The organism is Rhodopirellula islandica (assembly GCF_001027925.1).
Lineage (GTDB): Bacteria > Planctomycetota > Planctomycetia > Pirellulales > Pirellulaceae > Rhodopirellula > Rhodopirellula islandica.
The window spans coordinates 1-115,343 of record NZ_LECT01000001.1; the positions used below are offsets into that span (position 1 = coordinate 1).

At 57.5% G+C, this 115,343-nt stretch carries 56 protein-coding genes, 2 tRNA genes and 1 pseudogene (1 of these 59 running past the window's edge); 32 read left to right on the forward strand and 27 right to left on the reverse strand.

Going from position 1 to position 115,343, the window contains the following annotated elements; all coding sequences use genetic code 11:
• Positions 1 to 451: 451 nt before the first annotated feature.
• Positions 452 to 1,549, forward strand: a complete 1,098-nt coding sequence (locus RISK_RS00005; RefSeq protein WP_390173908.1) for a prenyltransferase/squalene oxidase repeat-containing protein — start codon at positions 452 to 454, stop codon at positions 1,547 to 1,549.
• Between the two features lie 8 nt (positions 1,550 to 1,557).
• Positions 1,558 to 2,364, forward strand: a complete 807-nt coding sequence (locus tag RISK_RS00010; RefSeq protein ID WP_047812208.1) for a hypothetical protein — start codon at positions 1,558 to 1,560, stop codon at positions 2,362 to 2,364.
• A 76-nt stretch (positions 2,365 to 2,440) separates the two neighbouring features.
• Here the strand turns inward: RISK_RS00010 and RISK_RS00015 are convergent, their stop codons facing one another.
• The 3 genes from RISK_RS00015 to RISK_RS00025 form a co-directional block, all read right to left on the reverse strand.
• Entirely contained in the window at positions 2,441 to 3,595 is a 1,155-nt protein-coding gene (locus tag RISK_RS00015; RefSeq protein WP_047812295.1) for a helix-turn-helix domain-containing protein, read from the reverse strand.
• A 166-nt stretch (positions 3,596 to 3,761) separates the two neighbouring features.
• Positions 3,762 to 4,958, reverse strand: a complete 1,197-nt coding sequence (locus RISK_RS00020) for a cysteine desulfurase family protein (RefSeq protein WP_047812209.1) — start codon at positions 4,956 to 4,958, stop codon at positions 3,762 to 3,764.
• Complete coding sequence (locus tag RISK_RS00025; RefSeq protein ID WP_047812210.1) at positions 4,955 to 5,728, reverse strand: hypothetical protein; 774 nt, start codon at positions 5,726 to 5,728, stop codon at positions 4,955 to 4,957. The genes RISK_RS00020 and RISK_RS00025 overlap by 4 nt, the downstream gene beginning before the upstream one ends.
• 98 nt (positions 5,729 to 5,826) lie before the next feature.
• On the opposite strand from RISK_RS00025, the gene scpB reads away from it, so the two are divergent.
• The 5 genes from scpB (at position 5,827) to RISK_RS00050 (ending at position 12,114) form a co-directional block, all read left to right on the forward strand.
• Positions 5,827 to 7,302, forward strand: coding sequence for an SMC-Scp complex subunit ScpB (scpB, locus tag RISK_RS00030; protein WP_047812211.1), 1,476 nt, complete (start codon positions 5,827 to 5,829; stop codon positions 7,300 to 7,302).
• 1,006 nt (positions 7,303 to 8,308) lie between these two features.
• Positions 8,309 to 8,704, forward strand: coding sequence for a response regulator (locus RISK_RS00035; RefSeq protein ID WP_047812212.1), 396 nt, complete (start codon positions 8,309 to 8,311; stop codon positions 8,702 to 8,704).
• A 55-nt stretch (positions 8,705 to 8,759) separates the two neighbouring features.
• Entirely contained in the window at positions 8,760 to 10,523 is a 1,764-nt protein-coding gene (locus RISK_RS00040) for a GspE/PulE family protein (RefSeq protein ID WP_047812213.1), read from the forward strand.
• Between the two features lie 71 nt (positions 10,524 to 10,594).
• Complete coding sequence (locus tag RISK_RS00045; RefSeq protein ID WP_047812214.1) at positions 10,595 to 11,758, forward strand: type II secretion system F family protein; 1,164 nt, start codon at positions 10,595 to 10,597, stop codon at positions 11,756 to 11,758.
• A complete protein-coding gene (locus RISK_RS00050; protein ID WP_047812215.1) occupies positions 11,755 to 12,114 on the forward strand; it encodes a competence type IV pilus major pilin ComGC in 360 nt (119 codons plus the stop codon). The genes RISK_RS00045 and RISK_RS00050 overlap by 4 nt, the downstream gene beginning before the upstream one ends.
• On the opposite strand, the gene RISK_RS00055 is transcribed toward RISK_RS00050, so the two are convergent.
• Positions 12,115 to 12,864 (reverse strand): hypothetical protein, encoded by a 750-nt coding sequence (locus RISK_RS00055; RefSeq protein ID WP_047812216.1) that lies wholly within the window; start codon positions 12,862 to 12,864, stop codon positions 12,115 to 12,117. It lies immediately after the preceding gene.
• Positions 12,865 to 13,312: 448 nt separating this feature from the next.
• Positions 13,313 to 15,118 carry a sensor histidine kinase gene (locus tag RISK_RS00060; RefSeq protein WP_047812217.1) on the reverse strand — a complete coding sequence of 602 codons (1,806 nt, stop codon included), beginning with the start codon at positions 15,116 to 15,118 and terminating at the stop codon, positions 13,313 to 13,315.
• Positions 15,119 to 15,443: 325 nt separating this feature from the next.
• Here RISK_RS00060 and RISK_RS00070 point away from each other — a divergent pair, with 325 nt between their 5' ends.
• The 4 genes from RISK_RS00070 to RISK_RS00085 all read left to right on the forward strand — a co-directional run bounded on the left by RISK_RS00070 (position 15,444) and on the right by RISK_RS00085 (position 18,039).
• Positions 15,444 to 16,955 (forward strand): SHD1 domain-containing protein, encoded by a 1,512-nt coding sequence (locus RISK_RS00070; protein ID WP_047812219.1) that lies wholly within the window; start codon positions 15,444 to 15,446, stop codon positions 16,953 to 16,955.
• Positions 16,956 to 17,211: 256 nt separating this feature from the next.
• A tRNA-Cys gene (locus tag RISK_RS00075) sits at positions 17,212 to 17,284 on the forward strand.
• A 106-nt stretch (positions 17,285 to 17,390) separates the two neighbouring features.
• A tRNA-Lys gene (locus RISK_RS00080) sits at positions 17,391 to 17,463 on the forward strand.
• A 195-nt stretch (positions 17,464 to 17,658) separates the two neighbouring features.
• Positions 17,659 to 18,039 (forward strand): hypothetical protein, encoded by a 381-nt coding sequence (locus RISK_RS00085; protein ID WP_047812220.1) that lies wholly within the window; start codon positions 17,659 to 17,661, stop codon positions 18,037 to 18,039.
• A gap of 610 nt (positions 18,040 to 18,649) precedes the next feature.
• On the opposite strand, the gene RISK_RS00090 is transcribed toward RISK_RS00085, so the two are convergent.
• On the reverse strand, positions 18,650 to 20,014 hold the full coding sequence (locus tag RISK_RS00090) for a Gfo/Idh/MocA family protein (protein ID WP_047812296.1): 1,365 nt from the start codon (positions 20,012 to 20,014) through the stop codon (positions 18,650 to 18,652).
• 118 nt (positions 20,015 to 20,132) lie between these two features.
• Entirely contained in the window at positions 20,133 to 20,987 is an 855-nt protein-coding gene (locus RISK_RS00095) for a hypothetical protein (protein WP_236695895.1), read from the reverse strand.
• Positions 20,988 to 21,210: 223 nt separating this feature from the next.
• Here RISK_RS00095 and RISK_RS00100 point away from each other — a divergent pair, with 223 nt between their 5' ends.
• Entirely contained in the window at positions 21,211 to 22,278 is a 1,068-nt protein-coding gene (locus RISK_RS00100; RefSeq protein ID WP_047812298.1) for an alpha/beta hydrolase, read from the forward strand.
• Between the two features lie 741 nt (positions 22,279 to 23,019).
• Here the strand turns inward: RISK_RS00100 and RISK_RS00105 are convergent.
• From RISK_RS00105 to RISK_RS00120, 4 genes are all read right to left on the reverse strand, one after another.
• A complete protein-coding gene (locus tag RISK_RS00105) occupies positions 23,020 to 23,739 on the reverse strand; it encodes a response regulator transcription factor (protein ID WP_047812221.1) in 720 nt (239 codons plus the stop codon).
• On the reverse strand, positions 23,736 to 25,424 hold the full coding sequence (locus RISK_RS00110; protein WP_047812222.1) for a sensor histidine kinase: 1,689 nt from the start codon (positions 25,422 to 25,424) through the stop codon (positions 23,736 to 23,738). Before RISK_RS00110 ends, RISK_RS00105 begins: the two co-directional genes overlap by 4 nt.
• A 6-nt stretch (positions 25,425 to 25,430) precedes the next feature.
• Positions 25,431 to 26,825: a vWA domain-containing protein gene (locus RISK_RS00115; protein ID WP_047812223.1), complete on the reverse strand. Its 1,395-nt coding sequence runs from the start codon at positions 26,823 to 26,825 to the stop codon at positions 25,431 to 25,433.
• A 272-nt stretch (positions 26,826 to 27,097) separates the two neighbouring features.
• On the reverse strand, positions 27,098 to 28,564 hold the full coding sequence (locus RISK_RS00120; RefSeq protein ID WP_150122452.1) for an Lpg1974 family pore-forming outer membrane protein: 1,467 nt from the start codon (positions 28,562 to 28,564) through the stop codon (positions 27,098 to 27,100).
• 621 nt (positions 28,565 to 29,185) lie between these two features.
• Between RISK_RS00120 and RISK_RS00125 the strand changes: the two genes are divergently transcribed.
• The 5 genes from RISK_RS00125 (at position 29,186) to RISK_RS00145 (ending at position 65,293) form a co-directional block, all read left to right on the forward strand.
• Entirely contained in the window at positions 29,186 to 57,667 is a 28,482-nt protein-coding gene (locus RISK_RS00125) for a hypothetical protein (protein WP_160311379.1), read from the forward strand.
• A gap of 284 nt (positions 57,668 to 57,951) precedes the next feature.
• Positions 57,952 to 58,905: a DUF58 domain-containing protein gene (locus tag RISK_RS00130; protein ID WP_236695896.1), complete on the forward strand. Its 954-nt coding sequence runs from the start codon at positions 57,952 to 57,954 to the stop codon at positions 58,903 to 58,905.
• A complete protein-coding gene (locus RISK_RS00135) occupies positions 58,902 to 60,944 on the forward strand; it encodes a vWA domain-containing protein (RefSeq protein WP_047812226.1) in 2,043 nt (680 codons plus the stop codon). Before RISK_RS00130 ends, RISK_RS00135 begins: the two co-directional genes overlap by 4 nt.
• Positions 60,945 to 61,001: 57 nt before the next feature.
• Entirely contained in the window at positions 61,002 to 62,993 is a 1,992-nt protein-coding gene (locus tag RISK_RS00140) for an ABC transporter ATP-binding protein (protein WP_047812227.1), read from the forward strand.
• 92 nt (positions 62,994 to 63,085) lie between these two features.
• On the forward strand, positions 63,086 to 65,293 hold the full coding sequence (locus RISK_RS00145; protein WP_047812228.1) for a sensor histidine kinase: 2,208 nt from the start codon (positions 63,086 to 63,088) through the stop codon (positions 65,291 to 65,293).
• 479 nt (positions 65,294 to 65,772) lie between these two features.
• Here the strand turns inward: RISK_RS00145 and RISK_RS32050 are convergent, their stop codons facing one another.
• Complete coding sequence (locus RISK_RS32050; RefSeq protein WP_160311380.1) at positions 65,773 to 65,922, reverse strand: hypothetical protein; 150 nt, start codon at positions 65,920 to 65,922, stop codon at positions 65,773 to 65,775.
• A complete protein-coding gene (locus RISK_RS00150) occupies positions 65,923 to 66,603 on the reverse strand; it encodes a transposase (RefSeq protein ID WP_047812229.1) in 681 nt (226 codons plus the stop codon). It abuts the gene before it with no gap.
• Positions 66,604 to 67,926: 1,323 nt separating this feature from the next.
• Between RISK_RS00150 and RISK_RS00165 the strand changes: the two genes are divergently transcribed.
• From RISK_RS00165 to RISK_RS00175, 3 genes are read left to right on the forward strand one after another with little or no spacing between them, the layout of a single operon-like run.
• Entirely contained in the window at positions 67,927 to 68,901 is a 975-nt protein-coding gene (locus RISK_RS00165) for a hypothetical protein (RefSeq protein ID WP_047812232.1), read from the forward strand.
• Between the two features lie 8 nt (positions 68,902 to 68,909).
• Entirely contained in the window at positions 68,910 to 70,571 is a 1,662-nt protein-coding gene (locus tag RISK_RS00170; RefSeq protein ID WP_160311381.1) for a DUF1573 domain-containing protein, read from the forward strand.
• Positions 70,558 to 71,583: a DUF1559 family PulG-like putative transporter gene (locus tag RISK_RS00175; RefSeq protein WP_083434684.1), complete on the forward strand. Its 1,026-nt coding sequence runs from the start codon at positions 70,558 to 70,560 to the stop codon at positions 71,581 to 71,583. Before RISK_RS00170 ends, RISK_RS00175 begins: the two co-directional genes overlap by 14 nt.
• A gap of 10 nt (positions 71,584 to 71,593) precedes the next feature.
• Here RISK_RS00175 and RISK_RS00180 read toward each other — a convergent pair.
• The 9 genes and pseudogenes from RISK_RS00180 to RISK_RS00220 form a co-directional block, all read right to left on the reverse strand.
• Positions 71,594 to 71,842, reverse strand: a pseudogene (locus RISK_RS00180) (hypothetical protein); the annotation flags it as partial.
• 21 nt (positions 71,843 to 71,863) lie between these two features.
• A complete protein-coding gene (locus RISK_RS00185; protein WP_047812236.1) occupies positions 71,864 to 72,544 on the reverse strand; it encodes a transposase in 681 nt (226 codons plus the stop codon).
• Positions 72,545 to 72,823: 279 nt separating this feature from the next.
• Positions 72,824 to 74,791 (reverse strand): hypothetical protein, encoded by a 1,968-nt coding sequence (locus tag RISK_RS00190; RefSeq protein WP_047812237.1) that lies wholly within the window; start codon positions 74,789 to 74,791, stop codon positions 72,824 to 72,826.
• Positions 74,792 to 74,798: 7 nt separating this feature from the next.
• Entirely contained in the window at positions 74,799 to 76,076 is a 1,278-nt protein-coding gene (locus RISK_RS00195) for a M16 family metallopeptidase (protein ID WP_047812238.1), read from the reverse strand.
• A complete protein-coding gene (locus RISK_RS00200) occupies positions 76,073 to 77,371 on the reverse strand; it encodes a M16 family metallopeptidase (RefSeq protein WP_047812239.1) in 1,299 nt (432 codons plus the stop codon). The genes RISK_RS00195 and RISK_RS00200 overlap by 4 nt, the downstream gene beginning before the upstream one ends.
• Before the next feature lie 126 nt (positions 77,372 to 77,497).
• Positions 77,498 to 78,937 carry a tRNA (N6-isopentenyl adenosine(37)-C2)-methylthiotransferase MiaB gene (gene miaB / locus RISK_RS00205; protein WP_173442593.1) on the reverse strand — a complete coding sequence of 480 codons (1,440 nt, stop codon included), beginning with the start codon at positions 78,935 to 78,937 and terminating at the stop codon, positions 77,498 to 77,500.
• Positions 78,934 to 79,146 (reverse strand): hypothetical protein, encoded by a 213-nt coding sequence (locus RISK_RS00210; RefSeq protein WP_047812241.1) that lies wholly within the window; start codon positions 79,144 to 79,146, stop codon positions 78,934 to 78,936. Before RISK_RS00210 ends, miaB begins: the two co-directional genes overlap by 4 nt.
• A gap of 48 nt (positions 79,147 to 79,194) precedes the next feature.
• Entirely contained in the window at positions 79,195 to 82,116 is a 2,922-nt protein-coding gene (locus RISK_RS00215) for an MMPL family transporter (RefSeq protein WP_047812242.1), read from the reverse strand.
• Positions 82,116 to 85,121, reverse strand: coding sequence for a secretin N-terminal domain-containing protein (locus RISK_RS00220; RefSeq protein ID WP_083434686.1), 3,006 nt, complete (start codon positions 85,119 to 85,121; stop codon positions 82,116 to 82,118). Before RISK_RS00220 ends, RISK_RS00215 begins: the two co-directional genes overlap by 1 nt.
• Before the next feature lie 550 nt (positions 85,122 to 85,671).
• On the opposite strand from RISK_RS00220, the gene RISK_RS00225 reads away from it, so the two are divergent.
• The 3 genes from RISK_RS00225 to RISK_RS00235 are packed head-to-tail and all read left to right on the forward strand — an operon-like array spanning position 85,672 to position 89,734.
• The gene (locus RISK_RS00225; protein ID WP_047812301.1) at positions 85,672 to 86,880 is read left to right on the forward strand and encodes a TlpA disulfide reductase family protein; all 1,209 of its coding nucleotides are present in this window, start codon (positions 85,672 to 85,674) and stop codon (positions 86,878 to 86,880) included.
• On the forward strand, positions 86,877 to 88,439 hold the full coding sequence (locus RISK_RS00230; protein WP_047812243.1) for a sugar ABC transporter ATP-binding protein: 1,563 nt from the start codon (positions 86,877 to 86,879) through the stop codon (positions 88,437 to 88,439). Before RISK_RS00225 ends, RISK_RS00230 begins: the two co-directional genes overlap by 4 nt.
• Before the next feature lie 8 nt (positions 88,440 to 88,447).
• Positions 88,448 to 89,734, forward strand: coding sequence for an ABC transporter permease (locus RISK_RS00235; protein ID WP_047812244.1), 1,287 nt, complete (start codon positions 88,448 to 88,450; stop codon positions 89,732 to 89,734).
• Positions 89,735 to 89,753: 19 nt separating this feature from the next.
• On the opposite strand, the gene RISK_RS00240 is transcribed toward RISK_RS00235, so the two are convergent.
• Positions 89,754 to 90,911 (reverse strand): S1C family serine protease, encoded by a 1,158-nt coding sequence (locus tag RISK_RS00240; RefSeq protein ID WP_047812302.1) that lies wholly within the window; start codon positions 90,909 to 90,911, stop codon positions 89,754 to 89,756.
• Positions 90,912 to 91,500: 589 nt separating this feature from the next.
• Between RISK_RS00240 and RISK_RS00245 the strand changes: the two genes are divergently transcribed.
• The 6 genes from RISK_RS00245 (at position 91,501) to RISK_RS00270 (ending at position 102,883) form a co-directional block, all read left to right on the forward strand.
• A complete protein-coding gene (locus RISK_RS00245; RefSeq protein WP_236695901.1) occupies positions 91,501 to 96,981 on the forward strand; it encodes a cadherin domain-containing protein in 5,481 nt (1,826 codons plus the stop codon).
• Positions 96,982 to 97,000: 19 nt separating this feature from the next.
• The gene (locus RISK_RS00250; protein WP_047812245.1) at positions 97,001 to 98,989 is read left to right on the forward strand and encodes a RecQ family ATP-dependent DNA helicase; all 1,989 of its coding nucleotides are present in this window, start codon (positions 97,001 to 97,003) and stop codon (positions 98,987 to 98,989) included.
• A 259-nt stretch (positions 98,990 to 99,248) separates the two neighbouring features.
• Positions 99,249 to 99,866 carry an imidazole glycerol phosphate synthase subunit HisH gene (hisH, locus tag RISK_RS00255; protein WP_047812246.1) on the forward strand — a complete coding sequence of 206 codons (618 nt, stop codon included), beginning with the start codon at positions 99,249 to 99,251 and terminating at the stop codon, positions 99,864 to 99,866.
• A gap of 32 nt (positions 99,867 to 99,898) precedes the next feature.
• Positions 99,899 to 100,471 (forward strand): hypothetical protein, encoded by a 573-nt coding sequence (locus RISK_RS00260; RefSeq protein WP_047812247.1) that lies wholly within the window; start codon positions 99,899 to 99,901, stop codon positions 100,469 to 100,471.
• 502 nt (positions 100,472 to 100,973) lie between these two features.
• Positions 100,974 to 101,840 carry a sugar phosphate isomerase/epimerase family protein gene (locus RISK_RS00265; protein WP_047812304.1) on the forward strand — a complete coding sequence of 289 codons (867 nt, stop codon included), beginning with the start codon at positions 100,974 to 100,976 and terminating at the stop codon, positions 101,838 to 101,840.
• Positions 101,841 to 101,845: 5 nt separating this feature from the next.
• Positions 101,846 to 102,883, forward strand: a complete 1,038-nt coding sequence (locus tag RISK_RS00270; protein WP_047812248.1) for a bile acid:sodium symporter family protein — start codon at positions 101,846 to 101,848, stop codon at positions 102,881 to 102,883.
• A 516-nt stretch (positions 102,884 to 103,399) separates the two neighbouring features.
• On the opposite strand, the gene rtcR is transcribed toward RISK_RS00270, so the two are convergent.
• Positions 103,400 to 105,019, reverse strand: coding sequence for an RNA repair transcriptional activator RtcR (rtcR, locus tag RISK_RS00275; RefSeq protein WP_047812249.1), 1,620 nt, complete (start codon positions 105,017 to 105,019; stop codon positions 103,400 to 103,402).
• Between the two features lie 185 nt (positions 105,020 to 105,204).
• Between rtcR and RISK_RS00280 the strand changes: the two genes are divergently transcribed.
• Together RISK_RS00280 and rtcA are read left to right on the forward strand one after the other, a co-directional pair.
• A complete protein-coding gene (locus tag RISK_RS00280) occupies positions 105,205 to 106,737 on the forward strand; it encodes an RtcB family protein (protein ID WP_047812250.1) in 1,533 nt (510 codons plus the stop codon).
• Positions 106,730 to 107,770, forward strand: coding sequence for an RNA 3'-terminal phosphate cyclase (gene rtcA, locus RISK_RS00285; RefSeq protein ID WP_047812251.1), 1,041 nt, complete (start codon positions 106,730 to 106,732; stop codon positions 107,768 to 107,770). Before RISK_RS00280 ends, rtcA begins: the two co-directional genes overlap by 8 nt.
• Before the next feature lie 970 nt (positions 107,771 to 108,740).
• On the opposite strand, the gene RISK_RS00295 is transcribed toward rtcA, so the two are convergent.
• Positions 108,741 to 112,787: a DEAD/DEAH box helicase gene (locus RISK_RS00295; RefSeq protein ID WP_236695903.1), complete on the reverse strand. Its 4,047-nt coding sequence runs from the start codon at positions 112,785 to 112,787 to the stop codon at positions 108,741 to 108,743.
• 541 nt (positions 112,788 to 113,328) lie between these two features.
• On the opposite strand from RISK_RS00295, the gene RISK_RS00300 reads away from it, so the two are divergent.
• Complete coding sequence (locus RISK_RS00300; RefSeq protein ID WP_047812253.1) at positions 113,329 to 114,045, forward strand: HEAT repeat domain-containing protein; 717 nt, start codon at positions 113,329 to 113,331, stop codon at positions 114,043 to 114,045.
• A 200-nt stretch (positions 114,046 to 114,245) separates the two neighbouring features.
• Here the strand turns inward: RISK_RS00300 and fae are convergent, their stop codons facing one another.
• Positions 114,246 to 114,794, reverse strand: a complete 549-nt coding sequence (fae, locus tag RISK_RS00305) for a formaldehyde-activating enzyme (RefSeq protein ID WP_047812254.1) — start codon at positions 114,792 to 114,794, stop codon at positions 114,246 to 114,248.
• A gap of 330 nt (positions 114,795 to 115,124) precedes the next feature.
• Positions 115,125 to 115,343, reverse strand: the end of a protein-coding gene (locus tag RISK_RS00310) for an MSCRAMM family protein (RefSeq protein ID WP_047812255.1). The gene runs 4,965 nt beyond the window's last position; only the last 219 of its 5,184 coding nucleotides appear in the window; its start codon lies beyond the right edge, outside the window; its stop codon occupies positions 115,125 to 115,127.

Sequence of the window (115,343 nt, forward strand, 5' to 3'; positions counted from 1 at the left end):
TCCGCCCCGAGCGAAGCATGACGGCCCCATCCGGGGCGATACCCAGACGCCCGCCACCATTTATTTTTCGAACGTCCCAAGGGAGGGTGATCATAAACGCTTGGCAACACGGTACTTCAAAACTGCACGGCCTCCTGCGTGGGCGGGGGTCGCAAGACGTCACGAACAGAGCACTTAGAAACGGCATCATCTCTTGGGAGGGGCGGGCCGCTTCGGGCCGGGAAGGTGACGCGCTGGATCCGATGCTGAGCCCTCGCTTCGCTCGACCCTCCCCAGAGGAGGGTGAGGTCAGTGTCTTGCGAAACGGCACGGCTCTCTCGTCTTTGTGAGTGTGAGATTTCGAGATCCACTTCTGGGCTCTCTCTGCCTTGCTCGGGAGGTGAAAAACACCTCCATTCAAAACCTGATTTGCCCTGCCGCTGACTCGATTCGGCGTGACTCCCAGGCGACGATGGGGCACAATGGGAACATGCACACGAAACACAGGGGTGAGACTTTGTTGTCCAACACGATTGATCGACGCCGGTTCTTGCGAGCTGGATTGGCCGGAGGGGCCGCGATTGCCGCCGGAGCGGCCTCGGCACGCCCCGCTCACGCCGCCGGCCGAGCCAAGTGGGAGGAAGCCATCCAGCGTGGCCTGGAGTGGCTCAGCAGCAAGCAATCGTCTCGCGGACAATGGAACACGACGGTCTACCCCACCGCCATGGCGGCTCTGTCGGGCACCGCTCTGATCGGCAGCGGCAGCACCACGACCCAGGGCCCCTACGCTCGGCAAATCGCTCGGGCCTCGGATTTTTTGATCAGCAAGTCACGCAGCAATGGTCTGATCGGCGACCCGCAAACCGATTCTCGTTACACCTACGGGCACGGTTTTTCAATGCTGTTCCTGTCCCAGGTGCTGGGCGAAGAAGGGCTGCTGGATCGCCGCGAAGAGTTGGTGGACGTGTTGGCCAAAGCGGTCGAGTTCAGCGGCAATGCCCAGACGGAGGCCGGTGGTTGGGGATATGTCTCGGCCAAAGAAGGCAACGACTTCGACGAAGGCAGCACGACGATCACCCAGGTTCAAGGTTTGCGTGGTTGTCGCAACGCTGGGATTCCCGTCAGCGGCGAAGTGATCGACAAAGCCAAGGAATACATCTATCGCTGCAAAAATCCGGATGGTGGCATCAGTTACAGCAGCCGGCAAACGGGCAGCAGTCGGCCGGCGATCACCGCGGCGGCTCTCGCGGCGCTCTACAACGCCGGCGATTACGACGGCGAACATGTGCCGGAGATGTTGAAGTACAGCAAAGAAACGCTGCATGACATCAACAACGGGGCCCGCGCGTTCGGTCACTGGCACTACACGTATCTGTACTACAGCCAAGTCGTTTATCGGCAAGGCGATGAGTTGTGGTTGCCGTTCCGTGATCGATTGTACGATCGAATCGCGGCCGAACAAAAACCGGATGGATCGTGGGAAGGCCAGATTCACCCGGTCTACGTGACGGCTTGCAATCTGATCATGATGCAAATCGATCGCGGATTCCTGCCGATCTATCAACGCTGAGGCCGACGATGGATTTGGAATCGTTCAGTCAACGCGTGCTCGGAATCTTGGAGCGTCACTTCCCCACCGAAGGTTTTCAGTTGGGGGATGAGTTTGGCGTTTTGACATGCGGAGAGCTGCAATTCGGACTGTCGAACTTGTTGGCCCAGTCTCAGCAGGCCGGGTTCACCGATGAGGAATTGGAGGAAACCGTCCGTGTCACCTTCTCGCGAATGTTGGAGATGGTGCGGACTGCCGACAAGGTGTTGCCCGAAACATGGGAAGAAGCCAAGCCCCGATTGCGAGTCCAGTTGTGCCGCAGCGACATCGACGCACTCCGCAAAGCGATCACCTTTCCGTTTGCCAGTGACGTGACCAGCAGCGTGGTCGTCGATTCGCCTCACGGGTACGCCTACATTCGGCCCGAAGACGCGGAACGCTGGGGGCAGTCGGTTGTTGATTTGATCGAGGTCGCGAAACAGAATTTGCTGGCGGATTCGCTGGCTTGCCCGATGGGCGTTGTCGAAGGGCCCCCTAAATTCATTGCGATCCAGTCCGGCGACGGTTACGACGCCGCCAGGGTTCTGTTGCCACAAATTCGCGAACGTTTGATCCAGGAATTGAGCGAGGAATCAGACGATTTGGAGCTGGAACCGGCTGCGATAGTCGGTGTGCCCAACCGGGATTTCTTGATCGCGTGGTCGGCTCAGTTGCCAGCCGATCTGCAGCAACAATTGGCACAGACCGTGGCGGATGATTCCCAGCGGCAATCGCACCCGTTGTCGGAGCAAACGTTTCGCATCACCGCCGAATCCATCTGGCCGATTCGCAATTAAAAACCTGTTGGTCGCCGGATTCGCCAGAATTCGGTTTCGCGGCGATTTCTGAACTCGGGAGAGTCCTGCAACGCAATCAGTTGGAAAGCTTTTCCATGATCTGGTCGGCCGAGCGTCGGAGCAGGACGTCGTCGTCGAGCGAGCCGTCGATCTTGCGAATCGCGTGCAAAACGGTCGAGTGATCCCGACCGCCGAAGGCATCGCCGATCTGAGTCAGGCTGTCCTCGGTCATCCGGCGTGCCAGCCACATTGCCAGCGAACGGGCTCGGACGATGTTTTGGCGTCGGGAACCGCTTCGCATGTCAGCCGATTTAACACCCAGCTGACGGGCCACGGCGGTGGTGATCGCTTTGATGGAAATGGACTGGGTGCCGCCGGCGGCTTCAATCGCCGACTGGACCGCTTCGGCGCAGATTGGTTGCTCATGCATCCGGCACCACAGTGCGATTTGCTTGATCGCGGATTCAAACGCTCGCACAGTCGATTCCGCTGGCAAGCCCGCGTCCAGCAGCGACAACGCCTCGGATTCGATCTCGGGCAGATGAGCCAGCATCAATTCCCGCAGGATGGTCCGCCGCGTGTCGCCGGCGGGTGGATGCAGCGTCACCGTCAATCCGGGCAGCGTGCGGCTGACCAAGGCGGGCCGCAGCCCGCGAACTTCCGATGGCAACCTTCGGCAGGTGACAATCGTCAGGCGGCCTTCCGCGTCGCGAGCTTCCAAGCGTTGGGCCAGTTCTTCTTGCGCTGGTGCCTTGTCCGCGATCAGGTGCAAATCATCCAGCACCAGGATCGGAACCGTGTCCAGTTTTTCGCGAAAACGTGGCATGTCCTTGGAATCGATCGAAGAGGCAAATTCGCGGGCGAAGTCGATCGCGGGTTGGTACAGAACGCGGCTGGAAAGGACTCGCGAGGTCACGCCAGTCGGTCCTCCTTGGGCGGTGTCTTTGTCCAACTCCATCGCTTCCCAAACGTTGCTGATGCTCATCCGTTTGGACAAGTGCAGCGCCAGTGCGGTTTTGCCGGTGCCGGGTTGGCCGACCAGCAGCATGGGGCGGGAGATTTCGAGCAGCGTCTCGATCGGGTTTTCACAAACGTAGCCCGCCAACCGATTTTCATCGCCGCAATAAAACAGCGGGATGATCGGACGGACGATTTCACTGTCGCGACGGCGTCGACGAAGCGACGGGCGTTCCAGCGCGAAGGAATTGACGTTGGGAGGCGAAGCGACCACGGCGAACAGCTGTGAACGGGTGAAGCACGAAAGTTCGTGCCGCGTGACGGGAAAATCGCGACGGGCAAAACAGGCGTGGGGATGGTCAAACGGAACCAATCAGGCGCAATTCGTCTGGTCGGAACCTCTGACTCAGTTCCACTCTAAATGGAACAACCGCTCACCGCTATCCATTTTCCACCGAGTTATCCACAGTTGGAAAACCTTCTGCCTTCGAAAATTGTCGCGAAATCAGCTCGATCGCTCGGTCAATTTCGGCCTTGGTGGAAAACCGCGAAAGGCTAAAGCGGAGAGCGGAATCCACCAACGACTTGGAAGCGCCCATCGCCTGCAGCACGTGGCTGGGGGGACTGCTGCCGCTGCTGCACGCCGATCCACTGCTGCACGCCACCCCGGCCATGTCCAACGACATCAGCAGGCTCTGGCGGTCGGCCCCGGGCAGCGACAGGCAGGTGGTCGATGGCAGGCGTGGGGCCTGGCGTCCATGAATGACGCAGCTGGGGTGACGGCGAAGCAGTTCGGATTCCAGGTGGTCTCGCAGGGCCGCCATGGCCTCCGCGGCGGTGGGTTGTTGCTCACAGGCGATTCGGATGGCCTCGGCGGCAGCGATGACCAGAGCGACCGGCTCGGTGCCAGGACGCGCGCCCAGTTGTTGCTCTCCGCCACGCAGGGCCGCCCGGATTTCCACGCCGGCGTCCAGCCACAAAAAGCCGACTCCCGTGGGGCCATGCAATTTGTGAGGGGTGATCGTGGCGGCCGAGACGCCCCATTTCGTCAGATCGACCGGGACTTTGCCCACCGACTGGGTCGCATCAACGTGCAGAGGAGCCCCAAATTCACGGCAGATCTTCGCGGCGTCTTCGATCGGTTGGACGACGCCGGTTTCGTTGTTGGCGGACATGATGGAAACGACCGAGACCGCTTCCGAGGCATCGCCCGACTGAGTCAGTCGCCCCAATGTGTCTCGCAGCGATTCCAACAGGATCACGCCATTCGCGTCGACGTTGACCCAGTTCACTTTGCGACCGGATGATTCTTCGGCGGCCGCGGCCGCCAGGACGCTGGGGTGCTCAATCCGACTGAGCACGATCGCGCCGTCGGGTTCCCCGATGCCAGAAATGGCCAGGTTGTTCGATTCGGTGCCACCGCTGGTGATCAGCAAACGAGGTGCATGCACCCGCGTCAGGTCGCTTCCCATGCAACGGCCGATCAAATCCGTGGCGGCTTCCAAGCGGGAACGAGTCTGTTGGCCCAGCCGGTGTTGGCTGGACGCGTTGGCCGGCGTTTGTGAGAAAGCCTCTGCCAAAACACGAGCGACCGCGGGATCGATGGCGGTCGTCGCGTTGTTGTCGAGATAGATCATGTGTTTTCAGCTGGATCGACCGTTTGCCGGTCTTTCTTCAGGGATTGCAGTTCCATGTTGTCGGGCGATTCCTCGAGGGCCTCGGCCAACAGAGCGTCGGCCAGTTCATCACGTTGGGCGTCGCGCATGTCGCGTATCAGGCTGACGTATTCCTCGGCCAAGTAATCCGCGACGGTGCCTTTCAGGGTCGCCACGTCCTCGACATCACGCGTCAATTCCATCAATCGCGGGATCAGAATGTAGAGTTCGCGATCGGCCAGTTTGGCGATGGTGGGCCAGAGCTGTTGGGCCTGCTTCGGGTTCTTCTTGCTCCATTGCTTCCAAACCGAGATTCCCTCGTCCATCAGTCGAAGATGATCCAGCAGCAGCGCGGGATCATGTGGTTCGGCGTCCTGGAGACCGTGTCGGATTTCCACCAGATCCCAGCGGTCTGGGATTTGATTCGGCATCGTCAGGATTTTCGATTGGGTCAGGTAGCGAGCGGTCTCGGGCGTGGTGCTGACACGGCGGATGGGCGTGATTTGCCAGTGAACCAGCGGGATTTCGTAGAACGAAAATCGACGGGTCTGAAAATGATTGGGGGCGAACTCGGTTCCTTCCACGTAACCAAATGTCCGAATCATGACAAACAGCAAGCCGCCGATGATCAGCGACGACACGGTGATCAGCAGGAATCGATAGCCGGTCGCGACCCGTTTTCGAGTTCGCGATGGCGTGGCGGTTTGGGCGGCGGTGGAGCCAGAGGACGGCGAGGCGGAGGTCGCTGACATCAATGAAATATCCCGGCAGACGTCAAACAAACGGTTTGGTAGGTTCGCGACTCGTCATTGTTTGTCCCGAAGCCCCTTATTTTCCAAGCGTAGCAAAGATGAATGGGTACGCCACACCTTGGGCCGGCCGTCGAGCCTGGGCCAACGCGATGCGGCAGGCCCCCGTGGCGGCGTCATGGAGCAGCCCCACGCAAGGACAACTGACGCCCGAACAACGCGCGGCACTCGCCCAGAAACGCTCCCTGGTGGTGTCTGCGGACGCTGCAGGGAGATTCGTCGAGACGGGGTCGCTGGCAACGGATTCCCCCGCAGTGTCTGCCGGAGCGGCGGTTGCGGGAGAAAAAGAAGATGCTCAGAGCAGTGGCTCGGACGCGGCCGGGGGCGACCCGGAAGATCGTCTTGCCGCCCGAGCACGGATTGAGGCTGTGCTGCTGATCGCCAAATCGCCGCTGAACTACCGTCGTTTGGCCGCTTTGGCCGATGTGGAGGACGCCACCTCCGCTCGGACGCTGGTGGGGGAACTCAACGAACTTTACGAACGTTTGGGACGCGGGGTCCGGATTGAACAGGTTGCTGGCGGCCAGCGAATGATGACAAGGGCGGTCGTGGCACCTTGGCTGCGCCGACTTGGGTTTTTGGCTCCAGCGGTCCGGTTGAGTTGGCCGATGATGGAAACGCTCGCCGTGGTGGCCTACCGCCAAGACGTCACGCGGGCGGATGTTGAAGCCGTGCGTGGTGTCGCGTGCGGAGAAATTCTGCGACAGTTGATGCAACTGGATTTGGTCCGGATCAGCGGTCGCAGTGAAGAGCTCGGGCGTCCCTACCTTTACGGGACCACCAAACGTTTTTTAAAAATCTGCGGATTGGCATCAATAAAGTCGCTGCCGCCGATTGACTGGCACGCATCCTGCGATGATGTTTCTCAATCTGCCGACGGCGAGGTTGAAAACGTTGCCGACGAAGAGACTGCTGAAGAACTGAAATCGAGAGATCCCTCTCAACCTGAATCCCATCCTCGCCGTGAATCTTCGGACTCTGAACTGTCGGATACGAATCCTTCAGAACCCGAGCATTTACACCCCACCAAGGAGTCTGACGTGAGTGTCGCCGCGATCGAAACTCTCGCCACCGAATTCACCGTTTCCCTCGATGCCGACCCATCCGGCGCGGTGGCCGTTTTGGATGCGCCTGCGTCCAATCCGGAGGCTGCGTTGTCGAATGATTCGTCGGCCGTGATCGAAGACGAAGAAGACGATCTGTATGAAAACGGATTTGATCTCGACGACGACGAGGAAGACGACGACCTCGACGACGATGACTGGGATGATGAAGACGACGACAGCGACGACGATGATGATGACGATGAGGAAGATGACGACGAAGGGGATGACGACGAGGACGAGGATGATGACTCGGGTGACCTCGACGACGACGATGATGACGACGACGACGAAGATGACCTCGACGGCACCGACGACTGGGAAGAAGTCGACGACGATGAAGCCGACGAAGATTGGGATGATGAGGACGAAGAAGACAGCCTGGACGAAGAGGAAGAAGAGTGGGAAGACTGATCGTCTGCTTTCCAGCTTTCCCATCCCTCAGGCAATTCAACCCGTCACCGTTTGATCTCGAATGGGACGGTCTGGCCGCGAGTGAGTGGCGAACCATCGTGTTCCAGTGACCCACTCTCTGTCGCGAGTTGCCTTTCACGGCCCCAGTTCACCCAGGGGCTCCCTGTCCGGTCCCCTCTCTGGCACCGATTCAGACGTTGCCAGCCCCCTGGGCCGTGTTGCCTGTCAGGACGATGCTGCTAAGCAGGTCGGCAGGAATGATCGGGCATCATCATGTGAGCCGTTTGGGCGTTAGCCCCGGTTGGACGTGGAAACAACCACGCTTGCCACGATATTTCAAATGCCGAAAGACTCCTGCCGGCCTGCTTCGCGGAGGCCATTGCTGTTAGCTGAGCCCGTCCGCTCTCTTTGGCCTCGGGACATCGATTTGATTGATGAGGCTGTTCTCGTTCCCAGGCTCTGCCTGGGAACGCAATGCACTGCAGGCTCCGCCTGCTGAGACAGAATCGGGAGGCAGAGCCTCCAAGACAGTGTGTTCCCAGGCAGAGCCTGGGAACAAGGAAAAAACGTCAGCAATTCATTCGATGTTCTGTGGCCAACCAAATCGTGCGATAGATCGTTGTGTCAAAGGATGGCAACCCGACGCATCGGGTTGCCCGGCACGGGCTCCCTCCCGTCGCGGCCTGCGGGCGGGCATTCAACCGGACTCGGCCTCCGTTTCGGTTGCAACGATTGCAGTGGTTTTGACTCCCTCAGCGGGTGCGCACGTGTCTTCGTGTATGTGAGCCGTTTGGGCGTTAGCCCCGGTTCCCACGTACAACCGGGGCCAACGCCCAAACGGCTCACAGGATGAAACCCCGTCACTCCTGCCTGCGTCGTGACCATCGCATGTTGCTCGGGCGCGGCACACGCACACCTTGATGAGGTGTTTTTTCAACATGGATCAATTGGTGACCTACCTTTGAAACGGTAGCTGTTCCTTTGTATCGCAATTGATGCTGAATTCATGTTTGAAACCACCCAAGCCCAACTGTTGATGGTCGAGCCCGAGCTGGTCTTGGCTGAGCTCGCGACGTTCCGTTTGGAACTGTTGGGGTACCGGTTGGAAGTGGTGCACAGTGGCGCCGAAGCGCTCGATCGCCTCCGCCATGAACCAATCGACCTGCTGATCCTGGACACCAAGTTGCCCGAAGGCGATGGATTGGAATGGCTGACCGAACTGCGTCTGGAATTCAAAGCCGAGCAAGTCCCCGCCTTGGTTTTCTCGCTCGATCCCAGTCTGGAAATGGTTCGACGAGCCTACCTGGCTGGTGCTCAAGACTACTTGATCAGTCCGTTTGATCCGACCGTGCTCGAGGAAAAGGTGCAGCGTCTGCTGCCCTCCCACGCAGAGACGGTTTGATCGCGATGCATGTCTCTTCCCATCCACTTCCCAGTCTTCACGACGGACTCGCACGATGAAACGCATTGGCGACATTTTGGTCGAACTGAACATTCTGACCAACGAACAAATGGACGCTGCCTTCGCGGGGAAACCGCGTGGTGTGATGATCGGCGACTGGTTGGTTCGGCAATCCTTGATCAGCAACGCGCAGTTGGGTGCGGCGCTGTCTGAGCAGTTCTCGGTGCCGTTTGTCGACATTGACTTCTCCAGCGTGAATCCGCAAGTCGCCCGTTTGTTGCCAGAGGATTTTGCGCGTTCGCAAGCATCGGTGGCGATCGATGTCAGCGATCGAATGCTGACGCTTGCGATGGTCGCACCCGACGACATCGAAACCATTGCCGAAGCCGAGTTGATGACCGGCTATAAAATTCGCCCCGTCGTTTCGTTGGAAGAAGACGTTCGCGATTTGCTCAACCGCATCTACGACGATCGGGCCTTCGCTCGTCAAACCATCGTTGACATGAAGTTCGCCGAAATGGCGGAATCCGGTGAGGTCACCGAAGAAGATGAATTGGCGATGTCAGCGGTCAGTCAAGAAGACGCGCCCGTGGTCAAACTGGTCCAAGCGATTTTGTCCGGTGCCGTTTCCGCGGGTGCCAGCGACATTCACTTGGAACCACACAAACCCGAGATGCGTGTTCGGTATCGCGTCGATGGTGAACTGCAGGTGGTGATGACCATCCCCAATCACATTGAAGATTCGGTCATCAGCCGCATCAAGGTCATGGGGGACATGGACACGACCGAAAGTCGTCGTCCTCAGGACGGTCACCTCACCGTTTACGAAAACGGGAAACGTGTTGGCTTTCGAATCAGCGGCATCCCCACCGTCGATGGTCAAAAGTTGGTGCTGCGATTGCTCGACGAAGGCGGCCAGACCTTTGACTTGGCCGGCATCGGGATGCCTCAGCGGGACTACGACGCGGTCCGCCGTGTGATCGACAAACCTCACGGGATGTTTGTGGTGACAGGGCCGACGGGAAGTGGCAAGAGCACGACGTTGTACGCCGCGCTTCAGCATCTCAATGATGACGACCGAAACATTGTCACTGTCGAGGATCCGGTCGAATATCGACTGGCCGGGATCAACCAGGTCCAGAGTGACAACGAATTTGGAATGGGATTCGCCAACGCTTTGAAATACATCATGCGGCAAGACCCCGACGTGATCATGTTGGGAGAAATTCGCGATTGCGAAACCGCGTCGACAGCGGTTCAGGCGGCTTTGACGGGCCACTTGGTGATCAGCACCTTGCACACCAACGATGCCGTGGGTGCCGTTCAACGCCTCGCTGACTTGGGCGTCGATAACTTCAAGATCGCGGGGTCGTTGCTCGGCAGCGTCGCTCAACGCCTGTTGCGATGCGTGTGTGAAAACTGCAAGGTCGACGCACCGGCGAACCTGAATTTGCTCGAAGCACTGGATCCCGAACAATACGTTCCGCGAGACACGACGTTTGTCCGTGGTGCCGGTTGCAAGCGTTGCTTGGGAACCGGGTTTGCCGGGCGGATGCCGATCTTTGAAATCATGCCACTCAACGCGGAGATCACCGCAGCAATCGAAGCCGGTGTTCCAAACTCGCAATTGGAAGTCATGGCTCATGCGGCCGGCATGGTGCCACTTCGCCAAGCCGGTTTGGAAGCGGCCGTCGCCGGAAAGACCTCGCTGGAAGAAGTGTATTTCAAAACCAGCGGCGATCGACGCAGCACGAGTTCGACTCCGATTGTGGGCGGTCGCCGATCCCAGGACCAACCGGTGCCGAGTGCCATCGCCTGATTCATTTCATTCCAGCCTGATGGGTTGGATCTTTCCAACATCGCTTTTGTTTTTTGCCTCGGTGCCATCCCATGTCCTTCCCTGCTAGCACGACCAACGCGACCACCACCGGTGGTCTGATGGGATTTTTGCGAAAGCTCAACTCGATCGAGGTGGGCGGACCGAAACGCGGTGTTCCCAAAGGCTGTGAATCCACTCGCATCCCGCCAGTGCCACTGGCGCAGTTGATGCGGATGATGTTGATGTTGCTTCAGAACGGGCTGACATTGCCCAAGGCACTCGGGTCGCTGGCGATGGACAATTCCAGTCGCAAGTACAGTGGCGTGCTGTTGCGAATGCGAAGCACCATCATGGCGGGCGGATCAATCAGCGATGCCATGGCTCGCTACCCGCGAACCTTCAACAAGATGCAGGTGCAACAAGTCCGGTTGGGTGAGCGAAGTGGCTCTCTCGAGACCGCTCTGCTGAGAGTATGTGAACAAGTCGAACGCAAAGTCGCTCTGCGGAAACGGATCTTCAAAAAAGTCAGTTACCCGGTTTTGATCAGCGTCGCCGGTCTCGGGTTGATGGTGTTCATGTGCGTCGTTGTCGTGCCTGAATTTGAAACGGTTTACACGGCCAGCGGAGTTGATCTGCCGCCGGTGACGAAGTTCGTCACGGGGTTGAGTCGGTTCATGCTGACCAAAGGTTTGTTCGCGTTTCCATTGGCGTTGGTGGTGGCGGTGCTGTGGGTTTGGGGACGTAGCAAACCACGCGTGGCGGCCAAGATGGACGCCGCGTTCTTGCGACTGCCCGTGGTCGGGCCCTGGCTTCGCGATGCCGCCGTGCTGCAGTTCATTGAGTCCACCTCGGCCATGGTCCAGTGCGGTTACAAACCCATCGAAGCGATCGAGGTTGCCGCGACCTGCGTGAAGAACCGCTGTGTCCGAAGTGCGATCGAAGACATCAATCATGGCGTCCGCCGCGGCGAGAAGCTGAGCGTGGAGCTCGGCCGGTACGAACGATTCTTTCCACCGACGCTGTGCCAACTCATCGGTGTCGGCGAGCAATCGGGCGAGTTCGCTCGTTCGTTGCAAGGCACCTGCAATCACTTGCGAGAACGCTTGGAGTCTCGCATCGATGCGTCCGTTGCGATGCTCGAACCCATCCTCACGATCTCGTTGGCCGTCATGATCGGCGGCATGGTGCTGTCGATCTACACGCCGATGTTCCACATGTTTGAAGTCCTCGAATGATCCGTGAATCACTAATCGTCAAAGCATCGCGTTGTTGTCACCAGCGACGATCCGCGTTCAGTATGTTGGAAATCATCGTTGCGTTGACGATCGCCACCATGTTTGCGATGACGGGGCTCGCGTTTGTGCAAACGCACGGCGAGACCGCGAAATCGCGCGCCTGCGAAGGCAACCGGTCCACGTTGCAGCGTGACGTGGAGTTGTACGAGCACGAGACCGGGCGATTGCCCGGCCGAACCCTTCGCGAATTGGCTGATGAAGACTACAGCGGGGTGAACTTGCCCACGTGTCCCGCATCGGGCAACGCGTACGGGCTGGATCAAGGTGAAGTGACCTGCCCGACTCACGGCAAGTGATCAGCGAATCGAGATTGCAGTTTGCAGCGGATGCAGCACGCTGTCGATCAAGTACTCGTCGACCAAGTCTCGGCACAGCTGAGACAATCGCGTGAACTCGTCCGCGTAGTTCTCCTTGGCACCCAGGGAATCGTATCGCCGGACCATCATGTAAACGCTGAGTTGTTCCTCGGTGAACTCGCCGGTTCGGATCTGGAAGGCACCGGTTCGTGATTCGAAACTGATTCGACACTGAGTCTTGCAATCTTCATCGAGTGCGAACTGCACCACGGGTTCATTGGACAGCAATTTTCCATAAGGCAGTTGGGTGAACTTTTCCAACCCGGGCGCGATGCCGATGGCTTCGGTCACGATTTCGTTGTGGTTGCCTTTGCAGACAAAGTCGAACCCCAGCATCACTGTCAACGCTTCGCAGTCCAACGGGCTGACGGACAATTCATACGGCACCAATTCCAGAACCGCTCGGTGCTGGTCACAGGCGTCTTCGTAGCTGGTCGGGCTGACCACTCCGCTGTTGACTCGTTTGGGCTCGACGGAGACCCAGCGATAAGAGCCGCTTTCTTTTTCCTTTTCTTCTTCCAGCACGTATTCGTCTTTTTCGCGCGCGTAGAAATTTGCCATCTTGGGGTAACGACGCTGGACCTGTTCAAAGTAGTGCAGAACGGATTCACGACCTTGCGGCAACTCCATTTCGGTGGACAGATTCATGTTCACGTAATATTCGTCGCCGAAGATGCCGTAATCACTCATATCGTTTTCACTCAATGAAAAGCTGGTTGACGGATGAACGTCTGGAAAGAGGACTCCCCGTTGTAGCCGTTGCCGATGACCTCGGCCAGTCACAGCGAATCCAGTCATAGCGAATCCGCTCCATGGCATCTCAGTTTGTCAAACTGGGCCGCCACAAGAAATCCTAACCCGACGCGTGAGCGAGGGACCGGGGAATCCCTCGCTCACGCATCGGGTTAGGAAACACACTTCCACTCAAAACGGATTTGCTCCGGGAACCGCTCTCGCGGCAGTTTGGTCTCTCGTATTTTATCACTGGGAAGGCAGTGAGGAGACGGTTTGCGGCCCGCTTTGCAGGAATGCGTGATGGACGAGGCCACGCGAGACCCCGAAACGGGGCTCAAACCACCGGGACACTTCCAAAGAAACAGACGCGACGAACCGAATCGGAGTTCACGCACCCTGGTCCTCATGCCGGGTGGGGAACGGCGGTCAATTTGCTGATCGGAACTTCGTTTTCTTCCATCGCATGGTCGCTGAGCCGGTACGGCAAAATCACCCAGAACGTACTCCCCCGGCCCAATTCGCTTTGAAAGTCAATTTCGCCGCCCAGCAGCACCGCGAGTTCTTTGACAATCGACAGCCCCAAACCCGTGCCCGCGAATTCGCGTGTCAGGCCGTCGCCGTCGAGCACCTTTTTGCTCTGGCGAAATTTCTGGAAAATGATGGGCTGGTCCTCTTCCGCCACACCCACGCCGGTGTCGGTCACGGAAAGCCGGAAGCGATCGTCGTGCAAATCGACCACGCGAACGGTGATCATGCCGCCTTCGGGAGTGAATTTGATCGCGTTGCTGAGCAGATTGTTGAGGATTTGCCCAAGCTTGTTCGGGTCTTGGTAGGCGACGGGTAAATCATCGGGGACTTCGACTGACAACGAGATGTTCTTGTCCTCCGACAGGGACTGGATCATGTCGCACTGCGCGCCAACCAATCGAGACAGTTGGAACTCGCTGCGGCGAACTTCCATCTTGCCCGCTTCGACTTTCGCGAGGTCCAGGATGTCGTTGATCATTTCCAGCAACAGGCGTCCGCTCTTTTGAATGTTCGAAGCGTAGCGACGTTGCTTTTCGGACAGCGAATCGATGCCCTGCAGGACTTCTGAGAAACCGATGATGCTGTTCAGCGGGGTGCGAAGTTCGTGGCTCATGTTGGCCAAGAAGTCAGTCTTCAACCGGTTGGCTTCGTAGAGTTGCAAGTTCAATTGTGCGAACTGGTCAACGCGGGCATCGAGTTCCCGGTTGACGCTTTGCAATTGAGTCTGCGTCTCGGTCAGGTGACGCAGCATCCGGTTGAACGCATCTGCCAGTTCACGGAACTCGTCATCGGTGGAGATGTTGGCTCGTTGGTTGGTGTCACCATGCGTGATCGCGTCGCTGACGTCACGCAGGTGAAGCAGCGGTTGCAAAACCAGGTAGCGAACAATCGCGTGCAACACAAACAGCGTCACGGCGACGATGAACATCGCGATCGAAACCACGATTGCGCGAATGCCGGTCATGTCCTTGACGATTTTGTCATCCGGCATGCTGACCCGTTTGACTCGGTAAGGCAATTGCGAGGCGAGCTTGGCCGGGTCTTCGTCTTTGGACAGCGAGATGATTTCGCCGCTTGGAACATGGCAAGGAACACAGTCGTAGGTCATGAAGACCGGTTCGTAATAAACGTAACGCCCGTTGGTGGGACCAAGCTCTTGGAACACGGGACGGTTAGCGGGACCGATTCGGCTCATCGCCGCGTCATCGGCCAAGTCCACCGCTTTGCTCAGGTCGATCGGATCTCCAGACAGCAATCGTTCCAGGCGGGCTCGGAATTGGGGTTCGAGTTCTTGCAGCAGCCGAAGTTCGCTTGGGTCGGTTGGCTGGATCGGAGCGGGCAGGTTCTCAAACGGTTGCGGGTCATCGAGGCCCAGGATGTCGAACTCAATGTCTTGGCTGAGCAATTGAGAGCGGAGGTCGGCGATCTTCTGCCGGGTGATGTCGAGTTTGTTTTCAGGCAAGTGTTCTGTGTAGGTCGCGGCGGCATGGATCAGCATCATCTCGGTTGCCGCGGCGTCTCGGGCTTGCTGCTGAGTCGTGCTGCTGACCCAGCGATCGGCCAGCAGAAACACCATGCAAAAGGCTCCGCACATCAACACGACCAGTGCTGAGCCGAAGAACAGCAAGCACTTGCGTTCCAAGCTCATCGATGAAAACAGGCTTTGGATGAACCTCAGCATGAGCTTCCGCGGGAAGGCCCGGGGGCGGCAAGAAGGTCGTGGGAAATCATTCAACTGGACCGGGAAAAAGGAGGGCCGGAAAACTTCATTTTGACGAATACCGCCGGCCACGACGAGACGAATCGAGCGTTTCGTGCCCGCGACCAGTCGTTTCAACCGGTTTTTTTGGAATGTTTTACCTCCGGCGGCAAGGAGAATGGTCCGTAAATCACCGCGGAAATGCTTGTTTGCCCCCCTGGCCACAACTAGGATGCGAGACTAGTTCACGATCTCGTACGATCACAATACGCCTCCAAATTTCCCGCCTTCTGACTCTGAGAATACGATGAAACGTTCCCTTCGCCTCGCACTGCAGTGGACGTTGGTGGTCTGCATGATCGCCATTTTGAGCGTGAGTCCCGCTTCGGCTGGATGGCTGCTGAAGCGAATTCACGGCAAAAACGCTGATTGCTGTGAAATCGCAACCGACACCTGCTGCACTGCTCCAGAGCCTGTTTGCTGTGTCCCAGCACCGGAACCCGTTTGTTGCGATCCCGAACCGATCGCTTGCGAATCGGTCCCCAGCTGCTGTGGCACCGTTGAAATGGTTCCTGCACCTGTTGTTTCAAGTGACTGCTGCGGTTCCCTGGTCGAACCAATGAGCGAAGGTGTCATCGTTGAACAACCTTTCTACGGTGAATCGACGATCGTTCCCATGGCGGAAGGCGAAATAGTCGAAGGCGAGATCATCGAAGCTCCCGCCGTGCCGGCTCAAGAGTCGACGGACGTCGCTCCGCCAGTTCCCGCTGAACCAGTCGCAGAAGAGCCCATCGTCGAACCGCAAGCCGATCCAGCTGCCGACGTGGAACCCGAAACCCCCATGCCGGTCGAAGAGCCTGTGGAAGAAGCTCCGGTGGTTGATCCACCCGCCGAAGAGCCAATGGTGGAGGAACCCGTTGAGGAAGAGCCCGCCATGGAAGAACCAGCCGCTGACTTGTTCCCCGCTGACGACAACCCATTCCCACAAGACGCACCCGCTGAAGAAGCACCCGGTTTGGAAATGCCAGCCGAGGAAGCACCGGTGGAAGAAGCTCCTGCCGACGATGCCTTTGGCGATCTGTTTGGTGGCGACACTGAAATGCCCGCCGAGCCGGCCACTCCCGATGTCGCCACACCTGAAACCGAATCGGTCGAAGACCTGTTTGGCGGTGACGCTGCACCAGCCGATCCTGTGATTCCAGATGAACCCGTCATGCCCGAGGCCCCTGCGGAAGCTCCTGCCGACGACGCCTTTGGCGACCTGTTCGGTGGCGAAGCGGAAGCACCCGCCGACATGCCTGCTGAGCAACCTGCCGACGATGGTTTTGGTGACTTGTTTGGTGGTGAAGCGGAAGCTCCTGCTCAAGAAGCGATGCCACAAGAAGGTGGACTGGACGGATTGTTCGACGACGCCGCACCGGCCGAAGAAGCACCGGCTGATGGCGGTGGCTTGGACGATTTGTTCGGTGACCCACCCGCCGAAGACAGCTCCGACGCTGTGATCGACGATTTGTTTGGCCAAACCAAACAGTCATTGGCTGATTCGGAAGTCACACAAGTTGTGACGGAAAAGAGCGTCGCCAAGACCATCGACGTGCTGGACAGCACCAAGACTCGCACCTGGATCGACAACACTGGCAATTGGGGAACCGATGGCCGCTTGGTTGAAGTCCGTGAAAGCGAAGTTCAGATTCTGAAATCCAATGGCCGGACCTGCACCGTCCCGTTGGAACGACTCAGTGACGCGGACAAATCGTACGTGGAATCGATCCGTGCCCAAGTCAGCGAATTGCTGTTCGCAATGGCCTCGGTTGACTGAGCTGGCACCCTCGCAGGTTCGAGCATGATCGAACGAAAAGACTTCGAACGCCCGGCAGTTTCAAAGCTGTCGGGCGTTTTTTGTTTTGTGGCTCAAGCTTCGGCCGGACTCAGCCGAAAAGTACGGTATCAGCGATTGAATCGCTTTGAGCAACGAAGAGTCTTCGAGGATGGCCGGGCTTGACGAAAAAGCACGGGTTTCCTAACTTGCTCAGCTTGTGCAACAGTCAGTCTTTGACCGGCTCCTTGCACGTGAAGGCGACGTGGCCAAGTGGCTAAGGCGAAGGATTGCAAATCCTTTATTCGTGGGTTCGAATCCCACCGTCGCCTCTGATGATGGCAGAGGCTTTTGAGACGCGACCCTTTTCAGGGGACCGAATCAGAGCTACGATCATCGTCCAAATGGGTGAGATTCAGCATTCGCTAACTCGCCCACGCCCTTGTAGCTCAGTTGGTAGAGCAACGGACTCTTAATCCGTGGGTCCTAGGTTCGAGCCCTAGCGGGGGCACTCTTTCGGAAATCTGGGCACCACCCCCAGACGGCAAACCCCGGTTTTCACGGGGTTTTTTTATGTCCGTGCTGTCGTCAGACGTGACCCGCCCATCGCCGCAAAAAGGTGTCACCTTTTCGGCGGAGGCCACCTCGCGGTTCGCGGAAGATAAAATGAGGTGCATCCCCACACCCATCACTCCTTCTGTTTGCTATGCCGTTCTCCGAATACATCGCACCCTTCGCGGAGTTCCCCGTTTTGCAGCAAAGGGTGCTGGACGTTTTGAGGGAGCTGCCCGAGGACGTGCAAACGGACTTTTTGGGTGACGAACGCTTTCGAGTGGAGATCGACAATTTCGTTCCCGGTGTGGGCTGGTCGTTTTTGATGCCGGCCCCCGGAGTGGATGGGAATGGCAGTCGCTGCGTGATCCTGCGAAGCAAATTGGCCGAGGCGGCCGAAGCGTTCGCACACTATGTGATCGCCCATGAGTTTGCACACGCATTTCTGCGAAACGGCGGTTGGGGCACAATCACCGACATCGAAGAGGCCGCGGATGCACTGGCCGCTTCATGGGGGTTTGAGCGACCCGCGTGAAGTCGTTCGCCTCGCCTCATCTGTTCAGGCTCTCACCCCTGCGTAGGCCTGAACGACGTCGCTCGACCTCATCTTCAACTTCGTTTCGGAAGAGGTGCGGCAGGTGGAAATCCGCCGAAATGCGGTGTCAGCAAGCGGCGAGACCGCAGCGGGGTTCGTGGGCAAGGGCTAGACGCCTCGCTTTGTTCCAAAGCATTGGCTGGTTTCCAGGCGAGACCTGGCCTACGTCGACCTGGTGGCCGGATTCGCCAGGGTTCCGTGTAAGCAGGTCGGCAGGAGTCTTTCGGCATTTGGACTGTTTCGGTAAGCGTCGTTGCTCCCACGTCCAACCCAGGCTAACGCCCAAACGGCTTACATGGTGATGCCCGATCATTCCTGCCGATCTGCGTAGTCCCTCGCTCACGCGTTCGGGTTATGAAGTGGGTGGGAGCTGGATTCGCCTGACTTCAGATGCGCGGGATGCTGAAGCGGTCCGGATTCTGGCGAATCCGGCTACCGTCTGTGACCACTTCGTGGCCTGCTTCGCGAATGGGAGTGCCCGATGAAACCCGAGACTATCCGCATGTCACCGCTCCGTGGTTCAGACGGGGAGTGATGGATCGAGCCGTGCTTAGCTGAGCGACCATCCTTCGCGTGGTTCCCGGGCGATGAAGGGGGCTGCTTCGGGGCATCCCACGCACTCCATCTTGTCTCGATCCCAAGTGATCTTCTTGCCGACTCGGTAAGCGACGTTGCCGAGATGATTGGCTTCGGTGAGTGGGCCGGCGTAGCTGAACGGGCTGGCGGTTTCGCCCTCGCCCAAGCACGCTTGAACCCATTGCGCATGATGTCCGGGCGAGTCGGGCACGAAGGGGGCTGGCGGCTCAAAGTCCACGAAGGATTCCTCTGGCAACAGCACATGTTTCCCATAGTCTGACAACAACATACCTTTGCTGCCAATGAACAAGACCCCACTGTCCCAGCGGGGGATCTCACCGCGTTGCCAGATCTCAGGTTTGTGTGTGCCTTGATACCAGGAAACAGAGACCGGACCGCGATCGCCGCGTTGGGGATACTCGTACTTCGCTGACATGGATGCGGGGGCGATTTCGGGATGGGCGGGAGGCCCAAATGCTTCCACGCTGGTTGGCGCATCGAGTTGCAATGCCCAGAACGGAAGGTCATTCCAGTGGCTGCCGAGGTCCGACATGGTCCCACCAGCGAAATCCCACCAGCGATACCAGCGTGGCCCGGGGAAATAGACCGAATGGTAGGGACGGGGCGGCGCGGGCCCCAGCCACAGATCCCAATCGACGTGATCCGGTGGTGTCATGACGTCGCTCGGACGCGAATCCACATGCAGAAGATCGCGGTGCTTCTTGGCGTCGGCTTCGGACTGCAAACCCCAGGCTCGGTTCACCCAGACGTGCGCCTCACTGACTTCGCCGATCGCGCCGCTTTGGATCAACTCCACGACTCGATGGTAATTGTTGCCGGCGTGAATTTGAGTTCCCATTTGGGTAACGACACCGGCCCGCTCGGCCGCTTCGGTGATCTTCCGCGTTTCGTCGATGTTGTACGCCAACGGCTTTTCACAGTAGACATGCTTGCCAAGCTGCAAGGCTGGCATCGTTGCGAAAGCGTGCGTGTGTTCGGTGGTGCTGACAACGACGCCATCGATGTCGCTACCAACGGCGTCGTACAGTTTTCGGAAATCACGAAAGGCCTTGGCCTTCGGATGTCGTAAGAGGGCTTGGTCGGTGAAACGTGTGTCCACGTCGCAGACGGCAACGACGTCGACCAGCCCTGTTTTTTCCATCGTCCGCAGGTTCGAGCCCCCTCGCCCGCCAACGCCGATGGCCGCAATCTTCAGGCGATCGTTGGCGGATGATGGGGCGGGATCCTGAGCAGGTGAAACTCGAGAGAGACCAGAGGCCGCCAATGCGGTCCCCCCCACCAAAATGTCACGTCGATTCGGAAGTTGCTTGCCTGACATCATTCACCTGTCGCCTTCTGTGAGTGGAGAGCGGAAAGGCACGATCCTAATGGAGTGAGCCATGGCCGGGGAACGAATGTCGCCTCCCGGACACCTTTTTCGAAGAACGCTCGTCGGATCACTCTTGGATCTGAAAGCCTTTTGATTCACTGGGTCGCGCCGGCTGGAGTTTCCCACTACAGCCCTTTTCTTTGTCGCAACGGCCGCTGGCAACGAGCAGTCGACCATCAGCAAGCCCTTCGATACCGAGCGAACAGTTGAGCTCGTGCCGGCCCTTCATCTGGAAGTCGGCGTCGGTCACAAGTGTGATGGCTGGTGACCCATAGCATCCGAACCACCAGCGATCGTGAGCGAAGGTGGCGGTTTGGATCCCCAGGTGAGTGTGGCCGCTGGCAATCACATGCTTCTTTACAAAGTGGAATTGGTCGTCGTATTCGTAGACGTAGTTTTCGCCGAGCGAATCAGGCAGTCCGCCGACAACGTAGAAGTGTCCATTGTGGTGTCCGATGCCGCCCGCGCCGTGAAAAACCTCTTGCGTCTCGTGCCGAGCAAGTTCGTCCAAGGATTCCGCGTCGTAGACATAGACCCAAGAATCCGCGTTGCCGTTGGGGTCGTTGAATTTCCCAAGGTTGACCGCGACGTAGATCTTGCCGTCACGAAAGCAGAGGTCACCGTGGTGGTTGGCGACGGGGATCTTTTTCAGGAGCTTGCCCTGTTGGTCGGTCTTGACCAACGTCGTGGTGAAGGACCAGTAGATCGACGTTCCGCCGATGCAAACGCCTTGCAAGTGGTGCGGGTAGGTTCCCTCACAGCTCACTTGAAATGATTCGGTTGGGAAGCCATCGCGTGAGTTCACCTTGAGTTGGTCTTGAGCGATCAGCGATCCACGAAGGGTGAGGCTTGAGAGCAAGAGCAAGCTGGTGAAGAAAACGGTTCGAGGTGTCAGCTGGTGGCAGGTCATGGGGATGTCCATCGAGGAAAGTCAAATGCTTGGTCGCCGAACCGTCCAGCGTAGACCGCCATGGGGGAAGCCTGCAAACACTCTTCCACTCAAATTCACAAATCGATTCAGGGCAAGGTTTTCGGTGGAATGAACCTTCGGTTTCTGTCTCACAAGCACGGCTTCCGACGTGGCAGTTAGAATGGTCGCTTCCTCGATTCCCACCCCCACCCCACCTTGGTTCATGACCCACCCCATGCAAAATTTTTGTCACTCGTCGATTCGATCTTGGATGGGAGCCTTGGCTCCGATCGCACTGCTTGGCTTCCTTGGTGCAACCGCATTGGCAGAGGATTCAGCGTCCGATTCTCTCAAGAACGGTCGGGTCGTCATCGGTCCGGATTATGAGCTGGCCTCTGAACTGAAGGATCAGGGGGCACCCAAGGGCAAGCAGTTTGAGTTCATGATGCCGTTGTCGGAAAGCAAGATTTTTGACGGCACGGATTCGACTTTGAATCCACGCAAAGACGTTCGCAAGGAACGCAAAATCGTGGTCTATGTTCCAGCGGCTTACCAAGACGGAACCGCGGCACCGTTCCTGGTCATGCACGATGGGCCGAGTCGGTTGAACTTGGTTCGCAACGCGCTCGACAACATGACAATCTCGAAGGATCCGAATCGCCGCCTTCCTGCTTTTATTGCGATTGCGGTTCAAAACGGTGGCAACGACAGCAAAGGCAGCCAACGTGGTTTGGAATACGACACGATGTCAGACCGATTGGCTCGGTTCATTCAGCTGGAAGTTTTGCCTGCTGTCGAGAACCATCCTGAAATCCGTGCGGCCTACCCGAATTTCAAGCTGACGGATGACCCCTGGGGACGGGGCGTGATGGGGTGCAGCAGTGGCGGTGCGGCGGCCCTGACAATGGGTTGGTTCCGTCCGGAATGGTTCCGCCGTTTGATCACGTACTCGGGCACGTTTGTGGATCAGCAGGACGATGATGCGCCCGAAGAAGCCGAGTACCCGCTGGGGGCTTGGGAGTATCACTCGAGCATGAAGCTGATTGAGAACAGCGAGAAGAAACCGCTTCGCATCTTCACGCACGTCGCGGAGAACGACAATCGAGCCAACGATCCCGAGTCGACCTATCACAACTGGGTGATGGCGAACGAGCGAACCGCGGACGCTTTGGAAGCCAAGGGCTATGAGTATCGGTATGTGTTCTCGAAAGCGACCCGGCACTGCGACCGGAAAGTGTTCGAAGCGACCTTGGCCGACACGCTGGCCTGGATGTGGCACGGCTACGCGGCGGATGCGAAGTAGCGGAGAACGCGGTTGTTCGAGTTTCTGGGGTGATCACCAACGGCACCATTCGGACTGAATGGCTCCGGGGGAGTCCACGTTGATAGCTCGGGGCGGAAGCCCCGACACCATTGGTGGACATCACAAAGCCGCCCCGGATGGGGCCGCCGTGAATCATGCGGCCGAAATAGCTGGAGCCGCTCCAAGTCACATACTGCCCCAACGGCACACGAGGTGAGTGTTCAGGATCGGATCCAGCGCGTCGCTTCTGTCTTTCTTCATCCCGGTAGGGATTTCAGATGGTAGCCGGGGGTTGCTGCGTAGCAGCGCACCCCCGGAAAACGAGCTCCCATAAAACTCTCCATCCCGCCGTGGCCAATGGCCACGGCGGGATGGAGAGTGGTGGCGTGGGGGGGCATGTCCATCGGTGGCGCTATCGCTTACCGACGGCTACCATCTGACATCCCTACCGGGATGGAAACTTGCGCAAACGAATACACCCTACAACAGAAAATATTTCGCGGTCCAGGTTAACACCCAAACGGCTCACGAGATTAAACCCAATCATTCCTGCGTACCTGCTTAGCAGAAGACGCTCGTCGAGCAAGTTCAATTGGCCGCAGACTGCTTTGTCTTTGTCGACCTTGAGCGGTTCACGGGTTGGAACTGGACCATCAAAAACGAATTGCATTCGCAGGTCAGCAGCATGAGCGGAAGCACAACACCACGTGACCAAGCAGGCAATCGAAAGGGTGAGCGTTTTCATGGGTGAGCCTTGCACTCGTAGCGGTAGCCAAGTCCGTAGACGGTTTGGATGATGCGTGGGTGTTTGGGATCGCGTTCGATGCGTTTGCGGAGTTGGCTGACGGTTTGGTCGATTGTTCGGCTGTTGGGGACTCGGCCGGGACCCCAGCATTCTTGAAACAGCGTTTGGCGATGCACCACATCCCCGTCAGCGTCATGCAGCAAGATCAAGATTTGAAGTTCTCTTGCGGTGAGTTCAATGGTCCCATCGCCACGAGTGGCTCGCAGTTTTGATGGTGTGACTTGCAAGTCGTCCATGTTGAACGCGACGTGCGCGGTCGGGTCCTTGGCACTTTGATCTTCACTGGGTTCCGGTTGGCAGCGTCGCAGGACCGCTTTGACACGGGCGATGACTTCGTGGGATCCAAACGGTTTGCTGATGTAGTCGTCCGCTCCCAATTCAAAACCGACCACCTTGTCGATCTCTTCCCCTTTGGCGGTGATGAAAATGATGGGCGTTCGTTTGTCGTTCGCACGCAAGAGCCGGCAAACGTCAAAACCACTCTTCATGGGCATCATCACGTCGAGGCACACCAGATCGAACTTCTTTGATTCAATCATCTTGGATGCGGACAGGCCATCACCGACCGTGGCCACGTCGTAGCCTTCCGCACCCAGCAATTCCTCCAGGGCAGCACGGGTGTGTCGGTCATCTTCCGCGATCAAGATTCGGGTCATGGTCGTTTGGTTTTGGATGACGAGAAACGATTGGACGTGGGATCCAATGGTTGCAGCGTGAAGCGGAAATGCGAACCGGTCTGGGAGGGAATCCAGGTCAGTTCGCCACCGTGCCGACGGGCCGCGTTGCGAGCAATTGCCAGTCCAAGGCCTGTTCCCGCTGGTGCGGACAAGGAATCGTCGAGCCGTTCGAAGGGTTCGAAGATGCGTTTCGCTTCCGACTTGGTGATCCCCGGACCCTCATCGATCACGTCGATCGTGATCACGGTTGCTGTTTGAGAACTGGTGAGTGTGACTCGCTTTCCGGCGGCCGCGTATTTTTCGACGTTGCTGAGCAGGTTCACCAGGACCAGTTCGATCACATCGGCGTCGATCGGGATTGCTTCGTCGGCGTTGAGCTTCAACTTCGTTTTGATCTCGAGACTCGCGAAAGCGGGAGCAAAACTTTCAAGGACGCGACGAATGATTTGGTCGGGGACTTCGAGTGTTGGACACAGTTTGCCTTTGCCGGAAACCATGTCGAGGACACCTGTGACCAGGCGGGACAGACGTTGGCTCTCCTCTTCGATCACATCCAGGCGTTCCCGCAGTCGCAGGCGTTGGTTGGTCTCATCTGAAGAGGAAGTTGATTCCGAATCGAGGTCGCGTTTGGCAAGTTCGGCGTACAAGCGAATGTTGGTCAAAGGCGTTCGCAACTCGTGCGACACATGACTGGCAAAACTGACGCGTTGTTGAGCCAGTGTCATTTGTCGTCGGATCGTTGTCATCACATACGCTCCCAGCAACAACAGCGTGGTCGCCAGTGCCAGCAAGGTTGCCAGCAACGGTACCGTTCCGTCTGCTAGCCAGCCTGGGGCCGCATCGGTCGACGGCGTGTAGATCAACCGCCATCCGTTCCAGGGCGAATCCATTCGAATTGTGGCGAGCGGTTGGGCTTGGTTGGTTGCATCCTTGGAATCGCCCCAGCGGTAGACCGTCCGGTCGGTGCTGTCTCGCAGTTCGTAGCGCCCGGCTTCCGTCGCAGTCGTGGCCGGCAAGGCTTCGACCAAGTCCGCCATCCAACGCCCTCGTTCCAGAACGATCCCGGTGGCGGTTTGGTCGGATCGTGGCAACCACAGAACCAGTTGCAAACCGTCTTCGTGGAACCAGCTTTGCCAGCGAGTGCTGGTGGTTGGTGGGGTGCTTGCGACCGACGATTTGGAAGTCCGGGGACTTCGCGACTGCGGGATGGTTGGCTTGATGGACGGCAAGGATCCCGGGTCGCGGAGTGGAACAGTGGCTTCGTCTTGCTCTCCAATGGGGCGTCCACGAGCTAGTTCACTCAGGGCGGCATACCACAACGTTTCCGAGGATGTGTCAACGGTAGGTTTGCGAGGGTAGATCAATCGTCCATCGCGATCGACCAACAAGACCGATCGAGCAATGGGCGTTGAGCGGCGAAGTTCCGCCAGGCGATTCAAGTCACGATCGGCCTGCCGAAGTTGGTCGCCAAGTTCGGTTTCATATCGCTGGGCGATGGGACGCAAGTTGGAACTCAAGTCCTGCAGTCGCCCAGCGAAGAGTTGTTGCAATTGTTCACGTTGCTGCTGTTGTTGCCGCGCGAGCGTGGCGGTTCCGAACCAGCCGATCAAGATCAGCGGCGAAACGATGAGCAACAGCAGTGCGAGGACGTGACGCAGAGGCAAAAGGGATTACCGACGAGGGGCCGAGGATTGGGAAGGCGAAAGACTAGGGACGTCCACCGAATAGGTTTGTTGATTTTGGACCGCATTTTGCAACTGTCGCATGCTCTTGCGAGTTGAATTCCACTTGGAACGATCCACAATCGCTTCGGCTTGCATTTCGTTGCTTACTTCGGCCAACTTTAGCTCAGGGAGAACACTGGTGACGCCCTTCGCTTCACACTCAAAGTACAGCTTGTTGAGAGAGGTCGCATTTCGATTCAGCAGCGATTGTGCTTCCTTGACTTGACCTGCATCCCGCAGCGCGGTGGCTTCGCGATTGAGTTCGGTGGTGATTTGCAAGCTGCAGTAGGCGTACACCTCCATGTCCTTGGCTTCTTCGACGATCTTTTCTTCGTCACTGAAGCGAACCTGGATGCTGCTGGTCAGTTTCTCTTTGGTTTCGGTTTGTAGATTGCGATACTGCACCGTGACTTCTGCCAGGTCTCGGGTGGAGTCTTCCGTACCGGGGGAGACTTCGGTTTCGACGATGAAGTAACGTTCTTGATTGGCGTAGAGCTGAGCGAGCGGAATGCGAATCGTTTGCCCTTCGATGTCTCCTTCGCTGCCGATCATCCGAACGGGGCGAACGGATTCATCCAGTTTGACCACGATTTCGAATTCGTTCGCGACGACGCTGAGAAGACCATCAAATTCCTGATTGAAGACGGAAACCAAACTGTCCGCATCTTCGATGAAGGCGTGGTTGCCACCGCCCACTGAAGCGAGCGCGACCATCAAGTCTTCGTTGTAACCTGAACCCAGACCGAGTGTGCTAACGCTGATCGCTTCCTTCATCAGCGAACGTCCCAGTCCTTCCAGTTCTTGTGGGCTTTGTGGGCCCACGTTGGCCAAGCCATCCGAAAGCAGGATGACACGGTTGACTTGTTCGTCGGCCAGGAACTTGCGAACTTCCGCGGCGCCTTTGCTGACACCGGCGAACAACGCGGTGGAACTGCCGGCTTTGATTCCGCGAATTTTTTGTTTGATTGATTCGCGGTCGGTGGCTTTGGTGGCGGGGACCAAGACGGTGACATTGCTGTCATACAAAACGACCGAAACAATGTCGTCGTTGCTGAGTCGATCGATCGCGGCTTCGGCAGCTTCTTTGGCACGCGTGAGTTTTTGTCCGCTCATCGAACCGCTGTGGTCGAGCACCAGGCAGACGTTGACGGGTGGTCGCTCTTCAGCGGATTTCAGTTCAAAACCAGTCAGTGCGATTCGCAAGTGATTGGTTTGTTTCTCACCCGATTTCATAACCGGGTGGACCAAGCGGACATCCAATTTGACTTGTTCGGCACTCGCTTGGTGAAGCGGTGAGGCCGTCATGGCAGCAACAAGTAACATCAACAATGAGAAACGCATCGGAAGGCTCCTGAGACAAGAGAGGACTAGCGATCGAGCCGGACATGGCTCGGACGTCACTCATTGAACGAAAAGCGGTCGCTCAGAAGTTCGAATGGGTGTCAGTCAATTGTAAAAGAATTGTCAGGCACCCGGATGCATTGGTGTTTTTGGGGAATGCATCCCCAATTGGCATCTTCGTTTCCCGGTTTTCGATGCGTTGAAGTTTGCAAAGCAGGACTCCAACGCGATGAAAGACTGGCCTTCCCCGGGAGTTGTTGGCTGGGCTGGGCTTACAATTTGACGACGGCACCGAAGGACAGTCCAAAGAAACTGAGACCGTCATCCAGCGGACTGTCCGTGGAAATCCCACTGTCAGGACCAAGGAACGTGGCCGGCGGGTTGGGGCCGCCCACTTGCGTGAAGTGATGGGCTTCGAGTGCAACATGCATTTGAAGCAGGTCCCAGGGTGAGTATTCGATTCCGAATTGGAGTTCGGTGTTGCCGGTGAAGTGGCGGGCCGCATTGTTCGAATCGCGAACGTCGATTGAATTGAGGCTTTGTGTGACTTCATTGAAACTGTCCGAGACGGAAAAGTCTTGGTGCCCGTACAAGAGAGATCCACGCAGCGAGGTGAACAGTTGCAAGCGATCCAGCGGAAGTTGATGGAAGGCTGCGAGGGCAACGGTCGGGCCAACTCCTCGGAACTGGGAAGACGCATGCACGGTTCCCACATCGGTGTTGGCGGCGTATCCCTGGCCAACCTGGGCGTAACGCAGACCGGTGTAGAGATCCAATCGGGGCGCAATTCGCTTTTGCAATTCGAAATCCACCACATCGGAGTGAATTGTGCTGGCGAAGCTTCCTTCATTGATGAAGGCCAGTCCGGTTGTGATGTCGCCGTCTTCGGAGAGGTAGCCGATCGCTCCCTCTTGGAAGGTTGGGATCAAGCCGTTGTCCTCGTTGGCGGTCAGCGACGTGCCTTGGTCAAACCGCCAGTAGCGAGCTTGGAATCCCAATGTGCCGTCCGATTTGTGCTGGCCAACTTGATAACGGTAGCTGTATTCCAGTTCCCAAGGGAACATGATCGAGACGTACTCATCGACGGATCCATTGTCGTCGTGATCGCGTTCAACAATCAACGCCGTGGTGTTGGATTGAAAGGGTTGGACAAACACATTGTCGAAACTCGCAAACCATTTTGTGGGAAGTGATTCACGGCGGCTTTGTTCCTTCGCATCCAATTCATGTTGCATTCTCGCGATCTGATTGCCCTGGCGAATCATCAGTGTTTGCAGTTCAGCGACTGGTGAACTGTCAGAGATGGACGCTGCGATACCGCTGTTGTATGCGACCGGTTGCACATCGCGATCCAGTTTCGCTTTCGATGTTGCATCGAGGCCGAGAGCGGAGGATTTGGGTTCGGTGTCGCGGAGCTTGCTTTTGCGGTCGCTGTTTTCGGAAGCGGTGGCAGGGGTTTCCGCAGTGCTTTCCTGAGCACGGTCTTCCAACGAATTCAGGCTTGCGAGATGAAAGCTGGCTCCTCCGCTCGGCTTCTTCGATGGGCTGTTGAGGGGTTGGGCTGTTTCGGCATTCACCGTGACAAGCGTGTTGAGAGGCGTTGGAGAGTCGGTGCTCGCGTAGTCACCGTATTGCGGCCAAGCCTGTGTTAGACGCCGAAGTCCAGCGTCCTGTGCCAGCAAGCTTCCTGCAGTGCAAAGAGTGCACAGGGGCAGTGCGACCATTGTCCAAAATCTCATCCATCAATCCCAGTTGGCAGAGCATGCTGTATTGGTCCGGTTGATCAAGGCAGCCGCCGTTGAACGCTTCTTGCTAGCTGAACCGGTAGGTGAAAAGGCATTTCGAGATCATCCTGCTATGGAATTCCGGCTGGGGGTGTCAATGTGACTTTGAGCATTTTGTTTGTGGCCTTTTTGAAGACGATGGCCCCCGCTGAGCAAATGCAGTGCCTTTGATTTGCTGGCAGACGGCGGAACATCGTGTTTTGTTCATGCGTTGAGGCGGGTGTGGATGCCCGAATCTCGCTGAATGCCAGTTTTTCCTCAGTTGTTTTGCCTTTTTGCTAAAGCCCGCAATTTCATCAGCTTCTTGGAGTTTCGACCTCGTTCATCAATTTGATACTTCTTTCGCTCACTCTCGGCTTCCGGCAGTGCATGCAAATTTAGTGTCCACCAGGTTCGACATCGATGAATTTTGAAAAACGTTTGACTGCCATTTTTGAGAGTGTTCGCAGAAGTCAAACGACGAAGTCAAGCCGTTTGCGAGGGCGCAGGGCGAAACGATTCGGCAGGAAGCTCAGCGTCCAGGCGCTGGAGGCAAGGGAGCTGCTCGCAGGTGACCTTTCTTTGGATGCCGCTGCCTTGGGGGAGACGAGTCTCGGGGGCGACAACACCATTCAGTTGAGTATGTCGGGCGACAACCTGCGGGTGGTCGTTGACGGTGGTACGCCGACGACTCACGATCTCTCAAGCTTCGACAGTGTTTCCTTGGATGCGGGAGCTGGCGATGACACGATTGAGGTGATTGGCAGTCTGGATCTGGAGAACTCTGACAGCGATCCACTCGGTCTCAACCTGACGGCTGATACGATTGTCGTCGCTGCAGGCGTCGATATCAAAGCAGGTGATGTCGATTTCCATGCCGTCGGGGACGATTTCAGTTTTGCCCAATCGTTGCCGATTGATCCGTTCAGTGTTTTGGCAAGCGATCGCTTGATCCAACTGAACACGGGATCTTCGATCGTCGGTGGTTCGATCAAACTGCACGCGGACCGGATCTCCTCTTACGTCAGCTCTTTTCAGCAGTTTGGCGGCGGTGAGAAGAACGCGGAGATCGAGATCGAGGGTGCGACCATCACGGGGACGTCTGTTTCGATCACGGCCAACGCCGAAGATGAAAACCTCAATGATTCTGTGCCCGAGTTTCTGCAGAATTCGGTTCTGCGTTTTGTGGAGGATTATCTGCTCGATGGCATCATTCCCAAGGTGCCTTTGGCGGTGATGATCCGCAGCAGCGAGGCATCGATTGATATCAACGCGAGCAGCATCAGTGCAAGCAGCGGTGATGTTGACATCATTGCCAAAGCCGTCTCGGATGCCACGACGAAGGCCGTCGCAAGCAACACGACCAATGAGTCGGCAGGGACCAGTGCGTTGGGCAGTGGACTGGCGTTCTTGAACAGCATCAGCGCTGGGTATTCGCAGGCCGAATCTTCGGCGACGGTCAGTTTGAGTGCGACGACAACCGTGGATGCGTCGCGGCATGTGAAGATTGAATCGGATGCGGAAACGATTGCCTCGGTTGCGGCAGCCACCGTCAAAAATCAGACGTCTGCATTTCGAACCAACCCGGCTCCGCCTGACACCTCCGCGTTGGCTGCGTCGCTAGCCATCACCAATTCTCAGACAACGTCGACGGCAACCGTCGGGTCGCAAACGATCATTCACGCGGGTGGAAACGTTGAAGTCAACGCGATCGGCCAGGTTGAAAATGCAGCGGCAGCGGCGGCTGAGATTCGTGAAGATGGCCGCGGGGCATTGAGCATCGCGTTGGGATTTGATGACGCCAACATTCAATCCCAGGTCGATGGCACGATCACTGCCGCTGGTACCGTCAGCACTGCGCTCGATCACAGTGCATTGCAACACGCCACCAACACGATCAACATTCCCGATCACGGACTGTCCAATGGCGATCGGCTGACTTACCAGGCGGTTCCGACCGGCAGTGCGGCTGCTCAGGTGATTGCTGGTTTGATCAACCAAGAAACTTATCAGGTTCAGGTCGTTGATGGCGACAACATTCAATTGGTACGCAGTTCCGCGATCGATCTTTCCGCAGCAGCGACCAATTCAGCGTCGACGCATTCTTACGCGAAACGCGATGCCGTGTCCTTCAATCCTGCCACGGCGGTGGATGTCGGGAACAACACGATCACGGTCGGTACGACTGGGATTCAAGAAGGTGGATCCGTGGTCTACATGGTGGGGCACGATGCCACGCCAGTGCCGGAGTTGCAGCCCATTGGCGGTCTGGTAGATCGCACACACTACGTTGCTATCAACGTGTCTGAATCAGGCGGCAACACAACCTTCCAGGTTGCGGACGCCTCCACGCAGACGGTCGCGATCGATTTGACCAGTGGAGCCGTTGGTAACGCACATGCACTGGGATTTGACAATGCGGCCGTGACCTTCAAGCCAGAGACCGTTGTAGACGACGCCGAAGATTCCATCACGATCACCAGTCACGGTTTCGACACCGGTGACCAGATCACGTACCACACCGACTCCAGTCAAAGCAGCCAGGTGACGACGCAGCAATACAACATGCTGTACAAGCCAGAGTTGGTTGAGTTTGATCCGTCGTTCACCGATGCTGCGGTGGGATCAACGGTGGATACGGACGCCAACACTTTGAATCTCCGTGTGGATCACCATTTGGTCACGGGGCAGCGATTCACTTATTCCGATGGATCTGGAACAGCCATCGGCGGATTGGTTGACGGGCAAGACTACTTTGCAATCGCTGTCGATTCGCGAACACTGCAAGTTGCATCCAGTCGAGCCGGGGCGCTTGCTGGGACTGCGATGAGTGTTTCCTCGGTTGGTTCGGGGACGGAGCATTCGTTGTTGGCCCACACGATTGATGTGATCGACGACCAAATATCGCTGCCAGGTCATGGACTGCAGACAGGGCAAGAGATCGTTTACAGCGAGGGGCAAGGCAACGCGACGACGAACGTTCTGACCGACGCGACCACGTACTATGTGATTCAGTTGGATGAGAATCGCATTCAGCTGGCCAGCACGCGAAGCGATGCGTTTGCCAGCACAGCGGTCAACCTGACCGGAGAGATCGGCGGGAATGAAGGCGAGAGTTTCTCGACTGGTTTTGGCGTTCTTTTGGTCGATGGCTCCCGCACGGAATCGACTGTCAACGAGGGGCTGAATCGCCTGAACTTGCCCAATCACGGTTTGGACACCGGTACAACGGTTGTGTACCGTCCTGCAACGACTTCGATCGATGGGTTGGTCTCTGGCAATGAGTATTTGGTCAAGGTCATCGATGCGAATTCGATCGAGCTCTATGCCGATGCCACCACCCTGGCGAGTGGCAGTCCGGTCAACATTGACGTGCCAACCGGTTTGGATCCCGAGTCGCACGGGCTGTTGGTTGTCTATCCAGACATGGATGTCAGCAGCGACACCATCTACATCGATGACCATGGGTTGGTCGCTGGCGATGAGCTTGTTTACAGCAATCAAGGCGGCCCTGACATTGGCGGGTTGGTCAGCGGGACGACCTACAAAATCGAGCGAATTGACGGCGGAACTTTTCAACTGCTGGATGGTTCCGGCAGCGTGATTGACCTTGGGACGGGTGCGACGGATGGTGCCGTTCACCGGTTCACTCTGGAGAGGAATTCAACCCATTTCGACTTCACGGCGGCGTTGCTGACTCCCGCTAGCGGAGCGACTCGTGTTCTGTTCGATCCAACTGCTGGTCCAATCGTGGACGCATCGAGCAATCGGGTTACCAGCTTTCAACATGGGTTTTCCGCCAACGAAGCGGTGACGTACTTGGCCGCAGGCGGCACATCGATTGTCGGTTTGGTTGCAGGCACGTCGTACAAAATCGACGTGGTCGATGTGGATCATTTCCGATTGTTGAACGCGGCGACGGACAGCGTGATCAACCTGACTGGAGCGGGAACGGCGACGTATCACGGGTTTCAACGCACAAGCTTTTTGACGAAAGCAGATTCCGCGATCAGTGGTCTGCGCAATGGCGGGACCTACTTCGTCAGTAAGATCGATGCGAATCGTTTTCGATTGACAGAAACTCAGTTGGAGGCGTTCAATGCGCAACCGGTTGCTTTTGGTGATCCTGATTCAACCAGTGATACCAAACATTACCTGGGGCAGTTTGCCGGTTCCGGCATCAGCATCACAGCCGACCTCGCGGCGAGCAACGTGGTCGATTCGGGCGCCGCTCTCGGTGGAGATGATCCCGCCTTTCGGCGTTTTTTGAGTGTGCCATCGGCAGGCGGATCAGGGATTGGTGCTGGCTTGAAGGGTTTTGCGGGAAGTTTCCTTGAAAACATGCCTTTCAAGGGAACGACAAGTGATCAGACCAACGACACGTTTTCGTTGGCTGGCACGGTGGCTGTGAACCAGGTGGATCACGATGTGATTGCTGCGACCGGCACGGGATCCACGTTGCAGTCCCCATACGACATCGTGGTGCAAGCGAGCATCGAGCAAGATGTTCAAGTGCTGTCGCGCGGCGGCACGGAATCAGCGGGTGGATCGGATACCGAAACCGGGCCATTGAAATCAAATGAGTTGCGCAAGCGTAGCTCGGACAAGAAGTTTGCCGGGAGTGCGACCGTTGGGATCGGTCTGATCGATAACAATGTGCAAGCCACGATTGGCAAGGACAGTCAGTTGGACGCCGGCCAAGCGATCGACGTCTTGGCCAGCCTCAGCTATCCCATTCGAATCGATCCGTTGGCAGCGTTGCCATTTGGCACGTCAACCATCGCGACCATTGATGATCCGCTGAGTTTCTACCAGCAAGATTGGCTCGGCGAGGTGGAGAAGCTGCAGGAAGGCAATCTTGGGATGAGCGAAATCCTGAATGTCTGGTCGGCTTCGACGACCGGTGGTGACGGCACAACCGAAGGAGATGGCGAGGCAGCGGAATATTCCGTAGCGGGAACGGTTGCTTATGTCGACTACACCAATCGAACCATCGCCAGTGTCGGCGAAGGAGCGAAGCTGAATCAGAACAGCCTCTACAGCGGAGCGGATCGACGCGTCAACGTGGAGGCCGAAACTGAAATGACGCTGCTGAGCCTTTCAGGCATGATCAGCGTGGATGCCAGCGCCAGCAATGTGAAGGACATGGTCAAAGAAGGCAAGTTCAGCAGCCCTGTTCAGCCGATCGGGAACACCGCTGGAAAGTTGGGGATCGGCGGCAGCGCACTGATCCAGGTGTTTGATCACCAGACACAAGCGATCATTCATCCATCCGCCAGCATTGAAACGGGCGTTGATGCGCCCTTGACCGTTTCTGCCATCGAAGATGTCTTCACGATCGACATTGCGCAGGCCGGTGGTGAAAGCGGCAAGGTGGGCGTGAGTGGGACGGTCAATGTTCTGCTTCAAGAGAACCAAACTCAGGCTCACATTCGAGATGGATTGACCTACACCGGCGGCGGCATTGATGTTGATGCGGACGACCAAACCACACACATCGGAATTGGCGGGTCGGTTCAGAAGGCTGGCGTGGCTGCGATTGGCGTGACCGTCAATGTGCGAGATATCGAGAAACAAACTGCGGCAACGATTGGGGACACGCGGCGAACGATCACCGACGCAGATGTCAATTTGGGATCCAACGCGATCACATTGGATGGGCACGGTCTCAGCACCGGTGACACGCTGCGCTATGTTCCTCGATCGGGAGCCAGCATCACCGGGCTAACCGCTGGTGCGATGTACTATGTGATCCGCGATAGCGGCGACCAGTTCCGGTTGGCGAGTTCGGCTGTGAACGCGACCAACGCGGTGGCCATTAACCTCACTGCCGCCACTGGGACGATGGACTTTGATTGGGGAGCAGGCCTGTCCATTGCGGCTGGATCGTTTGGCGTCTCGGTCGATGCCAACAGCGGCGGAAACCTTTGGTCCTTCGGCGTGGCGGGCACGTTTGCGGAGAACAAGAGTGCGACGCCAACCGAACCCACCGTGCCAACCCAAGAAGAGGCGGCTGCGCAGAATTCTTTCAAAACCGGTGTCGGGCTGGCGGGTGATGCAACCTGGAATGATCTTGATTCCAGCGTGGAAGCGTATGTCAGTTCGATTGGAACGCTGACAACGACCGCAGGTGGCGATCTGATGGTTCACGCCATCGAAGCGAGCAGCGTGGTTGCGGTCTCGGCTGGGATTGCAATCGCAAATTCCGACAATGCGGGCGTGGCATTGGCCGGGTCGTTCAATCGCAATTTGTTGAATCTTCGCACGTCAGCCTGGGTGGATCGCTTGGATGCGGACATTGCCGGCGCGACCACCATCCGTGCCGAAAATGATTCGGACATCGTTGCCATCGCAGCGGGCGTCTCGGGCAGCAAAGCCGGTGGGGGAATGAACGAAAAGGCAGCCATTGGTGCGGCCGTGGCGGGGTCATTCGCGTGGAACACGATCGAATCGGAAACAACTGCTGAACTGATTGACGTTACGTTGACCACCGCGGGTGCGTTGTCGATTGCAGGCGAAGACAAGAACCGAATCATCGCCGTAACGACTTCCTTGGCAGCTTCACTGGCAACGGCAACGAGCAGCATTGGTTTGGGATTGGCTGCCAGTGGCACTGGATCTTTGAACACAATCGATCGACAGCTGGTCGCTCAAATTCGCGATGGGTCGGACGTCGTGGCTGGTTCCGTCCAAGTGGCCACCGTGGATCAAGCCATCGTGCGTTCCTATTCCGTCGGCGCCAGCCTGGCGATTGGAACCAGTTCTTCCAGCACCGGGATCGCTGTTGGAATTGGTGTTTCGGTATCGGAAAATCAACTCTCGGGACAATCCCTTGCTCAGGTCATCGATTCGACGATCGAGGCGTCGGGTGCGGTCAGCGTCACCGCTGATTCTTTTGGTGCCCACTACAAGACATTGGAACAGACTGGCGGCAATGCCATCACGGCAGCAGATCTGGATGACGCTGTCGCAAAGGATTCGGACCTGGAGAACACTCCGGCAGATGAATACACCCTCGACGAAGCCGCAGACCTTTCGATCCTGGGGCGTTTGTATCGTCAATTGGAAGGGGATGAGGCAGCCGACGCGCTGGGTGGATCCGCCGCACCGATCACGTTGACGCAATTGGGCACCGAAACATCAGTGGATCCGGATGACGCTGATTCCACGGTGCAGACAGGTACCAGTTGGTTGCTGGTCAACCAAGACAAAGGGATCAGCTATGTGATTCGTTTGGTCGACGGGGACCTTGAATTGTATCACGGCGGTGTGACAGCGATCTCCATTGCGGCGTCCGTGTCCATCGCTGCCGGACAAAACGCAGCGGCCTTTGCTGGTGGAGGTGCGGTGACGCTGAACACGATCACCAACACCGTTGATGCGCACATCATCGATTCGGATGTCACATCCAGGGTCGCAGGTTTTGGTGTCGCCGGTGTTCAGGTCACAGCGACCAACACCACTGGAATCAGTTCCGTGGTGGTTTCGGCCACGGGATCGGTTGGAATCGGATCCAACAACGGTGGCGCCGCGGCGCTGGGTGCGGCGGTGGCCAGGAACCGGATCGGGTATGAGGGAACGACTCGTCAGGCATCCAGTGCAACCGCTACGATCAACGGCGGTTCGATCGATACCGATGGCGATGTCATTGTGGCTGCAACCAGCGGGCAAGGGATCAGCGCGGCCGTTATTTCGGCATCCGTCGCGGTCAGTGCCACGGGATCCAACGGGTTGGGGCTTTCCGGTTCGGGAGCCTACGCCGAAAACAAAATCGCGGCGGATGCCATTGCCACGATTCGCAACATTGACGCGCCGACCAGCACGATCGATCACAACTTCTCGGCTCGTGATGTGAGCGTTCTGGCGTCAGACAACTCCAGCATCTTCGCTCTCGCCGGTGCCGCCAGTCTGGCTGGCGCGGCCGCCGGCAGCAACGCTGTTGCCGTGTCTGTCGGTGTCGGGTTGGCAAACAATGCGATCGATACTCAGACGGAAGCCACGATCGAAGATGCCTACTTCGAACAAATCGTCAATGGCGCGGTTGCCTTCGAATCCATCGGGGAACACGCGGGCAGCACTGAGACGATCAACTACCGAAGCATCGGCGTTGACGACGTCTTGGTGCGTGCGGTCTCGAACGGTTCAATCGATGCGATCGCGTTTGCGGCGTCGGCCAGTGTCGCCCTTTCCGGTTCCAACTCGGTCGCGCTGGGCGGTGCGGGCGCCGATGCTCGCAATCAAATCACTTCGGACACGTTGGCGACAATCGTCGACAGTCGGATCGTGGTAACGGGCGACGTCGATGTGTTGGCCAACAGTTCGGCTGATATCGACGCGATCGTGCTGGCGCTTTCAGTCAGCTTGGCGGTTGGCGGCAGCAACGGCGTCGGGGCTTCGGTCGGTGTGGCAGTGACCAGCAACTTGATCGGCATCAAGACAGACGACGCAATCACAGCGGATTATTCCACCGCGAGCGCCGAGACGATCACGATTTCGCAGAACCAGACCGTTGAAATCGTCGCCGGACCGCGTGCGGGTTACATCTATCAGTACTTGAGTGCCACGCCTTTGTCGGATCCCAACGCCAGTGATCCAGCCAATTGGCTCACGCAGCAGGATTACGGCAATTCGGAACTTTGGAAGTGGGTTGGTTTGTCGAGTGACGGTGGTCAAACGCATGCGACTGTGATCGACAGTGGCATCGCCGCTCAAGGTGCGTTGCAGGTGCAGGCCAATTCGACCAACGAAATTCAGTCGATTGTTGAATCCGCGTCCATGGCTGCCAGTGGTGGCGGAACCGCTGGCGTGGCCTTGTCCGGTGCGGGTGTCGGCGTGACCAACCGCATTGAAATGGATGTTCGATCCACCATGGATGGCGATGGGCCCGTCGCGAGCGTGCCAGCGTACGTTGGACCTGCGGGGACTGTGATTGCCACGTTTGCCCGCACCAGTCCGGTCGCCACGGCGCAATCTTCCAATAGCCACTTGGACGCCTTCACCGGCAGTGACCTGCCAAGCATTCATGCCCAGTCGATTCGTGTCGCCGCCACTGACAACAGCGCCATTGAAGCTGTTGCTGGTGCCACATCATTGGCAGCGTCTTTCGCGGGAACCGCTGCCGTTTCGCTGGCAGTGAGTGCTTCGGTTGCTCGGAACCAGATCAACAACGACGTCCTTGCCACGATCTCTGATTCCGGCGTCTTCTCCACCGGCAGCAGCACGGTCACCGAAGATTTGCCGGCAACTCCGCCATACCAGATCACATCCACAGCGGGAAACATTGACGTCCTCGCGACCGAGAATGCCCGGATCGATGCGGTTTCGCACGCCGCCGCGATGGCGATCAGTGGCGGTCTCGTGGGCGTGGCGTTGTCGGGGGCAGGGGCATCGGCGTTCAACGACATCGATTCCAAATCGCTGGCCAGTATCGAAGACTCCAGCGTCGCCTCTTTGGGATTGTTGGCAACGTATCAAGACGCGGCGGTTGGGGTCACGCCTGCGAATCTGTCGGTCTTGGCCAGCAATGTGTCTGACATCGACGCCACCGTGGTCGCCATTTCGGCGGCGGTTGCAGGAGGCAAGTTTGCGGGAGCAGGGTCGATCGGTGTGGCCATCGCACGCAATCGCATCGGCAGTCTAGCGAGTGGTACTGCACATCAGACTCACGCGTCGATCACGGATTCGAATGTCAGCAGCGGCGACACCGCGACGATCAAGGCGACTTCTGCTGAAACCGTGGCTTCCACGTCGGCCGCGGGAAGTGTGGCCATTGCGATTGGAATCGGTGCTGGCGTTTCCGCCAGTGGAACCAGCACGCTCAACGTGGTTCAAGGATCCGTCCGTGCCATGGTCGAAGATTCTGACTTGGTTGCTCGCGACGCAATCATCCAGGCCGAAAGCGCCACCCAGATTGAACGGGCGACTGCGGTTGGGGCGTCGTTGTCGGCGGGTGTCGGTGCAGTCAGCGTGGCGATCACGGTCGTTGACAACTCGATCGCGAAAAGCGTTTACGCTGGGATCGAAGGCGAGCGCACTGACCAAGTCACTGCGCTCAATGACATCACCATTGAAGCGACGACCAACGACCGCATCGAAGACGTTGCCGGTGTCACGACCAGTGTCTCGGCGGGACTCGGTGTTGCTGTTGCGGGCGGTGGTTTGGGGATCACGAACAACATCGCCAATTCGGTGGAAGCCAAAATCGACGGTGGTTTGACCGTCACGGCGGGAGGGGATGTGAGCGTCGAAGCGATGGAGACATCTTACGTGGAAGCCACCGCCGCCAACGCCAATCTGGCGTACAGTCCCACGGGAATTGGCGCCGCACTCGGTGTCTCGGTGATCAAAAATGAAATCAGCAGTGCCGTTCGCAGCACCATCGTGGATGCCAATGTCTACGCCGCGAACGTGGACGTGCTGGCAGACACGGATGCGACCATCGAGGAGACATTCAGTGTCGCGATTTCAGCCGGTTCGAGTTATGCGGCGAGCACCAACTTGGCAACGGCCGTGCTGAAAACGCTGACTGCGGTGAGTGTCGATGCGGCAACCATCCAAGCGACGGAAAGCGTGCAGATTGTAGCGGACAGCAAAACCAAGGCTCGCAGCCAAGCGGACGGTGGTGCGCTCAGTCTCGGTGCCGCGGTGGGCATTATGAAATCCCAACTGACGGCAGGGCGGGGCACTGGTGTTGACGAAGTGGCGGCGTTGATTGACTCGGGAACGACGATCACGGCACCCAACGTCACGATTGCTGCGCGTTCGTATGACGATCTGCTTAGTAAAACGATTGCCGCTGGTGGCGGCGTTGTGGCCATCAACGCATCCCTGGCCAAGTTGGACACGGATCAGTCCGTGTCGACGTTGTTGGCCAATGGAGCCACGATCGACGGAGGCAACGTTCGCATGGAAGCGACTGCCAATCAACATGGTGATATCTCCTCGGATTCCTTCACGGTCGGTCTGGGGACCGGGGCGGGCGCGGTGGGAGATCTGAATTTTTGGGGTGACGCCAAGCTGCAAGTTGCGGGCGGTGCCGAGGTCTACGGCGACAAAGTTGTTTTGGAATCAAACAACTCGGTGACCAAGAATGGAATCAATGGAGGCCAGAACTTGCTCAGTGGTTCAGCGGGGTTGGGGGCGGCGGTGATCTTGGCGTCGACGACGAGCATCGGTTCGGGATCGGACCAAACGGGAGCCTACCTGGACATTGCCGATGGGGCCCTGATCGATGTTGCCGGCAGTGCGTCGTCCCCGGGCGTGTTGCAGATTTCTTCGAGCATGTCGACGGACGCTCGTGACCGAGTTCGGATTGAATCTGTGGCGGGTTTCGCCGCAACGACTGGCGTCAGCACGATCCATTCCAACACCGATTCGAATGTCACCATTGGTCAGGCCAAGCTGATCAATCGCAGTGGCGACATTGATATCAACACGTTCAGCGACATTGGATTGTTGCCAAGCAGCAATCTGTTTGTTGCCGCGGCCGGTCATGCGGCCGCAGGTGCGGGAGCGAGTGCCATTTCGTACGTTGACAATTCGATTGAAATCAGCGGTTCCGACATTCGTGGCGGCGAAGTGCGTGTTCAGTCCGGACGCAACTCCGACCAAGTGCCCAACCTGCTCAGCAATTCTGCGAATATCGAAGTCACGACCATTTCGCTTGGACCTTCCGTGGCGATTGGTGTTCCAGTTTCGGAAATGCACTTCACCAATGACGTGACCATCCATGAGAGCGCCAATGTCGCTGGTTTTCAAGACGTCATTTTGCTGTCCGAACGCAGTGAAGATATCCCTGCCCGCGCCGAAACGGACGGCACTGTCATTTCGCTTTCGGGCGTTCCTTATGGGTACAGCGTCTCGGACGCTGGGGAAGAGACCAGTGGAACGTCTCGTGTGAACGTGGCGTCTGGTTCCAGCGTGATCGCGGGTCTCTACAACCAAACGGCTGTGTTGGTGCGAAGCGTCAGTCTCGATGAGCTGGATGTCAGTCGATTGGCTCTGACGGATCCGAGTTTGGCAGGGTCCAGCAGCGATCCTGGGCTCTTTAAAACGGCTGACTACACGTGGTTGAAAAATCAAAGTGCTGGCGGAGTGGAGTTGGACACCGATGTTCCGTACCACTTTTCGCCGCTGAACATCGCTGGCATTCCGGTCGATTTGACCTATGGAACCTATGTGGAAGTTGCCAGCGACCACAGTGCGGGTGGAACGCAGGGAAGCACCTATCAGTTCAAACCGTCGGGCGACCGAGATCAAACACACTCGGTCGTGATGCAGAACGAGGACTACACGGATTCCTCACGTTGGACACTGGTCGCCGGAAGTGTTGATTCGGATGCGGATGACACAATCGTTTATCAAAGCGATTTTACGAAGGCATTCGAAAGCAATCTGAACAACAAATTCTATGTCGTGAAGAATCCCAATCTTCCCAGTCCAACCATTGCGTATCGGGACGTCGGGAACTTACTGGTGCAGCAACGGGAGACGATTTTGGGTTGGATGGGAGCTCACTCCAACAACAAAGAAGCCCTCGCCCGCTATCAGGTGCAGTTGGATGAAATCGATCGCACGATGAGTGACTTGGGACTGACCGAGACGATCGAAATCGATGGCAACACGATCACGGTGGCTCGGCAAGATCTTGATGCGTTCTTCGTTGAAATTCCTGATCTGATTGCTGCGCCGGGTTCCATCTTCATCGAAGGGGACTCAAGTGAGGTTTCGCTTGATGGGGAATTGAATGCGCGTGCGGGAGCCAACATCACCGTCCACAACATGACGCCCTTCATTCCAATCGTGAATGACGTCGAAATCCGTGACAATCGGCGTGTGGCGGTGGTGGATGGTGAGTTGACACAGTTCACGCCGGGGAATGTGTTTGTCAATTGGGCGCAGCGGGCTGGCGGTAACAACAGCAGTTCCCAGGGCGACGCATCGGTCAACATCACTTCGGATGCACTTCCCAACAGTCAGTTCTCGCAGTACGGGTTGTCGGCGTCGCCGTCCAGCGCGCCGCAAGACCTGTACATCAATGGCGACGTGATCAATGAAAATGGAAGCATCACGATTTCCAATCCCGATGGAAGTGTCAGTGTCAGCGGTCAAATCCGTGGGGCGACGGTCACGATCAACGCCGGGCGTGATTTCAACCTGAACGCGCCTGACTGGCTGCACGTGAACCGTGATCCGCGTCAATACGTCAACTATCAATATCTCCGCAGCCAAGTGTTCAATGACGAAGGCAACACGACATTGCAGGAATATGACAACGCCTCCGGCGTCAGTGTTCAAGACGCTGTGTATGTGAGGGTCGGGGGAACGGGGATTTGGATTCCAACCGGCGCAACAGTGAATCTCGAAGAGTCGATTGAAGATGATCTTTCAGAAATTGTTGCTCAAGGAACCATCTCGGTCACGGCACGCTATCTCAATGTCAACGGGTTGATTCAGTCCGGCGTTCAAACCGTCCGGGTTTCCATTGACGAAAATTTCCGGCCTTCGGGGACAACGACCTCATTGGTAGATGCCAACGGCACGCCTTTGCAAGGAGTGAGTTTTGATCTGGCGGGGCAACCTTCGATTCCGGTCAGTGGCTACTTTGACGCTGAAAAGAAAGCGATCGTGATCGATGAGCTGGAACCTGCCGGTGGGCGAATCACTTTGGCGGGGCAGATCTTCTCGACGGGCAATGGTCGTTTGGTGGCTGCCTATGGTGTGGCAAACGTCGACATTGACAACACCAGTGAATACCCGGTCATCATCAGCGGCATTGATACCACGACGAATCGCGAAGGCATCATCACGGTGGTCGATACCGTGGCGGTCACCAAGACGGTTTACACACGCACATCCAGTGGAGTGCAAGAAAAGTTCTATGTGGAGAACACCGATGACGGCGATGCCAATCGCATCTCCTACACGGAAGCCGATACGGAAACGGACGATGAGTATCACCCTGGCGCGGGGAATCAAACCGACGCGGAGGATGGTGATGGGCAGTTGCACTATGTTTGGGTGGAAGGTCAGGAAAAGACCAAGGTCGAAGTCAAGAAATTTGAAAAGAAGAGCTTCAACCTGTTCGGTGACAATGGGCTCGCCGACGCGCTGGTCAAGGACAATTCCTACAAATGGAAGTCGGTGAATTACCGTGACTCTCAGCCGATCCTGGAATCGGAGTTCCTCTATCGCTTGGACGCTAGTGCATCGAGTGAGGGGTTGGATTACCTCGGAGATTCGCCGGAGGTCAATCCTGAATATAGCATTCGCTATCATCAGGCGAATGACACCGATGTGGAGTTGGACACAGGCGATATCATTGAACTGGTCAACGATTTTCCGGCCGCGCGTGGTGCCGGCGGTCATTTCTATCGATACACCGGAACTGCAACGCTGACGGTCGTGCTCAGCGATGCGGACTACACCGACACGGATCGTTGGCAGGACCTGGGTAGTTCGGGGCAGACCGCGCGCTATCGCAGCGATTTTGAAAACTATAGCTATCGGATCAAACAATGGTCCAGCGGCGGTGGTTGGTTGCGCAAAAAGACGCAGCACACTGAGATCACAATCACTCAAGGGATCACGGACTACTACACGCACACGCTTCGTGCGGACTATCCGATTTCAATTGAGTTCGTTGGACATGACACCGGAGTGTCAACGGTCGACGTGGATAGCAAGAAGGGCATTCTGATCAACGGAGACATTTCCGTTCCAGCCAACAGTTCAGTCAACTTCGATTCCAGTGCCGGGGACGTCAACGCGTCTGGAACAGCTGGTTTTTATGGTGTTACCCCAGCCCTGGTGGTTTCTGGTGACATCAACATCAATGTTGAAACGGGCAATGAGCCGATCAACATCACCGCGGGCGGAACCGTGACGATTGATGGGATCACGAACAACACCAGTGCTGCTCCTGCAGTCGCTGCGATGTCGGCGATGTTCTTCGGTCCCATGTTGGCATCCGTTGAATCTCCTTCCATCATTGAAGTGGAGCAAATTGACGCCGATGGGGACGTCTTCATCAATGCCGGCGATGGAATTGTTGCTGTCGATGCGAATTCGTTCATTCGCGGCAATCGGATTGAGCTTTCGACACGGCGGGGATCCATTGGAACGGCGTTGTTGCCAATCAAAGTGGACAGTGCCTACAACGCCGCGGGCGGTTTGTCTGCCTACGCGCCCGGCGACATTTATGTCACCGAAACCGCTGGCAATCTGAATCTGCTGGCCCCACTCAACTATTCCAGCGTCTCGGACGAACTGGACACCACTTCCATCGATGTGGCGGTGCACTCGGTGACAGGCGATGTGTACCTCACAACCATCGATGGTGACATCATCGATGGCACGCAGGAAAGCACGTCCGCGCCGACTTCTGAAGAAGTGGAAGAGCTGAATCAGCAGCTTGGGTTGTATGGCGAAGAGGCGACGCGGGCGGCGGAAACTTCGATGCGCAGCGAAGAGTCCGTCGCGACGAAGAAGTATCACGACTACTGGAACGAAGTCCGCAACGCGACGCGTGATTCCGTGACAAGCACATTGGCACTGGATGAGATCAATTTCACCAGTGACACCATCGCGACCACCTCGGCTCATGGTTTGGTTGGTGGTGAAGAACTGTTCCTGACGGCTGGTCAAATCGGTTTGGCGGAAGATTTTCGCTACTTCGTCGTCAAGGTCAGTTCGACGGAGTTTCAATTGCTGACCGATCAGCGTGACGCTGCTTTCGCGTCTCAAGACACGGATCGTCTGGCGGATGTCACGCCCGTGGATTTGGTCGCCGGGTTCGACTTTAGTCTGGCAGCCGTTGAGGTGCAGCGATTCACCTACACCGTCGATGATTCCACGCCAGGTGAAGACACGATGGATCTGAGCGAGACGCTGCGGAGCGGATCGTATGACCCTGATTATGCGTTCTTGTATACCTCCGTCGAACGCCAAGCTCGGATCGACCAACGGGTCCAGCAGGCGTCGTCGTTGGCTAGCCCCATCTCGGAGAACCTACGACGTTACCTGTATCCCGAAACCTTCTCGGTGAATCCTGAGCCGGCTGATACGCAAGAAAGGCTGAACATCATTGGAAGTGATGTGACGCTGATCGCGGGTGACACAAATACAGAGGTCAACCCTCCCAGCGGACGCATCGGTTCCATCGGCGAACGATTGACGATCGACATGGAATCGGGGTTGGATGGATTGTCACCCACTCAGCAAGCGACGCTTTCGCAGGCAACGGTGAACGACGTGCTGGGGATTCACTACGCGACGTACCGTTATGTGGGTGTGGACGCCGAAGCCGCGTTCAATTTTCAAACGACCGATTTGTCGGACACGTCGCTATGGACGCGTGTTTCGGCTGATTTCAACACCACCGACGACACAGCAAGCTTCGCGATCACGACCGGGCAATCCGTGTTGGTGGAATACGACGCGGATCAATTCGGATGGTTTGAATACGTCGGAAGCAACGAAACGATCACGTTGTCGGCTCAAGACTTTTCCGACGGGTCGCGATGGTTGGAAATCACCGTGGATCATGACACGAAGGACACGGTCGATCCATCCGGCAACGGTTCCCATGACCGGACGGTCGACTTGCAGTCCGGACAATTGGTTGCGGACACCACGACGCCAAGCCGCGTGGCGATTCAAGTGGTCGAGGACGTGAACATTCGCGTGACGGGAACCTTGCAAGGAACCGCCAAGGATGACATCGCCATTCGCAGCGAAGGGGCCTTGGCGGTCAAGAGATTGGTGACTCCTGGTGAAGCACGTTTGATTTCGACGGGTGTGCTCTCGGATGCCGCCGCGACGGGCGCGAGTGCGGAAGCGGCAATCGTCGCTCTCGCGGGAGCTCATTTGGAAGGGACCGTGGTTCAGGGAGCGTCCAATGGAACACCGTTCCGGATCATGATCCATGCGGACGCGCCGTTGACGGGGGCCGCCACAGGCGACTTCCGCGTGCAGCAGTTCGGCGGCACTGTTGACCTGGGCGGAACGCAAACGATTGATGACTTGAACGTTCTGCGTTTGTCCTCGGGTGGGACTTTGGCGTTGGATGTCACCGCCGGCAACTTGACGGTCGGGCGTTTGCAGTCATCGACGAGCATTGAGCTTCATGCCTCCGCGAATATCGTGGACGGTTTGTCCGGATCGGCAGCAGAAGATTGGAACTTGAACGCGCCCGCTCTGCGAATTGATGCGGGTGGTTCGGTCGGGACTTTGGCCAACCCGATGGACTTGCTGTCCGTCGGTCCAGTCAGTGGCACGATCGAAGGCGATTTGTTTGCCAAGAGCCAAACAGGCACGTCGGTTGGCGAGTGGACTGTCAACGGAACAACAGTCAATTTTGATGTCCAAGGCGGTTTGTCGTTGGAGCGATTCTTCGCGAACAACGCCACCGTCACCATCAACACGACGGACGACATTGTTGATGGTCGCGAAACAACGACGGATGGATCCGTGGATGCATTCACGAATTTGTCCGCCCAAGATCTGCGACTGAACGCCATCAGTGAAACCGGCGATCAGGCGCGGATTGGTACCGCACTGAATCCTTTGGAAATCAATGTTGGGGCGTCGGACAGCGGCACTGGAACTCTGACCGTGAAGGCTGACTTGTCGGTTTGGTTGGCGGAAACCAGTGCGGACATGTTGCTTGGGAATGTGGACTCTTGGCGGGGCGATGTGACCTTGTTCGCCGATCGCAGCATCTTGGATGTGTCGCCGGATGAGGAGACTCTGGTCGTCGGTCGGCATGTCGTGTTGCGTGCTGGCTTGGGACAGCAACCGGCGTCGATCGGGACGGCTAGCAATCCGTTGGAAATCAACACCGGCAGCAGCGTGGGGGATGGTGCGGATCTGTCTTCCGGGAACCCGATTCGCGGAGCATCGGTGCCCGTTGGCCGTTTGTCAGCCGTGGCACCTGGTGCCATCGAGATCATTGAAACGGAAGGCAGTGTGACGGTTGACGAAATCGGATCCAACGCCGATGGCCGCATTCGCATCAGCCTGCCTGACACGTTGGCGGGAACCGAGGACTTGATCATTGACGCGACCTCCGTGATCACCAACAGTTCTGGGACCACGGTCCTGCGAGTCGGCGACAATGTGCAGGTGTTGGCGGGAGCGACCGTTTCAGCGTCGGTGGAAATGCAGTTTGAACTGGATTGGGGCAACGCTGACCCAGACGTCGGTGCCACATTCACGCTTTCCCAGGACATCCTTGCTCCGATCACTCGCGTGTTAGGCGAAGCCGATCGCGACACGATGCTGTTGAGCAATCTTGCCAGCGGTCACTACTTCTTGGACGGTGCGGGCGCCACCGACTTGACCGAGATTGATCTCGATGGGATTGGCGATGAACGTGTCACGATCACTGACACCGGGGCGGCCGATGACGGCGTCGACCAAGTCACGGTGCTTGGCACGACGGCGGACGATCTGTTTCTGATTCGCAAGCACTTCTTGGCTCGATTGCAAACCGCGGTGGAGCCTGAGGGTGAAGACGGCTTGGCCGATACCTTGGAACGCATCGACTATGACGCGACGCTGAACGGTGGAATCCTGATTCGATCTGGCAACGGCAATGACCAATTCCTGACCGATGATTCTTCCACGCCGATCACGATTGAATCGGGCGATGGCGATGATGTTTTCCAGATCGGTCAAGTGTATTCGACTGATCCGAATCCCACGGGATCGGCTGATGGAGTCACGCAGACTTATGCCAGTGGCGTGGCGGTTGGCGATGAAATTCAAACCACCCAGATCACAGAAGGCTACCTGAGTGCGGGGATCCACTCGCCGTTGACCATCCGTGCTGGCGAAGGATCGGATTCGTTTCATGTGTTCGCGAACGCGGCCAGTTTGACGATCGATGGCCAAGCCGGCGACGACTCCTTCCAGCTCCGCAGCTTTGTCAAGGCCGTCGACGATACCGCCTCGGACAACTACGTGGTTCATCGTCCGATGCAATTGAGCGGCGGAGCCGGATCGGACTACGTCACCGTTGTCGGATCGCATGCGGATGACAACCTGCGTTTGACGCCAGCTTCGATTGACGGTGGCGGTCTGACCACGGTCCTCGACGGCAGCCAAGAATTGGTGACCGTTAGCACTTTGGCGGGCGACGATCACGTGTTTGTCGAAGGCACCGCGGCAGGCGTGGGCTATCGCGTCGAAGGCAATTCGGGCAGCGACGAGTTCACGCTGGGCGGCGACGTGACCGAACGGATCATCTCGGCAGCAGGGCCTGGCCAGGCGGCGACGATCCAGCACACGGTCGATGCCATCAGCGATCCGGCTTATGATGGTTTGTTGGTCCCGGCGATGTCGGCCAACGTGATTGATGCACGCAGTCGCCTCGGGGTGGCAGGAGATGTGGTCGTGATTCGTCAGACCGATGGCGAAACACGTGTGGCCGAGCAAGTTGCCGGTTACGCAGCAACCGACCAATACAGCGTCGCGATGGCGGTGGACCGTGCTAGCTACACAGGGCACATGGCTCATCTGACGTTGTCAGGTTTGGGGACGGGGTTGGAGCTGTCAGTTGATGGAGGCTTGACTTGGGCATCCGCTGCGACGATCGCCTTTGATCCGTCCAGCAACGCCACTTGGTACGAGGCCAGAACCGTCCAGTTGCGAGCCATTGGGGACACCGTTGCCTCCGGCGACCTTGTCTCAGGGATCCAACACAGCCTTGTCTCCACACACGCGGGTTTGGATGGAGCCTTCGTTCCTGGTGTGGATGTGCAGGTGGTGGATGACGATCAGGCCGGGCTCATCATCGAGCGCGCTCCTGGTCAAGATTTGCTGATCGAAGGACGCAGCGATTCGCTTGACCCGACCGAAAACGGAAACGCTTCAGCCAGCTACAGCGTCCGTCTCAATCGAGCGCCCACGTCGAACGTCACAGTCACGCTCACGCACGACGCGCAAGTCAGCTTGTCACAAACGACTCTGACCTTCACCCCTGCCAACTGGGATCAAGTTCAAGCCGTCACGGTGTCAGCGGTCAACGATGTTGCTTTGGAAAGCGAAATGTCCAGCATCGTGGGGCATACGCTCAGCAGTGCCGACGTGGACTTTCAGTCTGCTCAGCCAATGCAGTTGAGCTTCACGGTGGTCGACGACGACACGCCGCAGGTGGTTATGCAGGCGAGTGTTACCGGCAATGCGGTGTTTGCAGGGATTGGAGGTGCCGGAGCCTTCGAGGATACCTACACGGTTCGTTTGAGCCAGCAGCCCACGGGCACCGTCGAAGTCGGCTTGAAGACCGATGGTGCGACCTCGTTCTCGGGTGGTCGCGTGATGTCAGCAGGCGGTGACCATGCGACGCCCTATGTGGTTTTTGATGCATCGAATTGGAATCAGCCGGTGACGATCACGCTGTCAGCGGTGGCTGAGTTCACGACCTCGGAAGACATTTCTGTTTCGTCACACCAAGTGGCTGGTTTTGATGGACCGCTTCAGATCGATGCGTCGGCGGTCGCGGACACGGGCCTGATCAGCTTCACCGAAGCAGTGATGTTGCCAGCGGAACAGACGCAGGCCGCTTCGCCGGTTGCCGACACAGCGGATGAAAGTCAGCAGACCGATCGGATCGAAGTCTTCCAAGACGGTAGCCAAGCGGATGACTCTCTGTGGCTGACCGCCAGCCAAATGACTGGCTTGGGAATGACCAGCGACAGCCTGAGCGTTCCGGGCCAAGGGAGCGATCCGGCGATCAGTTTCAACGCCGGTGTGGCGTACGCTGGTGCTGAGATTTTGGAGACCTTCTTGGGGTCAGGAAATGACTCGATTCAAATCGCGGGCACCGCTGTGGGAGCGATCACCGTGATCCATGGTGGCGGCAACCGGGAAATCTCCCCGGGCGTGATGGGCGGCGATCACTTTGTTGTCACCGGCGGTGGCGTCGATGGTGATTTGGATGCTGAAACCGACCAGGATGCACCGTTGATCTTGTTGGGTGACACGTTTCAAGATGGTCGTGATTTCGCCGGGCAAACCGGCAACACCGCGGGACTGGCTTTGCGTTACGACCATGATGGGAACGATGTTTTCGACATCACTTCGAGCCAAGGCGTGACTGCCTATGGTGGCGGTGCAAATGACACGATCCGTGGCGGTAGCGGCAATGATTTGTTGTTGGGCGGTGGTGGCCAAGACAGCATCGAAGGACGCGATGGTCATGATCAACTGTTTGGCGATTCCGCAATCAACGCGGACCTTCGCACCCGCTTCGATCTTGCCACGGATGTTCTGACCATCACGACCGTCACGGATGTGGCGAACACCGCGCCCAATCGCGACTTGCTGGGCGGGCACGACGATGATCTGTTGGGTGGCGCTGGCAACGACCTTCTGTTTGGTGATCATGGCAGCGTCACGCTGGCTGTGATTCGTCCGTTCGATGATGGCGGCAATGCTGATCCGGCCGACGATGTGGCGGCTTCCACTCGCCTGCGTTTACTGACGAATCGCGCGGTGCTCAGTGCGGTCACGGTCGAGGATTCGATCGGCGGTTCCGACACGTTGTCGGGTGACGACGGCAACGACCGCGTCTTTGGCGGTTTCGGGTCTGACTTTGTGAACTTTGACCGCAATGGAGTTTCGCTGACGCCAGAATCGGGCAATGACATTCTGATCGGTGACGGCGGACGACTGACGTTCTCACACACTGACAACGTTGTTGAGACCGATGGTTTTGGAATCCTCACGCAAGCGAGCACCGAAGCGAGTGGCGTCGGTGCAGCGGACTTGATGACGGCCGGAGTTGGCCGGATGGTGATCCTTGGCGGTGCAGGAGCCGACCAGTTGTTGGCAGGAGCCGACAGCCTGGAAGACGTCATCATCGGTGACGAAGGTTCTGCGTTGTTCGACGACCAAACGGGCGTGCTGACGAGCGTTCAATCGACCAACTATTCGATCGGCAGCGATGATGTGATCACCGCTGGCAATGCACGCAATGTGCTGGTTGGCGGTGCGGGTGCCGATACGATCACCGGCGGCAGTTCGCTCGATGGCGATATCATCATTGGCGACAATGGTCAGGCGTTGTTCACCGCGGGGGTTCTCACCTCGATCGCATCATTGGAACCCAGCGTCGGCGGTGTCGACACGATCATCGCTGCGGCAGGACCGGATGTGGTCCTGGGCGGAGCGGAAGGTGACCAGATCAACGCGGGCAGTGATGCCGACGGTGACGTTTCAATCGATGTCGTGTTGGGCGACAACGGCCAAGCGACGTTCACCACCTCGGGCGTGTTGATTGAAATTGAAACCACGGCCCCGGGCATCGGTGGCGCGGACACGATCTCGACTGGTCAGGGCAGTGACATCATCCTCGGCGGAGCGGACGCGGATCAGATCACCGGTGGTTTGGCGGGTGAGACTGGCAACGATGACGATGTGATTCTGGGGGATGAAGGTGCAGCGTACTTCGACGCCATCACCGCACTTGCCACACGCGTTGTTTCGACTTCGCCGTCGATCGGTGGCAACGATGTCATCGACGCGGGCGATGGACGCAACATTCTGTTGGGTGGCCAAGCAGATGACACGATCACTGGCGGCAGCAGCTTGTCAGGCGATGTGATCTTGGGTGACTCAGGGGAAGCCTTGTTCACCGCGGGCGTTCTCACCTCGATCGTTTCATTGGAACCCAGCGTCGGCGGTGTCGACACGATCGTTGCTGCGGCAGGGCCGGACGTGGTTCTGGGTGGAGCGGAAGGCGACCAGATCAACGCGGGCAGCGATGCGGACGGCGACGTCTCGATCGATGTCGTGTTGGGTGACAACGGCCAAGCGACGTTCACGACGACTGGCGTGTTGATCGAGATCGAAACCACGGCCCCGGGCATCGGTGGCGCGGACACGATTTCGACTGGCCAAGGCAGTGACATCGTCCTCGGCGGAGCGGATGCGGATCAGATCATCGGCGGCGTGGCCGGTGAGATCGGCAACGATGACGATGTGATTCTGGGCGATGAAGGTGCGGCGTACTTCGACGCCATCACCGCACTTGCCACACGCGTTGTTTCGACTTCGCCATCGATCGGTGACAACGATGTCATCGACGCGGGCGATGGACGCAACATTCTGTTGGGTGGCCAAGCGGATGACACGATCACTGGCGGCAGCAGCTTGTCAGGCGATGTGATCTTGGGTGACTCAGGGGAAGCCTTGTTCACCGCGGGCGTTCTCACCTCGATCGTTTCATTGGAACCCAGCGTCGGCGGTGTCGACACGATCGTTGCTGCGGCAGGACCGGACGTGGTCCTGGGCGGAGCGGAAGGCGACCAGATCAACGCGGGCAGCGATGCGGACGGCGACGTTTCGATCGATGTCGTGTTGGGCGACAACGGCCAAGCGACGTTCACCACAGCGGGTGTGCTGATCGAAATTGAAACCACGGCCCCGGGCATCGGTGGTGCGGACACGATCTCGACTGGCCAAGGCAGTGACATCATCCTCGGCGGAGCGGACGCGGACCAGATCATCGGCGGCGTGGCCGGTGAGATCGGTAACGACGACGACGTGATTCTGGGCGATGAAGGTGCAGCTTACTTCGACGCCATCACCGCACTTGCCACACGCGTTGTTTCGACTTCGCCGTCGATCGGTGGCAATGATGTCATCGACGCGGGCGATGGACGCAACATTCTGTTGGGCGGCCAAGCGGATGACACGATCACCGGCGGCAGCAGCTTGTCAGGCGATGTGATCTTGGGTGACTCAGGGGAAGCCTTGTTCACCGCGGGCGTTCTCACCTCGATCGTTTCACTGGAACCCAGCGTCGGCGGTGTCGACACGATCGTTGCTGCGGCAGGACCGGACGTGGTCCTGGGTGGAGCGGAAGGCGACCAGATCAACGCGGGCAGCGATGCGGACGGCGACGTTTCGATCGATGTTGTGTTGGGCGACAACGGCCAAGCGACGTTCACGACGACTGGCGTGTTGATCGAGATCGAAACCACGGCCCCGGGCATTGGTGGCGCGGACACGATTTCGACTGGCCAAGGCAGTGACATCGTCCTCGGCGGAGCGGATTCGGATCAGATCATCGGCGGCGTGGCCGGTGAGATCGGCAACGACGACGACGTGATTCTGGGCGATGAAGGTGCAGCGTACTTCGACGCCATCACCGCACTTGCCACTCGCGTTGTTTCGACTTCGCCATCGATCGGTGGCAACGATGTCATCGACGCGGGCGATGGACGCAACATTCTGTTGGGTGGCCAAGCGGATGACACGATCACTGGCGGCAACAGTTTGTCAGGCGATGTGATCCTGGGTGACTCAGGGGAAGCCTTGTTCACGTCTGGTGTGTTGACCACGATCACGACCATTGCTTCCGATCAGGGCGGGGCCGATATCATTGATGCTGCCAACGGGCCGGACATTGTTCTTGGCGGTGGCGGAAACGATTCCGTCAACGCCGGAACCGATGCTGCGGCGGATGTCGTGATCGGTGATAGCGGCGTGGCTCACTTCACGAATGATGGGCGATTGACCGACCTGACGACGATCGATCCAACTCTTGGTGGCGACGATGATATTTTCGTCGGTCCTGGTCCGGATGTGGTTTTGGGCGGGGCCGGTTCGGATGCGGTCGACGTGGACCGAAACACAGGCGTCCAAAGTGTGGGCGACGCTGACCGAGACATCGTCCTGGGTGACAACGGCAACGCGTTGTTTTACACAGATGGTGGTGGGCAAGTCCTGACGCAGATTCAGACTTCGGATCCGGCTGTCGGCGATGATGACTTCATCAGCACGGGTGCTGGTGCGGACATTGTCTTTGGCGGTGCGGCGGACGACTTCATCGACGCTGGCAATGACGCCAACGGAGACGCTTCGCCGGACATCGCTCTGGGCGATAACGGGATTGCGACGTTCAACGATGCTGGGCAATTGCTGGTTGTTCGCACGACATCTCCAGCGATTGGTGGCAACGACACGATCTCCACCGGCGGGGAGAATGACATTTTGCTGGGCGGAGCGGCGGACGACGTGGCCGATGGCGGTGCGGGACGTGACGTGTTGCTGGGCGACAACGGTGTGGTCGATTTTGTGATCGCGGACGAAGACCCGACCACGGTCGACAACATCATCACGTCGGATCCGACGATTGGTGGCAATGACACGCTGCACGGTGGGGCTGGCAACGACATCATTGTCGGGGGCACAGCCGACGACACGGTGTACGGTGGCGAGGGGCATGACATCATCTTGGGTGACCACGGCGAAGTGGACTACACCTTGCCGGTGGATGAGCAGGTCATCAGCCGCTTCATCAGTAACGCGGACGGAGGTGGTGCGGACACGATCTACGGCGAAGACGGCGATGACTTTGTCTGGGCAGGGCAGGGTGATGACACTGTGTATGGCGGCGACGGCCAGGATGATCTTCTGGGTGGGCACAACGTTCCGTTCGGCGACGATGGCGACGATTTGTTGTCTGGTGATGCGGGCGAGGATGTCATCCTGGGTGACAACGGGATCGTTCGTCGCGAACTGTTGAGTGAGCAGTTGGGGACGTGGACCACTTATCTGGCACCTTTTGATTCAATCGTGATTCGCGAAGTGGTTCCGTTTGACGATCAGGACAAGATCGGCGGCGATGACACGCTGTTGGGTGGTGACGGGCAAGACATCGCCATCGGTCAGCGGGGCAACGACACGATTCGTGGTGGCGAAGGCAGCGACGAAATCACGGGTGGCTTGGGCGCTGACCAGATCTACGGCGATGAGGGGCAAGACTTTATCCTGGCAGATGCAGGGAAGATCTTGCGTGACTTCGTTGCCGATGGATCTCCACAACTGAATTCGGATGGCGTTTGGCATCGTGATCTGATCACGGAAGAAATTGGAACGATCACAGGCATCTTGGAAATGGATCCAACGCAGGTCGGCCTCGATCCTGAGTTGGCTGAGCAACTGTTGGCGGCGGATCAAATCGTGTTGGCCAACGTGGTGCTTCCCAATGGATTGCAACATCGCAACGCAACGACAGGGCAAGTCGTCAATGCAGTGATCTTGATTGACCTGGAACCAAGCGATGACGACTTTGTGGATGGTGGCGACGATCGCGACATCATCCTTGGGCAGCGAGGCGACGATGACTTGCGTGGCGGCGCTGGCGATGACACCATCGTCGGCGACGGAGCCATCAATGCCGTTCCAGTCGAAACGGACATGCCTCAGATTGCTGCGTCGACGCGTTTGATCGGGATTCTGTCCGGTGCGGACCTTTCAAACTACCAAGTGCAATTGGACGTGCTGGGCAACGTGATCGTCCCCGAGTTGCTGGCTCAACCTGGCGACTTGGTTGCTCAAGAACCGGTGTGGCAGCGTTTTGCTGGGGTCAACTCGGAGCTGGCCCAGATCGCGGCGGAAGATTGGCTGACAACTTCCGGGGGGCTGGAACTGATTCCTGCGATTGCCTTGACCCCGACCGTGATCGGCCACGCGGATCAATTGGCAGGGAACGATCGTTTGGACGGCGATGGTGGCGATGACCTTCTCATTGGCGACAATTGGTACGTGGAGACTCCCGTTCGCACTGGGTTCGATCCGATTGCGGATGCCCAGCAGGCAGCAGCCGACAGTTTTGTGGGCGTGATGCATTCCTTGGAAGACCTGGCATTGGATGTCGATGTTGTCCGGTACAAAGTTCACGGGCAATCGCTGCCCATGCGGAACATCGAGATCGGCAACGACACGATCAACGCTGGCGATGGGAACGACACGGTCTTTGGCGACGATGCGCAATACGACCTTGTTTCAACCGCAGTGCTGCCCGGTAGCGAAGCCATCCCAGAACGGGCTGCTGAGCTGCTGAAGTACTATGGTCGCATTGAAATCCTTGGCTCCGATGCAACGCACCTCGTTTCGGTGGCGCACGTTGGCGTGATTGACACGTTGTTGGAGGATGCGTCCGTCCAACGGCCTGGTCTGCCAAGTCTCAGTGCCAGCGACGTGGAGTTCCTGAGATACCACACGTTGGTTCTGGGGGAGGATGAGATTTCAGGCGGTGCCGGCGACGACACGCTGGTCGGAGGCGACGGTTGGTGGGTCGCCCCCTTGGTGACGGGCGCAACAGGGGACTTGCCCAACTCGGTCAGCCCCACGGGGATCTCCGGAGAGCCATTGGCGCAATTGCGTGTTGCCTTGGATGACCAGTATGAACAGCAGAAGGATGCTCTGGCGCAACGACGTGCGCTACGAACATTCAATGTGGCGACGGAACTGGAACATCGTGATTCGGTCAGCAAGATTGCGTACGTTCCGGCACTGGACCGGGAGCTCGACAACGATGATATCAACGCCGGGGCGGGCGCCGACATCCTGATCGGTGACCGCGGCGTGATTGCCATGCCATTGGTTCTGAACACGCCGGCCAACGCGACGGAACTGCAAGCCCTCGACATTCACGTTGAACGGGTGATGGACCAGATTTCTCGCAATGCGCGTGATCGATCCCCGTTCCACTTTGAAGACTATGTCGGGCGCGAACGCCAATTGCTGGAAGCAGGAGCGGCATTGGGACCAGGAGATCGCCAAGGTCAGATTTATGCCAAGTGGAAGATTGGCGAGGATGACCTGGAAGGGGAAGCGGGCAACGATGTCGTGATGGGTGACAACGGAGTGTCGATCACCACCTTGGGTGTCGATGACACGAGTGCTCCGATCCCGTTGACACGGACGACCTTCGAAGCCGGTTACATGGACGATTCGATGGAGGCGTTTGTGAAATCGCCAGCATTGAAACGTGTTCAAATGGATCTGTACGGAGACCACATCAGTGGCGGCGACGGGAATGACGAACTGCTGGGCAGCTTCGGAGAAGACTTGCTCGATGGGGACGAAGGCGACGATGTTCTACGCGGCGGCAGTGAGTCTGACCGATTGCAACGCAGCAGCGTTGGCGATTCGTTGCACAATGACGGGGGCGATTATCTGCGTTTCGAAATCGCTGACCAGATTGGCGATCAAACGTTCAACACGCTGTCCGCGCCTGCTCTGAAATGGATGGTCGATGTTGCTCAAGGCAGCGGACTGCCTGCGAGCGGCGGAGCGGATGGCGGATCAGGCGGAGAGTCTGGGGGCGGTGGGGAAACCGTCGAACCGGACACGCGTCTCGTCAGTGTGCAAGGCGATGGCGTTGCCGCCGTTGGCCAGCCGACGACGTTCACTGCCGTCGTCGAGGATTTGCCCGAAGACGCGGTTGCGATCTTTGCTTGGACGGTTCTCAATTCGACTGGAGCGACGATCGACGGTGGCACGGGTGCCACCTTCACCTTCACCCCTCAATCGAATTCCGTCTTCACGATTCAGGTGCGTACGACGGACAATGCCAATGGTGCCGGCGCCGCAGAGGTGATCTTGCAGGCTGACTCATTGATCAGCCAAGTGGATCCAACCGATCCCGGGAAATCGATTGTCACCATTGGCGGCACTGCCGATTCGGACAACATTCGTCTGTTCGGCATCTCTGGCCAACCCGATGCCATTGAAGTTCGGGTCTACGATCCAACCGCGCGACGCTGGGACACCCAGACCTACACGAATGTCAGCCGCGTGGTGGTTTATGGTGGGGCCGGCGATGACGACATCACCGCGGAGCGTGGTCTAAGTGTTCCTGTCAGTTTGTTTGGCGGTGAAGGCGACGACAAACTGCGAGGTGGTGACGGCAGCGATTTGATCGTCGGTGGAGCAGGCGAAGACCGGATCTACGGCGGCGATGGACGCGACATTCTGATTGGCGGTTTTGGTGCCGATCGATTGGACGGTGACGGTGGAGAAGACTTGCTGATCGCGGACCATGTTCCGCTGCTCTCGGGAAGCCTGGACGCCGATCGCTTGATCCAAGCCTGGATCGATTCCGATCAAGACGTGGAAGACCGCGTGGAGACCATTGTCGCTGAACTTGCCGACAACTTGATTTCCGACGGTGCTCGCGATTCCTTGAATGGTGGCGTTGATTCGGACGCTTACTTTGCTCAGCTGTCGGATCGAACTCGGGTTGCTCGAGACGACTTTTCGCATCTCTATCGGGCTGGCTAAGCAGGTGTCTTCGGGTATGTGAGCCGTTTGGCGCTCGCCACGGTTCCCACGAACAACCGGGGCGAACGCCCAAACGGCTCACAGGATGAAACCCAAGCATTCCTGCCGACCTGCTCAGCACGATCGGGCCGGTGGTCGGTGATGGTTGACGTATTCTCGGCGGAGGATCGTCGCCAAACGGGCCTGTCGGGCTTGGTTTTTCGCGGTTTTGACACGCATTCGTTTGCTCTTCCATCAACGCGGTGTGCGCTACACCCGAGCGTGAATCAGGTAAACTGCTACCCATGAGCAACGCACCCGCTTCGTCGACGACCGATCCTACGCCCGCTGCCAGCACCCCGGCCGATGCCAAGCGGCAAGCGTCCGGGCCGTTGTTGACCCCTGCCTTGTTGGGTCGACTGGAACGGTTGGAGCTGGTTTCTCGGAAGATCTTTCGAGGGCGGATGAAAGGCGAACGCATCAGTCGCCGGAAAGGTCAGAGCGTTGAGTTCGCGGACTTTCGAAATTACGTGCCGGGCGACGACCTTCGATTGATCGATTGGAATTTGTACGCTCGCTTGGATCAGCTGTTTCTGAAGCTGTTCCAGGAAGAAGAGGACCTGCACTTTCATGCGTTGGTCGACACCAGCGCGTCGATGAATTTTGGCACGCCAAACAAACTGCATGTCGCCAAGCAACTCGCCGCCGCGCTCGGGTATGTCGGGCTTTGTCATGGTGACCGGGTTTGTGTTCGAGCCATGGGGCAATCCGGTCACAATGCTCCCGTGCTTCGGTCACGTGGTTCGTTTTGGAAAATGTTGAACTACTTGGACGGTTTGTCGGGAGGCGAAAATGTTTCACTGCATGACGGCGTCAAGGACTTTGTGACGCGAGGTGGCGGCAGCGGCGTGGTCGTGCTGATCACGGACATGATGGACAAGGAAGGCTACGAATCGGCGCTGCGGATGTTGGTCGGTCGGCAAATCGATGTGTTTGTGCTGCAGGTGTTGTCGCAAGAGGAAATCGACCCTCCGTTACGAGGTGACCGGCGATTGATCGATGTCGAAGACGGCGATGCGGCCGAAATCACGGTCAACCAATTTGTGTTGGACAAGTACCAAGCCAACCTCAAAGCCTTTCTCAATGAGATCCGGCAATACTGTGCCAAGCGGTCGATTGTGCACGTGATGGTTCCCACCGACACGCCGATTGAAACCGTGGTCACCCAGTACCTGCGAACTCGTGGGGTGGTGCGATGAATGATGGTGCCATGAGTTGGATCCCCGCCCTGTCGGGAGTGTGGCCGTGGGTGGTGTTGGCGTGCGTGCCTGTGGGCATCGTGCTGCTTTACTTCTTGAAGTTGCGACGCGAACCGGTCGAGGTTCCGAGCACCTACTTGTGGTCTCGAACGATCGAGGATCTGCACGTCAACAGTTTGCTGCAACGGCTTCGCAACAGCCTGCTGTTGTTGCTTCAATTGTTGGCGGTGTTGTTGGCCGCGTTCGCCTTGTTCCGACCGGGCATTCGGGGCGAAGCCAATTCGCTGGGCCGGATGGTGTTTCTGCTGGATACTTCGGCCAGCATGCAAGCACCGGCGGGAGACGCCAAGGGGCCATCCTTGAGCAGTCCAGGGGAGGGCGGTCGCAGTCGGTTCGAAGAAGCTCGCCGCCAAATCGGTGACCGCATCGACACCATGACGGACTCGGAATCCGCGATGCTGGTGACGTTCAGTGACCGCGCCGAGGTGATGCAGGCTTTCACGTCCGATCGCAATCGTTTGCGAGATGCACTGGATCGATGTGAGGTCACCAATCGACCGACGGATATTCTGGGGGCGCTGCGGGCCGCGGATGGTTTGGCCAACCCACGCCGGACCAGCGAGATTGGGGACGTCAACGATGTCCAGGTGGCCGATGCGATGCCCGCTGAGTTGATCCTGTACAGCGATGGGAACTTTGGCGATGTGACGCAGTTCAGTTTAGGGAACTTGCAGCCGACCTATGTTGCAATTGGATCCGATGCGGTCCGCAATTTGGCAATCGTTTCGTTCTCCGCTCAGCGTGATTTGCAGAACCCCGATCAGATCCAGGTTTTCGCGACCGTGCTGAACACGGGCACGTCGGATGAGTCCACCGAAGCATCCTTGTACATCGATCAAAACTTGGTGGATGCGGCTACGGTTGATTTGGAACCGGAGGCTCAGACCGGTTTGTCGTTCACGATTGAATCTTCCGATGCGGTTGCATTGAGATTGCAATTGGACGGCGAGGATGATTTGAAAGTGGACAATGAAGCCTTCGCAGCGTTGACTCCCTCCGGGTTGGTCTCGGTGTTGGTGGTCACACCTGGCAACCGAGCTTTGGAACTGGGCCTGACAACGCCGAAGAGTCAGCAGATCTCAGCCTGCGAATTTGTGACGCCGGACTACATGGAAACCGACGCGTATCAAAAACGGGCGTCATCGGGTCGCGATGATTTGATCGTCTTCGATCGTTGTCGACCCAAGGCACCTCCGCTGACCAACACGTTCACGATGGGGGCGTTGCCCAATGACGGTTGGAAGTGGAAGACGGAGTCAGGAGCGTTGACGTTGATCGACATCGACCGAACGCATCCGGTGCTGCGGTACTTGGAGTTGTATTCGTTGCTGGTGTTTTCCGGTCGAGCCGTGGAAGGGCCGGCGGGCTCGTTGACCTTGGTGGAATCGGACGTCGGTCCGGTGATGGCGATCGCTTCGCGCGATGGATACCAGGATTTGGTGTTGGGGTTCCCGCTTGTCAGCGAAGACGAGTCGGGGGAGATGCAGGCCAACACCAACTGGTACGCCGAACGGTCTTGGCCGGTGTTTCTGTTCAACGTTCTGAGGAATCTGGCCGGTGCGGCTCAGTCTTCCGGGGCGCCGAGTTACCAGCCTGGGCAGACCGTGATGGCCCGCTTGGAAAACGTTCTGGAATCGGTCGAAGTGGTTCGGACAGTGGGGCAGGGCAGGGCGGAATCGTTGGGCAAGCAACCAGTCGGTGCGGGGGGCGTGGTCGAAATCGTTTCCACGTCCCAGCCCGGCAATTATCAACTTATCGCTGCCGAAACCGATCAGGTGGTGGATCGGTTTGCGGTCAATTTGTTCGATGCTCGCGAAAGTCGATTGGCAACGCAGCCGACCGTTGAACTGGGGTACGAGTCGGTGGAGGCGACCGAGGCCGGGATCGAGGTGCGACGCGAATTTTGGCGACCCTTGTTGATCGCGGTGTTGCTGTTGATGGCATTGGAGTGGTGGTTCTATACGAGGCGTTTGGCGTAGGATTGACGGACTTCCATGATTCCATTGGTTGTTTGTTTCCACGCACACTGTTGTTAGATGCCGAGTTCGCCCAGTCGCCGTCGTTTTGAAGCTTATCGTCAAGCGGTTCGCGATCGTCATCGCCGAGGGAATCAGGACACCGAAAAAGACTTGTCCAGCGGCCGTGGCGGGCATCATCATGGTGGCGGTCCTGGCGGGAAAAAAATTGGGACCCGAGACCGATCGTTTCGTGAGTTGTTCCTCGCTTTTTGGCAACTGATTGCGGGGCAAAGAGGGGCCATTGTGACCGCCCTGGCGTTGTTGACGGTCAGCATTGGGTTGCGATTGATCCCGCCCTTGGGGACCAAGTTGGCCATCGACTCAGTGTTGACTCGCCCGCCCAAACCGCTGCCGGATTGGGTGGATGCGATCCCCAATCTGACCGCAATCCTTGGCGACCCCATGTCGTCTCCGATGCGAGTGTTGGTCGCGATCGGATTGATCGTGACGATCCTGACCGCGATCGGAACCGCGGTGAACCTGGTGGGACGTTGGATCGCCACCAAGGCATCCAACAAAACGCAAGTGTCCATCCGAGCGACGGTGTTTGATCACGCGGTTCATTTGCCGCTGCACCACGTGCATTCGATGAAAAGCGGCGGCGTCGCGAGTTTGATTCGGGAAGACGCGGGCGGTGTCGCGGAACTGATTTTCAGCATGCTGTACAACCCTTGGCGGGCGATCGTGCAGTTCATCGGCAGTCTGATCATTTTGATGCTGGTGGATTGGAAGTTGATGCTGGGAGGGATGTTTCTGTTGCCGACCGTGTGGCTGACGCACCGCACCTACATCAACCGCATCCGTCCTCTGTTTCGTGATGTCCGCAAGCAACGGCAGAAGATCGACAGCGGTGCGACAGAAACCTTTGGCGGCATTCGCGTCGTACGAACGTTCTCGCGATCCCGCAGCGAGTCGAGTCGTTACGTGCGGGAAGGTGACTTCCTGGTTCGGCAACAGTTGTTCACTTGGTGGTGGATGCGGATCATTGAAACGATCTGGGAGGTGCTGATCCCGCTCGCTTCGACAGGATTGTTGTTGTACGGCGGCTATCAAATCATCGAAGGCAATTTGACGCTCGGTGATCTGATGATGTTCTTGGTGTACCTGACAATGTTGCTGGACCCATTGGCGACGATCGCGGGCAGTGCGGTCGCGTTCCAAAACAATCTGGCTGGCTTGGATCGTGTCCTTGACGTCTTGGAGGTGGAAGACGAACTTCCCAGTCGTGAGGGAGCGATCTCGTTGCCGTCGAAGCAACTCGTTGGAGACCTGTCCCTTCAAAACGTTTCGTTTTGTTATCCAGGAACCGAAACACCGGTGCTGAAAGACGTCAGTTTTGAAGTGGCCTCGGGGCAAACGATCGCGTTGGTGGGTCGCAGTGGAGCGGGCAAGACGACGCTGACCAACTTGATCGCTCGGTTCTACGACCCCAGCGAAGGAGCGATTTGTTTCAACGGTCGTGATTTGCGTGACATCCAATTGTCGAGCTATCGATCGTTGCTGGGGATTGTGGAACAGGATGTGTTTTTGTTCGACGGTTCCATCCACGAAAACATCGCCTACGCACGTCGACGGGCATCTCGCGAGGACGTGATCTCAGCGGCAAGTGCGGCGGCCGCGGATGAGTTCATTCGCAAGTTCCCCGAGGGATACGACACGGTGATCGGCGAACGCGGCGTCAAGTTGTCCGGCGGTCAACGCCAGCGACTGGCCATCGCACGAGCGATCTTGGCTGACCCTCAAATCCTGATCTTGGATGAAGCGACCAGCAACCTCGATAGCGAAAGCGAGCGTCTGATTCAGGACAGCCTGAGCGAGTTGTTGCAGGACCGAACCGCGTTCGTGATCGCTCACCGATTGAGCACGATCATGAACGCTGACAAAATCGTGGTTTTGGAAGACGGGGAAGTGCTTGAGGTGGGGACGCACAACGAGTTGGTTGCCAGGGGAGGGCGTTACCGCGACATGGTGATGCTGCAAATGGACCAAGGCATGCAGGCAAATACGTGAGACAGGAGGCGGGGGATCCCGTATGATTTGGCAGAAGGGTTTTGGCTTGCAATCAGCGATTCATTCCTAGTGACGCAGGTATTTTGCAGCCGATGACGCATTCGAACTCAGTACCGATTCTCGGCCGAACGATCGATCGTTTGCGAGAATTTGCGGCAGCTCGCAGTTCGGGGCTGGCATGGGGGATCCTCGCCATTTCTCTGGCCGTGACCGCCATCGCCTGGTGGTTGTCGAGCCAGTACATCCGCGATCGCGCTTCCGATCGCTTCCTGTTTCGCGTCAGTGAGATGGAGGTTTCGATCGAGCAGCGAATGATGGAGTACGAGCAGGTGCTTCGCGGTGGCGTTGGTTTGCTTGAGTCTTCGGAGGCCGTCTCCCGCGATGAGTGGCGAACCTACTTTGAGAACTCTCGATTTCAAGAGTATTACCCTGGCATTCAAGGGGTTGGATACAGCCGGGTGGTGGACGCAGATGAAAAGGACGCGTTCGTTCAATCCATTCGCGCGGAGGGCTTTCCGGACTTTGACATCCGCCCTGCTGGAAAACGCAACCGATACACGGCAATCGACTACCTCGAACCCTTTGATTGGCGAAATCAAAGAGCCTTTGGTTTTGACATGTATTCGGAGGAAACCCGCCGCGCGGCAATGGATGCTGCCATCGCGTCGGGGGAGCCCACGATCTCAGGGATTGTCAAGCTCGTTCAAGAAACAGAGAACGATGTTCAGCGAGGTTTCCTGCTGTATTTGCCTCTCTTTGAACGTGATCAACCGATTGAAACGAGTGCCCAGCGAACGGCTGCCGTCACGGGATTTGTCTACGCTCCGTTCCGGACGCGAGATTTGATGACCGGAATTCGGAGGTCGAATTTGTCGGACATTGAGTTCCGTGTTTATGACGGCGTGGATCGGACCGAAGCCGCATTGCTCTACGACAGCAACCAACCATTGTCAAAGCAGCCCAAGGCAAACGACGCTGATTTTGTGCTGGTCAAGCCGCTTCATCTCCGCGGACGCGATTGGACGATCCACTTCGAATCCCAGCCCGGTTTTATCAGCGGTGGCGAGTCGGCGATCAGTTTAGCGGTGGCAAGTGTCGGTTTGTTCGTCGATATGTTGCTGTTCCTGGTCATCGGTTCCATTGGTCGCCAGCAACGCCATGCGGAGACCCTCGCCAAACGAATGACCAGTGAGTTTCGCAAGGCTCAGCAACAGTTCCAAGCGGTATGCGACACCGCTCATGATCCGATCGTGTTGCTAGATCAATCCAGGCAGGTGATCTACGGGAATCCGGCGACCATGGACGCCTTTGGGTATTCGGCAAGCGAGCTGATTGGGACCTCGGCGAGCTGTCTTTTCGAGAGCTCGCTTCGCACCAAGCCCGCAGCGTCTTCCTCGACAACGGATGATGAGCTGATGTGCATTCGAGAAGATGGGGGGACCTTTCCGGCTCGAATCTCTATCTCCTACTGGAATGATGGCGAACAACAGCTCGCGGCAATCATCATTCGCGATGTGACCGAGCAACGACGTGTGGATGCGTTGATTCGCCAGCACATCCGGGAACTAAGTCGTAGCAACCGGGACTTGGATGCGTTCGCCTATGTCGCATCGCATGATTTGCGTTCTCCCCTACGAAACATCAAGCACTTGGCAGATTGGGTGATGGAGGACACTGGCGACCAGTTGCCAGCCGAGAGTGCCGAACACCTGCGGACCTTGAAGCAGTGCATCAGCCGGATGGAGCAATTGCTCGATGACCTGCTTCAGTACTCTCGCGCTGGACGCGTTCATGATCGGGTGACGCAGGTTGATACAGCTGGATTGGTCACAAATATTTTCGGCATGTTGGCGAAGCCTGCTGCGATGCAGGTTGGCATGGAGGGCGAGTTTCCAACGCTTCGGACACTCAAGACACCGCTCGAAACCTGCCTCCGGAACTTGATCAACAATGCGATCAACCACCATGACCGAGAGGACGGGAAGGTGATTGTTTCCGCACTCGATGGTGGCGAGTGGATTCGATTTGTGGTGGAAGACGATGGGCCGGGGATTGCTTCTCGATTTCAAAAGAAGGTGTTCGAGATCTTCCGGACGCTGGGGCCACTGGATTCGAAAAGCTCAAGCGGCATGGGGTTGTCGATCATTAAAAAGACCGTCGAAACTTACGGCGGAAAGATCGAGTTGCAATCCGAATTGGGGCAGGGCACACGATTCATTCTGCATTGGCCAAGAGAGATCGTGATGCCACTCGAAAGTGTTGACGAAGCAGTGGCAGCGGAGTCGGCTGTTCTGCCTTGAACCGCTGGGGCGTTTGCTCCGGCGGAGAAGTCCAGGAAGCAGCCACGACGTGGCGACAGGTTGTCGCCTTCGGCGTCAGCCGATAGGAAGGGAGTTCGACGCATGCGGCAAGTCCTGAAGGGACGACAGGTCGCGCGCCCGTTTGGAAGCACCTGCCGCCCCTTCAGGGCTTCCTCATTTTGCGTTGTTGCTCATCCACGGGCTGACGCCCAATGCCATCCACTTTAGAACCAACCGAGGGGATTTTGTTAGCGGAACGGCGCAAGCCGTCCGGTAAATCGTGGGTGTTTTCCGGCGCGTCACCGGACGGCTCGCGCCGTTCCGCTACAAAGTAGATGGCGTTGGGCTGACGCCCGTGGCGACAGCGAGTCGTCCCGTTGGGACTGGCCCATCCATTTCGGCGATATTGTCGCGCATTCACTGGCTCGTGCCGATGGTGACAACGTGTCATCTTGTTGGGACTTTGTCTGGAAAAGCGGTCAGGCTTTTCGGATGAAGTCGGCGGCGTAGCTTCGGACTTCGCCGCCGTTGAGGACGTGGACCATGCGGAGTTGTTGAATCTCTTGGTCACTGAAGGAGGACATCGGCACGTGAACCGGGTGCGGTGCGTAAAAGGGGACGGGGGTCAATTAGGGGCGTTTCTTTGATCGGGGCCTTCCTCTTGATCGGAGTGTTGACCACAGGTCGTGTTTGTCAGCGAGTTTTTCGACCCATTCGATGTCGCCGAAGGGGCGGCCTCGCTGGACGCTCGTTCGAATCATCCCGATCTCCTTTTCGCTGAGTGCTTGATTGACGCGCTTACTCCAGTTTGCCGTGCGACGGATTGGCCAGGTCGACAAGAGTTTTGGATCTCGGTCGGAATGGTTCGCCCAACGGTGGAATGAACCGTGCTGCCACAGTTCGGCTCGTTTGACCAAATTTGCTCGCACTGGATTCCGTTCCACATATCGGCACACTGTCAGGAAGTGCTCGTCATCTTTGATGGGAAAACTCTTGAAACGCGACTGGTACAGATGTCCTTCGCCTGCGGTGCGGTAGTGAGCGTGATAGCGTTGCGTATGGGTAGCGGTGACCCAACGCAGCATCTTTCCCATTTGCCCGTCGCGATCGGGGCGAAGTACGAGATGCCAGTGGTTTGGCATCAAGACGTAGGAGTAGATTTGCACTTCGTAGCGTTCCAGTCCCTGGCCCAGCACACGCTCGAAGGCCGCGTAGTCTTCGGGCTTGTGAAAAATCTGTTGCTTGGCATTCCCGCGATTCAACGCATGGTAGATTCCGCCGGCCACATCCAGACGTTTTTGTCGAGGCATCACGCACACCTGTAGGGAAAAAGTAATCCTGGAGTCATTGGTTCAGTGACAGTTTACCAGAAAAGACCCCCGTCCCCTTTTTGCTGCGTCGTCCGCATTTTTCTCCGAGCAATTGCTCCAGTAGTGGAAGGAGCATGTCGAAGTACTTTAGGCCTTGAATGTTTTTGCCTTGGATCGTTGACGCTTGCTCTTTGCCTCTGCCTTGTGCGTCAGACTCGCCCGTCGTCAACGCAATCGATTCACGTCGCCGAGGTAAGGGTTTTGAATTCGGATTTGACTTAGGCACGCTAAAACCATCGACAGTGACAACATGGCAGCCCCAAATGATGTCTGCTGCTCGGCGTAAATCTCGTGCCAAGCTCGAGTGCACTTCGCAAGTCTTGTGTCGAACACCATTGCCCTGTTCCCTTTTGAGGGTTGATTGTCTTTCTGCTCAAAAAACAGCTTTGGCGGTTGATTCTCGACTGCCATGTCTCTACCTTTGAATCGAGCATGTTTTCTTAGGCGGGAACTTCACGATCAACTCCAGAAGGTGTTTCGATGAAAATCTCAAGCCCCGGTGTCTCTCACAGTTCCGGTGTCTCTCAAGCCCCGCTGTCTCTCAAGCCCCGCTGTCTCTCACAGTTCCGGTGTCTCTCACAGTTCCGGTGTCGGTTGCAAGCGGTTTTTGCGTTGGCGCTATACGGTGGTGCATTGCTGCTCGCTCCGGTGTCGCTTGCGGATGATCTCGTAGAACACCCCGGTGATTGTTGTCAGCCGATCTCGGAATGCTATGCCCCGCAGATTGTCTGCAGCAGTTACGGTGCTGGAGCTTGCGGTGCTTCTGAGCAGCAGGATCCCGTGGCGGCGAGCAACCGGCAAATGTGTGACAGTCCAGGTCCCGGTGAAACGCCGCCTGGCAGTCCTTGCTTGGAGTCGGACACTGAGTTAGTTAATTGCATGAAATACACTTTTTGCATTTACGACAATGAGCTCGGCCAGTGTGTGATCGTGGATGGGGTGACGACCTACAAGAAAGCACCGGCGGTTTGCGAAGGGATTTGTCAGGAGGCGCTACCAACAGGTGGTCCAGGTTGACATTGGATTGAGTGCAGGTCGATTCCTTGAAAGACCTGGCCCGTGGTTCTTGGGGGATCTGATGGCCTCACTGCACTCATCTGTGTGACGCGCGTGGTGAGTCGATTTGGCTTTGGATCCGGATTTCGAGCCATGTCTGAGAACGAGCGGGATCGTTGTGGAGAGTTGCGAAACATATTCACTGGCGATTCAGTCGAGCTCGCTTCCCCGCGGATGTCTCTTGCCTTTCCATTAAGGAGTCTTCTGATGCAACGATTCATGGTGTGGTGTGTTTTCGGGATCAGCTTGATTGGTGTCTCGAATCCAATCCAACGGAACCACGTTTTTGCGGAAACGATGGACGGTTCAAACAGACAGTTGATTCAGTCATTGATCGCCGTGAATCTATCGGCAAAGCAAGCAGCGGGGCGAGGTGAGTTTCGACTTCAATGCATCGGAAATGATGGTGCCACCGTCAGGGTCTGTGATGCTGAATTGCGTTGCGGTGAAGATGCCTTTGCAATGACGTATGAGGTTCGGGAAGGGGCAACGCTAGAAGAGGCCGAGAAAGCGGAGGAAAGAACTGGCCGAATCATTCGGTGGAAAACGACTCTAGTTTTTGTTGATGATACCCGGAAGACAGCATTCATTTCCTACAACACGGATCATACCCTTCTCGACTGCTACCTGGTGCAACCCTCGCAGTGTTACTTCACCTATATGTCTGAAATCTCGATGGAGGACATTTTGACCTCGAAAGGGACTTGGGATTTCGGTGAGCGGTCCTTCGACTTCGTTGAGAGCGACGAGACGATCCAAGTTCAACTGCTTCACCCGACATCGGACGAGCCGGCGACCATTGAGTTTTCAAAATCACATGGAGGGTTGTTCACGAAGTTTGATCACCCTTCTTCCAAGGCCGCGGCGAGGAGAATCATTTGCGAATGGGATGAAGTTGGCGGCGTAGCCTATGCCAAGAATCTCGAGTATCGCAATCTCGGCGGCGGTGATGTGTCGCCGAGAACGGCGTTTTCATTGAAAGTGCTTGAATTCCAGCCGAATTGTGGGTTGCAAAAATCGGAGTGTCGCTTGGCGTCACTGAATCTCGGAAGCGAGTACACGCAGACCATCGCCTACCAGAACGGACGTTCGAAGGTGATTGCTGCGGAGCTGAATCCAGAAGATGAATTGAAGAATCTTGTCGATCGAATCAAAGTGAAAATTGGGAGAAAGGTTCGATGAGCCGATGGATGCTTGCTGTTGTTTTGGTAGCCCTGCAGGGGTGGTTCGCCATGTTCGCGGCGACGGCTGCAACGGGGGCATCGACCGTTGGATTGCTGAATCGGTCTGGGTTGAGTCGATTGTTGAGCGTGACATGTCTGGTTTTTGATGTCGAGCATTCGACATCCGAAATCGAGCAATTCAGCAATGAGATTGCTTCGCAACCCGCCGCGAGGACGCGTCAAGAAGTTTCGGAATGGTTGACAACGGTGGGCCTCTCGGCGGTTTGGTTGCCGTTTGAGAAAGCGAGGCTGTCAGAACGTTGGTCCGATGGTCAGTCTTTCATTGCACTCGCACACAGTCGAGAATCTGGCGGCGCCCGATCGATTGAATTTGTGTTGTTGACTGGAACGTCCGGTGAGGGGCTGGTTGAAGTGGTTACCGGCGATGTGGTTACTGGCCGCGGCGAGGCCAACTTGGACGAATCGGTCGCAGGGTATGTCTATCCCCAAGTCTGTTTGGTTTCTGAAATGCCTCTTCGAGAAGTTTCGAGCGTGAGCCTTGGGTGGGTCGTCCTGATCGGTTTCTTGGTCGCAATCGCGGTTCTTCGTTATCGAAGCTCAAGCCGGCTACTTTTGCCGGCGATGCTGTTGTTGACTGCGTCGACGGCGACCAAGGTTCATGGTGAAGGTGGGGACCTGCTGTTCGAACCCGCGGTGGTGAGTTTCGGGACTCACGAAGTCAACCCGAACAAGAGTTTGTCGACGAAGGTCACGGTTATTAATCAATCCGACCGAAAGATTGAGGTGGATGCTTTGCGGGTCAGTTGTGGGTGTCTGGATGCGAATCCCGATTTTAGCGAGCTTGCTCCCGGCGAAGCTGGGATCATCGACGTTGAACTGAAGCGTCTGGATGACTTCGTGGGCGACAAGGCGATCGATTTGGTCTATGAAAAAGAGGGGCTGAAACGGCTTCACAAGCTCAGCGTTCGATGGACGCTCGTCCATCCGGTTCAGATTGAGGTCCTGAGTGAAAATGTCGATCGCCGAGTGGCTCAAAGCGGACGAAACGTGATCGATTTTGGCAGGCTACGCAGCGACGAGGTGAAGTCTTGCAGGTTGAGGGTTTCGGGTTCGCGTGACGGCGAGCGGGTTGAAGATTTTGAGATCATCGATATCACCTCCGGTTCTGGTTTTGTCTCGTCTGAATTGGAAGCCGGTGAACCTGTGATTGAAGTCTCCGTTCGGGGGCCGCTCAGCGACATTAGTTCACGGCGGGCGCAAATGGTTGTGCGGACAAGGTGCGATCGGGGACCGATGCCTGATTTAGTGGTTGACTTGCAGCGAATGCCAATTCTGAAGGATGTCTTCGCTGCCAAGCAGCATATTCTTATTTTTCACGGCAAGTCTTTTGGCAATGCTAGCAACGCTAGTCGGCCGGTGTGTGTGCGTGTTGTTTCACGGTCGCGACGCGAATTGCAGGTGGAGGAGGTGGTTTGGGTCAAAGGCGAAGAGCGGGACATCGAATCAATTGAATCAGAGTTGAAGGCATCCGCCGGTGCAGTTTCGGCCTGTGTGAAGATCCCAGAGTCTTTGGAAGAAAAGCAATGGCTTCGGATTCGTCTGAGCAAACCAGAGCTATTGGTGTTTGACATTCCCATCACACAGCGGTTGTTCAATGAGGCAAAGTAGCCGCCCTGCACCACATCGACGCGTCGATGTGGCATTCACCCTTCTGGAGTTGATTGTTGTGATGGCTGTCATTGGGCTGTTGCTTGGCCTGGCCACGACGGCGATCCAGGCTGCTCGTGAATCAAGCCGGCGGACTACCTGCGTGAATCGGCTTCGGCAACTCGATCTCGCCTTGCAACACTTTGAAGGAGTCACAAACGACTTGCCGGGGTTCTGGAATCATCCTTCTCAGCAATCAAAGGCGAGTTTGAGTGGATTTTTTCATCTGCTACCGTTTTTGGAACGCGAGGCTTTGTTTCAAGCGTGGAAAGCGAAGCCCGGTTTCCCATGGAAGCTGGATAGTATGCTTGAGCGGCGCGATACCCCACCACTTTCTGACCCGATCTTCGTTTGTCCGTCCGACGATCAAATGGGTGGTGGAAATTACCGATTCAACGGTGGATCGACGATCAGCTTGTTCAGCACCCATCGAGTTCCATCTCGAAACGGCGACGCTCCTTTTGCTGCCTACGTCGGTGGAAGCAATCGATTGCTGGATGGGCGAAGCAGCACCGCAGCGTTCTCTGAACGATTGAAAAGTCGTCGCGATGGAAGCTACCACCATCATCGAGATATCTTTTTGTCGGGAGCCTATGGCCTTTTTCCTGATGGTTCGCTCACAGACGAATTGATGATTGGAATGGCCCGAGAATTGGGAACACGTCGCCCCGCAAAATTTGAAGATTTTGCCGGATTCACTCCTTTTGCGGGGGGCAAACATCAGTCGGTTTATGACCATGTCTTTGTTCCCAATGAACCGGTGGCATCGATTTCTGCCTATGAAGTTCGGCGTTTGTCCAGTGGCGTCCGTGACGGAGCGATCATGGCTACCAGCAATCATCCCGGTGGTGTCCACGTTGCCCAGTTCGATGGGGCCGTTCGATTCGTTGTCGATACGGTTGACCGAGAGGTCTACCACCAACTGGGAAGCCGTTTGGTTGATCGTGTGGACTCGACGAAGACCAGGCAGTAGCCGGCTTGAATCACACGCGGCGGATGAAGTCGGCGGCGTAGCTTCGGACTTCGCCGCCGTTGAGGACGTGGACCATGCGGAGTTGTTGGATCTCTTGGTCGCTGAAGGAGGACATCGGCACGTGAACCAAGTGTTTCTTGAACCGGCGGGCCAAGCGTTTCCATCCGCCGCCGGGCGGCAGGGGGCTCATGATCGCGACGTGTTTGCTGCGTGAATGCATGCAGGCAGCGGCAATCAAGCGTTCTTCCAGTGTCGACGAAGAAAAGGGGACGGGGGTCAATTAGGGGCGTTTCTTTGATCGGGGCCTTCCTCTTGATCGGAGTGTTGACCACAGGTCGTGTTTGTCAGCGAGTTTTTCGACCCATTCGATGTCGCCGAAGGGGCGGCCTCGCTGGACGCTCGTTCGAATCATCCCGATCTCCTTTTCGCTGAGTGCTTGATTGACGCGCTTACTCCAGTTTGCCGTGCGACGGATTGGCCAGGTCGACAAGAGTTTTGGATCTCGGTCGGAATGGTTCGCCCAACGGTGGAATGAACCGTGCTGCCACAGTTCGGCTCGTTTGACCAAATTTGCGCGCACTGGATTGCGTTCCACATATCGGCACACTGTCAGGAAGTGCTCATCGTCTTTGATGGGAAAGCTCTTGAAGCGGGACTGGTACAGATGTCCTTCGCCTGCGGTGCGGTAGTGAGCGTGATAGCGTTGCGTATGCGTGGCGGTGACCCAACGCAGCATCTTTCCCATTTGCCCGTCGCGGTCGGGGCGAATTACGAGATGCCAGTGGTTGGGCATCAAGACGTAGGAGTAGATTTGCACTTCGTAGCGTTCCAGTCCTTGGCCCAACACACGCTCGAAGGCCGCGTAGTCTTCGGGCTTGTGGAAAATCTTTTGCTTGGCATTCCCGCGATTCAATGCATGGTAGATTCCGCCGGCCACATCCAGACGTTTTTGTCGAGGCATCACGCACACCTGTAGGGAAAAAGTGATCCTGGAGTCATTGGTTCAGTGACAGTTTACCAAAAAAGACCCCCGTCCCCTTTTTAGTGTCCGAAGCACCTGCCGCCCCTCCAGGGCTTCCTCATTGTGCGTTGTTGCTCATCCACGGGCTGACGCCCGTGGCGACAGCGTGTCGTCCCGTTGGGACTGGCCCATCCATTTCGGCGATGTTGTCACGCATTCACTGGCTCTTGCCGATGGTGACAACGTGTCGTCTTGCTGGGACTTTGTCTGGAAAAGCGGTCAAGCTTTTCGGATGAAGTCGGCGGCGTAGCTTCGGACCTCGCCGCCGTTGAGGACGTGGACCATGCGGAGTTGTTGGATCTCTTGGTCGCTGAAGGAAGACATTGGCACGTGAACCAGGTGCTTCTTGAACCGGCGGGCCAAGCGTTTCCATCCGCCACCGGGCGGCAAGGGGCTCATGATCGCGACGTGTTTGCTGCGTGAATGCATGCAGGCAGCGGCAATCAAACGTTCTTCCAGTGTCGCGGTGAAATTCAAGCGTCGGTCACGCCAGATGTCGCGAATCGGTACGGGCGGATACAGGAACATCGCACCGCCATAGATCCCCAGTCCAATGCCTGGGCCGACCATCTCTTGCTGGAAGTCACTGGCGAAGAACGCGAGCGTGGATTCCCATTCGTGCTCGGCGAACCAAGTCGTGCGCCAGGGGTAATCTCGCGGGTCGGCCGGGGAGTCGAACAGCATCAGGCAGGCGTCGAGTTGCCCGCGACTGGGCGGCATGACTTTGACGTAGATCTCTTTTTCGTACCAATGTCGAATCGTGTCCCGGATGTCGATTCCGTCTTTGACGCTGGTGGTGAATTTTTCGGTGCGAGCCAAGTCTTGGCCCATGATCGCCTGGGCTCGTTCGCTGACCCGGTTTCTCAGCAGTTCAATGCGTTCGTCTTCGGGTGGGTAGCTGCACTGGGAATAGGGGTTCCAATTGTGTTGCCATTCATGGCGTTCTTTGTCGTTGGGCCGTCGCTGGAGCTGGATCGTTTGCCACGAGATCGGTGGTCCTGGCAAACGATTGACCAGCGACACGACATCTTGATTGGGCAAGCGAGCTTGGTCGATTCCCAGCGTGATCGGTTGATCGGATTCAGGGATCCATTGGTCGGAGTTGGCACCCGGTTCGTCCGCGTAGGCGTACTTGGTCGCGACCTCGGCGACGTGCAACGCGAATTGGTCGCCGAGGACTTGTTTGCAGGCGGTGATGATGGTGACCATGTCCGGCGTCATCCGGCGGTTGATCAACGACAAATTGCGGATGTACTGCAAGCACTTCGAAAGCAGCAACGGCGTGATCTTGCGGGCTCGGTTGCCCAGGTCGTCGAGGTAGCTTTGGCGGCCGGCGATCAACAGTTCTTTGACGCCGTCGATCTGCAAATTTTCGTCGTCTTCCAGTTCGGCTCGCGCACGTTCGTGGAGCGACGTGATGAAAGGCAACTCGCCAAACAAAAACAACAACGTTTTGGGGTTGATCCTGTGCCGGGTCGGCGTGGAGACCTCTTCGTTTTCGATGTCATCGAAGGAGTGGCCGGGGTTGGTTCGGAGTTGTCGGTGAGCGTCTCGAATCCAGGGCCAATGCAGGATGCTGGTGACCAGCAAAATTTGCTCGTAGCTCTTCTCCAGCTCGGTGAGCTGGGCGGCCATGTAATGCATTCGGTCGCGAGTCAGCTCATCGCTCGGCGGAGGAATGCTAGGCAGGATCGCGGCGGCAAACTTTTCAATCGCAACGTGCCGGACCGCATGCGCGTCGGGCATGACGGTCGAGAAAGGCTGGAAGTGATTCGTTTCCAGATCGATGAAGTGCCGCGGGATGTGCTCGCCCATCGCGGCGCGGATTGCCATGATCACGCTTTGGCACGGATCGATCGGCACGTAGCTGCTTGGCAGGGGATCAGCGTCTTCGTCGGCTGACTCGCCGTATTCTTCCGCTGACAATTCAGGGTTGAAGGGCAGCGGCGGTTCGAACGTCGATTGTGATGCGGGGTGTTGCAACACGATCGAAGGACGTGGGAGTTCCAAGACCGCTTCTTCGACCGGTTGTTGGAAGGACGGCGGCAGCGGAACGGCCAGGCAATCGAAGTTGTGTTCGAGCATGAACCGACGGGTCAGCCAGGCGAACTGGCCACTGCCGTGGATGATGGGCAGCAGTGTGACGCGATCGTTCAGGCGTAACAGCTCGGGGACCGTGTCACTCATCTTTTAATCAACCAACCAAATTGGATTGAGGTTCAGCGGAGGAGGCAACGACTTCGGTTGCCGATTGGCCCAGGTAGGTTCGGGCGGCTTCGGCAACGCTTTCGATTGTCACACCACGGTAGGCGTCCAGCAACTCATCGAGCGACAGGTAATCGCCACAGCACAACCAGCGACTGCCCAAGCCAAACAAACGGTTTGATGGGCGTTCAGACTGCATGATGCAGCCGGCGACGGTTTTGTTGATGATTTGATCCAGTTCCGATTGTTCGACGCCGTCACGGGCGACTCGGCCGAGGACTTCGTTCATCAAACGAACGTTGGAATCCATGTCGTCGGCGGCGCAGACCAAGTAGGTGAACAAGGCACCCGTGTCGGTGAACTCTTGCGGCCAAAGGGTGGCGACTTCGGCCCGGCCGGTGTCGATCAAATCCCAAAACAGCCGACTGCCGCCATCATCGCCGACGATGGAAGCCAGCAACCTCATTGCGTAGCGTAATTCGGATTGCATCGAGGGGCCATCGCCCAATGTCACTCGGTAGCTTTGAGCTGCATCGGGGACACTCAAGTGCTGTGTCAGTTCGATGCCTTCGGGGGTGGTGCTGAGGTCATCACCGGCCAAATCCGACGGGGCAGGGCGGTCGAGCCAATGCTGGGTCATCTTTTCGGCTTGAGCGACCAAGCCATCAAAGTCGACGTTGCCGCTGGCGGCCAGCACGATGTTCTCGGGGCGATAACGGCGATTGAAATAGGCTCGCATCGATTCGACTTGCATCGATTCGATGGAGTGAGTTGTGCCGAGAACGCGTCGTCCCAACCCGCGAGGTCCGTAAGCACATTCCATCACTCGTTCGAAGGCACCAAACGGAGGCTGGTCTTCGTACTTGGCGATTTCTTCCAGGATCACGTTTCGTTCGGTCGCGAAATCGTCGGCGTCCAGCGACGGGCTGAGCATGTCGGTCAGCAAGTCGACCATGCGGTCTTGGTACTTGGGCAGCACGGACGAATAGTAAACCGTTTGTTCTTCGGATGTGTAAGCGTTGGATTGACCGCCCAGTTCATCCAGTTCGCGGTTCACATCGGCGGCCGAGCGACGAGCGGTCCCTTTGAACATCATGTGTTCGAGGAAGTGGCTGAGTCCCGATTCGATGTCGGTTTCGTCACGAGCCCCGGCACGCACGAAGTAACCGACCGCGGCGGAGTAACCACGCAGGTCGATGTCGGCGACGATTCGCAACCCATTGGCCAGAGTGGTGGATTTCAGGGTCGTTGATTTGAGTTCGTTCATGCGAGCGGTTCGCCTCCTTGCAGGGCTTCCGGTCCGACGGTCACGATTCGGAATTGACGCGGACCGTGTTGGCGAAAATAGGATGCGACTTGGTCGAGGGTGATGGATTCGATTTTGGCTTCGAGTTCCTCGGTCGGGATGACACGTCCGAGTTGATATTGGTCGGATGCGAGTGAGCTGGCTCGCGAACCGGCGGATTCTTGTTCCATGATCAGTCCGCTTTCGATGCGAACTTTCCAACGCGAGAGTTCTTCTTGTTCGAGGTCGTCGGCCAAGTTCTGGATTTCGCGAAGGCTGACGTCGAGCGTTTCTTGGGCTCGTGCGGGCGTGGTGCCAGCGTAACCGAACACGGCACCGTGCTGACCGATGGTGTGGGTGCTGGCCCAGACGCTGTAGCACAGCCCACGTTGTTCGCGAACGCGGTCAAACAAGCGGCTGCTCATGCCATCGCTGAGGATTCCAATTCCCGCTCGCATGACGAAGTAGTCATCGCTGCCATACGGGATCGAATCGAATGAAAATCCGATGTGCGTTTGGCTGCTGGGCAGTTCGATGTGTTCATTGCCATCGATCGGGGCAGGGGAGGGCAGGGCAGGGCGTTTGCCTGACTTCCAATCGCCCAAGGATTGCTCGATGGAGTCAAAGATTTCATTGGCGTCAAAGTTGCCTGCGACAGCCATCACGCTGCCGCCGGCGTGATATTGATCGGTGTAGAACTGGCGGACGTCGTCCATACTGAGCGATTCGAGGCTCGCCTCGCTGGCGTACCCGCCTCGCCCGAGATGCGGGCCGTATTGTCGCTCGCGAAGACGACGCATCAGACGCTGGGTGGGTTCGTCTTGGAAAGCCGCGAGTTCTTGACCCAGGATCAGTTTGGCGTCCTCGAATTGCTTGCCGGGCAGGTGCGGACGCCGAACGACATCGGCGAGCAACTCAATGGCGGGGAGCAACGATTCGGCCGGCATGCGTGCGGAGTACCCCGCGACGCTGGTCGCGGCGGAGTTGCCACTGTCGATGCCCAGGTTGTCTTCCGCGGCAACCAGTTCACGGCTGTTGTAGGCACCTGCACCACGCTGGACCATTTCACAGGTCAGCGAGGCCAGTCCATCGCGACGCGCAAGGAACTCAGTGTCGGCCAGTTGGGCTTCGCTCAAGCCATGCAACTCGGTCGTGATCCCAGCGGGCAACCACAGCGTGTACGCGGCGGTTCGCAACCAAGGCATCGGTTGCACGACGACAGTCAGGCCGTTGTCGAGCGTTCGAGTTTGAATCGGGGGAGATTGAGTGCTGAGCAAGGGAGTGGCTGAGGGCTGAGGGCGAGTTGGAATCAATTGGTAGCGAAAGTCGTCAAGACTTTCGACGAATCATCGTGCAACTCGAAACTCTTGACGAGTTTCGTTACGTGGGTTGCGAGCTAGGAGCTAGGAGCTAGGAGCTAGGCCAGGCATTCCGAGCGAGACGACTTCCACTGTTTTGACGCGGCCGATCAGCGTGTGGCAGCTGACATCATCGATTTGAATGTCCATCAATTGACCGGCTTGGCGTCGGTTGCCATCAAAGACCACGATCCGGTCACAAATGGTTCGCCCGGTCATCTGAACGATTGGCGCATCCAAATCGGATTTGTCAGCTTTCTTGCTTGGTCCTTCGACCAGAACTTCGACGGTGTCACCGATCAGTTTTTGGTTGTCCTCTTTCGAGATTCGATCTTGGACGGCCAGCAATTCGTTGTTGCGTGCCGCTTTGACTTCACGAGGCACATCGTCGATCAGGTTGGCGGCGGCTTTGGTGCCTTCGCGAACGCTGTACTGAAAGATGAAGCTGTTCTTGAAGCGGCAGCGCTCGATCAGTTGCACGGACTTTTGGAAGTCCTCGTCGGTTTCTCCGCAGAAGCCAACGATGAAGTCACTGCTGACCGAGGCTTCGGGCAAGATCGTTTCGATGCGTTCGAACATCTCCATGTAGTCGGCGATCGTGTAGCCGCGTTTCATGCGTTTGAGAACCGAATCGCTGCCGCTTTGGGCTGGCACGTGCAGGTACGGCGAGACCTTTGGCAGATCGCGAATCGTTTCCAGCAACCGGGCGGTCATGTCCTTGGGGTAGTTGGTCACGAATTTGATGCGTTTCAAACTCTCGATTTCGTGCAGTTGTTCCAGGAGTCCTGCCATGTCCGTTTCGCCGTCCGGTCCGCGGTGGCGGTAGCTGTTGACGGTTTGGCCGAGCAGTGTGATTTCGAGGGCACCCTGGTCGGCGAGCACGCGAGCTTCGGAGACAATTTCCTCGGGTGACCGGCCTTGTTCGGGACCGCGGGTGTTGGGGACGACGCAGTAGGTGCAGAACTTGTCGCAGCCGATCTGGATTCGCAGGTAGGCTTGGAAGGGCGTCGGACGCATGGTTGGATCCCGCAAAGGATCGAACGTTTCGTGACTGCGGGCGACGACGGTTTGCTTGCCATCTTTGCGGCCCAGCGAAACGGCCATCTGCCGTCCTTCGCCGCTGGTGACTTTCGTCAGCATTTCGGGAATCGCGTGCAGTTGTCCGGGGCCGACGACCATGTCGACGAAAGGGGCACGGCGAAAGATCGTCTCTTGGTCTTTCTGAGCCATGCAGCCCATCACGCCGATGGTCTTTTCGGGATGGCGGGCTTTGGTGTCTTTGAGTTTGCCGAGGGCGCTGTACGTTTTCTCTTCGGCCTGCTCGCGAATGCTGCAGGTGTTGTAGAGCAGCAGGTCGGCTTCGCCAGGTGTATCGACGACGGTGTAGCCGTGGCGTTTCAAATCGGCGATCACCATTTCGCTGTCCAGAACATTCATCTGGCAGCCAACGGTCTTGATGTAAACAGTTTTAGTCATGGAGATCACTCCGGTTCGTCTTCGGAAGGTTTTTTGCTGGCTTCGAGAGCGGCCTTTTGGGCCTCTTGGGTGCGGTTGACATGATCCCGCAAAAGTTCGGTCAGATGGGCTTGGCGTCGGTTCATAGCACTGACGACAATCCAGGCGGCAACCGCCGCTCCGGCGACCCACAGCCAGTTGATATTGGTCAGAAAAGTTTGTCCCCACAGCGCAATCATCGTTCCAGGATAACGCCCCGGGGCGGTTTCTCGGAAGGCGAGCCTTTTTCAATCGGTTGCAGACCCGTTTGACCTTTGAAAACGTTGGGAAGACGATGATTTTCGCCATCGGTCATGAAGCACGACAAAGCTGGGCACGAGCACGGTTCGCACATAAAGGGTGTCCAGCAGGACACCGAGTCCGAGTGCGAAACCGAGTTCGGTGATCCCTCGCAGTGTGGTCGGCTGGCTGGCGATTGGGGCGCCCAGTGAGGCGGCCGGGTCACTGCTCAGGGAAGCCAGGCTGTGGGTGATCCAGGGCCACCAGGATGACGCCGTCATGCTGATGAACGTGGCCGCCATCACCAAGCCGCAGGCGGTGATGATTCCACCGGTTCGAGCCACCGCGCGGCGGACCGCGGCGAGTGAACCGAGTTTGCGTTTCTCTTCCAGGATCCGAGTGACCAAATAAACGTTGTAGTCCTGCCCCACGGCCACCAGGATCACGAACAGGAAGATTGGCAGTTTCCAGTCCAACCCGGGAAATGTTGGTCCGTGCAAAAATCGAAAGAACAGGTACGTCAGTCCGAGCGTGGTGTAGTAGCTGAGCAAAACCGTGCCGATCAGATAGATCGACAATGCCACTCGGCGAATCACCAGAACCAAGACTGCGAATACCGCGGCGATCACCGCGAGCTTGATTCGGAACGTGTCCGAAAGCGTGACTTCGCGGAGGTCCACGATGGACGGGGTCGTGCCTGCATAATACGCGTCGATCTTGAGTCCAGCTTGATCGAACGCGGCGGTCTGCTCCGCGATGGTGTCTTCGATCTGTTTGAGATCGTTGCCAGCGGATTCACTGAACGGGTCCTCGTGGATGATCACATCCAGACGGATCAACCGATCGGCGTACTCCGGCATGGACGACACAAAGTGAAGCTGAGTCAAACGATGGTTTTGAAGTGCTCGACGTCGCCACGCTTCACTGCTGAGCAAACTCATTTCACGATCCGGTGGGAAGTCACCCAACGGGTCGTTGCGGTGCCGAACGGCGGAGACACCTTCGGTTTGATAGAGAGCCTGCGTGATGGTTTGCAGGGTTTCTTTCTGCTGTGCTTCCGGCATGGGTTTTTCAGACAGCATCAGCACGGAGATCGGTGCGAGTTGCCCGATGCCAAATTCACGATCGAGCACTCGCATGCCTTGTCGGGTGCTCGCCGAAGCAGGCAACTGGCCGCTGATGTCGTAGGTGACGGTGCGTTCGTTTTGGAAACCAACCCAAGCCGGCGGCAGCAGCAATGCCAGACCGATCAAGAGCGTCACCATCGGTCGACGTGTGAGTTGGATCGCCATCCAGTTCCACAACCAGTCGCCGGGCGAGCTCTCTTTGTCGTTGACGCTGCGATTGCCGATCAATTGAATCCGCGGTTCCCGACTGACGTGACCCGCTGATGTGGGCCAAAAGACCTTGGGGCCCAGCAGGCTCAAGCAGGCAGGCGTCAGCGTCATGCAAACCAGCAACCCAATCGACAAACACACGGCGATGATCGGACCGGTGTGATGGAACTTCCCGAAGTCGGCAAACCAGAGCATGCCCAAGCCAACGATCGTTGTCATTGCGCTGCCGATGAGGGCACCGCTGACCTGCGTGAGTGCCTTTCGGCAGGCGACGGGCCAGGGCGATTGAGCGGCTTCCTCTCGCAAACGAGCGATCAAGAACAGGCAATAGTCCGTGCCGGCACCAAACAGGATCACGACCACAAAGATGCGGCTGGTCGTGTAGATCTGCACGTCCAGCCCGGGCACCCAGCCGGCTTGCGAGACTTGCGTCAGAAACGTGACCGCGGCGGTCGACACCATCACCGCGACGGCGATCGAAAACAGTGGCACCGCGACCAACAACGGGGCTCGGTACACGATGGCCAGCAGCAACAGAATCATCACCACCGTGAACCACTCGGTGTACTGAATCGCGGACCGAGCGGCGGAAAGCGTTTGCCCGCCGATCGCGGCCGAGCCAGTGACAAGCAGTTCAGGCGATCCAGATTTGGCTCGTTCTTCGTCGGTCAAGTAAGCGTGGCTGTAGGCGATCGTTTGATCCACGATCTCTTGCAGTTGTTCCAACAATTCGATGTTGCCGGTGGCCGCCAGTTCGCTGGATAGAGTCAGCACCGCCAATCGGGCGCGTGGGGTTTTGAGCTGCGAACCGAGCGTGCGGTCTTCCCAGCTGTAGATGTCCAGCAGCGGTTCCCAGTCCTTCAGCGGCCGCTTGGAAATCGGCAGCACTGACATCGGCAGGTCCGAGTCCAGAACCAAGGCGGCTTCGAGGTCTTCGGCGACACGAGCCGTGTTTTCGGAGATTGAACTGGTTTCATCCTCCGGTTGGTCCGGTTTCGTCTTGGGGGTGGAGCCGGGAGGATTCGGTGCAACCGATGGTTCGTTTGCCATTTGCAACCCGAGCAGGTTGCCTCGATCCCAGTAGGCGATGGCCAGTCGTGGTTCGTAGGGAGTCGGTGAGGTTTCGGGAACGCGATCACCGAGTGATTCGTAGAACTGCGAATCGATTTCGATCGCTTGATCAAGAGCCTGAGTGGCGACGTTCCACCACCGTTCGGCAGTTTTCTCTTCGCCGTTTTCGTGAAGCTGCAGGGCGCGTTGCCAGGCGACTTCGCCCAGGCGGTGATACAGACGGCGAATCAGGTCCAGTCCGATCAGGCGATCGGTCTTGGTCAGGTCTTGGTCGGCACGTGAAAGGGTGACCACCATTTGGCTGCGAGCGCGCGTGCCCAGGAAGGCTGCGTCAAGCAATTGCCCTCCCGCGACGCTGGTCTGGGTTGCGGGGAGGTATTCAAAGTCGCCGTCGAGCGCGACTTGTTTCCAGGAAGGTGAAAACGTCTTGCAGAAAATGGCAACGACGACCCAGCCCAAAACGATCCAATGAGCATGTGCGATGACCTGTCGAGAGAATCGTTGGGTGGCGCTGGTTTTCATTAATCGCGAGAGGGACGGCGACGCGGGGAGTCATTGTTGTCGCGCCGACGATCATTGGAATCGCGATCCCTGGAAGGACGCGTTTCCGATGCAACTCCCAAAGCTGCCAGGGCTTGCTGGACGGCTTCGGCCGAGACACCTCCGCTGAGATTGATGATCTCAACGTCGCCTCCCGGTTTCGCGGCAACGTCCAACTTGTCGACCATCTCGGCGATCAAGTCAAGCAGCGACTCACCTTCGGCGCTGATCAGCAAGGTGTTGCCGATCTCATCGACCCCCATGGAAAGCTTGCCATTGAAGGAGAAATCCTGGCCTCCGCCGTCTTTCCCGCTCTCGCTGTCTTCCAGGCCCGACCCGCTTTCACGATTGCTGGCGTTTTGTGCGCCCCCCCGTTTGCCGCCACCGCCACCTTGGAAGGCTTTGTCGTTGCTGCTGAGCAAATCGCGGTACGCGTCCTTGACCGTGTCGGCAATTTTTGAGGCGCTGCCGTACTGGATGTGAATCAGTTTCGTGAATCGAACTTTGCGAGGGTTGACCGGTTCCGGGACGTCCCACAACCGAATCAACTCTTCAATGGTTTGCAGTTGCTGACCAGTGGCGCCAGTGACGATCAAGGTTCCCGTGTCAGAGTTGGGAACAAACTTGAGTTTCCCCGACGCGCCCAATCCCGTCGGGCCTTTCTTGTCTGATTCGTTGTCATTGAAGAAGTAGCGATAGAAGCGATCGGCATCGTCGTCCTTGTCCTCGTCATCTTCGGCGAAGTAGTCTTCCAAATCGAGAGCCACAAAGGACACGGACGCATAGCGAATGCGGAACACATGGTAGGGCCGACGTGGTGGAGTGACCTGAAGCATCAGTTCCTCCAGTCGATCCAGTGCTTCGGTGTCGTCACTGCGGAGGATCAAATTGCCGGCTGGGTCCAGTTTGATTTCAATCTTGGGTTTGGATGAGGCGGGTTTGGTAGCAACGGTGGTTGTCGTTGCGGGCGGGGCGATTGTCCCAGGCGATGCTTCTTCGGGCTGCGTGTCATTCGTTGGGGTGTCATCCGAAACCGCATTGACCCAAGTCAATTTTTCGGTGGCTGGGTTGAGCTGCGTGAGTTCTGTTTCAGGTGGCAGGATGACAGCGGGAGCCTCTTCGGCTTCAGCTTCTGATTGATCGTCTTTGTCTTCGGACTCTCCGTCCGCTTCGCGTTCATCACCAATCACTTCGATCGGATCCTTGAATTCTTCGGCATCCGGCAGCACCAATTCAGTTCCTGAAAGTTGTTGCCAGCGTGTTTGCAAGCGTTGCAGGTACTCCAGTGTTTCGGGGGTCGCCGACGCTTCGATGACTCGCATCGTTCGTTCGCTGCCGCCGGGAGGTGGAAGTTCACCGAGTTTGATCAGCAGTGACCGGACCTCTTCCATTTCTGTTTCGTTGGCCCACAGCAAGACTTGGCGGTAGGCGACATTGGCTGTGACTCGGAACTTGTCCTTTTCTTTTTCTTTGTCATCATTGTTGCCGCCCCAGCCGTAGTAGCTGTACCGCGATCGTGAATTGTCGTCTTCGTCTGCAAGTTCTTGACCCATCAAGAATGCGATGGATTCAGCAACTTCAGCGGCACCGAGGCGTCGCAGTTGCAAAACTTCCAATCGCCGTTTGCCGCCATCGAGTCGTTCAATCAATGACTTGATGATGAAGCGGTCCGCAGCGGAGCCCGAAACGATGACCGCTGCGTTTTCTTTGTCGACTCGGATTCGTGTGGTGGGTTCGAGCACGTTCATTTCCTGAGCGATTTCGATCAGTTTTTCAGGATCCAGCGAAACCAATCGAAAGACATCGACCCGCGAGGTTGCATCGGTCAGACTGCGAAGCGATCCGCCGGGGACGTCGATGCGTTTGATGAATTCAGCGGCGATGGCCACTCGGTCGAGCGGGGCGCGAACGAGCACGGAGTTCTGTCGTGTGTTGGCGACGATGGAGATTTCAGCATCACCTTTTGCTTCGCCACCTTTGTTGCCCTGCTGCTGTTGCATCTGTTGCATTCGCTGCATCATCTGCATTTGTTGCTGCGACATCGGGGCGGATTCTTTCTTCTCCACGCCGAGGAATTGTTCGAGCATGCTCTTGGCTTCTTCGGCAGGGATGTGCCGCAGACGGAATTCCGGTGCCAACGCGTCTCGACTGGCCGCGTCCCGTTCTTCGGCGAGCAAGTGAGCGACTTGTCGCAGGTTCACTGCAACGTCCATCACCTCAATGCGATTGGTCGTTGCCAGCGGGATGATTTTGCCAGCGCTACTGAGCATGGCTTTGAGTTCTTCGGAAAGCTTTTCAGCTGACAGCCAACCGGCATCGAGCATGGTGCGAACGTAGCGGTGGTCTTCAAGTTGATCCAGTTCGCTGACTTCCACTCGCCGAACCATGCCAGGATTGACGGCGTCGGTTTTGACAATCGCAATGCCACCTTCCAGGTCCAGCATCGTGTAGCCGCGGGCGAGCAGGTGACGGTTGATCAAATCCGCCGTTTCGGCAACGGTCAAGCGATCGGGGCTGATCAAGTTGACCGTGTCGCCAGGGAGTTCTTGCCAGTCGATGGGTTGCTCGGAGATGTCGGATAGCCAACGCACCAAGTCGACCCAGCCTTGATTGCGGAATCGAAATCCAACTCTGCCATCGTCACCCACGGTCGCCTTGAGTTCGTTGGGGTCCGATGACTTGGCGTCGATGCTGTCACGACGAATGACTTTGGGGGCGGCTGATTCGGGCGGTTTGCCTTCACCGTCTTGGCCCTCTTTCTTCTCCCCGTCTTTGCCGCCTGGTTTGGCACCCGGAGGTGGGGCGCCGGGCGGTCGTCCGCCCGGACTTGGTTGAGGGCCACCCGTGACGATTGTTTTTCCGTCAGCGGTTCGGATCACCGTGGGGCCTTGGGCGAGCAAGGACGACGACAGAAACAGCACCAGGAGAACGCCGGTGGCGGGACGGAGAATCCTCCGGGAAGGTCCCCGACAACCGGTGAATCCCATCGGGCAATGAGGGCGTGGATACAGCACAAGTGCGATCGCTTTTGAGGGATGAGGGGAGGAGGGGCGACGTCAGGCTGCAATGAAGGCGGATGAATCACCCAAGTGGCCATTATGGACGAACCCCTCTGGCAATACAATGAAAACACCCCGGTCGGGCCAAAAGCGACTGCGAGATTCGGGGAAAATTCATCGTTGCCTCGTGGGGGTATGTCGATTGCAGTGGAAATCGCCGACAATGGGCCTCTCTCGAAATTTCAATCTGCTCGTTGATTTGTCGGGGCGATTTCGAACTGGAGTCGTTTCAAAATTGGGCAACGCAGTGTCGCTGTATTCGCTGCGATGAACATTTCGAGGTTTGGTTCACTACAGTATGCGTATTGCACTCCACCGGATGGTTCCGAATGCAGTGATCCCGCGAGAGATTGCTGCGGAGGCCGCTTTGAATCGAACGAAGTGACTGGCTTTCGACCACTGAATGTTGTTGGCCTTCACGTTGAGCACTGATCGTTTGATTCCCTTCCTTCACCAAATGAACACAAAGTTGTTTCCAATGACTCGTTTTTTAACGCTCCCCGTCTCATGGACACGTAAGGCTCTGTTGGGCGCTGCCTGTGGAGCTGCTTTCTTGGCCGGTGGCGTTGCGGCTCAAGCCGAACCAACGTTGACCATTGGATCGAAAGCACCTGCACTCGACATTGAGCATTACATTCACGAAGAACTGGGCAAATTCGGTCCGGTCACCAAATTTGAAGAAGGAAAGATTTACGTCGTCGAGTTTTGGGCGACGTGGTGTGGGCCTTGCATCCAAAGCATGCCTCACTTGGTTGAGTTGCAAGAACGTTACCGCGATCAGGGCGTTCAAATCGTCAGCATCTCCGACGAAGACCTGGAAACCGTCGAAGGCATTTTGGAGCGTGACTACCCCGGCAAGGAAGGCGTCACGTTTGCTGAGCTGACTTCGGCGTACACGTTGACCGTCGATCCCGATGGTTCGTCCACGGACGACTACATGCGTGCCGCGAATCAAAACGGGATTCCTGCTGCCTTTTTGGTTGGCAAGACCGGTGTGATTGAGTGGATCGGCCACCCCATGAGCATCGACGAGCCCTTGGAACAAGTCATCGAAGGCACTTGGGACCGGGAAGCGTTCAAAGAGCAAATGGCTCGCCAGGAACGCTTGGAAGAAGCGATGCAAAAGGTCAATCGTTTGGCCGGAGAAGGAAACTTCGACGACGCGATCAAAGTCATCGACAAAGTGCTCGAAGAGTTCGAGGGTGCCGACGACGAGATGAGCCAATCGGTTCGTCAGCAACTGACCCAGTTCAAATACGGTTTGCGTTTGGATTCCGGTGACCTTTCCGAAGACGTGATGACGTACTTCCGCGGGCAACTGAAAGAAGCCAAGGGCAACCCACAGGCCATGGCGCAGTTCTCCTACGGGTTGATGTCATCGATCCAGCAGGGAGCTGAGGTTGGCAAATTGGCCGATGAAACGTTGGTTGCACTGAACGCTGAAATTGAAGGTGCGGACCCGCAAATCCAACCCTTGATGCATGTTCTGGTCGCCCAGATGAACGCATCGTTGGAGCGATTCGACGCGGCGATGGAAGCCCAAAAGAAAGCCATCGAGAAATCCGAAGGCCGTCAGAAGGAACGCATGGAAGGCATGCTCGAAGAACTCCAAGAGCTTGCCGGCCAGGGTGCCACCGCTGAAGAACCAGCGGAAGAGAAAGAAGACTCGCCGGAAGAAGGTGAGTGAGTCAGGATCTGGCGGGCAGTCCCGATCAACCGTCTCGTTTACGGTTGTCGGGGATCAGTAAACGGTTTGGCTCCACCCAAGCTCTGTCGAACGTGTCGATGGAAGTGGCGGGGGGACAAGCCGTTGCGGTGATTGGTGAAAATGGTGCCGGCAAGAGTACCTTGATGAAGGTGCTGGCCGGGATCCTTCCGCCGGATCAAGGGCAGATTGAACTGGACGATCAAGTGCTCGCTTGGTCCGGTCCCCGCGACGCCATTGAAGCTGGCATCGCGTTGATACATCAAGAGTTGAATCTGCATGACAATCTGAGTGTTGCCGAGAATCTGTTTCTCGGCCGCGAGCCCTCTCGGTTTGGTTTGCTTGACCGAGCAAAACTGCGCCGAACCGCGTCGCTTTGGCTGGAGCGTGTTGGGTTGTCGGTGTCCCCGGATGCCCCCGTGGGACCGCTTCCGATTGCTTCGAAGCAGTTGATCGAAATCGCGCGAGCTTTGTCGACCAATGCTCGCGTCGTCATCATGGATGAACCCACCAGCAGCCTCAGTGAAGAGGAATCGTTGCGGTTGTTCGAATTGATCGAGCGTCTGCGGGAAGAAGGGGTTGCGATTCTGTACATCTCGCATCGCTTGCACGAGATCATCCGCTTGGCGGATCGAGTCGAGGTGCTGCGTGATGGGGAACACGTTGAAACGCTGGCGAAGCAAGACATCACGCAAGACGCGATGGTTCGTGCGATGGTGGGGCGTGATCTCACACGACGCGCTCACGGGGCCACGAAAGAATGTCTTGAGCCGCGGCTGACGGTCTCTGGATTGAAGATCGGTTCGAGCGCGGCACCGCCCGTCGATCTCCAGGTTTTTGGCGGCGAGGTAGTCGCCTTGGTGGGGTTGGTCGGAGCTGGACGGACCGAGATTGTGGAAACCATCTTTGGCGTTCGCGAACGATTTGGCGGAGAGATCTTGGTGGATTCGCAACCGCTCCGAGGTGGCGTGGATGATGCGATCGCGGCTGGGTTAGCACTGGTGCCGGAAGACCGAAAGCGAACCGGGCTGTTGCTTCAGTCCAGTGTTGGAGACAACGCAACCATCGTCTGGATGTCGCAGGAAGGTGTGTTTCGCAGCCGAAAGGCGGAACGGGCGACAGCGGCGGAGTTGATCGATCGGTTGCGGGTGAAGACAGCTTCGCAAGAAATTGAAATCGCATCCTTGTCCGGTGGAAACCAGCAAAAAGTGGCTTTGGCGAAGTGGTTGGCAGGCGATGTGAAGGTCTTGATGCTCGACGAGCCAACACGAGGCGTCGACATTGGCGCAAAATCTGAGATCTACGAAGTGATCGATCAGTTGGCGAGCCAAGGGATGGGCGTGTTGGTGGTCAGCAGTGAGATGGAAGAGGTGTTCGCGATTGCCGATCGAGTGATGGTCATCTCCGATGGTTGCGTCGCGGGAGAATTGACTCGATCGGAACTGACCGAGGAGGCCATCATGCGTCTCGCAGTGGCGAAGGGGGAACCCGCCTCAGGTACCGATTCGCCCGCTCGTTCCAGTCAGCCAGCTCAAGGTTAAAAGTTAGAATGCGTGGCAAAAATTTTGGCATCTTCGCGTTGCTGATCGCGATTGTGGTCGTCGCAACTTGGTTGGAAGGCAACTTTGTTGCCGCTGCCAATTTGAAGACGCTGATCCGTGACACCAGTTTGTACGGGTTGATCTCGATTGGTGTGGCGATGGTGATCATCACCGGCGGCATCGATCTGTCGATTGGATCGTTGATCGCTCTGTGCGGGGTGATGATGGTTCAGGTCATCGACGTACGCTATGAACGATACGATTCGGTCGGGAGCATCGTGGAGATCGAGCGACCGGAGGATGGTGACACGCGTCTTCGCATGGATGCGGTCATGGATCCGATCCGCGCCGGCGACCGAATGGTTTACGCGGGTGCGTTCAGCGAGTCGCAGGTTTACCTGACGGGCGAAGTCACCCAAGACGGCAACGTGTGGTTGACGACTGGGAACCCGGTGCGTTCCTTGCAGCCCGGAACCGCGGTGTCGATGGAGCGGATCCGCTACACCAATCCATTGCTGGCGTGTGGACTGGTGTTGCTGGCGGGTGCGTTGATCGGCGCCTTGCACGGGTTGCTTGTGACTCGGGCTCACCTGCAACCGTTTGTGGTGACGCTCTGCGGTTTGTTGGTCTATCGCGGCTTGGCCCGCGTTTGGACCGGCGACGATCAAGTCGGATTGGGCAGCGCGTTGGCCGATTTCAAAGCGACGGTGACAGGCAACGTGTTCGAATTCCCGCTGCCGTTGGTCGCGAAGTTATCAGGGGCATCGGAGTCGTGGTCCGAGTGGACTTGGATCGCATTCCCGTTCACGGGAGTGCTTTTGATTTTGGTCGCGTTTGTGGCCTGGGTGTTTCTGGAACACAGTGTCGCCGGTCGCCATCTCTTGGCCGTCGGCGAAAATGAAGAGGCGGCCCGCTTCAGTGGCATTCGCACCGAGCGTTTGATCGTGATGGCGTATGTGGTCAGCGGGTTGCTGGCGGCACTCGCGGGGATCCTGTTTCTGTTGGAGTGGAACTCGGTGCAACCCGGTTCGAGCGGCAATTTCTACGAGCTTTACGCCATCGCCGCCGCGGTGCTGGGCGGGTGTTCGCTGCGTGGTGGTCGCGGCGCCGTGTTCGGCGTGATCGCAGGTGCGGCGGTGATGCGCTGCCTCTACAAAGCCATTGTGGTCTTGGGCATTGAGCAGCAGTGGGAGATGGTGATCATCGGCGGAGCGCTGCTAGCCAGCGTGCTGTTCGATGAGATTTGGCGACGTTACCAGTTGTGGAAGTCGGCCAAGTCGGTGGCCACGAGCTAGGTCGCAGTCAGCCTGCTGATCAAGGTTGGAACGTCAGCGTGACTTCCGTGCGATAGCGTTTGCCATCGCGGAGGATGACCATCGAGATCGGACGTTGATCAGGTTGTGCCATGCCAGCCAAAGCCACCAAGTGATCGTCGTCTTCCACGTTGATGGAATCAAACTGCAGGATGATGTCGCCACGTTGCAGGTGTGCCAATTCGGCTGGTGAACCGGGACGGATGTCCTTCACCCGAGCCCCGCCCAGCTTGATTTCTTCTTGCGAACCCAACCGTGACTCGAAGTCGGGAGTGATCTTCATCGAGGCGTAGATCCCCGACGCCGGCGACAGATCCGCTGCGGCGAAGTTGGGGTCCAGCGTGACACCGAGGTACCCGCGGCGAAGGCGACCGTGAACGATCAATTCCTGGGCCACACGAGCGGCCATGTTGATCGGGATGGCGAATCCAATTCCCTCGCTGCCTCCACTGCTGCTGGCGATGGCGGTGTTCAGTGCAATCACTTCCCCGCGAAGGTTCAGCAAGGGGCCGCCGCTGTTGCCTGGGTTGATGGCCGCATCGGTTTGGAAGAAATCCTGCAGGTCGATTCGCTCTTCGCCGAGCGACAAATCACGGCGTCCTTTGGCACTCAGGATTCCGAAGGTGACCGAGTGGCTGAGTCCGAAGGGGCTGCCGATCGCAATCACGAAGTCACCAATTTGAACTTGGTCGCTGTTGGCCAATCGAGCCGCCGGTGGCATCTTGGCAAACGAGCTGGTCCCGCGACGGATGGAATCTCGTTCGGCCGATTCGATCCCCGCGATGGAGGGCGACAGTTTCATGACCGCGACATCGGTGTTGGGATCCATTAAGATCTTTTCGGGCACCCAACGCCGGCCATCACTGGTTCGCATCACGATTTGATCGGCGGCAGCCCCTTTGATGACGTGACGATTGGTCAACACCCAAGATTCCCCAGCAACGTCGAGAACGACACCGCTGCCAGCTTCATCAAACGATTCAGCGGTCGCTCCGCTGCCCTGAGTCTTGTGGGCCTCGATGTGGATCACGCTGGGTTTGACCAAGTGACTGACCCGGCGGACCAGGTTGCCTAACCGGTCAAAGTGCTCCACTTCTTCGGACAACTCGTCGAACAAGCGATCCCGTGCCACGTCGACTTGGTCGGACGTTGGCAGCATGGCTCCGGAGCGAGGTCCTTCCAGGCGTGAGCCACTGCCGATGACATTTCGTTCGGGGGCACCGTCTTGGGCTGAAGCCAGCGGGCTATGGTGAACTCCAGACAACAAGGCCAGCAACATCAGCGTTGCGGTTCGAGCGGTTGTTCTGAAGGAGAAACTCATCGGAATTCCGTCGGCGATCGGAAGGGGGGTGCCGTGAATCAAGGCACGACTGCATTCGTCACGTTGGAGATGGATCACGTTGGCGAACGTCCGGACGCGGAATGGGAACGATGAGGAACGGGGGTGCCCCGGACGCCAGCCAACCAAGTCGGCGGTTGGAGAGCGGGGCGATTCTACGCATCGTCCAACTCGCCGGACCAGCTTTCGTTTGCTGAAACGCTGAGGCATAACTGCCAGAAACCGACCAATCCGAACTCGATTTCGTTCCCGTTTGCTCATTTCGAAGGGCTAATGGGAGCGAATATTCCGGTCTTTTGGGTTAACGGGGTGTTCTATGTTGTTTGATGGGGGGCGTACATTTATTCTGAGGAGCATTATCCAATCCCTTGATTAGGGGATTCATCGCACGTGAACGGCTGGTCTCATCATGAAACGCACCACTTGGAAAGCTCGACCTTCTCTGTCCCGCACCGAAGCGAAGAAAGCTCGCACACGCTCGGAAAGTCAGAAACGTTCCAGGCGGCGACGCAGCCGCATGGAGACGCTGGAGAGCCGTCATCTGTTGGCGGCGATCAGTGGCGAAGTGTTTTTGGATCTCAATCAAGACAGCATGCAACAGGCCACCGAAGACGGTGCTGCCGACGTGCGTGTTTACTTGGATGAGAACGTCAATGGACTCATGGATGAAGGCGAAGAGTCAGTCCTGACGGACTCCGCGGGGATCTTCTCGTTCTCGCAGTTGCCAGCGGGGGAATACCACGTTCGGGTGTTGCCGGGACAAGGCTTGGTTCAAACCGCCCCGCAAGCTTCGTTTGGTTTGTTGGAAACCGTGACGGATGAATCCGGAGTGAATGTTCGCGCGTCGCAAGCGTTCCAGTTTGGAACGAACGAGGTCGACAACAAACGTGTGGTGGAGTTGCTCGGGCAGCCCATCGTCAGTCGGCTCGATGGCATCACGCGAATCAATGACGGTGATTTGCTGGCGGTGGACACTCGTGCCAACGAAGTGTTTCGGATCAACCCCAGCAACGGTGAGATCACTCGCTTGGGCACCACCAACGTCGACATCGTTGGCGGGGTGGCTTACGACGCCGTGACGGACAGTGTCTACACATTGGTGAGAGGTGGTGGCGACAATTCGTTGCGTCGTCTGGCGCAGCTGGATGTGAACACGGCCAAAGCGACTTTGATTGGTGGGGGACGTTCGGGGTTGGCATCGGTCTCGGACATCACGTTCGATCCTGTCAATCGAAGGTTGATTGGTTTCGACGACACGGACAATGAGTTCTTTGCATTTGACCTGTTTGGAAACGGCCAAACGCTGTCCTATTCGTCGCGAAGCGTGGACACGTTCACGATGAGTTTGGCTGGTTCGGATCTCACGGCAGGGCTGCCGGCGGACAGCACCTACGTGACCATGTTTGACGCTGATGACACCGATTTGGTGTCGACCATTTTGGTGGATGTCGACACGGGGGAGGTGACTGATTCGTTTTTCGTCAGTCAACCGATCAAGCCGGTGGCGCTGACACGTCCGACGACGGGCAACAACTCTCAGTATGTGGAAGTGACAGAATTCCAAACCGTTGCCGGTTTGGAATTTGGAATCTCACAGGACGTGATCGGATTCCGAGTTCGTCCGAGCAACCCGGAATCAGGTGTGGGAGCCTTGGGCCAAGAAGGGCTGACGGTGGTCGGCGGTGCCATTGGTCCTGATGTGGTGGAAGTCACCTTGAACCGACGTCCGGAGGCTGACGTCGTTTTCAATCTGGGTGTCTCGGCGCCCGGCGGAAGCAATCCCGGTGTGACCCTGGAAACCAACCAGCTCGTCTTCACGCCGGACGATTGGGACCAAGTCCGCCGTGTGTTGGTGTCACCGGACGCTGACAATCCCGTCAACGTGATCACCAACATCGATCTTGAGATTTCGGTGGATCGTGACCTGTCGGATCCCGCGTGGGGCGATCTGCCGCTGAAGAGTGTGGGGGTCCGTGTGTTGCCGCCAGTGTTGTCGGTGGATTTGAATCAGCCGGTGATCAATGAATTGATGATCGACGCTGGCTTCACCGCAGACTTCAGCAACCTCAGTGATCAGTACATCGAACTGCGAGGCACACCGAACGAGCGATTGGCCAACGGGACGTATTTTGTTGCGATTTCAGAAGACAGCTCCAACGAAGGATCGGTTGAAACCATCATCGACCTGTCGGGACAAACCTTTGGGGCCAATGGTTTCCTGGTTCTGCTGCAGGAAGGCAACACTTACGAAGCCGCGTTTGGTTCGCGAGTTCTGGAAAGCGATCAGTCCGGTTTCTTGGGGTTGCCCGACGGGATTTATTCGGATGAGTCCAACAACGGTTCCTTGTTTCGGACCTTTGACAACCGCGGCTACTTCTTGATTCAAACCGATGTCCCACCAGCGTTGGGGGATGACATTGACACCGATGACGACCAACGAGCGGACGAAGGTGGTTTGTTGTCGACTTGGCACGTGATGGATGCCGTCTCGATCCAAGACTATATCTTTGGTGATAACTTCGCTTACGCACCGATTCTGTTTGCGGAGAACATCAGTTCGACCTCACGCAGTTACGTGTTGCCACCAGGCGGAACGGTGGTGGAAGCCGATGGGTACGGTTACGTCGGTCGACTCGGGGATTCCATCGGGTCTTCGCCGGAAGATTGGGTTTTCGGAACACCGGTTGATGCCGCCGATGGATCAGCGGTGGATTTTGAAACTGGCGGCAAGCATGAGCTGCTGGCATCGTCGGTTTCGCAGCCTGCGCTTGCGGACCGGTTGCTCAACCACATTGGAGAAAGCAACTTCGTTGGCGGTGTTCGCGGGCAGATTTTGTTGGCACCTTCCGCGGGCGCCATCGCCAACGGGGCCCCGGCGGATTTGCGGTTGCCCGGTCAGGGGATCACCGTCTTTGCTGACACCAACGACAATGACCGCTTGGACGATTTGACATTTGTCGTGGAACCCGATGATGTGGTCCCACCGTTTGATCCGCTGGACCCCACGGTCCAGGATCTGACGTATGTGCTGACCAACGAGTATCCAGGTGTCACGATCACCAGCACGAGTGGGAGCCTTTTCTCGAACACGCCTGTGTTGGCAGAACGCCAGTACTTGAGCGGTCGGATCAGTGGCAACCGCGTCTTCAGTGACGGTGGTTTCCAGCAGTTCACAACCTACAACCGCTTGCGGTTTGATTTCTATCGCCCCGTCAAATCCGTGTCCATCGATGCGCTCGGCAGTGCCTTCACGTCACTGGTTTCTTACGGACGTCTGGACGCCTACAACGCCGACGGTGATTTGATCGCCACCGCTGTCAGTGGCGTGTTGGTCAACGGTCGCCGCGAAACGGTGAGCTTGTCGGTGCCCTTTGATGAGATTGTTCGTGTCGAAGCCTATTCGGACACCACGATCACCGGTGGGACAACGTTTGGTGCCTTTGATCGATTGACCTACGTGCAAAGCGAAGCGTCCACGGAAACCGATCAAGACGGCATCTATGAATTGCGATCGTTGTTTGAGGGCAACTATGACTTGCAGGTTCAAACGGGCACGGGGGCGACCGCCCTGCTCGGCACCGCCGAACATCCTTTCACCGTGTCACGCTTTGAGAACTATGTCTTTGAAGATGTGTTCCGCGTCAACACGCTTCCGAAAACCTCTGACCAAGTGATCTTGGTCGACGAGAATTTGCCGGTTGGAACGGAGATCATTGTTCAGCAAGCCGATGATGCGGATCAGCCGGTCGATGGTGGCGTGCCGCTGCTGTACGAAATCATCGGTGGGAATTCAGCCGGGCTGGTGGTCGATTCAGGAACGGGGAACTTGACCGTGACCGGCGACGCCGATTTAGATTTTGAGACGGAACCGAATCGAATCATCTCAATGCGAATCACCGATGCCGCGGGTGCGAAAACAACCAATCGCATCACGATTTCGCTGCGGGATATCAACGAGGCGCCGGTCGTGCAGGACACGCCTTTGGTGGTCACCGAAGACGTGCCGGCAGGTTCTGCAATTGGACGGATCCAAGCGTTTGATCCCGACATCGCCTACAACCAACAGTTGTCCTTTGAGTTGGTCGGTGGCGAAGCTCAGGATGATTTCAGCGTTGACCCGGTGACCGGGGTGGTGACGTTGTTGAATGCCGGCAGCTTGGATTTCGAAAACAACACACAGCGAACGTTGTTGGTTCGTGTCAGCGATGACGCAGCGATTCCAGCAGAGAATGTCGTCGAACAGTTGATCTTGGTTCTCAACGAGAACGATCGGCCGACGATTTCACAAACGCAGTTCACGTTGCCGGAAGCCGCGACCGGAGAACTGTTCCGGTTGGAAGTCAGCGATCCCGACGAAGGCCAGACGCATCACTTCGAAGTTGTTGGCGGAAGCGCGGCCAACTTCCTGCGTGTCACACAAGAAGGTGCGGTGCGGTTGTTGCCAGGTGCTGAATTGGACTATGAGTCGTTCCCAAATATGACGTTGAGACTTCGTGTCAGCGACAACGGCAGTCCACCCTTGGCGGAAACGGTGAACATTCAGATCTCCTTGTTGGATGTGAATGAATCACCGAGGTTGCAGCCCACGGTGGTGCAGTTCAATGAAGGCAGCATTCCTTCGGCCGATCAAATCTTGACGTTGGTGGATCCGGAGCAACGTCCTCAAGATCACAGCATTGAATGGCTGGATGGGCCTTCGAACTCATTGTTTGAATTTGTGGCTGGAACCGGCGCAGATGCGGGAACAGGAACGTTGCAAATCGCCTCTGGCGTGGAATTGGATTACGAGGATCAAGCGGTTCATTCGTTGAGTTTCCGAATCACGGACACGGTGGATAGCTCCGTCCTTCCCGTCACCGCAACCTTGCTGGTGGAAGTGCTCAACCAGAACGAAAGTCCCAGCATCACCACCGAGCGTGTGGTTGTTTCGGAAGTGCCCTATCCCAACGGTGCTCCCAGTTCGAGTGAGGCGTGGGTGATTGTCGGCCGGATTGGTGTGACGGATCCCGATGGGGATGTGGTCACGGCTCAATTGGTTGGCGGCACCGGTTTTGGGAACTTCGATTTGGATCCCAATTCGCGTTTGCTTCGCGTTCGTCCCAACGCGGTCTTTGACGCGGATGTACCGGGGGCCCCTCCGTTGACATTGGTGGTTCGTGCGGACGACGGCACAACGTCGACGGACCGTACCCTCACGGTCCAGGTCAACAATGTCAACGAGCCACCCGTGTTTGACATGTCGCTCGCCAATGCGACGTTCCAAGACCGAGCGTTGGTCAGTGGCCAGTACCTGGAAATGCAATTGCCCGATAACATGGTCAGCGATCCGGAAGGCGGCAACTTCTCGATCCGCATCTTCGGTGAATCAGGCACGTTGCCAAGCTGGATGAAATACGACATCGAAACGCAGACGTTGACGGGGACTCCGGGGCCTTTGGATACCGGTGTTTATCAGTTGACGGCTCGTGCATTGGAATTCGGCCCTCGCCCATTGGCGACGGATGTTGAATTCACTTACACGGTTGCGATGGGGACCACACCGTTTCAAAACGGCCGCAACCGTTATGATGTCGATTCCAACCAATCCGTTGCACCGCTGGATGCACTGCGAATCATCAACCACTTGCAAGCCAACGGTCCCGGACCGATGGATGTCGGCAGTCTGGAGTCATTCCCAGGGTTCCTGGATGTTTCCGGCAATGGGGAAGTGACTTCGCTCGATGCGCTGCTCGTGATCAACGAGATCAATCGCATGGCCAACGAAGCCGCTCAGGCTGTCGCGGGGGCTGAACCCATCGCAGTCGAGACTTCCGTCGATGATTTCTTGCGTCGGGAAGACGCGGTGGACGAGGTGTTGGCAGCGGAACTGAATGCACCGACACTGTTTTAATGGAAGATGATGAGGCACGATGGTAGAAACGGGCACGGACGCCGATGACGCTTTGCCTGATTCAAGCTTGCGTTCCACCCGCTGGGCTCACGCCGAGCGGGTGTTGAAGGAATCCTTTGGGTTCGAGCGTTTGCTGCCGCCTCAACGGAAGGTCATTGAACGACTGTTTGACGGTCGCAATGTGGTCGCGGTGATGCCAACGGGAAGTGGCAAAAGCTTGTGCTACCAATTGGTCAGCCAATGTTTGCCTCACCTGACCGTCGTGGTGTCGCCCTTGGTCGCTTTGATGAAAGACCAAGGCGACTCGCTGAAACGGCGAGGCATCGAGGTGGCAAGGCTGGACCATTCCGCGTCGCCGCAAGAGCTGCGTTTGGACTTGCAACGTGTTCGATCGGGGCACTGCAAGTTGCTGTACGTTTCCCCAGAACGTTTTTTTAACGAGCGTTTTCGTGCGGTCTTGGGTGAGACACCGATCTCGATGTTGGCGGTCGACGAAGCCCATTGCATGAGTGAGTGGGGGCACCACTTTCGTCCCGATTACCTGCGGTTGCCGGACGTGGTGGAGGAGCACAGCATCCCGCAAGTGCTGGCGTTGACTGCGACGGCGCCGACGCGAGTCGTGCGTGAAATTCGGTCCGCGTTTGGGTTGGAGCGAACCGATGTTGTGAAGCTGCCGACACATCGTTCGAATTTGCACCTGCAGTGCACCCAGGTGACCTCTCGAGAGCGGGATGAACGCTTGCTGGAACAGCTTCGGGCGGCGGCCAAGTCCCGAAGCAAGGGCGTCACGATTGTTTACGTCACTCGTCGTCGAACCGCCGAGCAACTGGCAGAATCGCTGAACGAAGCAGGTCTTTCCGCGATGGCGTACCACGCAGGATTGACCGGCGAACAGCGCGATGCGATCCAGCACTGGTTTTTGGAATCCAACCAAGGCATTTTGGTCGGCACAGTTGCGTTTGGCATGGGGGTGGACAAAGCCAACGTTCGCCGAGTGATTCACTACAACCCGTCGTCCTCATTGGAAGGGTATAGCCAAGAGATCGGGCGGGGCGGTCGCGATGGCAAAGCGACACAGTGTCAGACGTGGTTGGTTCCCGAAGACCAAGTCGCGATTCGCAATTTGCCGTGCAGCGACTGGCCGACGAAGGCGTCCGTGGAACGTTTGTTGGATCGATTGATCGGCCAACCGGATTCGTTCTATTTGGCGCTTGGCAAACTGGCGTGGGAAGTGAATTTGTCTGCCGGCGTGCTGGGGACGTTCATGATCCAGTTGCGCCAACGTGGATGCCTGGAACTGCTGCCCGCTCGGTACGACGTCTATCGAGTCAAACCGAGGTGCGAGATTTCGGAAATTGTTTCGCGGAGTGAAGCGATTGACCCGGAGGCTGCGGAAGCGATTGTGGCTTCGTTGGTCAAAGCCAAGCGGGCGTATCGCGTCAACTTGGTTCTGGCGACGCGGCAATATGGCGTGTCCCGGATTCGCCTGGTCGCGGCGCTCGAGGCGTTGGCGTTGTCCGGGATCATTGAATTGGAATCGTCTGAGTTGATGCACGGGTACCGCTGGGTCGAGCGGATTGCTCGGCCCGCGGCGACGGTGAAGCACTTGCTGAAACGCTTTGACGCGTCGATGGATGCGACGCAGCAGCGAATCGATTCGATGATGGGTTTTTTGGCCTGCAGCGAGTGTTTGCCGGTCTCGATGGCGGCTCATTTTGGTTCCCGTCGCTCGCGGCCCTGCGGGAAATGTTCGGCCTGTCGCGGCGAGGGGCCGTGGGATACCCAGCTGAATCCACCCGATTCGATCGGCGATTCGGCCTCCAAAGCGATGGCAGATGCGATGGCCGAGTATCCCGACCTCTTTTCAGATCCGATCGATCGGGCCAAATTCCTGTGTGGCTTGTACACGCCCGCTTTCATGCGTTTTCGCGTGAACCGGCATTTCGGCTTTGGTGTCTGTGAATCCGTTCCCTTCACGACCGTTTTGGCGGCCATGCGGGCGAACTGATTCGATGGGATCACTCGCTCACCAGGCTGCTGATTTGGTCGTCAGTGACGTTACAACGCATGTAGGATGGGCACTTTTGCCCGTCAGAGTGGTGGATGTCGGCCAAGAGTGGCCAACCGACAACAAAATCAATTCGCCGTCGTGCGTCGGGTTAGGACTGGCAAGCTGATGTTGTAAAACGACCGACGGCACACCGTTCCACCGACTTTGTCCTCTCGTAACCCCGTTTCCGCGAAACCGCTTTTTGAGATTGGCACCCATGATCACCATCGTTGACTACCAAATGGGAAACCTCCGCAGCGTCCAAAAGGCGGTGGAGCGTTCGGGCGTGGAAGCGGAGATCACCAGTGACGCCAGCCAGATCGCGGCGGCCGAACGGTTGATTCTGCCGGGCGTGGGAGCGTTTGGGGATGCGATTGGCGAAATTCGTCGCCGCGATTTGGAAAAACCGATCAAGGACTTCATCGCGTCGGGCAAACCTTTTTTGGGAATCTGCCTGGGCCTGCAAATGTTGTTTGAGCAGGGGCTGGAAGGCGGCACCCACGAAGGCCTGGGGGTGTTGGCTGGCGACGTGGTCCCGTTTGAATTGCCGGTGGAATACAAGGTCCCGCACATGGGATGGAACGCGGTCGACGTTCAATCGGCGGGGGCCGATCTGGGCATTCCATCCGGAACTCATTTTTACTTTGTTCACTCGTACTACGTTCGTCCGACCGATCCGTCGGTGATCGCGCTGACCTGTGACTACGGCGGCGAGTTTTGTGCTGCCGTGCGTCGTGGCAACTTGATCGCGACGCAATTCCACCCCGAAAAGAGCCAGGGAGACGGACTGCGATTGATGCAGCGTTTCGCAACCTCGCCGGTCGAAGTCGCCTGAGTCACCCGCCATCCAGCCTGGAACACACATCCATGAATTCATCCATCTCGACTCCACCCGCGCACCAGCTGCAAACCGAAAACGGGAGTTTGCAAATTCGGTTTGAGTGGCAGCAGGATCGCTACGCTCACGTCGTTCGCTGGCAGTCTGAATCGGGCGAGGTGTGCGAAGCTCGCAGCGAAGAAGGCTCGTCCGACCAGGATTGGCCCGCCTCGCCAGCACTTCAACAGTTGTCGACCGAGACCATCGAAGGCGTGCCGACGATCCTGGGAGTCGGCTGTGCCGGCAGCAGCCACTTCAGCGTCAGCGTGCAAGTGTTGGAAACAGGCGGCACCGCGGCAGATGAGAACCCGCTCCCTGCTGTTCGATTCGACTGGGCGGTGAGGATGTCGGCTGCCGCTGCGAAGGAGCATCCGGACGCCGACTTGGGGACCAAGTACACGGCGGAAAAAATGCTGGCAAGTTCTTTGCATGGGCAAACCGAAACGGTTTGCGATCCAACATCGGATGGCGGATCCCGATTTGTGCCGGATCCATCCGGTGGTGGTCGCACACGGCAGTGGAGCTACGATCTGCTCGGGGCGGCTTGCGCAGATCCCGAGTAGCGCAAGTCGTCAAGACTTTCGGGGATTCGTGCTTCCAATCGAAACTCTTGACGAGTTTCGCTACCCGAACCCTTCTCCATCCGGTGGTGGGCGCACACGGCAGTGGAGCTACGACCTGCTCGGGGCGGCTTGCGCAGATCCCGAGTAGCGAAAGTCGTCAAGACTTTCGGGGATTCGCGCTGCCAATCGAAACTCTTGACGAGTTTCGCTACCCGAACCCTTCTCGGTTGCAAGCGACTCGTGAAGTAGCAGAATGACCTAAACCATCGGCGGTTCATGGGAAACCGACCGCTCGCCCTCGGATTGAAATACACTGTGGGTTTTCATTCCTCAGGATGCTGCCTTGATGTCGAACCCCATTCCTCGTCGCCAAGCGTTGTTGGCGGCCTCCACTGTCGCAGCGGCGGCTTTGCCCGCCACTCAACTTCTCGCGGGAGAGTCACGCACGATGCTTGCTGCCAAGACGAATTTGATGGACATGATTCCAGTGCCACCGCTGGCGATGAACACCAGCACGCTTCGCGGGCACAACTTGACCGTGCCCCAGCAAATCGAGGTCGTTGCGAAAGCCGGATTTGATGGCATCGAACCGTGGATCCGTGACCTGCGAAGCTATGTCGACGGGGGCGGCAGCGTTTCCGATTTGAAGAAGCAGCTCGACGACGCAGGACTGAATGTTGTCGGTGCGATCGGATTTGCCCGTTGGATCGTGGATGATCCGGCGGAACGCCAAGCCGGTTTGGACGAAGCCAAGCGGGACATGGAGTTGGTGGCATCGCTCGGTGGCAAACAAATGGCAGCGCCTCCGATTGGCGTTCACCGAACCGAAGAACTTGGTGAGGACGGGGCACCTTCACTGGAGACGATCGGCGAACGTTACCGGGCCATCTTGGAGCTCGGTGACACGATGGGAGTGACTCCGTTGTTGGAGCTCTGGGGGTTCTCGCCGGTGCTGCATCGCCTGGCGGAGTTGGCCTACGTTTCGACGGCCGCCGCTCATCCGTCCGCCGCCGTGCTGCCGGATTTCTATCACATCTACAAAGGCGGCAATGAGATGTCGTCACTGGGGATGATCGAAGCGTCCCGCATGCCGTTGTTCCACATCAACGACTATCCCGGCCAGCCCGGCATCGATGTCATCGCGGACAAAGACCGGGTGTATCCGGGCGACGGGGTGTGTGACTTGGTGGGCACGATTGCGATGTTGCTTCGCAACGGATTCGTCGGCACGTTCTCGCTGGAGTTGTTCAACCCAGGTTATTGGAAGCTGCCCGCTGAGCAGGTCGCCGCGGAAGGTTGCCAGAAATCTCGCGACGTGATCGCCCAAGCGGTGGAAGCAGCGAAGCACGCCGCAGCCAACCAGGCTTGATCCGAATGAATCCGATTTTTGCCTGGGGACGACGGCACGGGTTTCTTCTGACGTTGGCGGTTTTGTTCGCGATTGGATTCACCGCCGCTGACGTGCTTCGTCCGGTCGCGGAGCAGGAATGGCTTCGCGGCGCGGTCGTGTTTGCTGTCATGTGGGCATCGGGGATGACGCTGCCGTTGCGATCGGTGACGGATGCGGTGCGGCGCCCCATGGCGGTGCTGGCCGCGGTCAGCCTCAACACGCTGGCGGTTCCTGTGGCGGCCTGGTGGATTGCAGGGTGGATGGCGCCGGAATGGAGGTTGTCGTTCTACGTCGCTTCGTTGGTGCCTTGCACGCTTGCGTCGGCGATGGTGTGGACGCGCCGCGCCGGGGGCGACGATTCGATTCCGATGTTGACGACGGTGGTGACCAATCTCGCCTGCGTGGGTGTGATCCCATTGGGATGGTGGTGGGTGTCGGAAACCGAAGCCGTGGTGGAACTCACCCGTGGTCTGCAGGCGGTGGCTGGATCGGCAGTGACGGCCGAGGCCGCTGGAGCGGGCGGTCAGACGTTGGGGGAGCAAGCGATCAAGTTGGGATTGGTGGTGGTGGCTCCGTTGACCTTGGCCCAGTGCATGCGTCTTGGGGGGTGGGCCGAGTGGGCGGATCGAACCAAGCCAAGGCTGTCTTGGGCAGCGCAGGGCGGCATCCTGACCATGGTGGTGTTCGGTGCCGTGACCACCGCCGACAAGCTGGCCTCGATCACCGAGGAAGGCGGGATGGCGGTCTTTGCTCAACTGATCGCGACTGCCTCGGTGATTCACCTGCTGTGTTTGCTGGCCGGAATCCTATTGACCCGTTGGGTTCTGGGACGCGGCCCCGAGACACAGATCGCCGTGGGTTTCTCCGCCAGCCAGAAGACGCTCGCGATTGGCTTGCAAACATCCATGGACCTGGGGGTCAGCGTGTTGCCGATGATCATCTACCACGTCATTCAGTTGGTCTGGGACACCGTGGTCGCTGACGCTTGGATGGCAAGGGGAAAGAAGGATTCGTCTGACTGAAGCTTGCGCAGCCATCTCGGGGCTTCCACCCCGAGCGATCGAGGCCGTGCAGTTTTTTAATGCCGTTTTTGAGCGGGTTTTCACTTGTCGCACCTCCCCTGAAACGAAGTTTCAGGGGAGGTCGAGCGACGCCGTTCAGGCGTCCGCGAGGGAGGGGGCACGAGCATGGGATCGCAGTATGAATTGCCCTCCCCCGAAAACCTCGCTGAAGGCTCGTTTCTCGACCCCTCCCGTTTCACGGGCGGGGTTCGCAAGATTTGATGAGCACTGCACTTAAAAACTGCACGACCTCGATCCACGAGGTCTCCGTCGGAGCCTTGGACGCAAATTCGCCCCCGAGGCGCCGTCAAAACTAAGCAGGTCGGCAGGAGTGATCAAGCACAACCATGTGAGCCGTTTGGGCGTTAGCCCCGGTTGTGCGTGAAAACCGTGGCTAACGCCAGCGGCTCACATACCCGATGACACCTGCGTACCTGCTTAGCTCGGAGCGGAAGCCCCGAGACCAGCGTCCCACGCTCAGAGCAGTTCGTTCCAGCTCAAGCCGAAACGTTGCAAGTACTTTCGCAAGCGGTCGGCGTCGTTGGGTTTGGCCTTTGCTTTACGTGACTCGGCAAACAGGGTTCGGCCGGCGTGTGACAGTGATCGGCTTTCGCGACAAACCCGAATGACATCGGCAAGTTGCACGCGATCGAAGCGATCCAGCTTCGAGACTTGGGTTTCGTCCAAGCAGCTGGTCAAGATGGACGTGTCCTCGCGGTGGGCATCGGCGACCTGCCAACTGGATCGCAAACGGGCGATTTCCTCGGTCACCAATTCGATCGTGATGCGTCCGCCTTCGGCAAGCGTGCCCATTCGCGTCACGGCCGCATTGAGATCGCGAAAGTTGGCGTTCCAAGGTGTGGCGGGATCCATGGCGAAATCGACAAACGCCTTTCGAGCCTCTTTGCTGATCGTGACCTTCTGTCCGGAGTCACGCGTGAACTGCTGCAGCTCGTAGTCCAGGTTGGGGTCGATGTCGGCTCGCCGTTCATGGAGGCCGGGCAATCGAAACGACCAAAGGTTGATTCTTGCCAGCAGGTCTTCGCGAAACCTGCCCGCACAGACTTCTGCGATCAAATCACGATTCGTTCCCGCGATCAATTGAAAGTCGCTGTGGATGCTTTGGTCGGACCCGACCGGCGTGAATTCTTTCTCCTCGATCGCCCGCAGCATCATCGCTTGTTCATCCAGTCCCAGTTCACCGATCTCGTCGAGGAACAGCATGCCGCCATCGGCGGATTTTAGCAGTCCCGCACGTGCCGAGCTCGCTCCCGTGAAGGCTCCCTTGGTGTGACCGAACAACGCTGACATGGCCTGTTCGCCTCGGATCGTTGCGCAGTTGACTTCGACGAACGGGCCGCTGACCTGTCGCCGGCTGTGCTTGAGTTCGTAAACGAGTTTGGCAAGCTGCGTTTTGCCAGCCCCAGTCGGACCGGACATCAAGATCGGTGCCTTCGTCGCCAGAGTCACTCGCTCGATCCGGTCAATCAGTGCATTGAAGGACGGGTCCTTGGTTTCAATGCCGTGTTTGAGGATGGAGCGTGCTTCGTCTTGTTCTTGACCAAAGCGTTTGGCCAGTTCGTCGTAGCGGGACAGATCCAAGTCGATGATCTGGAACGTTCCCTGAACCGAGGCCGCCTCCTGTTGCTTGGATCGACCTCTCGCTGGCGGCGGCGACGTTTGAATCAAACGCCCCGGCAAGTGACGGGACTCCGTCAACAGGAACAGGCAGATTTGTGCGACGTGGGTCCCGGTGGTGATGTGAACCAAGTAGTCTTCGGCGTCCGTGTCGAAGGCGTAGTCGCGAGAGAACTGATGCAGTCCCGCGTAGACCTCTTCCAGATCCCACGGATCTTTCAATGCGATCGGATGCACTCGCACGGACGTTTCAGGGGAGACGGTCTCGATGTCCTGGACGACTTGGTCGGCCAGCTTGGAGTAACGACGTTCGGCGATCAGTTCGAACCGATCGACGATCAAGTCATCCTGCTGGCAGATCGCCACCGAGGGGCGCCAGGTGCCCCACCGATCGCGAGATTTGCGGGGTTGGTCGAGATGGACGCCGAGCAGGCCGATGACAACGCATTTTTTGTTCATATCCCACAGTATAACTGGCGAGCGTTTTGGATAAGTCTTGGGTGTGTTGCCCACTCCCGTGAATTGAGCTGTGTTTTTGTAAGTCATTGTGGTGATGCATCTTACGTTCTTTGCCGGGGGTTTGGCACGGGGGATGCGTTAAGAAACCAACCACAGCATTCGAAATTCTCCAGCACGAGGCTTCCATGACCACATCCACCAAGACTCGCTCCACCCCGAATTCGCGATTCAAGTACTCCGGCCCCGGAATGGTTTCGACCGGCGAAGCGACCGCGTTGCTGCGGACGGAAACGACCGCGCCGATTCGGGTCTTCGGAACCGAGTCCATTCGCGAAACCTTCGACGACTTGTGTTTGCAGCAAGCCGTCAATTCGCGATTGGCCCCCGGGGTCACCGATCTGGTTTTGAATCCCGACGCGCACTGCGGTTACGGAGCACCAGTGGGTTGCGTGATGGTTTCGCCCACTCACATTTACCCAGGTCCGGTTGGTGTCGACATCAAGTGTTCGATGAGCTTGTTGCAATTGGATCTTCCTGCCGAAGCGATCGAGGACCGCAAGGTTCGTCGAGCGTTGATTTCGGCGATCTGCCAGCGCACGCCGACGGGGGCTGGGAAGGGGCAGCGCAGCGTGACCAAGGCACGGCATGTCAACCGAACCCTCGGGAAGCAATTGGTGACCGAAGGGGCAAGCGACGATGTGTGCCGCGCTCTTGGGATCCCGACCGGATGGGCATTCCGATGTGAAGACTCACATCATGTCGGACACGATGACACGGGGTTGGCACTCGAGAGTCGACTCGAATCGATCCTGGGGCATCGCCACATGAGCAACTTCAGCGACAAAATGCAGCAACTGGGGTCGTATGGAGGCGGGAACCACTTTGGTGAATGCGAAGTCGTGGAAGTGGGCGACAACGACCGCGCCCGTGAAGTGGCTCAGACGTTTGGTCTGATCGATGGAAACGTTGCGTTCTTGTCGCACTGTGGATCTCGCGGGTTTGGTCACAACTTGGCCTCGGGCCAATTCCGTACCTTGCAAGACAAGTTTGATCGGTGGGGGATTCCGCTGCCTGCGGGCGATCGCCAATTGGTTTACGCTCCTTTGGGAACCGAGGAAGCGAATGACTACCTCGATGACATGGCGTTGGGAGCGAACTTCGCGACCGTGAACCATTTGCTCATCAATGCTCTCGTACTGGAAGCGTTCCAAGAAGTGATTCCGGGAACCCGCGGGAACTTGGTTTACTTCATCAGTCACAACATCGCTCGAAAGGAAATCGTGGACAATCGACCAGCCTGGGTGCATCGAAAGGGAGCCACGCGAGCGATGCCGGGTGGCCACCATTCGCTTGCCAACACTCCGTTTGCAAAATCGGGACACCCGATTTTGTTGCCGGGGAATCCACGCGATGGGTCAGCGGTGATGGTGGCTGAGGAAGGTGCGTCGGCGTCTTGTTACAGCGTCAACCATGGTGCGGGACGGACACTCGGGCGTCGTCATGCCAAGCGTGTGCTGGATCAAGCGACGGTGGACGCGGAATTTGATTCCAACGACATCTTGAGCAATTGCCGGAAGTACCCGATCGACGAAGCCCCCGCCGCTTACAAGGACTTCAATGAGGTCCTGCGTTCGGTCAAGTCCGCTGGATTGGCGAGCGAAGTGGCTCGTTTGAAAGCCCGTTTCGTGATCAAGGATGCGAGCAAAGCAGATGATTGAAATCAATGGAAGCGAGGGCGAAGGGGGCGGGCAGATTGTCCGCTCTTCGCTCGCCCTCGCGGCGGTCACGGGGCAACCCATTCGCCTCACCAACATTCGCGGCGGTCGCAAGAAACCGGGGCTGCTGCGTCAGCATCTGGCAGGTGTGCGGGCGATCAAGCAGGTTTGTTCGGGCGACGTCAGCGGAGACCAATTGGGTTCGAATGAATTGACGTTGGTGCCTGGGGAATTGTCCGGCGGCGACCATTGTTTTGAAGTCGGTTCGGCGGGCAGTGCGATCCTGGTTGCGCAGACCATCCTGCCGGTTCTTCTGCATGCGGATGCACCCTCGACGATCGAGATTGGCGGTGGGACGCACGCGGCTTGGGCACCGCCATTTGATTTCTTTCGGCGTTGCTACCTGCCGTTGTTGGCTCGGATGAATGCGAACGTGGAAGTCGATCTTGAATCCCACGGGTTTTACCCTGCCGGTGGCGGGCGGATGGTGATGAAGGTCACGCCCTCCTCCGGCATGAATGGGCTCACATTGACGGACCGAATCGGGAAACTGAAACCGAAGGTCACCGCACTGGTTTCCCGGATTCCAGCATCGGTGGGTGAACGGGAGTGTGACCTGATCGCACGAAAAACCGGATGGGACAAGAAGGCATTCCAGGTGCTCGATGTTCCGCGAGCCGGTGGTCCGGGCAATGTGGTGATGATCGAACTGGGGTTTGACAACGTCTGTGAATTGATCATTGGGTTCGGCAAGATCGGAGTCAAAGCGGAGCAGATTGCGCGTGCGACGCTGCGAGAGGCTCGAGCCCACTTGGCCAGCGAGGTTCCCGTGGGAGCGTACCTGGCCGATCAATTGTTGTTGCCGATGGGCTTGGCCGCGCGCCACGGGCACCGCAGTGAATTTCGCACGGGACCATTGTCGCAGCACAGTCAAACCCACATCGAGGTGCTGCAGCGTTTTCTCGATGTCAAGATTCAGTCTGTCACTGATGAAAACGGTTCCGTCCACGTCAGCGTTGAAGGAAACGAAGGCTAGCCGAGATCGATTCGGCAACGCGGAATCCGACTGTCATGATTGATCGTGCGGGCAACGCTACCCCCCAGTCGTCTCGTTGGCGACTCGAGTGTGTTGGCGTCCTGGCGTTTCACTCTTGGGACGGGTGGTGGATGTTGGTTCAACGCAAAGACGCAGAGACGCAGAGCGATGGTTGGGGAGGTGCGTGCGATCGGCTTTCTAGCGTCTGTTAAGCAGGTCGGCAGGAATGATCGGGCATAATCATGTGAGCCGTTGGGGCGTTAGCCCCGGTTGTCTGCAGGCGGGGGCAGGACGCGAGTTGAAATGCCGTGCTCGCAACAACTTGCGAACCTCGCCCGTGGGCGACGGGCTTGTCGATTTTGCTGTAGGTTGGCCACTCTTGGCCGACATCCGCAACTTGGACGGGCAAGAGTGCCCATCCTATATGCGTGAAAACCTTGTTGACGAATCAATCGACAAGCCGCAACGGAAGCGGGCCGCGAATGGGTTGGCGAAGAGAGGCTTCGCTGGTGGACGGTGGGGAGTTGGTGGCGGGGAGGCTGAGAGGCGGGGCGGTGATTGAAAAAGTGAAATTGTAAATTGTAAAGTTCAAATTGTGCGGGGCTCTCCGGGGATGGGGAACACGCGTCACTTCCCATGCCCGGCCCTCACCCTCGCGCACGCCTGAACGGCGTCGCTCGAGCGAGTGGTCTGTCACGACTTGTTTTTCGGGTAGTGGACGAGGCCACGAGTCCTGAACTGGCGTCCAATCCAAGGATCGTGGCCTCATCCACTACGATCAACCCTCACTTTTAGCTGTAACAGACCACTGGTTTATCGCTCTTCCCAAACTTCGTTTTGGGAGAGGTACGTCAGGTGGAAATCCGCCGAAAAGCGGTGTCGGAAGGTGCACGACCTCCGAAGCTGGGGGAGAGCTCACGGATTGATTCGAGTCAGGTTGGCAGGCGTCTTTCGGCGACTGGCGTTCTCTTTACAGGATCAACTTCATGAGTTCTTCGGCGGAGAGTTTGGCGGATGACTCGGTGCCTTCGAGCAGGCTGTCGGCGAGGTCGCGTTTGCTTTCATGGAGTTTCAGGATTCGTTCTTCAATGGTCCCTGTGGTGATGAATCGGTACACCGTGACGGGCCGCTGTTGTCCCATCCGGTGGGCGCGGTCGGACGCTTGGTCTTCCACCGCGGGATTCCACCAGGGGTCCATGTGGATCACGTAGTCGGCTGCCGTCAGGTTCAACCCCACGCCCCCGGCTTTCAAGCTGATCAAGAACACATCGCCTTCGCCGTCCTGGAAGGCATCCACGCTGGTCTTGCGTTTCTTCGCGGGCGTGCTGCCGTCCAGGTACTGATACGAAATCTGACGTTCATCGAGTCGGTCTCTCAAGAGTTGCAGGTGGCCGACGAACTGGCTGAACACCAACACCTTGTGACCGCCCTCGATCAGATCCGTCACCGTTTCAGTGAACCGTTCGAGTTTTGCTGCTTTCAGGCCTGCGTTGGCGTCGACTAGATCGGGGTGACAACAGAATCGTCGCAGACGCATCAATTCCGCCAGGATCTTGATGTGCATGGGGCGGTCGTCGTCGCTGTCCTCCAAGTTTTGGAGTGCTTTTTGACGAATGGCTTCGTACATCGCGGCTTCCTTGTCACCCAATTGGATCGGCACGGTGACTTCGGTTCGCGGTGGGAGTTCATCCAGAACTTGGGACTTCGTCCGTCGCAGAATGAACGGCGCGATCAATTGCTTGAGTTGTCGCTGGACGTCGCGGCGATGATCGCGTTCGATCGGAACGGCAAAGCGTTCTTGAAACGACTCCGAGGAACCGAGTAGTCCTGGGTTGATGAATTGAAACAGGTTCCACAGTTCACCCAGATGGTTTTCCATGGGTGTGCCGGTGAGCACGACTCGGAAATCCGCTTCGAGTCCCATCGCTGCTTCGCTGCGTTTGGTGTCTGCGTTCTTGATCGCCTGGGCTTCGTCGAGAACCAGCGTCTGCCAACGTCGGGATTGCAATTTTTCCGCTTCGTTGGCCAGCAAACCATAACTGCATATCAGCAGGTCTCGTTTTCCCAAGGACTCAATGACCGTCTCGCGATCCGCTTCGCTGAACAGGACCGGGCGCAGCGAGGGTGCAAAGCGTGCGATCTCGGAAACCCAGTTGGCGGCCACCGATGTGGGGGCGACCACCAATGCCGGGCCGGACTTGCCGCGGTGGAGCAGAACGGCGAGGCACTGCAGCGTTTTCCCCAATCCCATGTCATCGGCCAGGCAGGCACCCGCGCCCAGGTGAGCCAAACGGGACATCCATTTGAAGCCGTCGACTTGGTAGTCGCGGAGTTCTGCGTCCAGCGTCTTGGGAACTTTCGGTCGCACGCGGTCGGCCGATTCGATTCGCTTGATCTGCGTCTTCCATTGTTGGTCGGCAATCAGGTCAGCGTTGCCGGTCAGTTCGGCGATCGCGGTGGTGCGAATGGTGGGGAACCGCACTTCGTCTTGGCGGCGATCCGTGTACGCGGCCATCGTTTCCAGTCGCTTGCGAAAGTGTTCGGTGAGCGCCACAAATCGACCGTCGTTGAGTTGCACGAATCGGGATGTGCTGGCGCTCGCCATCTCCAGCAGATCCATCATCTCGATGGCCAATTGGTTGTCCACCTGCAGTTTGCCCGAAGCGGCGAACCAATCCTGCCCCCCATCGATCTTGATCTTCCAGTCCGACTCATCTGCGGACCCGGCGATTTGAAAGGCTTGCCCCTTGGGCCAGTGCAACGTCAAACGTGATTCTTCCACCAGCGATTCCAGTTCCAGCAGCGCTTCGAGAGCCTCCGCCGCAGTGGGCAGATCGATGACCTCGACGTTGGCCTGCTCACCCAGGAAGTCGCAATCGTTTTGCACCGCACGAAGGCTGTCTGATTCCGCCTCCAAATCCCGGCGAGTCGATCGCATCTGACCGTCAACCTTGGTGACGACCGTTCGACTGCCCTGACCCGGAACGAAGAAACCGCCACTGTCACCAAAGGGGCGAGTGAAGAAGGTGATTTGCAGGCCTTGATCGTAAGGCGTCAAGTGAGCGTGAATGGCGCTGTCAGCGACGACTTGCTCCGCACCCTCGGCGGCGACTTCGATCTCCGAATGCAACGGCGCGATCGGTGCCAGTGGCCGCACCGCGTCGAGCAGTTGATCGACGGCGGAGTCGGGCACCGTCAGACCGTCGGACAACATCGACGCCAGTTTCAACTGCGCGTCGCTGAATTGAACAATCGAAAACTTCGACGTGCTCTCGCGTTGCACCAGCAAATGACAGTCACGGGATGTTGGTCGAGGTGACAAGGAAATCGTGGCGCCACCCTCGGGCGATTGCTCGACCACCAAACGAGCCTGACCCTTTTCAATTTCAATTGGCGATCGGGAGTCGTCGTCCATGAACAGACAGGGGTGATCGACCAGGGCATCGACCAACAACGCGGTTTCAAAGTAGTAGTAACGTTCCGTGTACCCGTAGGGATCGCGTGAAATGTCGCAACGGAGCGAGCCGCAAATCTTTCGATCCGAAGGTTTCAAGAAATCAAACTCGGCGAGTCGACTCGGGTCATGGATTCGCTCCAGAGCAATGGGGCGACCTTTGGACCAGCCCTTTTTGCCATAGCTTTGGTGAACCGGTCGACAATCGAGAGGACGGTCATCGGTCGCAATGGTCACCAACCACGCCAGACGGTTTTGCTCTTCCGGTATCGCGGAGCCTGGCTGCTTGGCAGAGGGAGACGCGGGCTGGTAACTGGCCGCAAAAGCTTGCAAGGCGCCAAGTTGTGTTTTCCAAATGGGTGTTCGCTCGAACTGACCGGCCATCGGTGATGTGCCGGTGGCGTGGTACAGTTTCGCAATCATTTTCGCAGTCGATTGATTTGGTTTGAGCCGGTTGGCGAGGGTCATCGCTTCGGCCGCCAGCCAATCCATTCCCGAGGCGCGATACAACTCGCTGACTTTGGCAAGGTTTTTCAGTTCACGGGCTGCTTGTTCCGTGCTGAAACAAATTTCACGCGCATAACCGCTGAGCAAAGTTGCCAAGGGGCGAGAGGCATCATCGGTCCAACTGGTTTGGATGGATTGGGCCAGTCCCGGGTCGCCTAAAAAGTCGCACCCGCTCAACACGGCGTCACATCCTTGCAGCAGATCTTCATCCAATTGCTTGATGCGTCGTTGGATGATCTTTGCAGCCGTTGCGGTCGCTCGGGGATCGGACTGCCGGAGCAATAGCAGCGGGTAGTGAAGTCCGGCGAAGGTTTGGCATGCCGTCGAGGACGAGCCTTTCTTTCGCGATGCAGTTGGCATGGCAGTGGCAAAGTGTTGGATCGCTTGATCTCGATCACCGTGCAGCAGGCAGACCAGCCCAAGGATTTCGGGGCGTTGGTGTTTCAGCAGTTCCGCCAACGGCTGCAAGGCGGCAACGCGGCCCGCGGCAAACAATAAATCGACACCCACCGAAATGGCAGCCTCGTCCTCGGGGGACGAGCGTTTCAACCAAGCTTCGACGTGATCGATCATCGCCGCCGAGCCATTCGCCGTGTGCAACAGGGACGGTCCGAAGACCCGCCAGTAGGCATCTTGAAGTTCGAAAGGCAGGCCTTCGTAGACGGTCTCGTCAAAGGGCGTCAGCAGGCCCATTGTTCGTGCTTGGACCGCGTCCTCTGAGGCATGGTCGAAGTAGCCCTCCAAATCGCCTTGATAGAATGCGATCCGTTGTTTCTTTAGTTTGTCTGAAGGCTGATGTCGCTCCCAGGAGTATCGATGTGATTTGTGAAATGCGTTCACGATGGCCACCAGATCCGAGAACGTACCCTCGTGGATCGATGATCTCAGAATCGCATCGCCCAGGGACGGCCGAATTTGGAATTTGGTGCTGGATGGAAGCTGAATGTAGCCGATGTTTCGCAGTTGACTCATCATCGGCTTGATGACGGCCTGGGTGATCTTGGGAGGTCCTGGTTTGCCAAGCTTGGTCAAGCAAGGCAGCGCTTTTCGTACCATTTTCGATAGATCGGACAGGTCGACCGGGCCCCAAGCGACGGCGAGGAGTTGACATGTCAACTGCTGCAGTCCATCAAGAGATTCGAAGGGTTTTTTCGTTCCGCGGGATGACAATGGTTGAGATTCCAAGTTGATCTGGGATTGGCAGTCTGGGAGCAGCGATCCAGCACTGAGTCGACGGCTCGCTGGACATCTCCCCGAGCGAAAAAAAGATAGTCTTCCCGGTGGACGTTGCCTAACCGGGGACCGGCTCCTTTTGCGCCGTTCTATCAGTTCTTCGAGGATTCGGTCGGGAGAAGTCGTGGACGAGCCCGGAGGATGTCGCAGCCTCCGGCGGTGTTCGCTTCGTTCGACCGCCGGCTACTCTCTTGAACGCCTCCGGCGTGTTCCCGTTGGCGAGGTCGAACAGGCTGATGGAGGCTGAACTCCGCTCTTGTGAAACACTGGCGTGAAACGTTTCGGGGGTGAATTGGGGTTTTTCTCATCCACGCGGATTTGTTACGTCGAAGGTTGAATTGTTCAATGAATCTTCCCGTCCCGGATGAACCGCATGGCGAGTCGCCTTTTCCAGTCGATCGTTCCGTTGATGTCTGTCCTCCTGACGGCCCCTGTTTTGGTGCTGTGCGGAGGCTGTCACGATGGTCCCATGTATGCGCTCAAGCATGCCAATCCCTACTTCACGATGCGTCAGTGGAAGGCGGATGAGGCGATCGGGGTGACGGATCACAAGCGTCGCCAAGAGCTGCAGTCGCTGGCGGATTCGATGATCGCGATGCCGGAAGAGCGCCAACTGACTTGGACACCGCACCTGGAACAGATCTATGAAAACGATCCCAGTGCCGAGATGCGTCGTTTGGCGATCTTGGCCGCCGGACGTTCGAAAGACGCGGGCACGCTCGATTTGGTCGCCAAAGGCTTGAAGGATGACAACCTGAAGGTCCGCATGGAATCATGCCGTGCGTTGGGTGAGCGACCCGAAGAACAGGCGGCTCAGTTGTTGGCGTCGATCGCAGGTGAATCTCAAGACCAAGACGTCCGCCACGCCGCGATCGCGGCGCTGGGCAAGCACCCCGGCGAGATCTCAACCAATTCGCTCAAGCTGGCCCTTCAAGACCGAGACCCTGCCACGCAAGATTTGGTGATCGAAACGCTTCGTGAGAGCACCGGGAAAGACCTGGGCAACGACCCCGCGGAATGGATCGCTGCCTTGAACGGTCAGGCAAGTGAAGTGCCTGCCAACGGTTCGCTGTTCCGGTAACGCAATCGTTCGGGAACCAAATCGGCGATCGCAGAGCGGCTTGCGTTCTCGGGTCGCGGAACTCGTCAATGGTTTCGATTTGGATCCTGAATCGCCGAAAGTCTTGACGACTTCCGCTACGGATGGAATTCAAAAACCAAGCTTCGCCGCGGGGCTCGTCGATTGGGCGGAGTCAATCGGCGACGATGCGTGATGGCAAACTAGATTTTGCCGTCGAGACCCATTTGGTAATACTTGTGGGTGATCTTGTCTTGGTTATCGAGCAACCAATCGATCGATGGTTCGTTGTTCATCGCTTTGTGAATCGCTTGCGCCATCGCTTGGCGGTGAATGTCGAACAAGGCCTTGTGGTCCAAGTTGTCGTCATCAATGACACCAGGGTTCAACCACACACTGCAGATGATGCCGAGGTCGTTGGCCTTTTCCTTGGGGAGATCGCCGGCGCGAACCGCATCCAAAACTCCGTTGGCGATCGCGGCTTGGACCGTGCCCATCAGGATGTTGGTGTAGCGGCTGTTTTTGACCGTCACTTTGCTGACGCACAACGTCACCGGACGGACTTGGATGTCGGTGTTCAGAATCGCGAAGACTTTGGAGTGACCCATTGATTGGTCCCCCGTCAAAGTGGCCAGGGCCGTGCCAACGGGGCCGTCGAGTTCGCCGATGACGACTTCGGGTTCCGCAGCGGTGAAGGGTGGGCCACCGGCGACAAGCGATTCGCCCGTGCGAAGAACAATGCGATCTGACATCAAAGAACTCAATCAAAGGGGAAGAGGGTGGGCTCTGTCAAAGCCACGTTCAAACGGATTGCGGGGCATCACCGTCGCGGAAGTCGTCAAGACTTTCGGGATTTCGTCAAGCAAGTCGAAACTCTTGACGAGTTTCGCTACCCTGATTTCAGGTTTTGACGCACGATCAGCTCGTGGTCGACCGACCGAAGGATGGACTTCCCAGTCCTACGGTGCAAGCAACTTTTGACGGACTGGTGGATTGATCCGCTGGTCCACTCGCTGACGCTTCGGGTTGGGATCGATTGGCTGATGCACCAACGAAGGCCGAGCGACCAACGGTTTCAGCGATCAGCCAGCGTTGGTGTAGTAGCCAGGTTCGTCCTTGTTGTCGCCATTGAAATCTCCCACGATCGGCTGCGAATCCGCTGACTCTCGCGGCACGGCGATGCGTTTGTCGTTGGCGGTCAACTTTCGGTCGCCATCGCTGTCGATGATCCAGACATCGCCTCGGACCACACCGATTTCATCGATGCCGTCACCGTCGAAGTCGCCCACGATTGGCTCGTC

Excerpts from the sequence above, each read along its gene's own strand:
- RISK_RS00005 (WP_390173908.1), top strand. The coding sequence starts at position 452 with ATGGGGCACAATGGGAACATGCACACGAAACACAGGGGTGAGACTTTG.
- RISK_RS00010 (WP_047812208.1), top strand. The coding sequence starts at position 1,558 with ATGGATTTGGAATCGTTCAGTCAACGCGTGCTCGGAATCTTGGAGCGT.
- RISK_RS00020 (WP_047812209.1), bottom strand. The coding sequence starts at position 4,958 with ATGATCTATCTCGACAACAACGCGACGACCGCCATCGATCCCGCGGTC.
- RISK_RS00025 (WP_047812210.1), bottom strand. The coding sequence starts at position 5,728 with ATGTCAGCGACCTCCGCCTCGCCGTCCTCTGGCTCCACCGCCGCCCAA.
- scpB (WP_047812211.1), top strand. The coding sequence starts at position 5,827 with ATGAATGGGTACGCCACACCTTGGGCCGGCCGTCGAGCCTGGGCCAAC.
- RISK_RS00035 (WP_047812212.1), top strand. The coding sequence starts at position 8,309 with ATGTTTGAAACCACCCAAGCCCAACTGTTGATGGTCGAGCCCGAGCTG.
- RISK_RS00040 (WP_047812213.1), top strand. The coding sequence starts at position 8,760 with ATGAAACGCATTGGCGACATTTTGGTCGAACTGAACATTCTGACCAAC.
- RISK_RS00045 (WP_047812214.1), top strand. The coding sequence starts at position 10,595 with ATGTCCTTCCCTGCTAGCACGACCAACGCGACCACCACCGGTGGTCTG.
- RISK_RS00050 (WP_047812215.1), top strand. The coding sequence starts at position 11,755 with ATGATCCGTGAATCACTAATCGTCAAAGCATCGCGTTGTTGTCACCAG.
- RISK_RS00055 (WP_047812216.1), bottom strand. The coding sequence starts at position 12,864 with ATGAGTGATTACGGCATCTTCGGCGACGAATATTACGTGAACATGAAT.
- RISK_RS00060 (WP_047812217.1), bottom strand. The coding sequence starts at position 15,118 with ATGCTGAGGTTCATCCAAAGCCTGTTTTCATCGATGAGCTTGGAACGC.
- RISK_RS00070 (WP_047812219.1), top strand. The coding sequence starts at position 15,444 with ATGAAACGTTCCCTTCGCCTCGCACTGCAGTGGACGTTGGTGGTCTGC.
- RISK_RS00085 (WP_047812220.1), top strand. The coding sequence starts at position 17,659 with ATGCCGTTCTCCGAATACATCGCACCCTTCGCGGAGTTCCCCGTTTTG.
- RISK_RS00090 (WP_047812296.1), bottom strand. The coding sequence starts at position 20,014 with ATGTCAGGCAAGCAACTTCCGAATCGACGTGACATTTTGGTGGGGGGG.
- RISK_RS00095 (WP_236695895.1), bottom strand. The coding sequence starts at position 20,987 with ATGGACATCCCCATGACCTGCCACCAGCTGACACCTCGAACCGTTTTC.
- RISK_RS00100 (WP_047812298.1), top strand. The coding sequence starts at position 21,211 with ATGCAAAATTTTTGTCACTCGTCGATTCGATCTTGGATGGGAGCCTTG.
- RISK_RS00105 (WP_047812221.1), bottom strand. The coding sequence starts at position 23,739 with ATGACCCGAATCTTGATCGCGGAAGATGACCGACACACCCGTGCTGCC.
- RISK_RS00115 (WP_047812223.1), bottom strand. The coding sequence starts at position 26,825 with ATGCGTTTCTCATTGTTGATGTTACTTGTTGCTGCCATGACGGCCTCA.
- RISK_RS00120 (WP_150122452.1), bottom strand. The coding sequence starts at position 28,564 with ATGAGATTTTGGACAATGGTCGCACTGCCCCTGTGCACTCTTTGCACT.
- RISK_RS00130 (WP_236695896.1), top strand. The coding sequence starts at position 57,952 with ATGAGCAACGCACCCGCTTCGTCGACGACCGATCCTACGCCCGCTGCC.
- RISK_RS00135 (WP_047812226.1), top strand. The coding sequence starts at position 58,902 with ATGAATGATGGTGCCATGAGTTGGATCCCCGCCCTGTCGGGAGTGTGG.
- RISK_RS00140 (WP_047812227.1), top strand. The coding sequence starts at position 61,002 with ATGCCGAGTTCGCCCAGTCGCCGTCGTTTTGAAGCTTATCGTCAAGCG.
- RISK_RS00145 (WP_047812228.1), top strand. The coding sequence starts at position 63,086 with ATGACGCATTCGAACTCAGTACCGATTCTCGGCCGAACGATCGATCGT.
- RISK_RS00150 (WP_047812229.1), bottom strand. The coding sequence starts at position 66,603 with ATGCCTCGACAAAAACGTCTGGATGTGGCCGGCGGAATCTACCATGCG.
- RISK_RS00165 (WP_047812232.1), top strand. The coding sequence starts at position 67,927 with ATGCAACGATTCATGGTGTGGTGTGTTTTCGGGATCAGCTTGATTGGT.
- RISK_RS00170 (WP_160311381.1), top strand. The coding sequence starts at position 68,910 with ATGCTTGCTGTTGTTTTGGTAGCCCTGCAGGGGTGGTTCGCCATGTTC.
- RISK_RS00175 (WP_083434684.1), top strand. The coding sequence starts at position 70,558 with ATGAGGCAAAGTAGCCGCCCTGCACCACATCGACGCGTCGATGTGGCA.
- RISK_RS00185 (WP_047812236.1), bottom strand. The coding sequence starts at position 72,544 with ATGCCTCGACAAAAACGTCTGGATGTGGCCGGCGGAATCTACCATGCA.
- RISK_RS00190 (WP_047812237.1), bottom strand. The coding sequence starts at position 74,791 with ATGAGTGACACGGTCCCCGAGCTGTTACGCCTGAACGATCGCGTCACA.
- RISK_RS00195 (WP_047812238.1), bottom strand. The coding sequence starts at position 76,076 with ATGAACGAACTCAAATCAACGACCCTGAAATCCACCACTCTGGCCAAT.
- RISK_RS00210 (WP_047812241.1), bottom strand. The coding sequence starts at position 79,146 with ATGATTGCGCTGTGGGGACAAACTTTTCTGACCAATATCAACTGGCTG.
- RISK_RS00215 (WP_047812242.1), bottom strand. The coding sequence starts at position 82,116 with ATGAAAACCAGCGCCACCCAACGATTCTCTCGACAGGTCATCGCACAT.
- RISK_RS00220 (WP_083434686.1), bottom strand. The coding sequence starts at position 85,121 with ATGGGATTCACCGGTTGTCGGGGACCTTCCCGGAGGATTCTCCGTCCC.
- RISK_RS00225 (WP_047812301.1), top strand. The coding sequence starts at position 85,672 with ATGACTCGTTTTTTAACGCTCCCCGTCTCATGGACACGTAAGGCTCTG.
- RISK_RS00235 (WP_047812244.1), top strand. The coding sequence starts at position 88,448 with ATGCGTGGCAAAAATTTTGGCATCTTCGCGTTGCTGATCGCGATTGTG.
- RISK_RS00240 (WP_047812302.1), bottom strand. The coding sequence starts at position 90,911 with ATGCTGCCAACGTCCGACCAAGTCGACGTGGCACGGGATCGCTTGTTC.
- RISK_RS00245 (WP_236695901.1), top strand. The coding sequence starts at position 91,501 with ATGAAACGCACCACTTGGAAAGCTCGACCTTCTCTGTCCCGCACCGAA.
- RISK_RS00250 (WP_047812245.1), top strand. The coding sequence starts at position 97,001 with ATGGTAGAAACGGGCACGGACGCCGATGACGCTTTGCCTGATTCAAGC.
- hisH (WP_047812246.1), top strand. The coding sequence starts at position 99,249 with ATGATCACCATCGTTGACTACCAAATGGGAAACCTCCGCAGCGTCCAA.
- RISK_RS00260 (WP_047812247.1), top strand. The coding sequence starts at position 99,899 with ATGAATTCATCCATCTCGACTCCACCCGCGCACCAGCTGCAAACCGAA.
- RISK_RS00265 (WP_047812304.1), top strand. The coding sequence starts at position 100,974 with ATGAACACCAGCACGCTTCGCGGGCACAACTTGACCGTGCCCCAGCAA.
- RISK_RS00270 (WP_047812248.1), top strand. The coding sequence starts at position 101,846 with ATGAATCCGATTTTTGCCTGGGGACGACGGCACGGGTTTCTTCTGACG.
- rtcR (WP_047812249.1), bottom strand. The coding sequence starts at position 105,019 with ATGAACAAAAAATGCGTTGTCATCGGCCTGCTCGGCGTCCATCTCGAC.
- RISK_RS00280 (WP_047812250.1), top strand. The coding sequence starts at position 105,205 with ATGACCACATCCACCAAGACTCGCTCCACCCCGAATTCGCGATTCAAG.
- rtcA (WP_047812251.1), top strand. The coding sequence starts at position 106,730 with ATGATTGAAATCAATGGAAGCGAGGGCGAAGGGGGCGGGCAGATTGTC.
- RISK_RS00295 (WP_236695903.1), bottom strand. The coding sequence starts at position 112,787 with ATGGTACGAAAAGCGCTGCCTTGCTTGACCAAGCTTGGCAAACCAGGA.
- RISK_RS00300 (WP_047812253.1), top strand. The coding sequence starts at position 113,329 with ATGAACCGCATGGCGAGTCGCCTTTTCCAGTCGATCGTTCCGTTGATG.
- fae (WP_047812254.1), bottom strand. The coding sequence starts at position 114,794 with ATGTCAGATCGCATTGTTCTTCGCACGGGCGAATCGCTTGTCGCCGGT.